Here is a 115,343-nt window from a genome sequence, read left to right as displayed (position 1 = left end):
AGTTCGGGCCGGATATTTCCGATAGCGGTTATCAGGCGCTCGTAAATTCCTGTGATAAGAGCTATAGTCCCCCCGGAGACGCCGGGTATTATATCGCAGGCACCCATAAAAAGGCCCTTTAAAAAGACAAAAATATATTCTTTTAGTGGTATTTCAGCCATCCTGTATTAAATATTGATCTGGTGTCTATTTATGGTTTTTAAGAAACACGAAAATCACAAAAAAGCATGACCTACACCAAGACCAAAAAATTCTTTTGCATTTATGAAAATATGAAAAAACGGCCTGTAAACAATTAAGAATCCTGTTCTTTTAAAAATTTCAAAAATATTATTTTTTTATTACTTTGTCCCGAAAAGCCTGTCTCCAGCATCACCGAGACCGGGGACGATGTAACCCTTGTCGTTTAAGTGAGAGTCGACAACAGCAGGCATTATGTCTACGTCAGGGTGATCTGCTGCCATCTTTTCCAGGCCTTCGGGTGCTGCAAGGATGCACAAAACCCGTATATTTTTGCAGCCCTCTTTCTTCAAAAGCCTGCACACGGCCGAAGTAGTCCCGCCTGTCGCAAGCATCGGGTCAAGCACATATATTTTTCTTCTGCTGATGTCTGCCGCAAGCTTTGCATAATACAGCTTCGGCTGAAGGGTCTCGGCGTCACGGTAATAGCCGATGTAACTTATCTTTGCAGTAGGTATCACCTGCATGAACCCTTCCTGCATCCCGATTCCTGCACGGAATATCGGAACTATGGACGGGTCGATTCCGGCCATTCTCTGTACATACACCGGTTTTCCCTCCCAGCCAGGAACTGTTGCATCCTCAAGCTCCCAGTCCTTTGTCGCTTCGTAAGTAAGAAAAGTGGTGAGCTCGGTTATAAGCTCCCTGAAATCCTTTGAATTCGTCTCTATGTTTCTTAGCATCCCCAGCTTGTGCTTCACAAGCGGGTGCGATACGGAAATTACGGACATATTTAAAAGTCAACTCCCAGTTTGTCTTCGTTTGTCTCCTCCTTTGTTTCAGGAAGCACAAGGTTTAAAATTACACCAAGAATCGCCGCAAGACCGACTCCGGCGATTTTTGCGTCGCCTATAGGCACAAAAAGACCTCCTACTCCAGTCACAAGGACAATTGAAAGAATAATAAGATTTTTGCTGCATTTAAGATCAACCCTGTTCCTGACGAGCTGGTCGACACCGAGACTTGCAATCAGGCCGAACAGAAGAATCATGACTCCGCCCATAACGGGAAGTGGTATAGTCCTAAGGAAAGTGCCTATTTTTCCAATAAATGCGAATACGATTGCAAATACCGCAGCAGACGTCATTATATACGGGTTGAACGATTTCGTGAGTGCGACAGCCCCCGTAACCTCCGAGTACGTGGTGTTAGGAGGACCTCCTATAAAGGACGCGATAAATGTTGCGATACCGTCTCCGAGCATTGTCCTGTGAATACCGGGGTCTTTCAGGTAGTCCTTTCCTGTAACCGAACCGATTGTCAGGATGTCACCGAAATGCTCTATTGCAGGGGCGATTGCAAACGGGACGATGAATATTATCGCTGCAAGGTTCCATTCCGGGAGGACAAATTCAGGCATTGCAAGCCAGGCGCTTTCGGAAAGGCCGGAATAATCGACCACCCCGAGAATTACCGAGACGATGTAGCCTGTAGCGATTCCGCAGAGAATCGGCACCAACTTAAGCCAGCCTTTAGCGTACGCAAAGACCACGATTGTTGTAATAAGCGATATGAAAGCAATCAGAAGAGAGATCTCTACAGGAATCACCTGTACTCCGTCAGACTGGCCGAGCGCCTCCGCAACGGCCGTAGGGGCAAGTGAAAGACCTATCACTGCAATTACAGGGCCCACGACGACCGGCGGGAATATCCTCTGGATGACTTTGACGCCGAAAAACTTTACTGCCGCACTTAAAACAACATAAAAAAGACCCGCTGCTGCAAGACCGCACATGGTGCCGGGTATTCCCCATGTCGCAACACCATATGTTATTGCCGGGATGAACGCAAATGACGATGCCAGAAATATAGGAACCTTCCACCTTGTTATCACCTGAAAAATAAGTGTTCCTATACCTGCGGTGAAAAGCGCCACGCTGGGATCAAGCCCGGTTATCAGAGGCACAAGGACCAGTGCTCCAAACGCTACAAAGAGTATCTGAAGACCGGAAACCGCTTTTTTAGAAAAATCTACCAGATTAAAAGACTCCATTTCTTAAAACTCCAAAAGGAAGGACCCACATAACAATTAAACCTCCCGTAAACGCCTGAAGGCGGTAAATGGCATCATTTCAGAAGGCATCTCCTGAAACAGGGCAGAAAGCCTTTTCCATAAATTTTTTTCCTGCACCGGAATATACCTATTCTTTTGACGCCGGACAAAGGCACCGGAAAGAAAGTGATGAGAAAAACAGATTAAAAGCAGATCATACAAAATTTTTGTGCAGCTTTTTTGCACGCACAATCTCAGCCTTAAGCTCTTTTGAAGCACAGGTGATATCTTTTTTTGACACTACGGCAGAGATTACCGCACATCCGTCCGCTCCTGCAAGAATGACCTTTTCAATGTTGGACATGCAGATTCCTCCTATGCCTATTACCGGAACGGAGACGTTTTCACAAATTTTTCTGAGTTCTGAAATGCCGTTTCCTCTTCCCGCATCAGGCTTTGACAACGTGTCAAACGTAGGACTAAGAGCGATATAGTCCGCGCCGCCACGCTCAGCAAAAAGCGCCTCTTTCAGGTTTCCGACCGAGACGCCGATAAGAAAACCTTTCGGGGAGACCTCTCTTGCCTCGGAAAGGGGCATATCCCCCTGCCCTATATGTACACCATCGGCACCGCTGTCTATTGCCGCGTCGATGTTGTCGTCGACGAAAAAGAGGCCGCCGTATTTTTTCCTGACTGCACAGATCTCATCTGCGACCGGCATCAGCTCATCGTATGAAAAATTTTTGTCACGGAGCTGGACGCAGTCGGCACCTCCCGCATATGAGAGCTCGGCTATCCTTGCATGGGAAACCCCGCCTGATATCTTTTCGTCCGTTACGACGTAAAGATCATACGCCATTTATTTCCCGGATCTTTGCATCCACGCCGAGTTCGACAGGCCTTAACCTGTAGAGTTCGTCGCACAGGCCCGTCCTGAAGGAATACGGCCCCTTTGCGTAAACGGAAGCCTTCTCACCGCAAAGGCCGAACGTGGCAAGAGCGGACGCCGCTGCTACAAGGTAGTCATCGGAGCAGACAGCAGAAAAAGCCCCGGTGAGAGAGGACGCCATACACCCCGTTCCCGATAGGTTTACCATCATGGGATGGCCGTTTTCAACCGATAAAACGCTGCTCCCGTCAGTCACTATGTCCTTCGGACCGCTCAGTGCGACGACCGCACCTGTAAGCTCCGAACATTTGAGGGCGGTCTGAACGGGGTCGTCCTCAAGGGAGCCTGAATCGACACCCCTGACCGTTGCCTTTGCACCGGCAAGGACCCCGATTTCACCTGCGTTTCCCTTTATTACGGAGATTATCAGTTCATCCGTAAGCTTTAGTGCGGCTTTTGTCCGAAGTTTCGTCGCACCGGCACCGACCGGGTCTAAAATCACCGGTATCCCGAGGTCGTTTGCAGTATTCCCGGCGATAAGCATGGATTCTATAATGTCATGATTGAGGGTCCCTATATTAAGTACAAGTGCGCCTGCAATGGATACCATTTCAGAGACCTCATCCTTTGAATCGGCCATAACCGGGGATGCGCCTGCGCATATAGTTATGTTTGCACAGTCATTCACCGTCACATAATTGGTTATATGATGAACAACCGGTTTCTCAGACCTTATTTTTGTCAGCATTTCAGCAGCAGTCTTTCCGTCCATTGTAACAGTATTGGACGGGGTAGAACATATTTCTGATGAAAATTCCGATTATTAATACCCATCCCCCCATAAAATCAAAATTGTTGAAGCGCCAAAAGAGAATACTGATTATGTTTTCAATCGTTACCGGTGGCACAGGGTTCATAGGCTCGAATCTTGTTGACGCCCTTGTAAAAAAAGGCGACAGGGTCCTTGTTATAGACAATCTTTCCGCGGGAAACAAAGACAATATAAATAAGCATATCAGGTCCGGAAAAGTTGAATTTTTAAATGCAGACCTCCTGGAATCAGGCTGGGAAGAGAGCTTTTCAGGTGCAGACAGGGTATACCACATTGCAGCCGACCCCGATGTAAGGGCAAGTGCGGGAGCACCAAAGCCTGTATACGAAAGTAACGTCTCCGCAACGGTAAACGTCCTTGAGGCTATGAGAAAACACAACGTCGGTGAGATTGTCTTTACGTCAACGTCGACTGTCTACGGGGAAGCGAAGGTAATTCCGACGCCTGAAAACTACTCGCCGATGACACCCATATCCATATACGGGGGGTCAAAGCTTGCGGCCGAGGCCATGATCTCATCGTATGTCCATACATACGGAATGAAGGCATGGGTGTTCAGGTTCGCAAACATCATCGGGAAGAGAAGCAACCACGGCGTAATCTGGGACTTCGTGCACAAACTCCGAAAAAACCCGGACGAACTCGAGATACTCGGTGACGGAAAGCAGTCGAAATCATATTTCTCGGTCGAGGCATGTGTTGAGGCAGTGCTATTTACTATCGAAAACTCGCATGACACCTTCAACTTCTTCAACATCGGCTCTGAAGACTGGATATCCGTGACAGAACTTGCAGAAATAGTCGTTTCGGAGATGAAACTTGAAAAAGTGAAGTTTAAGTACACCGGAGGTGACCGCGGCTGGGTGGGCGACGTCCCGAAGATGCAGCTTTCGGTTGACAAATTAAAAAAGCTCGGATGGAAGCCTTCGACTAACTCCGAAGACTCGGTAAGAAAGGCTGTATCGACTCTTATCAGAGAGCTCGAAGAAGAAAAAAGAGAATGAATACAGAAAAAAACTGCTAATCAATCAAAGACGGCTTAAAATGAAATATATCCTTATTCTCGGAGACGGAATGGCTGACTGGCCCTGCGATGAACTGGGCGGGAAGACGCCACTGGAATACGCAAAAACACCGAATTTCGATAAAATCGCACGCGAAGGGAAATGCGGAATGGTCGGAACTGTTCCCGAAGGCTTTGAGCCCGGAAGCGACGTCGCAAACCTTGGTGTCCTTGGATACGACGTATCAAAATGCTATACCGGACGCGGACCGCTTGAAGCGGTGAGCATGGGAATCGACATGGACAAAGATGACATTGCCTACCGCTGCAACCTTGTAACGGTAAAAGACGACATCATGACCGATTTTGCGGCAGGTCACATAACATCCGAAGAAGGTGCACAGCTCTTTTCATCCCTCAACGAAAAACTTCCTAAGTCCGTTAAGGGATATCCCGGAATAAGCTACAGAAACCTCCTTGTCGTAAAAAAAGGCATGGGTGCAGAATCAAAGCCTCCCCACGACATTGCGGGAACAAACATTATTGAATACCTCCCTAAGGGTCCGGATGCAAAAATTCTTATGAAGTGCATCGAAATAAGCCGCGAGGTCTTCAAAGACCACCCGGTAAACAAAAAGAGGATTTCGGAGGGCAAAAACCCAGCAACACAAATATGGCCTTGGAGCGGTGGAAAAAAACCTGTGCTTGAAGACTTCAGGGACAAATACGGTCTTTCCGCCGGGATGATCTCGGCCGTCGACCTGTTAAACGGCATTGCAAAATGCGCCAAAATGAAGACGATTGCAGTTCCGGGTGCAACGGGGTACCTTGACACCGACTACAAGGCAAAGGCAAGGTACGCCGTTGAGGCTTTAAACGACCTCGACTTCATTTACATGCACGTTGAAGCACCTGACGAGGCAGGCCACCTCGGAAGCATAAAGGAAAAGGTCCTTGCAATAGAAAGGCTTGACGAGGCTTCGGGAATAATCCTTGAAAAGGCTGAAAAGTCCAAAGAAGATATATGCATTGCAGTCCTTCCCGACCACCCGACACCTGTGGCTTTAAAGACACACACTCGTGAGCCTGTCCCCTTTGCGATACTCGGGAGAGGTCATGACGAATGCACTTCATACTCCGAAAAGGAAGTAAACGAAAAAGGGGGTTTTGGGACTGTCGGCGCAAAGGACCTTCTCAACATCTTCTTCGGGAAAAACTGAAGAACTAAGACTCGTTTACTTAAGAACAAAAGAAGAGGTAATTTAAACCCCCAAATATTTAGAATGCTATAAAAATATTTAACAATTGAAAAAATAGATAATAATTACTCTTAGTTTCGGGCAGATGATGAGAGTTACCCCCACTGAAAAGAAATTTTATGATGAAGCAGGGTACTGATGCCCTTGATTAAAAATAGGAATATTTTCAGTTTTTACTATTAAAATACACTACTAAGTTAAAATTAAACCAAATGAAAAGGTTATTTTGTTTTTTTCTCATCATTCTGACTTGGGAAATATCTATCTAAATCTGTGATTTTCCACTTAAATAGATCCGTTTCAGATAATTTTGTATCTTTGACACCTACATCCTTTCTTGCAGCCAAGAAAACATCAGCCATTAATTTAAATACTATTCTAGAATCTGTATTTTCTTTGCTATTGTATAGGTATTGCATAAACTGATTATTTGCCTTAACTGCCTCATCTGAACCAAATATGACATATTCAAAACAATTTTTTGTGTAATCTTCTGTGTTAATAATCTCTTGAACTTTTAAACCTATTCCATCTAATTTTTGTTTCTTTTTAATTGGATCTTTTTCCTGAGAATTCATTGCGGAAAAAATCAGGATGTATGGCCGAAATAATTCCATATAGATCTTTCTTCTTTCAGTTCTCAAATTTTCTTCAAGTGCCTGAATTTTCTTATATTTATTCTCAAGATATATTCCAAATATAGACCCCAAAACAGCCAGGATACCTGCAAAATATCCTAAATTAGATAAATTAAGTGTAAAAAGTTCAAATATGTACCCCAATACAAGACCAAGACCAATAAATAATAACGCAAAAATTATTACTACTAATGTCCCCCTTATTTGGTTTTGAGACATAATTTTCCCCCCCTTATTTCAAGAAATATCTATCTTAGAATTTCCCATAATTTTTATCTTCTGACATTTTATTAAAAACTAATTCTTTCCAAAAAGGAACTAAGTCAAATATAATTCTTATATTTCTATTTTTAAATGATTATATAAAAATTATATCCGGTCTCTTTTTAATGGAATTAGATTTCCAAGATAGATCCCACCAAATTGAAAAATAGGACAGAAAACAATTCAAATTTTGCCTGTACCAAAAAAATCTTCCTTCAACAAGGGTCTCATATTACGTAACCTTCTCTCCCACAGAACCAAAAGGGACATAAATTAATATAATTCAGAGCAATAAAACTCATAGATGAAAAAAGATCTGCTTATGTGGGATGAAACGCTGTTTCGCGATATCGAGGTCTTCGAGACAGACTACATCCCCGAGCAGTTCAATTTCAGGGACTCACAGGTAAGAGAGCTTGCAATAAACGCCCGTCCCGGCATTATGGGTGCAAGACCCCTCAATTCCATATGCAGGGGCCTTCCCGGGACGGGAAAGACAACGACGATAAAAAAACTCTTCGCCCAGATAGAAGAGCAGACAAAAAAACTCATACCTGTATACATAAACTGCCAGATAGACAATACAAAATTCGCGATATTTTCACAAATTTACAAAAGGCTGACTAAAAGACCGCCGCCCGCGTCAGGTACTTCCTTTAAAAACCTCTTTGATATGGTCTGCAAAATCATAAAAGACGAAAATCTGGTCCTTTTAGTATGCCTTGACGATGCAAACTATCTCCTCTACGAAAAAGAGATTAACAAAGTCCTCTACACCCTCCTGCGGTCGCACGAGGCGAACGAAGGCGTAAGAATCGGAATTATAACGGTAATATCCGACATGACTGTAGACCTTATGCAGGAGGTCGACCAGAGGGTGTCGTCTGTCTTCAGGCCTTCCGAAATATACTTTCCCCCCTACGGTACGGATGAAATAAAGGAAATTCTAAGCGAGCGTGTCATGCAGGGGATGTACCCCGGCGTCATAAGCAGCGCAATGTTAGACCTCGTGGTCGAACAGACCATGAAGAGCGGAGACTTAAGGGTCGGAATAGACCTTTTGAAGCGTTCGGCCCTCAACGCCGAGATGGATGCAAGAAAGGAGGTAAAAAAAGACGACATCTGCCGCGCATATCTCATCTCGAAATACATACACCTCTCCCAGACTGTAAAAACGCTTTCAGCCGATGAAAAATCGCTTTTAAAGATCCTCTGTGGTCTGACAAAGGACAAATCCGATATGACCGCAGGTTCTGTCTTCGAAGAGACAAAAAAGTCAATGAAAATCGGGTACACCCGCTATTACGAGATGATAAAAAAGTTCGACTCCATGAGGCTTTTAAACCTCAACTACAGGGAGGGTAAGGGAAGGACAAGAGTAATCACTCTGCGCTACGACCCGGACAGAATAACCGATATCCTGCAATAGATTTCCCTGTGCTACATTTGGCAATACTTATCTATTTTGTTCGTTCATTTATGATTCAGGAGGAAAACTCTTACATGATTAGTGTTAATGAACTTGCTCTGGATATCTTCGAAGAGCTCGCGGAATATCCGGAAGACTACAACGTGGAATTCCACCAGCTCGACAACGGTGCACGCTTTGTAGACTGCGGCGTGAGCACGAAAGGCGGGTACCTTGCAGGAAAACGCTTCACGGAAATCTGCATGGGAGGCCTTGCCGAAGTCTCGTTCAGGAACGGACAGGTAAAAGACGTCACAATGCCTTTCATCGACATAAACACAGACTTCCCGGCGATATCATGTCTGGGATCGCAGAAGGCTGGCTGGACCGTAAAGGAAGGCGGGTTCTTTGCAATGGGAAGCGGACCTGCACGTGCACTGTCACTTATGCCCAAGCACACGTTCGAGGTCATAGACTACGAGGACGAGTGCGACTATGCAGTAATATGCCTTGAGTCCGACAAACTCCCCAACGGCGAAGTAATGGAAATGATTGCAGACAAGTGCAAAGTCGACGTCGCAAACGTCTGTGCACTCGTCGCACCGACAGCATCGATTGTAGGCTCCGTTCAGGTCGCAGGACGCTGCGTTGAAACGGCAGTATACAAGTTAAACGAGCTCGGGTTCGACACCAAAAAAATAGAGTCCGCAATGGGTACAGCCCCGATTCCACCTGTAAAGAAGGATTCCACAAGAGCAATGGGATGCACAAACGACGCGACGATCTACAACGGCCAGATATACCTCACGATGAGGGCGCCTGAGATTGTCGACTACCTTGACAAGATCCCGTCCTGCAAGTCAAGCTCATACGGAGAGCCTTTCTACGACACATTCAAGAAAGCAGGCTTTGACTTCTACAAGATTGACACATCGCTCTTCTCCCCGGCCGAAGTCATCATAAACGAACTCTCGGAAGGAAAGGTTTACCGCACAGGTTCGATAAACCCCGATGTTACACTCAAGTCATTCGGAATGCTTTAAGTAGAAATAGAAATTTCCTGCAAAAACATTAAGGTATACCCGTAAAATCAAAAAAGAAGGCATTTCCAGAAATTTTTGCAGGAGGAATATCCATTCATATTTTTCGTTTTCTCTGTCTTTTAAGGCAGTAAATATTTTCATTTTCGGTTTGCAGCGGACCTTTTTGATATGCAATACATTGCGCCCTTCATTTCCTGTCGACAACATAATTATAACTAATAATACTTACCATTCCGGGAAGAGGACAACCCGGCAAATATATATCAAAAACAGGCAATAAATTCGCTGATGAAAACCGGGTACTGCGCAGTAGCACTTTTTCTTGTATTTGCAATAGTTTTTTCGGGGTGCGTCGGCTCAAACGAAAATCCCGGCAGCGATTCGCAAAAGTCCCCGGAAAACCCGGGATTTTTTGTAACGGCAGAGGAGAACATAATAAAACTGCATATCTTCGACGGCACAATCATAGAAAACATACTGTCTCCAAAAATATTTACTGACATAAACGAATACCCGGTCATACACTACGAAATGTCGTACGTAACAGTCCCCAGGGGAAAAGAGAACCCGCTTCACACACTGAAAAACACCTCGGAGACAATATACGTGATATCAGGCGGGGCAGAAGCCAGTGTAAACGGCAGAAATTACACTCTCTCACCGGGAGACACCCTGTATATCCCGGAAAACGCCGTCCAGAAAGTCCGGAACATCAACAGCACTGATCTTTCATACCTCTCACTTACATATCCCCCGTACAACAACAAAAATGAAATAATTCTGGAAGAGGGTTCAGACTATACAAAACTTTATTCCGGTGATGCTGCCCTTATAAAAAACAACAGCACAGCCCCGAGGATATTTTTTGAAAACTGTGAAATCCATAAAATTTTAGACCCTGAAATCCTTAAACAAAACATTGAAGGCTGTAAATATAATATAGGAATTGCAAAAACAATCCTCCCTGAATCAGGTCTTACACCGCCCCACATACTTGAAGGGACAACCGAAGTCATGTATGTAATATCAGGAGAAGGCATACTTCACGTAAACCAGCATACAAAAGAGATAAAGACCGGCGATACGGCATATATACCTCCCGGCGGATACCAGAGCCTGGAAAATTCCGGGGAAGAAGACCTAATATATATCACGATAACCGATCCACCTTACAAAGAATCTGTTGATTCAGCCGTTTCAGCCTGAAAACTTATTTTTTTCACCAGGCAGATTTTTTCGGATGAAACCGGCATGAAAAAATATATTTTTCAGAACAGTCCTCCAAGTAATCCCTCATCACCTGTAAGACTGTCCATACCGGTCATATTTTCTATGTCTGAGACATTCCCGGCTCCGAGATCACTCAAAGGGCTGTTTTCAACGATATCCGAATAGCTGCTGATGGAACTCTGGAAACTCCCCGCCATTTTTGCAGCAACACGAGGGAATAACAGGGGTTTTATCTCAACAGCCTTTTTGTATGCCGCAACTGCCTTCAGCTGCGAAGCTGCGGCACCTGTACTTATCTCCTGCGACCTTGGCTTTTTCAGGCCGTTGACGCTGTATATATTCTCAATTTTACCGCTTTTTAAAAGCGAGTTGTAAAGGTAGGCATCCCCGAGACCAATCCAGGCTTCCGCATTTTCCGGGTCATCTTCAAGAACCGAATTGTAGACCCCGGCCGCCTCGGAATAACGCTGAAGATTTATAAGAACAGAGCCTGCCTCCGCGAGTGTGTCCGCATCAGACGGATTTTCTTTCAGAACATCAGCGTATTGCGAGAGAATTTTTTCGTATGCTGATATTGCACCGGGATAATCTCCGTTTTTTATGTAAAGCCACGCTGCATCCTCCCATTCATCCGGAGTCAGAGAGCCGGAACCGACAAAACTAAGAAGAGTCTTCTGGACCGAATACGCTTCACCATATCTCTCAAGCGCCTTTAAAAGATTTATTTTAAGTTTAAGTGCATCAGTATTGTAGGGAGAGTCCTCCAGGACCCAGTTGCAGGCAGAAAGCCCCCATTCGTACCTGTTGTTGTTCAGGCCGTAGTCCGCAACCGATAATCCGGCACTGGTCTTAAGTTCAGTATTGGACGATATAATTATAAAGGCCCCGCATCCGACGACAGCAATAATGGCAAAAAGGTAAAACAGCGACTTTATCCTCATCAGACCCGGCCCATAAAAATTTTGTACCCTAATACATATCAAGATTCCCAAATTAAATTGTCATTATAGAATACCAGAAATAAATGGCATACCGGGCATTTTTGAATCCCAAAAATAAAAAAGCCAGAATTATATTCTAGACAGTTCATTAGTGTTTATTATGCGTACCCAATCAGGGGATGAGGCAATGACAGGACTTGAGGCGGTAATTGCCATCGGAATCCTGTGCATCTTCATATATCTATTCGGAAGTGCCGTTTACGGTGCAGTCATGCCTGACCACAACAGGAGCTACGAGCCCCATACAGGCATAATCAGTTTCGCCACAGGTGAATCCAGTGAAATTCTTGTCGTAGACGGGGCATGCTACGGTGCAGAGGACACAGGCGGGGTATTCCAGGGAGTTGAGCTTAAAACAGAAGGTAAAAACCCCAAAGCCATGGGGAGCTGCACGATACCTCTGAAACTCCTGATAGGAAGCCCTGTTTCAGTCAAGATGAACAAGGCTGTTATTCAGTTCAGCTACGGTGGAAAAACGGAAAATCTCTCCTACTCTAATGAAAGTCCGCTTTCAAAACCATCCTGGACGATTGCACAGAAATCCAGTGTTATTCCATTCGGTGACGCCGATGAAGACAATATCCTTGAACAGAACGAAATATTCACAATACTCGTATACCCGTCGTCCGACGTGCCTGCATCCGGACAGTTCTCTGTTCTGGTGACGCCGAAATCCGAAAATCCCCTTGTTGTAAGTCCAATAGTTCCGGCTGACATTACAGTCAAAAGGATAGTGACGCTTTATTTGCTATAATCAAAAAAAGGAGTCTTTCAGCTTAATGATTTCAGGGAAAGAGGAAAAGTTTGCATTAATGCTTCTTCTGGCAGTTCTTGCAACTGTAGCGGCATCCCATATCCTCATATCATCGGCAGGCATGAAATCATTCTCCACGGAGTATTCCGAAAATTCGACAGAGGGAAACCCCGTGTTCTTTTCAGGAAATGTTACCGGAGTATATGCAACAAAAACCGGGAACAACCTCATAATAAATACCGACGGGCCTGACATTTTCTTTAAGGGCGGTGAAGAATACCTTGACAGTTTCAAAAAGGCAGAGTTTGTAAATGTCACAGGCACAGTCTCAGTTTATAAAGGAAAAAAGGAGATTTCGGTTGAAAAAACAGAGAATATACAGATCCTCATAACAAAAGAAGATCAGGAATAAAAGAATTCCTGTAACCTTTTTTTAGTCTAGCTGAACAGATCATCGTCGTCTTCGTCGGACAGTTCTTTTTGAGGCTTCTTTTTCTTCACAGGACCCCCTGTTTTCAGACCGGAATGTGCTGTTTTTTTTGCCTCAGACTCTCTTTCACTCCTCTGATCAGTATACCCGAACCCCGTGTAGAAAGGGTCACCATTTTCAGGCGGTCTGGGTGGTCTTCTGCTTTCACTGACTTTACGCTCTTCCCTTTCCTCGGACGTCTCAAGAGGATGTGAAGCAATATCTGTCGCGAAGATATCCCCCTCCTCTGTCTTTGAACGAATTTCATGAGTTTTTTCCCCTTCATACGGCTCGGAGGGTTTTGCCGTGGATTTTCTCCTGCGACCTGACATCCACCCGGCATCCTTCGAACCGAACCCGTTCGAAAAGATATCCGAATCGCTTCCTATATGAGAATTCTCCCTGTACTTTTTCACCGACTTAAAGGAGCCGAATCCTGTATCAAATATATCACCTTCTTCAGAAGAACGCTCCTCTCTCTTTGTTTTCCCTTCACTCTTCCCGGAAGTCTCTTTGCCAAAGACGGATTCCCCGGAACTTCTTTCACCAGACTGAAAGTTCATATTACTATCCAAGTCTTCAACATTGTCACGGGAAGATGTTTTTTTTACTTTTTTTCTATGTCCCTCAATACCGTCGCCTTCAAGGCCTCCCGATATTATATTTTCCTTGGGCATGATGTAGAAGTATAGCTTTAGGATCATATTAATCTTGAGTATGAAACGGGTATAAGGCTGAAAATCTGCTGTTTTAAAGGTTTAACCGGCATTTAAAAAACAAATTATGGATTGATCTATTTTGATTATATTAACTTTAACAGATACTTCACACGGAAACCGCCGGCTCAAAAGCCCAGTCCGGCATTGCAGTTGAAAATCCCAGAATCCAGGATATTATGGTAAACATGAACAGTGTGAGAATGAAAATTCCGACAATATTCAGAATCCAGCCTGTCCGTATCATATCCTTCATCTCAACATAACCCGAGCTGTAGGCAACGGCATTCGGGGGTGTTGCAACAGGGAGCATGAAAGCCATAGAGCATGCAAACGCTGCCGTTAACATAAGCAGATAAGGATGAATCCCCATGCTGACGGCCGTTACAGCCATAACAGGCATCATAACCGAAGCTATTGCCGTATTGGAAGTGACCTCTGTCAAAAGTGAGACCAAAAGAGCCACGACAAGGACAGCTACAACCACAGGCAGGACATGCATAAAGGTCATGTGCTGCATTATAACGCCTGCAAGGCCGCTTTTTATAAACGCAGTCGAAAGACAGATACCTCCGCCGAAAAGAATGAGAATCCCCCAGGGAATTTTTTTTGCCCATTCCCAGTTCATCGTAAACACTCCTTCTTTGGTGTCTACAGGAAGCAGGAATAAAAGGACTGCCCCTGCAATTGCAATCGTAGAGTCTCCGACAAAAGGAAGATATGTGGTTATTCCGGGAATTACAACATTCCCTATATGTTTCTCGGACCTCATTATCCAGGCTGCAGCCGTCATTGCAAAGACCAGAAGCGTCCATTTTTCTCCCCTGCCCATCTCACCGAGGGACCTGAGCCTTTCCGCTATTATTTCCTTTCCTGAAGAAATTTTTCCCGGCATGTGCCTGTACGGGCCGTATGTCAGCCAGAGCCATGCAAGCGGGAGCATTACGCATGCAAGCGGCAGGGCAAACTCCATCCATGTAAAAAAGTCAATTGCAGGTGCAGACGGAAAGATAGTCTCCATCTGGGCTACGAATATCCCGTTGGGCGGTGTCCCGATGATTGTTGCTATACCCCCGATTGTCGCCGCATATGCAATCGATATCACTATACACTCCGAAAAGTCCCTCTGCTGCTCCGTCATCTCGCCAAGACCGGTGTCGGACTTGGGGAGAATTGTCGCAATGATTGCTATTGCTATAGGAACCATCATCATCGCCGTTGCTGTGTTTGAGATCCACATGGACAAAAAGGCGGTTGCCACCATGAATCCCAGGATAAGCATTCTCGGCGAGGTTCCGACCCTGTTTATAATATTCAGGGCTATCCTTTCATGAAGACCCCACCTCTGCATTGACATAGCTATGATAAATCCGCCCATAAACAGAAATATCGTCTTGTCGGCATAGGGTGCACAGGCCTCGGCAGGAGTCAGTACCCCAAGAGCAGGAAAGAGAATAACGGGCAGAAGTGCAGTCGCCTGTATCGGTATCGCCTCGGTAACCCACCAGATTACCATGAGAAGAGTCACACTGGCGACGTATTTAGCGTCTGTCGGAAACACTGAAGGGTCTGTCGGGATGAGAAGAACAAGAATAAATGCTATCACCCCGATATAACGACCGAGTGTTTTCTTCATATTTTATAAACTTGTTATATTCATATAACTATGTTTCTTTTTTGGATTTAGTCAATTTAAACCAGTATTTTTTTGAACCGTAAGGAAACTGGAGTCCGTTTCCACTCTGAATAGGAGGAGGGATATGTGCAAAAAGTATGCAATTAAAAACCGTTAAAACCACTTTCGGACAGAACCTTGGGCCTGCAATAAATTGATGCCGTTTAAGCGACAATAAATAATGCAGAATCTGATTTAGGATTCGTTTCATCCGGTTTTGGATTTTACGGCGGTATAATATAATGGAATTTCGTGATATTGTCTCTGTATCGCAGGGCCCACTGAGCATAATGAACCCTTTAAGCCCCGAAAAAGCGGTTTACATAGGTGAAATAGCCGGCATGTCGGAAGGTATGTCGGTAATCGATTTCGGGTGCGGAAACGGGACTCTTCTCGGGATGTGGGGAGAGACCTTCGGCATCTCCGGCACAGGCATTGACATAAGGGAGGACGCCTGCCGCAACGCATGCAATGCAATCGAAGAGCTTGGACTTTCCGACAAAATCTCCATATTCTTTGCTGACGCCTCAGATTACGAAAAAGAAGAGGGCGAACTTTATGATTTTGCCGTCGCCCTCGGGGCCTCCCAGATCTGGGGAGGCATTGAGGAGACTTTAACGGTACTTTCAGGTTTCATAAAAGATACGGGGTCAATAATCATCGGAGACCGCTACTGGAAAAAAGATACAGTTGCACCGGAGTTCTGCCGCCAGTGGCAGGAAATTATGACGGAATACGAAATACTCCAGATAATAAGGGGAAAAGGCTTCGACCTTAAATCGGTTGTCAGGGCAGACGACAACGACTGGGACGTCTACGAATCCGGAATATGGAGAAACTGCATCGATTGGCTCATGGGCTGTAAAGATAAATCCTCTCCTGACTATGAAGAGATACTCAGCTACTTCAGAAGGGTTCAGGAGGAGTACCTTGCATACGGGAGGGAGTACATCGGGTGGGCGATGTACCTGATTAAACCCCTAAATAAATAAGCCGGACAGGTGATTTTTTTTGAACAGATATTCATTTGTAGCATACATTCCAAACAGACCGGGCGCACTGAACCTTGCTTCAGGAATAATAACCGAGCTCAACGGAAATATAAACAGAATTCACTATGACAGACAGATAGACTCGCAGACTGCATTCTTCGAGGTCACATGCAGCGAAGAGGCATACGAAAAGATTAAGGAGAGACTTTCATCCATAGGGTTCCTCAGAAACTCTTTAAAAAGCCTCCCTTTCCTGAAATTCAGCGTCAACCTTCCCAACAGGGCAGGAGCCCTTGCCGAATTCCTTGACATCGCATCTGATGCAGGTGCATATATAGGGTCGATAGACTTCGATGATACGGGAAGCTTTCCGGAGACCGTTTTTGTCAGCATGAACCTTGAGGAGAAGCACAGGGCAGACGAGCTCCTGGACTCACTGAAAAACCACTATAAAATAGATATAATCGAATACGACACGACGGGGACATCACTTGACAAGACCGTCTTTTACGTAATGTTTGCAAAAAAGCTCCGCAGGTACATCGGAAACGACGACGATGACTTCCTGATAAACTTTTTAAAGGACATCAACCACACGGTCCAGGAGCTGACGAAACGCGGCGACAACCCTGACGAGGTCTTTGAAAATTACATACTCTGCGGGGATTTTCTGAACAAAACAACCGGAGCGGGTTTTTACGCAGACGTCCAGGAGATTGAGATAACTCCCGATATGACACTGTTCTGCTTTCAGCTCCCCGGAGGCGGAAGCATATTCGTATTTGACTACCCCGGTGAAACTGTGATGATTGATACCGGATACGGAATATACTCAGATGACGCCAGAAAAATGTTCTCATACTACGGGCTTGACATAGACAAAAAACTGAAGTTCATGATAGTGACTCACGGTGACGCGGACCACTGCGGTGCCGGGGGAGCATACAATGTGCCGGCATACATGCACCCAACAACACTAGAGATTATAAAATGCGGAAACCGGGCATGGGGGTCAAGAAACGAAAATTCAATACTTGAAAAGGTATACACCAAAATGATTGCACTTTTCTCCCGCTGGAATCCTCCATCCGAAGAGAACACAAGACTTCTTCCCGAAAACTCGCAGGAGAATGAAACCGGATTTCCTGTACTTGCAAAAATACCTATAGGCGGTCTTGAATTCGAGGTTTTGTTAAGCAGGGGAGGCCACCAGGCAGGCCAGCTTATTATATTCTGCCCGAAAGCAGGCCTTTTGTTTACGGCAGACACCCTGATGAACTTTTCAAGCTTTTCAGATGACCGCAGGAGATACAACTCTATAGCAGACTTTCTGGTGACATCAGTCAATGTGGACAGCGAACTTGCCCGGGAAGAGAGAAAAAAGGTCCTTGTGATGGCTTTGGGATACGAAGAGAGGACAGGAAAGAAATGCCTCATATGCGGAGGCCACGGGACGGTATCGGTGCTTGACGAAGACAAAAAGCTCAAAACATACGGAAATGTCGAACACTATGTACACAAGTAAAAATCCTTTTTTTATTTTTACTGTACTGAAAAATCTCATAATTATTTAAAAAAAAGTCCTCGCAGATCAAATAAAAAGATGACCTGACATATCATTATAAACGGATTTTTTTTCAAGCGGGCTAAAACACATTTTTATATTTAAAATTCATATTAATGGCTTATGAATATTACGGGGGACATCTACAAAAACATATTTGAGCATGCCATCACAGGACTCGCCCTGGCTGACAAAAAGGGAAGGATTATTGCCGCAAACGTTGCCTTTTGCCGCTTTACGAAATATAAATGCAGGGATATTGTAAACAGCAGAATTACATTTGAGTCTATAATTTATGAGGAGGACAGAGATCTAATAAAAAGCGTATTCAGGAATTTCCTGGAGAGCAAAACATTCAACGACAAAATCTACGAATTCAGACTGGTCAGAAGGGACTCTGAAATAGTCACCATTGTAGCAACGTTCTTCTTTGACAAAGAAAGCGGCTATTTTATTATACATATCCATGACATTTCTGAAAGAAAAAAAATAGTCAATGACATTCTGCTCAGGGACAAAATACTTGAAGCGATAAACTTCGCATCAAGACAGTTTTTAAAGTCAAATTCCTGGGAAAAGGTGATGCCCGGGGTCCTGGAGGCACTTGGAAAGGCCACAGGTGTTGCAAGGACATACTGTTTCGAAAACACTACCGACGAAAATACTAACACCCTTCTCATGAACGAGAGATTTGAATGGGCTTACGACAAATCCGCTTCCCAGATTACAAATCCAAGGATGCAGGGACTTTCATACGAAAAAGCAGGCATCCTCCGCTGGAAAGACGAGATGGAAAAGGGGAATATCATAATTGCCGACATAGGCTCGGTGGAACCCGACGAAAAAAGGAATATGGAACATTTAGGGACGAAAACATCTGTGATAACACCCATATTTATTAATGACAAATGGTGGGGCTTCATCGGCTTTGACGAAACAAGGGAAGACAGAAAATGGACAGAAGCTGAAATAGATGCCCTGGGCGCTGCAGCAGGAATAATCGGAAGCGCAATGTTCAGGCAGGAGGTAAGAGAGGCCCTTATAGCCTATATAACAGAATCCACGCTTAGAATAAAAGAGCCTGTGAATCTTGTCCGGGACAACATAGTGCAGATTAAAAAGGACATACTGGAAAATAAAATATCAGAGGAGAGCATAGGTGCAAAAATAGACATCCAGATAAAAAACATTGACCAGATAAACAAAAACCTTAAGGATATCAGCAGGGCTATCGTCGAAAACAGAAGTGAAATTCCGGACGCATACAGAAGGTTCATATCACACTAAAAGAGAGGGGGGAGGATTTTAAGAATGGGTAACTCTGAAACTGAAGAATATCTTAATAAAGATAAAAAACCGCATATCTGGCTCGTCCTTTCTCCACCTGAGATGCTGAAGGAAAACAACATAGGACTTATAAAAGAGATCACAAAATCCGGACAGGAGGTAATAATCATCTCGGCAAGTCAGCCGGCACAGTATCTCTACGAGGTGTACACCGTAAGAAACCTTGACCTTGAAAAGATCACGTTCATCGATACAATATCAAAATTTGCAATGGGAAAAGTGAACGAAAAAGTACCCAAGTGCACTTATCTTACAAACCCCGGCGACCTTACAGCCATTTCAATTGCAGTGTCCGAAGAACTGAAGAAAAAAAAGGACCAGAACCCGGCACTTCTCCTTGATTCGATAAATGCAATGCTGATTTACATTCCTTCGTCCAATATAACCAAATTTATACATTTTATAACAAGCAAGCTGAGGATTATGGACCTGTCCGGCATATACCTTGCAGCTGAAAGCACACTTGACCCGGCGATTCTCTCCCAGCTCACTGCATTTGCTGACAAATTTATCAACATGGACGGAAAAACAGAGGATTAGCCGAAAAAGCAGATTTGAAATTATGCCATAACGGGCATCAATTGCCATTGTATATACTGTTCACAGGTCAGGGCTTTTATAGTATTCAATTCTTTGCAGAACATATCCCAAAACCTGTTCCTCCAGTGCAAGCCTGTCCTCAGGAGAGGATATGTATGCACAGGAATACGCAAGAATAAGAGCGTTGTCATACTCATATTCACCAGGAGGGACCCTGATATCTTCCTTATTTAAAATGACTGCGTAGTACTTTTCGTCACCTTCGGAGAACCTGCACGCCTGCTCCTCGGGGACACTGTAGCCGTAAGTCTTCGTCGGGTCGCCTCCTTCCCAGTTGAATTCCGAACGTATTGACTTTTGCGACGGCAAAAGCTCTATAGACCGGTTTCTTATTATTTTAACCGCACACTTCAGAACTGACTTTTTTTCATCGTTTCCAAGTTTTTTTATTATCCTGTCCGCCCTTCCTATGGCCCTGTCGTAAAGACCTGTCCTGTACCCTATGAGCATCGACGCAATAAGGTGACCAATACTCCCGGAAACCGGCGGAATTTTTTCGGGCAGTGCCGAAATATATGCATCAAGATCTTTTTTCGCCTCATCTATTCCCACTTAAAGCCACTTCCCTTTACCCTTGAAGTTAACTTCTAAAAATAAGCTCTTTATGATTAAAATCTATTTCCAAAAAATAAGGAATGAGACTTTCCGGACAGAGAACAAAAAAGGATAATTTTTTATTTCAGACATATTTTTCAGCAGTCCGTTTTGATGAAAATACCAGACCCCCGTTTTTTTCCCTGAATATTACAAGCGTAAGTCTCTCGCTGTCATATTCAACATCCTTTGCGAAAACCCTGCCCTGAACAATGCCTCCGTCACCGGAGTACAATACTGCGTCATATTCAGGAGAATTTTTTTCCTTCGATTCGTGCAGGTTATCCAGGAAGTTCTGCCCGAACAGATCACAGGGGTCAGTATGGATAATTTCGGAAATTTCCACTGAAACAATGTCAAGAAAACTTTTGTTTGCAAATACAATCTCATGACGGGGGGAATTATTTGAAGAAGAGATTAGGCATATCGGAAAAGGAATCGAATCCATTACCATATGAAACTTTTTCTCCCCGGATTTCATAGCCCTTTCAGCCTTTACCGTCCTGTGTTTCTGGAGAACGGTCTCAATTGTCGTGTAGACCTCTCTTGGGCGTGCCGGTTTTATGAGATAGCCGTAAGGGTTTGCCCGGATTGCCCGTGAAAGCACATCTTCATCCGCGTATGAAGTCAGATATACAACAGGAATGTCCCATCTCTCCCCAATCGTTTTGGCGACATCGACTCCGTCCATTTTTTTGTCCTTTAAATCTATGTCAATCAGTGCAATATCCGGGATAAGCTCCCCTGTCATCCTTACTGCATCGTTTCCCCTAACGGCAAGACCAACGACATTATAACCGAAAGAGGAAAGAGACCTTTCAATCCCCATAGCAACGATAATCTCATCTTCAACAATCAAAACTTTTGCATCGGCCATTAGCTACTCACCCCCCTTTTTTACATTTCACCGCCTTTTCTGATACTTCAAATAATTTAAGGAGAGGATTTCAAATATGATTTCTCATGCATATCCCGCAAGAAGACAATGCCATGGATTTAATTACCTCTACTCTGTCTTTTTTTCAGATGACGTGAAACTAAATAAGCTTCTGCTATGTTCTGTTCTTTAACTGCTGATTCTATTTAAAGTTTATTATATTAAACGATCATACCAGATCTCCTTAAAAATAATATGATTTCATGCAAAACAAGACTCATACACACCCATAAATATAACCGGAGTAAACAACTTACTGTTCAAAAGAGTACATGAAAGCAAATGCAGCTCCGGAAATTGAGGTCACGGACTTTTTTTTTAACGGAATAAACCCGCAGAATATGGACCTTACCGTAAGAATCAGTGTAAAAAGTCCTCTTTTAACCGGTGCATCCATAAAAAAGGTATGTTTTGACATCTACAGAGTCGAAGAGGACGGACATGAAGAGTATATAGGACACGGGGAAAAATCCGGCATAAAATTAGAAGCAGGCACTGAAAATAGAATAGATATTCCCGTTACCCTTAAAAACAGGTCCCTTTTATACGCAGCCGCGGATTTTCTGGCGGCGGATATCACGATATCCGTTAAGGGTAGCCTTTTTCTGGACCTCAAAATATTTGCACCCGAGTTTAAGTTTGAAAAGAAAAAGACGGTTAAAGGCCTTTTCAAAAGGCTTTCAGAATAAAAAAAATAAAAAATATTTCTTAAAAAATGGAATGAAAATGCATTATTTAAGTTCTTCTTCATTTTTTTCTTGCTGAAGGTTCAAAGAATAATACACGCACAATAGTCACGATAGCTATTACAAACGCCGCACAGTATACAGCCACGGTGAAGTACATAAGCCAGTTGCTGTACTCAAAGTCGGCAGAGTACATAACGATTGAGGCACCTATCACAAGTGCTGATGCAACCATCCCCATCAAAATCTTGTCGGTCGCCTTTTCTATGGTATTCGACAGTTTTTCCACATCTTTTGCCACGATATCTATCTGAAACTTCCCGGCGGCCCATTTGTTCATCGTCCTGCTGAAGATCTTCGGAAGCTTCATTATGCTGTCGACGCTTTCCATCAGAGTGTGCGAAGTCTTCTTAAAGCTTTGCGGCGAGAAATACTGCATTTTTACAATCTCGGTAAGATAAGGCCTTGCCTTGTCGTAGAAACTGAACTGCGGGTTTAAAGTCTGGCCGACACCGATGACCATAATCAGCACCTTTAAAAGGGACATAAGGGTTCCCGGTATCTGTATATGGTAGCGGTTCAGGATCTTCGGAATTGTGTTCAGAGAGCTTATCGTATCTACCGAGGATATCTCAAAGCCTTCGGAGTCAAAAAGGGCATAATAAAGCTGGTCTTTTATCTCGTCAAGATCATCGTCGTCTATACGTACCCCGAGCTTTTTGAAGCAGTCAATTATCATGTCGACGTCGGTGTCGACTATTGATAAGAGTAGTTTTATGAATGTGTGCCTTCTTTCAGGTCTTATTATGGCAATAGCGCCAAGATCAATAAAAGCCAGTTTGCCGTCTATCGTCACGAAAATATTGCCCGGATGAGGGTCTATATGAAAAAAGCCGTCCTCAAATATCATCTTGAGATACGTCTCAAATCCCCAGTCGGCGTATACCTTAGGGTCATAGCCGTATATTTTTATGCCCTCCACGTCATCGACCCTGATGCCCTCGATGTACTCCATCATCAGAAGCCTCGAACCGGAATACTCCCAGTATATTTTTGGGAATTTTATTTCAGGCCTTTTTTTAAAGTTGCGGGAGAATATGTCGGCGTTTTTTCCTTCGGCGACATAATCAAGCTCCCTTTTCATCATTTTTGTAAAATCGTCGACCATTCCGCTGAGGTTGTACGCCTTTAATGCAGGATTTACCTTCTCGAAGCGGCGTGCCATGCCCTCTATAATTACTGTATCGGTCTCTATTTTTTCGGCTATATTCGGACGCTGAATTTTTATCGCTACTATTGTCCCGTCCTTTAATACCGCCCTGTGGACCTGTCCTATCGAGGCCGCTGCTATGGGAGTTTTTTCAAAATATTCAAACGTCTCGTTTATCGGACCGCAGAACTCCTCTATTGTCGGAACAAGGGCCTCAAAAGGGACGGGTGTTACGTGGTCATGCAGTTTTTTCAGCTCCTCCACAAGCTCGGGGGGTATGGACTCACTTCTCGATGCCGCCATCTGTCCGAACTTCACTGCTGTCGGGCCGAGCTCCTCAAGCACAAGCCTCACCCTTTCGTAGACGGATCTGCTGTCCGGTACAGACCTCTTGAAAAATTTTCTGCGTTTGGACGCATCGGGATCTATTTCATCAAGAAATATGCCGAAACCGTATTTTACCATTACGTCGGCGATCTGACCGTAGCGCTTCAGCCTTGCAACCATGTGTGAAAATTAGTCCTTCATAGTAATAAAACAGTCTTAAAACAATTTCAAAAATGAATTTTAAAGGCACAAAATAAACGATGACTTTAAAAGTCATCAGAGACGTCTTTTTGCCAGAGCAACCGCAGACACAAAGAATGCAGACATGCTCAAAATCCAGCCGGCCCCCGGAGAGGGCTGTGCAGCGGTTTCGGAAGCATTTTTGTTTTCAGTATAACCTGAGGATGCGGATGTTGAAACTGCCGTACTTATTGCAACGGCCTCTCCTTGAGAAGACTCAGAGGAAGAGACTTCGTTTGAAACCGTTAAGGAAGGGTTTTTTTCAAGGGTAAACTCTTCGGAATATGCTGCGGAACCGTCGTCCTTTGATACTCTGAATATGTAAGTGTCGGGTTTCATCCCGTCAGTGTCAATCAAAACCTCCCAGACGTTTTCATCGCCTGCAGGTTCAACAGTTACAGTTCCTGATTTTCCGGAGAAACCTGAGAGATTGCTCTTGGACTCGGGGTTGAATGACGATGAATACAGCTCGTATATCAGCTTTTCACCTGCGGCTACATTCGTGCTTCCGGAGATCAGTATATTGTCACCTGTATAATACGTCTCCTCAGGAGTGAACCTAATCCACGGGTCGGTTATGTAAAACTCTGTGACTACATACATATCGTCGATATCGGGAGAGTCAATCATATTCATGAGTGCATATGCGGCGGAGCTTCCCTGCAGTTTTCCCGAACCGCTTATTGCAAAAGACTGGCCTGAAGACGAGACGACATCATCACCGGATACGTATACGTCAAATACGCCGTTCATCATCGGGTGCTGCACTATACAGAAGTACTGCCCGGAAGCCATGTTTTCAGTAATACTTCCGGGGATTTCATAAGTATAAGTGTCCCCCGAAACACTCTGGATTTCACGTGTCCAGTAGTTCGGGCCGAAAACCCATACCGCAAGTCCCTGGGACGGGCTTCCGGTAACGCTTCCCGAAATGTCGACCGTATCCCCTTTCGCATAAGTATCCCCTCCTGCAGACACTTCTCCGGAGAGGACAAGAACTGCAGCCAGAAGGGCTAAAACAATTAATAATGGTTTTTTCATTTAATTTCCGGCACCTGGCGGATATATTCCGGATATCTGGAAAAAATCCTTTAAAGAAGGATTTTTACACCGGATATTATCCAGCTGTTTTATTCGTCTTTTAAGGAATTGATAGCTTAAAAAAGTATGCCAAAAGAAGAACAGTGTTAAAACACCTATCAGGCCAAAAATTACGCAGCAGGCAGAAAAAATGCACAGGAGATAACAGGTAACCGGAGGACAAAGTGGACAAAATACTGAAAAACAGCACAGGGTCTAGTTTTCGGATGCAGATGAGACCATCGCGATTATTTTGCCCTTTGAGTTTTTAAGGAAAGTATTATACCAGTCTACTGCAATTTCTGTCCCGTCCTTTCTTAGAAGCCTTCCGTGTTCACCGGGTTTAGGGATGCATCCTCCGTTTATCGCCAGGTCAAAACCTCTCCTGAGTCCGTCACGGAGGTCTTGGGGGACGACGGTCATAAACCAGTCTGAGCCAACAATCTCACTCTCCTCGTAGCCTAAAAGAGAACATCCTTTTTTGTTCAGGCTCTCTATCATGCCATTTCTGTTTACGACAGCTATCATGACTCCCGCCACATCCAGGTAGCTCTGGGCCTGGTCACGCTGGGCGATTATCTCTTCTTCGGCACGTTTCTGCTCGGTTATGTCCTCCGCAATGGTCATAATGTACTCAAGATTTTCATCAGGACCGAGTATGGGGACTTTCCTGACCTTAAGAACCCTCAGAGTGCCAGAATTAGATTTTGCCTGAAACTCATGGAGAAACACTGGTTTTTTGGTGGAGACGACCTCTCTGTCACCGGATACAAAACACTCGGTTATTTTATCGGCAAAAAGCTCACATCCCATCCTTCCTACCGAGCTTTCACCGTTGAGACCGAAGAAATCCTCGGCAGACCTGTTGAAGAAGATATAGGTGCCCTTTCTGACCTCCTTTACAAGGACCATCAGGGGAATGTTCTGGACAATCGAGCTTAGAAAAGACTTCCACTTGAAAAGGCCTTTTACAGCATCAAACCTGGCGGATATGTCACGGCTTACAACCCTGAACTCGGTAAGATAACCGGTTCCATCAAATTTGGGGGATATACTTGCCTCAATTCTGACATTTTTTCCAGAAACGCGCTTTATTGTGCACTCCAGGAGCTCAGCCTTTTTTCTTTTCTTTGCATTCTGCATAGATTCCCTGAAAAAAGCAGAGGAATCAGTGTCCATGTAGTCAAAAAGTGATTTGCCGATAATTTCATCCGCACTGACACCTGTAACCGCCTCAGTACGGGGACTTGCGTAGAGAAACACCCCGTCCTCGTCAATATTCCAGATGGCGTCGTTTATCTCTTCCACAAGGGACCTGAAATTATGCTCGCTCTTTTCAAGCGCATCCCTTGCCCGGCGCTGTCCGGTCGTATCCTCAAGCATTACAGTGATTCCTGGAGAAGAATCGTTCAGGACTGTAGGAATTATTCTTATCCTGTAATATCTCTCTTCATCAATCCGGACGATTTTTATTTCGTCTTCAGTCTCGCTGCCCTCAAGGGCAGCCTTCATCCTCTCGTTTATAAGCGGGTGATCAAAGCCGACAAGTGGAGAATCACGTAATTTTTTGCCAATAATTTCACTTTGGTCAATATTTAAAAGGCTGCAAAGGGCGTCGTTGACCTGGACAATCTGCATGTCACTGTCTATTACCGCGACCATGTCTGAAGAAAAATTGAGCATTGCGGATACTGGTGCACGCTGTGAGATGAAGAAAACTTTCGCCTTCCCGTAGATTTTCATGTCAACCTGACCGGATATTCTGAGCATGTCAAGGTACCTTGAAACGGTATTCCTGTTGACACCTATCCTAAGTGCAATATCACTGACAGAAAGCCCACGCGGGTTTTCCTTTAAAGTACTGAGAATTTCAGACAGCTCATCTGCATAATTGTCCATACTTCACAGGTTAGGTTACTAACCAGGATTACTTATTGCTTTCGTTGTTGCAGAACATGATGATTCTTACAACGCATGGTTTAATGCTTTGCGTTGAGAGAAATATTTATATATCATACAGAATACATTATTATTTGCAATACCAGACTGAAAGTGATCAGACCTGGGAAAAAACCTCTACAATCTGTTCGCGTCTGCAATGTTCAGACTGATGGACAGCCTGGAGAAGACAGGAGTCTTCAGGACGGGTCAGATTTGCATCCTGGCACCGTAAATCAGGTCAATGCAGAAGTTGATTGCACAACTTTAAAGGAAAGCGTCATGATTTAAGGCACATTTTCCGCAACTCAAGAATGAATCTAAAAAAACATCCATAATTTCCTCCAAAAACCCTTAAAAAGCAGCAATTAACGGGTTTTATAAACGGGCAATAAAGCTATACCTCTCTATTGTCCTCAATGGATGCTTTCCCTTAAAGGCAATATAACCCCGACAAAAATCACCCCAATTGCAAAAACCAGAAAACACACGTACAAACAAAGAATCTCATTTCACCTAAAAAGTGGCAGGTCTCAACCACAAAACCTGTCCTTTTTCCGGATAAAGCCAGTTTATCCGGTTTTTCAGCACTCACTCTCCCCCGGATGATACGTGCTGAAAACCATTTTTTTAAGAATTTTAAGAAATATTCAAAGAAAGAAACAGACTGTTAAAACTCCTTATACAGATTTATTGCATAAAATCACAGAGAATATTCCCGGAGATTTCCGGATTTTTTTAGAGAGCATGAAATATTCAGGCTCCGGGGACTTTTGATTATCTTCATATTCCTTATTTCTAAGTTGCACATTATAAACGCATAAAGCCTAAAAAGCCGTAACTTTTTTGGCACAACATATTTAACGTAAAACTGCAGTAATACTCAATTAAACCACATAAAAAAGAGCAATCACATGTCATACCATGAGATAGAGCTTATCAAAAAAAATGAAGAGGAAGCCCTTGAAGATATCAGATACGCCGAAAAAGAAGCTGAGGAGATTTTAAAGAAGGCAAAGGCCAGGGGCCTTGAAATTATCGAAGAAAAAAGAAAAAGTGCAGAGGAGGAGGCAGAAAACCTTGCCTTGTATACACTTGAAAAAGCCGGCAGAAAAAGATCAGAAATAATGCTGAAAGCAGAAAAGACAGCAAAAGAACTCAGGGAATCAGGGACACAAAAATACGAAAGTGCAGTTGAATATATCATAAATCTCGCAACAGGTGCAGAAAATGCTGACCCCCGCGAAAATGTGCAGGCTGACTTTAATAGTCCATAAAAAATACGAAAAAAAGCTTACGGAAAGGCTTCACGAGTCCGGCCTGATTGAAATTACCGGAATCAGCAAGGCTCCCCCAAAACTCAGTAAATACATCATCGCACCAAAATCATCTCCTGCCAGGGAAATCTCAGAACTGAACTCATTTCTTGAACGCGGAACAGAGACCCTAAAAGGTAAGAAAAAAAGCGGATTTTCGGAAATAATATCCTATTTTGCCCCTGAAAAATACGAAAAGATTACAATTAAAACATCAGATTTGAAAGACCTGCAGGCAAAATCGGAACTGATGCGTCCCAAAATAGTCCGCGCCGGGGAACTTGAAGCCTCCCTTGAGGAGACAGACGAAAACATCAGGCTTCTTGAGGAAGAAAAAAGACTCGCCGGTTTTTTCGTCCCGCTCAACCTTAATTTTGAATACCTGGGAAAAACAGAATTCCTGTCGGTAAAAGCCGGATTTTTTGACGACGGACACCTGGAGCTTTTTGAAAATTTTCTTGAAAACAGGGGAGTAAAAGGATTTGTCATTGAAAAAACGGAGATTAAATGTGGTCATGCCGCTGTCGTAGCCTGCCATTTAAGCTGCCTGGACGAAGTGGAAAACGCCCTGAAAAAATATTCATTCAGGGAGTTTGTGCCGGACAGACCTCTCGGCAGAGCAAAGGAAGCGGTCTCAGCAATTGAGAAGGAGACCGAATCCCTCAGGACGCAAAAAAAAGAAATGCAGAAAGAGAAGGAGGAGATAAAAAAGGAGATTTACCTGCCCCTCTGTGCAATTCACGAAGAGACCGCCGTTCTAAAAAGCCGCGAAGAGGGCCTTATGATGGCAGGCTCTGATGAAAACCTGACATATATCAGGGGATGGGTGCCTGAAAAGGACAGAAAAAAACTTGAAGAACTCTGCGAAAAATCTTCATCCGGCAGGTCTCTGTGCTTATTTGAAGAGCCTGATGAAGACTGTGAGGAGGAAATTCCGGTACTCTGCCCCCACGGTCCTCTCCTGCACCCGTTCCTAATGCTGACAAACCTCTTTGCAGCACCAAAATACAAAGAGATTGACCCGACATTTTTCCTTGCACCTGTCCTTGTCGTAACATTCGGGATAATGCTGGGAGATATCGGCTACGGCCTTATCCTGACAGTCCTGAGCATTCTTCTTTTAAACGGTGCAGGAAGAGAAGACGGAAGTGTGCACGACCTGTCCGTCGTATTTCTGGCGTGCGGGATTTCAAGCATTTTCTTCGGCTACGTGGAGGGAGGATTTTTCGGGGACTTTTTGTCGCGTTTTACGGCTGAAAACCCCTTCCCGGGGATATTAAACCCTCTCGAAGACCCGATAGGACTCCTCGTATTCTCTCTTGTATTCGGAATAATCCATATAAACGCAGGGCTGATACTTGGTGCCAGAAAAAACATCATCGAAAAAAACATCCCAAAAATGCTTAAAGAGCAGGGGATATGGTTTCTGCTTGAGCCGTGTGCGGCAATACTCCTCTTCTCGTTCTTCGGGTGGGCAGACTTCTCCGGGGAAATTATAATGACGGCATCTCTCGGGGCACTTTTTGCAGTATCGGTCATCATGGTGTCAAAAGGGCCCCTGGGCTTCTTCAGCCTCACCGGATTTCTCGGGGACTGGCTGTCCTATTCGCGTATACTGGCTCTTGCCCTTGCTACTGTCGGTATTGCCATGACAATCAACATAATTTCAGGAATGGTAGCGGACGCAGGCCCGGTATTCGTCATAATTGCGGCTGTAATCTGTATCGGCGGGCATGCGGCAAACTTTCTGCTCCAGGTGCTGGGCGGGTTCATCCATTCCTTAAGACTCCAGTATGTTGAATTTTTCGGCAAATTTTATGAAGGAGGCGGAGAGACCTTCAGACCGTTCACGTACAGGCGCAGGTACACAGTAAAGGAGAGTGATTCGAAATGACAATAACCCCCGGGCTTGCACTTGCAGTCATAGGGGCCGGAACGGCCGTGGGAATGGCCGCCGTAGGATCAGGAATTGGTGTGGGAATTGCTGGTGCGACTGCTGCAGGCGTAACCTCGGTCCGCCCGGAAAAATTCGGGAAAGCGCTGGTATTCCAGGCGGTTCCGCAGACTCAGGGAATTTACGGGCTTCTTGCCGCAATCCTGATTCTTCTTTCCACCGGAATAATAGGCGGCAGTGGAGAAGACATCTCCATTGCATCCGGACTTATGGCTCTCGGTGCAGGAATCGCAGCAGGAGTGTCCGGTTTATCCGCAATCGGACAGGGGATTGCGGCGTCATCAGGGATTGCGGCAACGGCCGAAAAGGACGAAAACATGGGGAGATCACTCGTGTTCTCGGTAATCCCCGAGACACAGGCGATTTACGGGCTTTTGGTCGCAATCCTTATCCTTGCATTCTCAGGACTTCTTTCAGGAAACCCTTCCGCAACAACCGCGACCGGACTTGCGGCCATAGGCTGCGGACTTGCGGTGGGAATTGCAGGTCTTTCGGCAATCGGACAGGGGATAGCCGCATCAGGTGGCATTGCGGCATCTTCCGAAAAGAAGGATATCTTTGGAAAAGCGCTTGTTTTCTCGGTAATTCCCGAGACGCAGGCGATTTACGGACTTTTAGTCGCAATCCTTATCATGACATTCACCGGTATCGTAACCGAAAATCCTGTATCCGACATTTCCTACGGAATTGCAGCAGTCGGCTGCGGTCTTGCGGCAGGCCTTGCCGCGGTCTCGGCAATCGGTCAGGGGATTGCTTCATCAGCCGGAATCGCGGCAACGACCGAAAAGGAGAAGATGTTTGGAAAGTCACTCGTTTTCTCGGTTATTCCGGAAACACAGGCGATTTACGGACTTTTAATCGCAATTCTTCTTATGGCGTTTACAGGGATGATTACAAGAGATTTCGTTGCAACGGCTGCAGCAGGGATGGCGTCTGTTGCGTCAGGAATTGCTGTAGGACTTGCAGGGTTTTCAGGAATCGGACAGGGGATTACCGCGGCGTCAGGAATTGCCACGACATCGGAAAAGGAGAAGATGTTTGGAAAATCTCTTGTATTTACCGTGATACCTGAAACTCAGGCGATTTACGGGCTTTTGGTTGCAATTCTTCTTATGGCGTTTACGGGAATCATCACGAAAAACGTGACGATAACAGCGGCAGTCGGGTTTGCTTCCATCGGTTCAGGCATTGCAACAGGACTTGCCGGACTTTCGGCAATAGGACAGGGAATGACAGCAGCATCAGGAATAGCCGCAACGGCCTCAGGAAAGGACGCTATGGGAAGAAGCCTTATTTTCACCGTGATGGCTGAAACCTTTGCAATATTCGGCCTTCTTATAGCAATTCTCATAATGTTCGGCCTTGGCCTTTTCAACGGGGGATAAAACATTGAGCTCTGAAGTGATTATAAGACAGATTAGAGAGGACGCAGAAAAAAAGATCAGGTCTGTCAGGGAAGACGCGGAAAAAAGACGTGATGAGATTCTTAATATGGCCCTGGAGGAGGCTGAATTGGGATCTGCAGCTCTCATCAGTGAAAAAAAGAGGGAATTCTCTGAGGAGGAGAGAAGACTTCTGTCCCTCACACGCCTCGAAGCGAACAGGCTTGTACGCGAGGCAAAGGAGGAAGGCATAGAGAAATGCATCCTGGAAGCTGAAAAAAGGCTTGACAACATCTATTCAGACGAAAAATACCCGGAAATTCTCCGGAAGCTGATAGAGGAAGGTGCAAACGAAACCGGGGACGGTGAGGTATACGTTATCGCAAGAAGAGAGGACCAAAGAATAGTCTCTGAAATCATCAGCGTCTATGAAAATATCAGGCTGTCAGATGAGACAATTACCAGCACCGGAGTCATAATATATTCAAAAAACCCGGAGATACGAATTGACCAGACATTTCGGGAAAGGCTGAAACGGCAGAAAAAACAGCTTATCCACGATACCGCAATGATGTTATATGGCAGAATTTGACCCCTCGCAGGCTGTATCAGACCTTATTTCAGGGTCTTTTACAGGTCAGAATGGTGATTATGCAGTAATACTCTTCGTATTCGGAGTACTCATTGCGATAATCATCGGCGCTGCGGTCTTTTCCGGGTATATAAGGCTGATATTAAACATCGCGGACTTCGCTCACCCGGTCGCAAGGGTCAGAGCGATAGGAAACCCTCTCGTTGAAAAAGACACACTTGAAACCCTTGCAGGGTCCCTGTCCGCAGAAGAGATAACGGAAAACTTAAGAAAATTCGGGTACGGGCTATCTTCCCACAGGGTCATGAATGAAGAGGAGAGCGGGATGTACTTCAGGAGGGAATACTATTTATCGCTTGAAAAACTGCTTGACACTGTCCCTAAATCCGTCAGGCCCTTTTTTGAGGCCTACATGAAATTTGCCGAAGCAGGTGAAATAAAGTATATGCTCAGGGCCCTCAGAGGAGGAATAAGCCCGAAAACCGTCCCCGTCGGTATGTTTACAGACAGGATAAACAGGAGGATATCATCTACGAAGACAGAAAGTGACATCAGAAGCATCCTTTATTCCCTGGACCTTATCCCTGAAGAATACGATATGGAGGACGAAACGCTTCAGTCGGCGGAGCTTGTAATTGACCGTCACCTGTGCGACTCGCTCGCCTTCGCATCGGCCCAGGTGGACGTAAGCCTTGCAGAGCCCCTGGCTCTCTTCACAGGACATCTTATAGATGTCCAAAACCTGAAAAATCTCTGTCGTGCGGTCTCTTTGGGGCTTGACAGCGGACATAAGGCCATGCTTATGACAGAAGGGGGATTTGAATTTCACGGCGACAGTCTCAAAAGTCTTTCCATGAGCAGGACAAAGGAGGAGCTAAAAGAAGCCTGCCGCAGTACGGTTTACCGGGATGCAATGGAAAATGCCTTCAGGGAAGGCGCAAGTCCTGAAAAAGAACTGGAAAAAATGCTTCTTGAAGTCTCAGACAACCTTTCATCAAGATATCACCTCGGAAGCGGCCCTCTCATCAGGTACGCATATGCAAGAAGAATAGAGTACGAAAACCTGACAGCCACATATACAGGTGTCACGGAAAGAATGGCACCCGAAGATATCATGGGTATGATGGTCTTTTCAGAGGAGACATGAAAATTTCATATATCGGTCCAAAGGAGACTGCGGCAGGATTTGCACTCGCCGGAACAGTCTGTTCAAAAGCGTGCAAAGACAAAAAAGAGGCGACAGCAGCACTCAGGGAATATGCAATGCAGGAGGATGTCGGAGTAATCGTAATAGATGAAGAATATGCAGAAGAGATGAAAGCCGACATAAAAGGCCTGAGCCAGACAAGGTACCCCTACCCTGTCATAATATCACTTCCCGGTTACAGGAGGCAGAAGAATTGAAGGACAATCCCGCAGGAACAATCGTAAAAATAGCAGGCCCGGTAATAACCGCCGAAAACATGAGGGGAACGCAGATGTATGAACTCGTCAGGGCAGGTGACGAGAAGCTTGTAGGGGAAGTGATATCGCTTGAAAGGGACACCGCAACAGTCCAGGTCTATGAGGATACAAGAGGGCTCTTTCCGGGACAACCTGTAGAGGGGACAAAAATGCCCCTTTCGGCAGAACTCGGGCCCGGCCTTCTCGGCATGATATACGACGGCATCCAGAGACCACTTGAAAAAATGAGCGAATCTGTCGGCGATTTTATAATAAGGGGGACCGACATCCCGTCACTTGACAGAGAACGCCTATGGGAATACTCCCCCCGGATAACAGTAAACAGCCCGGTATCAGAAGGGGATATACTCGGGACAGTCCCGGAGGAAAGCATTACACACAAAATTCTCGTCCCCCCGGGTATTTCAGGTGAGCTTGTATGGACGGCGCCAAAAGGGGAATATACCATAGAAGACATCATTGCAAAAATCAGGACTGAAAAAGGCAGAGAATTCCCCGTAAAAATCCTCAGGCACTGGCCTGTAAGAAAAGAGAGGCCTGTCAGGAAAAAACTTGACCCCAAAGAGCCGCTTATAACCGGCCAGAGGGTTATAGATACACTTTTTCCAATAGCAAAGGGCGGCACTTCGGCAGTCCCGGGGCCTTTCGGTGCGGGAAAGACCGTCGTTCAGCACCAGCTTGCAAAGTGGTCAGATGCCGACATTATTGTATACGTAGGATGCGGCGAGAGGGGAAACGAGATGGCCGATGTCCTGCGTGAATTTCCGGTTCTCGAAGACCCGAAAACACACAAACCGCTTATGAGGAGAACGGTCCTTATCGCGAACACAAGCAATATGCCGGTTGCGGCAAGAGAGGCGAGCGTATACACAGGAATAACAATAGCTGAGTACTACCGCGACATGGGTTACGACGTAGCCCTAATGGCGGACTCTACTTCCCGCTGGGCCGAGGCTATGCGTGAAATATCCGGAAGGCTAGAAGAGATGCCGGGAGAGCAGGGATACCCTGCATATCTTGCATCAAGGCTTGCCGGGTTCTACGAGAGAGCAGGACGTGCAAAAGTCCTCGGGAGCGAAGAGAGGAACGGGTCGATATCCGTCATCGGAGCTGTCTCGCCTCCCGGAGGAGACTTCTCTGAACCCGTAACCCAGAATACCCTCCGGATAACGGGTGCATTCTGGGCCCTTGATGCAGACCTTGCACATGAAAGGCATTTTCCAGCTATAAACTGGCTTTTGTCATACTCACTTTATACCGAGCTTACTGCGTCATGGTGGGAGGAGAAAACAAAGGAGAACTGGAAGGAGATGCGGCAGACAATGATGAGCATCCTCCAGAAGGAAAGCGAGCTTGAGGAGATTGTGCAGCTTGTAGGCCCTGACGTACTCCCCGAGGAGGACAAACTTGTGCTCCTTTCTGCTGACATCATAAAAGAGTCTTTTCTTGTCCAGTATGCGACCGACCCGCAGGACCGCTACTGCTCTCCCTTCAAGCAGGAGATGATGATGAAACTTATTACTGACTTCTTCAGGACTGCAGGCGAGGCGGTCAAAAAGGGAGCCTTAACGTCTGAAATCTCGGCACTTCCGGCAATGCAGGGTTTCACCCATCTCGGTGCAAGACCGGAGGACGAAATTGCCGAATTCTGTACAGGTGTTATTAAATCACTGAAATCAGGCATAGACTCGGTTCTCGCAGGAGGCGGCGATGACTGAAAAAGGCAGGGAATTTGTATCTGTCGTAAGGGTTTCCGGGCCTCTTCTGGCAGTCGAAGGCATAGAGGACGCTTCCTACGGGGAGCTTGTCTTCGTAAAATTCCCCGACAATACGATACAGAAAGGAGAGGTGCTCGAGACTGCAAAGGGTTTTGCCATTGTACAGGTGTATGGAGGGACAAGCGACCTCGACACTGACGTGACGTCGGTAAGGTTTACGGGGTCACCTATGAAGACCGGAGTTTCGCGTGATATGCTCGGGAGAGTGTTCAGCGGTGACGGAGAGCCCTCTGACGGCGGAGGGGACGTAATTCCTGAAAAAGTCTTAGATATCAACGGCTACTCGATAAACCCGTACTCACGCGAATACCCGGAGGATTTTATAGAAACAGGGATATCCGCGATAGACGGCATGAACACGCTTGTACGTGGCCAGAAGCTCCCGATATTTTCCGGTTCCGGTATGCCCCACTCAAGGCTTGCAGCGCAGATAGCAAGGCAGGCCCGGGTCCTGGGGGAAAAAGAGGACTTCGCAATAGTCTTCGGCGCAATGGGAATAACTTACGACGAAGACCACTATTTCAGGGAGGAGTTTTCACGCACCGGAGCACTTGAACATGCGGTTTTGTTTATAAACCATGCCGATGACCCTGCGATAGAAAGAATCATTACGCCAAGGATTGCCCTGACGGCCGCAGAATACCTCGCCTTTCACGATGGTATGCACGTCCTTGTAATTTTACAGGACATCACAAGCTACTGCGAGGCCTTAAGGGAGGTCTCGGCAGCCAGGGAGGAGGTCCCTGCAAGAAGGGGGTACCCCGGGTACATGTACACCGACCTTGCCTCAATTTACGAGCGTGCAGGAAGGATTAAAGGGAAAAAAGGCTCGATTACGCAGTTGCCCATTCTTACTATGCCTGACGACGACATAACGCACCCGGTCCCCGACCTTACGGGCTACATCACCGAAGGACAGATTGTCCTGTCCCGTGACCTCCACAGAAAAGGCATATATCCGCCGATAGATGTACTCCCATGTCTTTCACGCCTGATGAAGGGCGGAATCGGAGAAGGCAAAACCCGCGGTGACCATGCAGACGTCACAAACCAGCTTTACGCCGCATATGCCAGGGGAAGAAAGCTCCAGAGTCTTGTCGCGGTCATAGGGGACGAAAGCCTTAGCCCTTCCGACAGGCTGTACCTGTCTTTTGCCGACACTTTTGAAAAGGAATTTGTAAGCCAGAACAAGAACGAGGGAAGAAGCATCGAAGAGACGCTCAGCCTTTCGTGGAGACTGCTCTCTAAATTTCCGAAAGAGGGACTCAAAAGAATTGATGAAAAATACATCGAAAAATACTACGTAAACGGGGAAAAGTTTGAATGAAGGCAAAAATTATCCCCGGAACAAAACCGACAAGGATTGGACTTCAGAAGGTGCGCAAAAGAATCCTTCTTTCACAGAGGGGACTTGAGCTTTTGCAGGACAAACTCGACGCGATGACAAACCAGATTTCACGCATGAAAACAGAGCGTGACGTTCTCAGGGAAAAGTGCTCGAAGCAGGCGCAAACGGCTCACAAAAGCCTTGCCCGGGCCGTTATGAGCACAGGGTGGAGAAATCTTGAGGCGGTTTCAAAGACCGCGGACGAAATGCATGACATCGACATGCTTACAAGAAGCATTATGGGAAGAGTCGTGCCTGAGATTACAATTCCGGAAAAACTGCGAAGTCAGGGAGTCTTCGGCTACAGCATAACCGAGACGACGACATACACCGACCGGGCCTCCCGTGAATTTGAAAAGCTTGTCATCGCCCTTTTAAGACTGGCCGAAGCCGAGGGGGTAGTATTATCACTTGAAAACGAGATCAAAAAAACCCGCCGTAGGGTCAACGCACTTGAAAACATGCTTATCCCGTCCCTTAATGCAACTTCCGAATACATAGAAAACTACCTTGAAGAGCTGGAAAGAGAAGACCTCTTCAGGCGCAAACGTTCCAAGGCAATCCTCAAAGGAGGGGGGCGATGGCACTGAGCCCGCAGAATATCCTTGTTTTAATGCGGATTGCAGGCTTTTTTACGCTTGCAGCAGGAGTAATAGCATTTATTGTTCTCATCCTCGGATGAACGAAACCGGATGACTAAAAAATAACTCTGCATTCCGGATAAAAATATATCAAAATCCAAAAAAAATGAAATTTTGCAGGATTATTTTTTAAGTCTTATTGCCGCAGCACAGACTGCACCAAGAACGGCAATAACGTACCCGAACCCTGGAGATTTGCTGCTATTGGTTTCTTTTTCCAAATCGCCGGGCATGATTTTTATGATGACACCATTTCCGGACCCAGTGTCTGATCCTGCCATAAGAATCTCTCCGTTTAAAGTCTGCTGCAGTGAATTTATTCTCGTTTCACCGAAGGATTTACTCACCTCCAGAGAACCTGCATTGTCCGTTTTCAAAAGCTTATACTCATACTCATCAGAACCTGCCAGGGTATTCTCTTCTGTTCCAAGCATATAGAACCCTTTGTCAGGTGCCTCCGTAACGTAATATACGACTTCTACACCCGGAACATTAAACATTGTCTTCTGGTATCCACCGGAGTCGGTTATAAGGATATAAGGCACGATTTCCGTGTTGTTATCAGATGCACCCTCTGTTATCTTGTTAAGGCCTGCTGCAAGTCCGCCGTCTTCAAGTGGCGCAACCGTCGTTATCATCGCAGAATCTTTGTATTTGTACTGTTTTGCCCAGCTGACGTTGCCTTCTTCGTTTATCTTCATCATAAAGCCGCGGTAGTTTTCTGTGTACATTATGGGGTTTATGTAGCCTGCAACCACAAATTCCCCGTCAGACATCTGCTGGACTGAAGACAACCTGTACTGCCCTCCGCCGTCAGGAGTGTCCAGGGTCTTGTTCCAGGTCTCGTTTCCTTCAGGGCTTATCATGATAAGAAAAGACTGGAGATAATCCCCTGCCATGAGGACATTACCGTTGTCTGCCACTTCGATAGAACTTATGACACCGTAAGGCTGGCGATAAGTCCATTCAACGTTGCCGGAATCATCGGTTTTTACGAGTTCCTCGTCACTGGTAAAAAGGTATAGTCCTCCGAGGGGCGATTCCTGCACAAAAACCGCGGAGCTGTTTTCACCGCCGCCGATATCTTTTTTCCACGAAATGTTTCCGTCTGGACCAAGACCAAAGATTTCACTTCCGTTTTCACCGCTTCCGGCAGCAACGATGTCGCCATCAGACATCTGCCATACGGCTGCAACGGAACCGTCTTCCAGCGAAAATTCCTTCATCCACTCTCCTGATGAATTGCCCGAATCCGCAGAAGCCGAAACCGCCGCAGGAAGCACCGCACATAAGACAAATAAAACCAGAACCACAAAAGCTCTCTTTCCTAAATTTTTTAGACTGATGAACATCGAAAAATCAACACCGTTACCTAATTATTATTCATGCTATTCATGCCGGATAAAACGACAGGATAATAGTTAAGATTAGTATTTTTTTGTTAATATAGATTTACAGAACTAACAAATTTACGGCTGCAACATCTTATAGCAGTAAAATACGTAAATTCAAAGCACATATTGTGAGAAAATGATTATAAGACAAAAACTGAGAATTGGAAACATTCCTTCCGTTTTATGGGGGGAAACATCGGAAAGGTTAATCATTGCCGTCCACGGGATGATGTCATTAAAAGAGGATGAAATAATCAGAATCCTTGCAGAGGAGGCGGTAATACGCGGATATCAGGTCCTGAGTTTTGACCTCCCGGAACATGGAGACAGAAAGGATGAGAACTATCCGTTTTCAGCCGAAAACAGTGTCCGCGACCTCTCAACCATTGCAGAATATGCCAGAGGCATCTGCGGCAGGACAAGCGTTTTTGCATGCAGCATAGGAGCGTATTTCAGTTTAATCGTCTTTCACGACAGGGAGACCGAACAATGCCTGTTTCTCTCTCCTGTACTTGATATGGAGAATTTAATAAACGGCATGATGGCAAAATCCGGCATAACCGAAGAGAGACTAAAAGCTGAAAAGACAATACAGACAAAAACAGGTGAAACGCTTGAGTGGGACTATTACTGCTACGTAAAATCGCACCCTGTCGGCAGATGGGATAAGAATACTTCAATACTTTACGGCTCAAAAGACGGCCTTACCGGCTACGACAAAATTCTTGAATTCTCCAGGCAAAACAACGCCGGACTTGATGTGATGAAAGAAGGGGAGCACTATTTTCATACCGAAATACAGTTGTCTTATTTCAGGCGGTGGATCAGAAAAAACCTTTTACACTCCTGAACACTCCCGTTTGGAACAATTTGTAAATATAAAATAAACAGCAGGTTCTGACGGCCCCAAAACAAAAAAACAAATTGCTGTAACAGGAAAAATGTTCTGTTTTTTCTTTTAGTAAGGAAAAAAATAAGTGAGATTCATTTCTTAATTCCGGCATTCATTCTTTTAAATTTATACCGGCATGCGTTCATTTTGGCACGGGTTTTCGGTCACGAACCGAGATAATGAAAACCACGCAGACTGCAAGAGTTATCAAAAAGCTCGCAAAAAATCCCAGAACAAAGCCGCCTGCAGCTATAACTAGACCTGTTACAACCGGACCGGCCGAATGCCCGATATCCATAACTGAGGAGAGTGCACCCATCGAGGCTCCCATCTGGCCCTTTTCCGCAACATCCGCGATATAAGCACTGGTCGCGACTGTTGAAAGCGATATCCCCAGACCGATTGAGGAGGTCACCAGAAGAAATACGATAAAGGATGATGCAAACGGAATTGCAGCGGTTGAGCCGCCGAGGATGAGAAGGCCAAGGGCAATCTGGATTCTTTTGTCTATCCTGTCGGCAATCCTGCCAAAAAGCGGTTTTGTCGCGGCTATTACCAGGGTCTGGACTGCAAAGAGAACACCTATGAGATATGCACCTATTCCCTGAGAGAGAAGAACGAAAGGAAAAAACGTCTCAAACGAGCCGAAGGCAAAATACGTCGCCATGTCCGCAAATGCCGTCGCACGAAGTTTTCTCTCCGAGAAAAAAAGGGTGAAGCTGCGGCGAAATGACGAGAACGGGACGAAAGAAAGGGAAGTATGGCTGTCATCCCTGTACATGAGAATCAGTACAAAAACAGGCAGGGCCGCAAGTGCGGCGACTACGTAAACCATCCTGTATTGTATAAGGCCCGGGTACATGACGAAAAAGGAGATGACAAAACCCCCTACGACCGGGGCCAGAGTCCTCCCTATGAGGGTCGCAGAAGAGTACTGCCCGAGCATCTCCCCCTTGTTCGCAGGAAACCGCTCAGCTATCACCGCAGATACGACAGGGCCGAGAATTGCCGTTGCCGTACCGTGAAAAAACCTGATTGGAATCAGCCATAAAGGATTGAAAATGATAAGGTAGAGAAGAGGTGCACAGAGAAACACGATGCCCGATGCAATAAGAAGCCTCCTTCTTCCGAGATGGTCAGAGAGGACTCCGACCGGAAACGAAAACAGTATTCCTGCAAACGGCGATACAGCCGCAATAAGTCCGATAACGGCTTCACCTGCACCCATAGCCTGCGAAAAGAGAGGCAGGACCGGGTTTTTGGATATTGTCGTCGAGAATATCGCGAAAAAACCGAGTAAAGAGATGTAATACATTACACGGCGTTCAGGCAGGGAAAAAAACGGGGTCATAATTTTTTACCTTATATATGAATTATGGTTTAGAAAGAACAAAGGAAAAAGCTATTCCCGGTCAGGTTTTATCGGACATAAACTCCATTTAACATTCCTGCTGCAGAACGGGTTTATAACTTAAACCTGAGACCGGACATTTTTTCCTCCTACATACAATTAATGATATTTCAGCCCTATACAGTAAGGCAATGATTAAGGTTGCAGTAAACGGTTACGGCACCATCGGAAAGAGGGTTGCGGATGCTGTATCTGTACAGAAGGATATGGAAATAACCGGTGTTTCAAAAACAAGGCCCAGCAGTGAGGCCCTTGTTGCAAACAAACGCGGATACCCGCTTTATATCGCAGATCTCTCAAAAAAGCCTGACTTCGAAACCGCAGGAATAAAAGTGGCAGGTTCTGTTGAGGAGATGATACAGAAATGCGATGTCGTAGTTGATGCAACGCCGGGCGGCATAGGCAAAAAAAACCGTGAACTTTACGAAAAATACGGAAAAAAAGCAATCTGGCAGGGCGGAGAGGACCATGAAGTCGCCGGATTTTCGTTCAATTCCTCTTGCAACTACAAAGAGGCCGTCGGAAGACAGTTTACTAGAGTCGTTTCATGCAACACGACCGGCCTTTGCAGGATAATAAATGCAGTAGACCAGAAATACGGCGTCAAAAAAGTAAGGGCGACGATGATAAGAAGAGGTGCCGACCCCGGTGACCCCAAACGCGGCCCTATAGATGCAATCGTCTTAAATCCTGTCACAATACCCTCACACCACGGCCCTGATGTGCAGACCGTTCTTCCCGGAATTAACATTGTCACAACTGCAATCATAGTCCCTACGACTTTCATGCACGTGCATGTAGTCCAGATGGACCTTGAAAAACCTGCCACAAAGGAAAAAATCATTGAAATAATAGAGGCACACCCGAGAATAGGACTCATAAGAAAAGGCCTCGGAATAACAAGCACAGCCGAAATTAAGGAGTTTGCATCAGATCTCCTAAGACCACGCTCAGATGTGTGGGAGTCATGCATATTCGAGGACTCTGTATCCGTTTCAGATGAAAACGAACTCTACCTCTTCCAGGCAATCCACCAGGAGGCTGACGTCGTTGTTGAAAACGTGGACGCAATACGTGCCATGGCGGGAGAAGTCAAAGACCCTGAAGTTTCAATAAGGATGACAAACGAAGCCCTCGGATTTAAGGCAATCTGAATATCGCATCAAAAAAAATTCCCGGCATCCCGCACAGCCTTTGGATACCGGGAAAAGATTCACATAAGGAATTTGTAATGCCTAATGACGGAAAATTAACCTGCATCTTCTTTTTAAAACAGATATAGAGTATCATGAACTTATGATACCCCCCCTTAGAAAACCTCATCAGATGCAACTTAATTTTACCCCCCACGATGGCTGGGCAACTTTTTTTGCTGAGAATCCCTCTCAGCATGGCACGGCGGCATTTTTACAGGCGGGAAATAGAGGATCCTAACTACCCGCTTCTGCCTGAATGCCTTTTTAGCACAACCACCATAGTAGTATTAGACAGTAGAATAATAAAACTTTGCATATCTCATATGCAATGCATAAGGATCTGTTATATTAACTCACAAAGATCGTGACACGGGACAGACATGGAGTTTATAGTAAAAAGGCATAAATGAACCGTAAAATACAGGACAACAAATATTTTCTTTATAAAATTCAGGGTATAATACCCTCCCAAAAGACAGCTACTGATAGTTAATTCTATACCTAATGCAGAAAACATTAACAATGTATATATACATAAAAATTCTGGCATGCAAATATCCAGTATATAAGTAAAACCAAATGACATTTTTTTGCCTGAAGAATCATCTTTATAGCACGAAATCATATTTTTATCCTGATGAATTTCAGGCAGTCCCTTAATGGAAAAATTCCAAAAAACCTGCTGAAAACCTTTAACGGGCACTTTGAAGTAATTGGAGACATCGCAGTTCTCCGGATACCGGATTTTCTGAAACCTTACAAAAAGGAGATAGGATACACCCTGCTTGAATTCAGAAAAGACGTATCGACTGTCCTGCAGAAGACTGCACCTCTAAACGGAGAGAAAAGAGTAGGGTCATTTGAGTACCTTGCAGGAAAGAATAAAACCGTCACACTGCATAAAGAAGGCGGCTACCTCTACGAAACCGACCTTTCATCCGTATTCTTCAGCCCCGCCCTTTATTACGAGAGAATGAGGATTTCATCAATGGTGAACCCTGGAGAAAAGGTTATAGTCCCTTTCTCAGGCGGGGGACCATTTGCGGTGCCGGCGGCAGAGAAAGGCGCGGAAGTGACAGGAATCGACATAAACCCTGCGGCCTGCCGGTATTTCATGAAGAATACCAGACTTAACGGGGTAAGGGAAAAAGCGGACGTTATCTGCGGGGACGCAATGGACATTTCATGCCTCTTCCCAGAAAAGGATTACTTCAGCCGTGCAATAATACCGACCGCATACGGGATGGACGCAGCTCTTTTTAAAACCGCAGAACTTGTCAAAACAGGTGGCTTCATTCATTTTTACACATTCAAAAACAAGGGTGAGGCAAAAAACCTTAAAACCGGACTCGAAAAAAAAGGCCTTGAAACAATATTTGTAAGGCCCTGCGGAAATGTCGCCCCTGCCGTATCCAGGTGGGTATTCGACCTGAAAAAGGTGAGATAGAAAGAAAGATAAAAAATCAGGCGTAGTGAAGCTCTGCAAATATTCCCTCTCCGGCCGGTTTTATCCAGCTCCCCTTATTTCCGTAACTGAAATAAACGGCAAAAAGGGTAACAGGAACAGTCTGCCCGTTTCCCTGCCTTAAAACAAGATTAAGTCCGTCAGTTTTTTCACCACCCATTACTTTTTCAAGGGCATCCGAAATTTTTTCAGTCTCAGTAAAAAGACTGCAAAAATGTGATCCGACAAGTTTTTCACGACTGCAGAGGGTTATTTTCTCCATTGACGTATTGACATCACAGATGATTTTTCCGCAGTCTATAGTCACAAGGGGGTCCACATGCAACTCGATAAGGCACTTATTGTATTCATTTGCTTCATAAAGCCTTTTTTCAGCTCTTTTTTTCTCAACAGACACATATACCCTCCAGGAGAGTTCTGCAAACTGCGCCTTTGGGTCGCCTCCTTTCTGTACATACGAGTCCGCACCGCAGTTTAAAGCCTCAATCACCACATCTTCGCGTCCTTTACCTGTAAAAATTATAAAAGGGATATTGTTGCCACTGTTCCTGACGCTTTTCAGCAGGTCAAGACCGTTTAAAAGAGGCATTTCGTAGTCAGATACTACAGCGTCAAAAACTCCGGTCTGTATCATATCAAGTGCGAACTTTGGGCAGGTTTCGCACGTTACTTTATAATTTCCTGTTTTTTCAAGGAATATCCTTGTTATTTCAAGAATTTCCGGTTCATCGTCAACAACCAGCAGACTAATCATTATCGCTTAATGCTTTCATTTTTTGGACCTGAAATACCATAGCCGAAACTTTTTAGGATTTGTTTACCTGCCAAAAGCCAAAAAAGCGAAACTTTTGCAGAAAAAAGACATGCTGACGAAAAGTTCCGCCGGATTTTCCTAAAAAAAATAGGATCAAACGCATAAACTTTAATCATTTTAGGGGTGCCTTTATCAAAACCTAACCTGCAACTCTGTTATTGTAACAAAAGGAGGTCGAAATTAACGGAAACAGAAGAAATAAACATGAATATAAAATCTTCTGAAAGAGACGACACAAACGGTTCCTGTGATACACCAGGACTTTTTGTTGTAACTCTTGAAAAATTTCTGAAGAGGAGGTACTGAAAATGTGTTTCAGGGCTTCCGTAAAAGGCGTCAGAAATGATGACAAAATTCAGGAAGAATTCCTGAAAACACTGGGAATCTCCCAGGAAACGCTTAAGGAGGTGAATTTCAGGGAAAAAAGAGCTTAAATAAAAGTATTCCCCGCTGTTGAAGACATGCAGGACAAATAAGCAAGAATCAGGCCTGCATACAAAGACAGCTTTTAAAAAAAGCAAGACTCTGCAAAAAGAGTTGCCACACGGCTTATATCTATCATCACAAATCTAAAACAATAAAAAAAGGAAAAAGCGACACCAGATTTAAGAGAAAATAAAAAATCCTGAACGCAGAAAGAAGGGAATTAACTCTGTCAAAAATGCTACCGACAAATTTTTTCGGATAATTCCTCTGACACACTAACCTGTCTGTTGTATTCAGTCTTTAAGAAAACACCGGCAGAAAGACAGAACAACTCCCTTCCTGACAGTTAAGGCAGCACACGTACCCTTGCATATAAATTAAAATCAATTATTTTCCCGCCTTTTTGGCATACAACCTGAATTAAGAGGCAGCTTTTTTATAAATTTTTTTTAATCAGACTATTTCATTCAATTTTTTAATTATACCCTAACATTATTAGGGTGACTGATAAAACATCCTAATCACCTAAATTTTTTAGGTAAAATAATATTTCACAAAAAAGAAGTATATGACATGGAGACAAAGAGCTTTAATTTAAGCAGAAAAGCCGAAGACTACCTTGAGGCAATACTTAACGTCAGCCTTGAAAAAGGATACGCCAAAACACGCGATATCGCAAAAGAACTCGGAGTGAGCCCGCCTTCAGTCGTTGAGATGTTCATCAAGCTTGACAGGCTTAAAATGATAGAGTACCGCAAATACGAAGGCGTTATTTTAAAACCCAGCGGAAGAGAGATTGCTGAAGTCATCAAATACAGGCATGACACGCTGATGGAGTTTTTGAAACTGATCTCGGTCCCGGATAAAATCGCAAACGACGATGCCTGCATGATGGAGCATGAGCTTCACCCGAAAACAATTGAACAGATTCACCTCTTCGTAAACTTCCTTAAAGAACGCGGCTCAAAGAACCACACCCTTCAGGACTTCGATGAATACTGTACTGTAAAAAGGTCGGCTGAAAATTCCGGATAAACCAAAAAAACTGAAAATCAAAAAAAATAAAAAAAGTACTGTTTTAAAAAGACTTTTTGAAACGGTTAGGGCTTTGTATCATAAGGCCAATTTTGCATTATAAAAGCCAATTGGGTTTTTCAACTGTTTTATTCACGCATCCTTCAGGTTTTTTTCCATGTAAACCCACCTGTCAATCCCAAACATAAGCGCCGTAACAAGACTTTCCTCGCTTTTAACTTCCTTAAAACCATACTTTTCATACAGTTTTCTGGCATCGTTCGAAAAAGCCACGTAAAGAGTAAGTTTTTCAAAACCATTTTTTCCTGCAAAGTCTTCCGCTGCAGCAAGAAGTTTTGTTCCGATTCCGCGACCGCGAAAAACCGGGGCAACTGCAATGTGGTCGATATAGCACTCCCCCTTACCGGGTTCGTGACTCAAAAGTGCGAACACCAGGACGAACCTGAGAACCCTTAAAAGACCTGCCTTTTTAACCGCAGAAACAAATTTTCCCAATGAACTCCCTGTTTTTTTGCCTTTCCACTTAAGAAGAAGTATCCCGGATACACTGTCACCGGTCACAGATACGAAATATCCGTCAAATTTATCTTCGTCATCGAATTCCACCTCCCTCAAAAAAGATTTTATGCTATCCTTATCTCCGGATACAGCAGTTGAAAACTTACTGAAGAAAGACTCAGCAAGAATAGAGACTGCGGCATCAAAATCACTTCTTCCCAGATTCCTGACAACAGTACCCGAATTTTCCTGTGAATTCATAATAAACAACTCATCCTTGGATTTTCAGGGATTTCCTACCAGATCTTCAACTGATTCTATTTTTCCGTCCTTCAGATTTATTACGCGGTCGAAATACTCTTTGTGCCATCCCTCGTGTGAGACCATGACTATTGTCTGCCCGGTTTCGCGATTTATTTTTCTGCACAGATCCAGAACTACCCTTGAGTTATTACTGTCAAGATTTGCACAGGGTTCGTCTGCAAAGAGAATATCAGGTTTGTTAACGAGTCCTCTTGCAATCGATACCCTTTGCTGCTGTCCTCCGGAAAGTTCTTTTTTAAGATTGTCCGAACGCCCTGATAAACCAATAAGTTCAAGAATTTCGTTACTCTTTTTAACATATATCTCCGGGTCTTCACCACGAACCATAGAAGGCAGAAACACGTTTTCAAGAACAGTCAGTTCAGGCACAAGTGCATAATCCTGAAAGACAAACCCTAGTCTGTTCAGTCTGAAAAGAGTCCTGTCTCCATCCGACAAAACACTGGTATCTATACCCCCAATTATGATTTTACCTGAACCAGGCCTGTCCAGAAGTCCAAGCATATGAAGAAGTGTGGATTTCCCCGAACCGGAAGGTCCCATAAGACCAATGAATTCACCCTTTCTTATCTCAACACTAACTCCATTCAAAGCTTTTATACTGACACCACCCATCTGATATGTTTTGAAAAGATTGTCGGCCCGTATCATTATTTATCCCCTCATTGCCACCAGAACGTCCTCGTTCGCAATATTTCTTGCAGGAACATATCCCGCGAAAGAAGACGCTGTAATCAGGAAGACAATATAATCTAATAATGTGCCAAATCTTACATATGGGACAATATTTCCGTCTGGAAATTCTATCGGATAAACCGAGAAATAACCAATTAAGCCGGATATTATTCCAACACCCACAAGCGATCCCAAAACCGAGAGGATTATTACCTGGAATACATAATTGGATATAATAATTCCCTTTTTAATACCAATTGCCTTCATAATTCCAATCTGCCTCCTGTTGTTGATTGTTTTAATCATGACGACAATAAATACAACAACAACCGCTATCAGAAGACTTACCGCCACTGTCATGTTATTTATTATATCATAGCTTTCGACAACTTTGCTGTACGCACGCCCAAGAAATTCTCTCCATGTTTTGACTTTTTCTTTAACGCCATATGATAAGAGTGAAATTTTGATGTCTTCATTCGAAAATCCCTTTTCAGACTTAACAAAGATTCCCGAGGCCTTATCAATTTTTTTGGAATATACGTCCTCAAGTTCATTCCACGAAATGTATGCCAAGGAATCAACATCATTTAAGCCTGTAGAGAAAATACCCTTTACTCTGCACTCCCGAACAACACCGTTCGAAAATTCGACAACAATAGAGTCCCCTGTTTTAATCCCCCCGAGAGACGAAATAAAGTCGTCGGACTCATCCCTGTGTCCCGCAAGGTATTTACCTACAATAATCTCGTTGAGATCATCATCCCTTAGATATTCTCCGGAAACCATCTTTTCGCGAACTTCAGTGACGAATTTCTCGTTTTCAGGGTCTATTGCCGTTATTGAGGTTAAAAGCCGCTTTCCCTTGTTTTTCATTACAACAGCCTGTGTATATCTCGACGTTGCTCTCAGGACACCAGGCACCCGGTCCACCTTTTCAACAACTTCAGATGCATTGTTTATGAACATATTTTCCTCAGTGTCACCTAAAGGTTCAACGACTACATCTGAAGTATAATACCTGACAACCTGATTTTCATAATTTTTGACCTCTCCGGTAATTATTGAGGGCAAAAGAATCATATTCGTAAATACCATCGCGATTATGAAAACTGTCAGGACAGTGCTTTTTCTATTGCTTCTCTGAAGTGAGCGTACAGCAAGAAAAAAAGAGACTTTCAGATCATTAAACATTTCAGGTCTGCCTCTTTTTTATTCTGTAATAATAGACTGCATAAAGTCCCGCTCCGGCAACAAAAAGAATCAAAAAGACTATCCAGCCGTCATCGGACTCTTTAACATTCACTTCTATATTATCTGTAACATTTTTTTCTCCCCATTCGTCTATCCATGAAATTTTAAGACTTCCTTTGTATAAACCAGGGTTCATGCCGTTAAAATTAAAAACCGCAGGCGCATCATTTCCAGCCTTGATCTTACCTACATATGCAATTTTTGTTTCGCCGTTTAAGCCTGCAATTTTGGCATTTAACGAGCGGGCAGTGGAAGTTCCGGAATTTTCAATTCTTACTATAAGATCAAATGGTTCCCCTTCGGGTACAACAGAATTATCTACTGAATCTATCGATATTTCAGGTTCTCCTCTTAGAAGAAGGTTTATAGAATCATCAATACTTATCCTGTCCCCATCTATTTTAAGATAAGAAATTTCAACAGGCAGTGATACTATTTTGGACAGATCCCTTCTCTCAGTAATAAGTTTTACCGGTAATTCCAAGGATTCTCCCGGACTCAGCGAATCAATATAATATGATGAAATGCTTGCAGGTGCAATAATTCCATCAACAGATCCAAAGTCCACTATAATATCATCAGCCTCGCTCTGGCCTTCGTTGGTGATTATTACTAATGTATTCACAGATTCTCCGGGTTTTACTGCAACAGCATTAGTTCTTAATTTCAGATGAGCACCTTTGTTAAACTCAAGCTGCATTCCCACATTTACAGGAATCGAATACCTGAGGTTTTCTCCTCCTTTCACACCGGCCCACACTTCAGGAAAATAGATCCCTTTTTTTGAAGGCGCCTGGATGTAAAAAGAAACGTTTACCTCCTGACCAGGACCTATGTCACCAATAAACTGGTTGTTCCCGCCAATAACAGTCACCCCGTCAGGATGAAGAAGAAGACTTTCTATGGTGGGGTTAAAATTAGTAGTAAATGTTTCCGAGTCCCCGGAATCTTTTCCCGACACTGTTGTTACCGTTGAAGAAAGGGCAGTGTTTTTAAGTGTCAATTCAATAACACCTTCTTCTCCAGGCATTAATACAGAAGGTTTTACCTTGTAATCTGACACGATAATTGTTGGTTTCCCTGCCGCCATAACGGGTACCGTTAAAGCAGAAATTAGAAAAACAACAAGTATTCCGTAAATCATTAATCTTTTCATAGCTATCACAACTACATAGTTCAATATTTAGACCAGATAATTTCCAGGAGTTATACTGAACAGTTAGTTAGTGTACATTGAATTCTGAACAGTTATATACCTAACTGACCAGTTAGTTATAGAAGTGAATATATTTATTATAAAAACAAAAAGGATATACATGCCAAGAGTTATGCCCGGATACAGGGAAAAGGCACGTCTTAAAATACTGGAGAAAGCATATTTAGTGTTTTCAAAAAAGGGATTTTATAATACGACAATGGATGATATCGCCATTGAAGTCGGTGTCACCAAAGGGACACTATACCTTTACTTTAAAAGCAAGGAAGAACTTTTCAGGGCAATGGCAGACCAGTATAGTTCGGGGTTTACAGAAAATATCCTCAAAAAATTTGAAAACAAAAACTTCACTGAGAATTCCGGGCTTTTTTTTGATATTTATTTCAGAATGAACAGCGGCAGCGAGCCTCTTATATATGAGCTTGCGTCTATATCCACAAGGAATGAAGAAATAAAAAAGATGCTTTTCGAAGAGACAGCAAAAGACAAAGGCCAATTTCTGAAATTTTTTGAGATGCAGGTAAAAAAGGGCTACCTTCCAAAAGACACTGATATAAAAATGATTTCGGCTGTATCGGGAATTCTTGCAGGAGGGCTCATGGAAAGGATTTACCTTGGAATGTCTAAAAAAGAGGCCAGAATGTTGTGGACGAAAACAATAGAGAAACTGGTAAAATAAAAATTAAATAATATTTGAACGCTCTTTTTTTGGCATAACAAACTGTCCCTAAAATATTTCGGCTTAATTTCATCATGTCCTAAGCTAAAAAATCACAATTAGATAAAATACTACATACTAACACAAAAAAGGTAAAAATATCTCAAAAATTACGGGTGAACAGTTTTATGTTAAAGCAGTTTTTTTCAAACACAAGAAAACCAAAAAGTTCTGCAGGTGGAAATTTCATCCTCTGGCTAATGAACACAGGCCACGACAGACTTGCAAAATGGGGCCTATCATACCTTGATTTCAGCGAAAAAATGGCTATTCTGGACGTGGGGTGCGGAGGAGGAAAAAACATCTCGAACCTTCTTGAACTCGCACCAAAAGCTGAAGTCTTTGGTGCCGACTATTCAGAGGCAAGTGTAAAAAAATCAAAAGATTTCAACAGGGAAGCCATAAAAAAAGGACGCTGCAAAGTGTTTCATGCATCAGTCGGGAACCTTCCGTTTGAAGACGAAAGTTTTGACGCGGTGACCGCATTTGAAACGGTTTATTTCTGGCCCGACCTTAATATAAATTTCACGGAAATTAACCGCATACTACAAAACGGGGGAGTCTTTATGGTATGCAATGAAGCCGCCTCACAAAAGGATGCGGAAAAATGGCTGAAATATATCGACATGTCAGTCTTTACAGGTGACGAGCTTTCTTCGGCAATGAAAAACGCCGGATTTACCGAAATAATAATTTATGAACGTACAAAGGGAAGCGGAATCTGCGTCACCGGAATAAAACCGTAAATTAATAAAAATATCCGGCAAAAATCTGACAAAAGCAGAAAAAGTCCCCAAAATTATTCCGACTTCATTCTGGATTTACCCAAAGATTTACTTTTTAGAATTTTTTGCGTACCCCGAACAATTTTCGGCTCATATTCATCCGCACCTAAAATTCAAAAATAAATTGAAAGAAAGTGAGATAAATGGAGAGCACACTTATAAACCTTAGAAAAAACGAAAAAGGACTTGTAAGGGGAGTTGAAGGCGGCCAGGGAATAAAACAGCAGCTCTCTCTGCGTGGCCTTTCTGAAGGCGTCCTTGTAAGAATGATAGACTGCTCCTGCGGACCCGTTGTTCTTGACATTAACGGCTCGACTCTTGCAATAGGAAGAGGCATAGCCGGAAGAATAATCATTGACAGATGCTAAAAAAAAAGATACGAAACCCTCCGGAATAATATAATTGCAGTTTAGGAAAGATTGACTTTTTCGTCATTTAAACGTCAATAATCTTTTTTAGTCTTTAATTATTTTCAGATTTCTTTATTTTGGATTTCCCTGGAACTAACCAAAATACGCGTATTATCCCAGATATTTTCCTGAAATAATATTCATTGTAAAAACGGCAGTCGGGCCGTTCTGTCTTCACTTCCCCAAAATAATTTTCCGTGCAGAAAAAATACTTTACTCCGGTAAATTCTAAAAACACAATTTCTTTGATTATTTCACAAAAATACAGGCCGGATTACATTTTTTACCCTAAATTTATCAGGTCGGCCTTTAGGTTTTGTTTATTCTGCCGAATTTTTTTTGGCTTCTTAAAAGAATTATAACAAATTTTGGGTCTTGTTAATCCATTCCTAACCTTCAAACATTTTAAGTGAAAGGCGCCGGTGATTTTATCCCTGTTTTTCTCAGGAAGATAAATGTCAAAAAACTGCTTAAAAAAGCCGTTTTTAAAAATCCGGCAGCCGTTTATTGTTCAAGGTGAATTTATGGAAAAAAAGCTTCCTGAAATGGAGTACGGCGAGACCGGCCTTATTAAGGAAATCAAAAGCTCATCCCACAACTTAAGCCCGATAGGAATCCGTGTCGGGAAAAAGGTGAAGATGATAACAAAACAGCCGATAAAAGGTCCGGTTGTCGTCGTAACAGGAGAAGTCGAGGTTGCGATAGGAATAAACGAGGCTTACAGCATCATCGTTGATGTCACAAACCCGAAAACCCCGGAATGAACCGTAATTTTATTGTTTAAAAAATACTTGCGGAGAAATAAAAATGGAAAAAGAAAATGATACAATTCTTCTTATAGGCAACCCCAATGTGGGGAAAAGCGTTCTTTTCAACCGCCTTACGGGAGGAAACGCCGTCGTTTCAAATTACCCGGGTACAACTGTCGATTTTACGAAAGGCAGCGTGGTAATTGACAAAAAGACGTATGAAGTGATTGACGTCCCCGGTGCCTACTCGCTTGAACCAAGGGACAAGGCCGAAGAAGTCTGCGTAAAGATGATTGAGAAGCACAGGAACGCTATCGCGGTCATTGTCCTTGACGCGACAAGAATAGAACGGGGGCTCTACATTGCCCTTGAGACTATCGAAAAGGGCTTGAAATCCATTGTCGTTCTGAATATGATGGACTCCGCCCGTGAAAAGGAGATCTCAATAGACAATGTGAAACTCCAGAAAATTCTCGGGGTTCCGGTTGTTGAGACCAGCGCAATAGCAGGTGAGGGTTTAAAACAGCTCGGGGACATGATCAGAAAAGCCCAGTACGCAGAAATAAAAGACATCAAACTTCGTTCTGAAGGAAAAGAGACAAAACCCGCGACCTCACCCGGTTGTGCAGGGTGTGGAGGCTGCGGCGGGTGCGGAGGTGCCTGAAATGGCCTTAAGCGAAGAGTCGAGATGGTCTCTCGTCGACGAGATATCGTCACAGGTGATTAAGAACGGACACTACACCCAGAAAGTCCGCGACATCATAGGAGAGCTTACGGTAAAACCCCTTACAGGAATACCCGTCGCAATCGGTGTAATGTATGCATTCTGGAGCATATTCAGTTCTTTTGCCGGTACACTATGCACTGACGGATTTTTCGTTAAGTTTTTCGACAAATACTTCCTCCCCTGGATACAGTCGGCGTGGCCTGACCCGGGAAGCATTCTGTATTTCCTGTTCGTGGGTGACCCGACGGCAGACAACTGTTTCGAAGCTTTCGGCGTCCTGACATCAGGTCTTTTCGTAGCGATAGGTGTGGTACTTCCGGCTGTGTTCATATTTTATCTCATGATGGCCCTTCTCGAGGATTCGGGATATCTGCCGCGACTTGCAGTCCTTGTGGACACTTTCCTGCACAAAATCGGGCTTCACGGATATGCAATCGTCCCTACGATACTCGGACTTGGGTGCAACGTGCCTGCTGTCACGTCGACAAGAATTCTTGAAACCAGAAAACAGCGTTTCATGATGATGACACTCATCGCACTGTTCATCCCGTGCGGAGCACAGCTCGGTGTGATGCTTGAGGTGATACCTGAAAGTGTCGGATACGTGATGCTTCTCCTGGTGATAGGATACTTTGTATTCGGCTATATCCTCAGCAGAATCATCCCGGGAGAAAACCCTGAAATCCTTATAGACGTTCCTCCCTACCACATGCCGCAGAGGTCGAACATACTCAAAAAGCTCGGGATGAGGACAAAGGGATTTCTGGTCAGTGCAGTCCCGTTCGTTCTGTTCGGTGTCCTGATAGTAAACGTTCTTTACCTTGCCGGTGTAATCCAGTGGCTTTCAAACGCACTTGAACCCCTGTTCGTTACATGGTTCGGGCTTCCGAAAGAGACAGCAGGGCCACTTGTTGCGGCATTCCTGAGAAAGGACCTTGCAGTAGCACAGCTTTCGGCAATCGCGATGACAAAATTCCAGATGATAACAGCCGTCGTCTTAATCTCGATATACTTCCCGTGTGTGGCGACATTTGTGGTCATGCTAAAGGAAGGATGGAAAGAGCTTCTGGCGGCAGTTCTGGTGCTGTTTGTCGTTGCACTCACATACGGCGGAATAATACACGCAGTAGGAATACTCCTGGGGGTTGCATAAAATGAGTCAGAACAATAACAGTATTGCATCGGTTTACTTTGCAATAATAGGAATTGCAGCGGTTGCACTTGGAATCGCCGACATACTTGTATGGTCGGGGATTTCAGGAGGTATAGATTTAGGGATAATGAGCATATCAGGCGATGACTTCTTCAGGTGGGCCTGGGGCGGTCTTGTCGTTCTCTTCGGGGGTATACTCATACTTTCGGGATGCAGCGATATAAGATACATCCAGCAGTTCTCAAAAGTGCTTCTCGGATCAATAATGATCTGGGTCATTGCAGGCTGCGACATCTTTGCGATGATATGCGGGGGCATTCCGGCACCTAAGGACGCTCCGGAGTTTCTGAACTCGTTTTCAGGATTTCTGGGGTACTTCATGCCGCCTTACGCACCTGCCGTAATACTTCTGCCCTTCACCCTTGCAGCCCTTTATTTATACTACAGGTGGGGATTTGCGGAAAAGGCGGAAAAAGACTGATTACAAAAAACACTTTTTAAAACATATTTTTTTAAAAAGGGATTTTTTTAAGAGGGCTCATGAAAACAAAAGTCTTTCTTATAGTTCTAAAATCCAAAGTTTGCACCGGTTTTTTTAAAACCCGTAACATAAAGTTTTTTAGAAAACAGGTGCAGAAATGGATTCTTTTTGGAGGACAGAGACCAGGGTTTTCCGGGAAGTCCTAAAAATTTTAGAAAAATCATCAATTCAATGCATTTTTTAGGCACTTCTATATTTCGGCCAAAAAAAAGACCCGGATATTACAAAAAGAGTGATTTTTTAAATGAATGACAATAACAAAAAGATTCTCCGCTTATTCAAATTTGCGGGAAAGTCCAGGATATATTTAATACTGGCCTGCATCCTGTCGGCGATAAGCGCCGTTTTTGTGCTGGTACCTTTTATCTGCATATATTACGTGATGCAGGAGGTTCTGGTCCAGGCAGAAGCCAATATGCATCCCGAAATGGCAGTACTCCTGAAATACGGGTGGATTGCCGTAGGTTCTGCAACAGCAGGATTCGCACTCTACTTCGCCGCACTTATGCTTTCCCACACGGCAGCGTTTCGGACGGAGAGAAACATGAGGTCTGCCATAATGCACCATATCGTAAAACTTCCGATGGGCTTTCACACGTCAAAATCAAGCGGGAAAATGCGGAAAATAATCGACGAAAACACAATGTCAACCGAGAATTTCATCGCCCACCAGATGCCTGATCTGGCAGGAGGTCTAATAACGCCTGTTGCGGTCGTAATAATGCTTCTTTACTTCGACTGGCGTCTTGGCACATTAAGCCTCCTGACTCTTGCAGCAGGCTTTCTCATCCAGAAAAGGATGATAGGCGAGGAAGGAGTGGAGTGGCTCAAAAAATACCAGAACGCACTTGAGGATATGAATACCGAGGCTGTCGAATACATCAGGGGAATATCTGTTGTAAAAGTGTTCGGGCAGACTGTTCATTCATTCAAGAATTTCAGGAATTCTATACTTGCGTACCGTGATTTCGCTTCAGCGTATGCGGTCTCGTGCAAAAGGCCGATGACTGCCTTTCTGACAGTCATCAACGGTGCATTCTTCCTTCTCGTCCCCGCAGGGATTCTCCTTGCTGGTGTTGCAGGAGATTATATGAGCTTCGTACTGAGCTTTATTTTCTATGTGGTTTTTACGCCCGCCTGCGCAGCGATGCTTCTGAAAATTATGTACTCATCGTCCTACAGGATGATTGCACTTGAATCTCTTGAAAGGATTGAGGACATACTAAATGAAAAACCACTTGAGCAGCCTGTGAACCCTGAAAAGCCTCATGGCTGGGATATTTCTTTTGAAAACGTATCGTTCAGGTATCCGAAATCAAACCTTTCGGCGGTCGATGACGTGACATTCAATGTCCCTGAGGGCACGACAACCGCTCTTGTAGGTCCTTCAGGGAGCGGGAAAACAACAATTGCAAATCTTGTTCTCCGTTTCTGGGACGTCGATTCAGGAAAAGTCTGCCTGGGCGGTGCAGACGTAAAAAAAATCGATACGAAAACTCTTATGGAGAATATTTCCTTCGTATTCCAGGACTCACACCTCCTAAAAGACAGCATCCTCGGCAACATAAAAGCGTCCAGACCTGATGCATCAGAAGAGGATATAGCAAAAGCCATAGAAGCGGCGCAGTGCACGGACATCATTGAAAAAATGCCTGACGGCATCAACACCGTAACCGGCACAAAGGGAATCTTTCTCTCAGGAGGCGAGCAGCAGAGGATAATTCTTGCAAGAGCCATTCTAAAGGATACTCCTGTTGTAATCCTCGACGAGGCGACAGCTTTTGCAGACCCTGAAAACGAGTACAAAATACGGCTTGCTTTCAGGGAACTTACCAGAAACAAAACTGTTCTTATGATTGCACACCGCCTCTCAACAGTGCAGGACGCAGACCAGATCCTTGTCATCGACAACGGAAGAATTGCCGAAAAAGGAACACATGAACAGCTTATGGACAAAGGCGGACTATACACGAATATGTGGAAAGATTACAGGAAGTCGGTCTCATGGAAGATTCAGGGTACCAAAGTCAAAGGAGGTGTACCGGATGCTGCGTGAACAGTTCTCACTGAGTGAAAAAGGAGCCGATGACCTCAAAAAAGGAATAATATTCTCTACCGCGGCCGACCTGAGCCTTATGCTTCCGGTAGCACTGTTCATAGTCGTTATAGACGTACTGTTAAGCCCTTTACTCGGAAAACCCGCACCTTCCCTCAACATATGGCTTTACACTGGAACTGGTGCGGTTATACTTGCAATAATCTATGCCGTTCACCTTCTCCAGTACCAGTTTACGTACGTCGCCTCCTACAACGAGAGTGCCAACAGGCGCATTGCACTTGCAGAGAAGATAAGAAAACTTCCCCTTTCGTTCTTCGGTAAACGCGACTTAAGCGACCTTACAAATACAATGATGGGAGACTGCACTGCTCTCGAGCATGCGTTCTCCCACGCTTTCCCGCAGGGATTCGGTGCAGTGCTGTCAATAATTCTTGCCTCAGCCGGACTTTTCGTGATAGACTGGCGCATGTCGATTGCACTCTTTGCAGCTCTTCCTGTATCCCTTGCTCTTGTTATAGGAAGCAGAAGACTACAGGACAAATACAGCCTGAAAAAAATACTGACCAGGCGTGCTGCATCCGATGGTGTCCAGGAGTGCCTTGAGGCTGTAAAGGATATAAAGGCCTGCGGGCGCGAGGACGAGTATCTTGCAGGTCTCGACAAAAAATTCGATGATGTGATATCGGCATCCATGAAATCGGAGGTTATAACCGGGTGTTTCATCTCGTCCGGGACAGCTGTGCTTCGAATCGGCTTTGCTGCCGTAATTCTTGCGGGAGCCGTCCTTTTAGGACAGGGAGAGATATCAGTCATCATATACCTTGTATTTCTTCTCGTTGCGGCACGTATCTACGACCCGCTTTCAACGGTGTTCATGCAGACGGCCGAAATGTTCGACGCAATGGTCCAGATAGACCGCATGAAGGAGATTGAAAACTACCCGGTCCAGGAAGGTGCAGACAGATGCGAAAACAAAGGATATGACATAGTATTCGAAAACGTCTCGTTCTCGTACAACGATGAAAAAGCCCTAAAAAACGTCTTCTTTACGGCAGAGCAGGGCAAAGTCACGGCTCTTGCAGGACCCTCAGGAAGTGGAAAAAGTACGGCCGCAAAACTTGCGGCACGCTTCTGGGATGCCGACAGCGGAAGAATACTTCTGGGCGGACAGGACGTATCAAAAGTTGAGCCTGAAACCCTTCTTAAAAATTTCTCGATAGTCTTCCAGGACGTCGTTTTATTCAGAGATACAATTATGGAGAATATCAGGATAGGCAGAAAAAACGCTCCCGACGAGGAAGTTTTCGCCGCTGCAAGGGCTGCACAGTGCGATGATTTCATTTCAGAAATGCCTGACGGCTACCAGACTGTAATAGGCGAGAACGGGGCTACGCTTTCAGGAGGGGAACGGCAGAGGATATCAATTGCAAGAGCACTTTTAAAGGACGCACCTGTAATTCTTCTTGACGAAGCGACGGCGTCGCTCGATGTCGAAAACGAGACACTTATACAGTCGGCATTATCAAAGCTCATAAAGGACAGGACAGTCATTGTAATCGCCCACCGTATGAGAACAATCGCAGGAGCCGACAAGATTGTTGTTCTTGACAAAGGAAGAATTGCAGAAGAAGGCGACAGCAAAACTCTGCTTGAAAAAAACGGACTCTATGCACGTCTATACAGCCTTCAGCAGAAAGTGGTATGAGGAAAAAAGAAAAAAACAAAACTAAAAAAATATTTTAATTTATTCCGAAAACCCAATCAGTCCGCCATTTTCTTTCGTATTTTCTCCATATCAGGGTGTGTCATCTTATCGCAGACGTCCCTGCACTTGAGAAGAAACAAAGGCGCAGCGGTAGCTATTTTTTCGGCCTGGGAAGACGAAAACTCACGTGTAACCGAGTACTGGGACTGGACCCGCATAAGTCTCGCTTTGTCCATTCTTTCCGCCTCTTCTTCGGAAAAAAAGTCACGGAGACACTCTTTCATAAACGCTATAGTGCAGATATGGATCTCGCTTTTCACGCCTACCTTCATCAAAACGGCATACAGTGAATAATACATGGAATAGTATCCTGTCGAAATTATCCAGTCAGGCGAGTCAAGTGAGTTCATTACAGCCAGAGAATCCTCGGCCTTTTCAAAATAGGCTTCCGATAGGTTTTCGCTTGGTTCGGTCAGTTTCAGACCTTTTCTTTTGTCCTTGCACCAGTTCATCTCATTCATATTTCAAGTCCCCATTCAACGAAAAATTCTGGGCATTTAAGGTATACGTGATTTTTATAGACCTCTTTTAGAAGGTGGTCATGAAGGCCCTCCTTAAATACTTCTTGATTGTATTTTTTTACATTTATCTCTGTTCTAAACATCTTCGATATTTTTTCAACCAGGGGCAGGTCAAAATCCCCCACGCAGAGAAGGTCGATATCGGAATGCTCTTCCGCAAGGCCTGATGAATAGCTGCCGAAAAGGGCAAGCGGGCAGCTGAAAGCCGGAAGAACCCTGTAGATTATACGGTTCGCAAAAGGATATTTTTCCGAAAATTTAAGCCGTTTGTAGCTTTCTGCAAGCAGTATGTGATTTTTGGCCGCAGGAGTATTCCTGAGCTTAAAGACCCTTAACCTGCCTCTGATCTCAGAGTACAAAACCCCCTTCTCCTCAAGACTGTTCAGGATATTCTGCGCCGCACCGTGGGACACAGGAACATGCCGGCAGATTTCCCTTATATAATAATCACTGTCATAGCCATTCGTGTACAGTGAAAGTATTTTCAGGTGGTTCTCAGTTATGTCTAATATTTTGGACATATGAAAGTTATATTGGACACAAATCCTATATCATCCTTGTGCAGAAAATTTTCCTTTCAGACTCATTCTGAACGGTTAAGTCCTGACTTTTCGATAGTTCAAGCCCATAGTGAGAGAGAATAAATAAAAACGGGTACCACTATGTTAACGGGGGAGAATGGCAGACCTAATACGCCGGGTCTGCCATTAAAAGTCAGTTTTGGTAAATCCAGTGATATCCTAAGAAATGTTTTAGGGAAGACACATGATGCACAAAAGGCGATTGTCCATGCACATGCAAACGTCTGGTGCATCTTATTTTTTCCTGTTTTTCAGTTAAAATCCAAAAACCAGGATTTTCGGACCAAATCTGTTATGACTGACTTTATTTTCAAAAGAAATTACCTTTAATACCACTAATAAACAGGTATTCAGAAAAATCTTCAAAATATATTTATTCCTGGTTTTTCAGCCTGTCCTCATCAATGATTTCAGACATAATCATAACGCTTTCCCTGACAAATTTCCGGCAGAAAGTTTTCGGACTTTTATCCCCTGGAAGTGATTTCACCTTTTCCTTGTCCATGATATCATAGCCGAGGAGTTGCCTGCAGTCAGAACTCCCGAACCTTTCTTCAAATTTTTTAAAGTATTCTCTCACAATACCGTATGTACGGCTCTTTCTCTCGTCATTGTCCTCGATTCCCGACGTATAAAGGCCTGCCGCCATAACAGCGCCCGTGCATGCACCGCATGTTTTTCCCGTCCCGATACCGCTGCCGAAGCCTGCCGCGTATTTTACGGCATCATCCTTCCAGGCATTCATTTCAGCCGCAAATGCACTTAATACGGACTGCGAGCAATTGTAGCCGGATGAAAATTCAAGAACGGCATAGTCAGCCTTTTTTTCGTTTCTCTCAGTCTCCTGGTTATTACCCGTTTCTTCCATGACTGACAGGTATCTCTCTTCAGTAATATAACACTGCAATATGCAGAATAAATCTACAACAAAACATTCTTTTCAAATATTCAAAATATTCAAGACAAGGATGCAAAAATTTCTTGAAGAGCAAAACCCACAAATACCTTAATCCTCCATCCATGCAAAAATTATAATGGATGGATTCATACGAACTTGCAATAAGAAATACTGTTGAAGTCGTAACAGAGGACGAATTAAAGGAGCTTTTGAAAAAACCTGAAAAATCAGTATATACAGGATACGAACCTTCAGGGGAGATTCACCTCGGACACCTCGTCACAATAAACAAACTGATGGACCTTCGTGAGGCAGGATTTAAGGTAAAGGTTCTTCTGGCAGACCTTCACGCATTTTTAAACCAGAAAGGCGACATGGAAAAGGTAAGGGAGCTTGCAGAATACAACCGCCGCTGCTTTGAAGCTGTCGGACTTAAAGGAAAAAACGTCGAGTTTGTACTCGGAACGGATGTCGAGTTAAATCCTGAATACCAGCTCAATGTCCTAAAGCTTGCGCAGCAGATAACACTCAACCGTGCGACGAGAAGCATGGATGAGGTCGGAAGAAACATGGACGCACCTCATGTATCCCAGATGGTCTACCCGATAATGCAGATGGTTGATATCCATACTCTTGGTGTAGACCTTGCTCTCGGCGGAATCGACCAGAGAAAAATTCACATGCTTGCACGCGAGTATCTCCCGTCAATAGGGGCGAAAACACCGGTCTGTATGCACACACCGATTTTAAACGGCCTTAACGGCAAAAAAATGTCCTCTTCAGAGGGCAACTATATCTCAGTCGCAGACACCGAGGATAATATAAGAAAAAAAATGAAAAAGGCATTCTGCCCGCCTGAAATCGAGGAAAACCCGGTTTTGCAGGTACTCAAATACCATGTCTTCCCAAGACTTGATTCCATAACGCTCAGGCGCCCTGAAAAATTCGGGGGGGACCGTGAGATTATATCATACGGGGAATGCGAGACTTCATATGCAAAAGGCGAAATTCATCCCGCAGACTTAAAATCGGCATGCACAGAGGGCCTTATAGAAGTCCTTGCACCTGCAAGGGACTACCTGGGACTCTAAAAAAAATACTTCTTTTGCCGCAAAACTTATCTTTATTGATATGCATTTAGTTGTATGGCTGAAATTTTTAACTGTCTGGCTATAGCATTAATTCCGGTCGTTCTTTTAGTATTTTGTTTTTTTGCAGGCTGTACTGGATACCAGGCGTCTGCCAACGTACTGAAAGAAATACAAAATTCAACAGAAATCAATGAAACCATGGTATACAACGCAACTCCCACGATAACTCCTGGAAAAACGCAGAATATTACGCAAAAAATCAGTGAAATTGCTGTATACAATATAATTCCTGCGAGGAGTCCTGAAAAAACGCAGAATATTACGCAAAAAATCAGTGAAACTACGCTAAACAATAAAACTAACACGACAGTCCCTGAAAAAACGCAGAATACAACTCAAAAAATTAATGAAACTGCGACAAGCAATAAAACTAACACGACAGTCCCTGAAAAAACACAGAATACAACTCAAAAAATTAATGAAACAATCCCGGCACCTGTTGCTGGTGCAGAAGCCGAGACAATAAGTTCACCAAGGTACACCGCAGGCATGGTCATTGAAAATGACGACGGACACCTCCAGATAATAACAAAATGCAATGAAATAACCGGCGAATACCTTTCAAGGTCTTTACTTATGGGCAATGACGGAGAAGCGTACATGATGAAAGACAACTCATTCTGCCAGCTTGGTTCATCGCATAACCCGTATAAATCAATAGAAAAGGTATTCCCTGTTCTATATGATGATCTAAACACCCGCAACTCTTCTGATTATTTGAAATACTATAATTATAGTGCAAAAAAAGGAGCCAGAATATATGTCTACGCGGGAACTGACGTAAAAGGATTTACTATAGGATATTTAATGCCAAAAAATGCTGAAATTATGGAATATATAAGTGAAAACAGCTAACAAAGGTGATTTATTTTTCAATAAAATTTTATGGAATCATAAAAATAAAATAAATCCCGGATTTTTGGATAAACCTGTAATAGCCGCTTGTATCAATATATCCCCAGCCGCTCTGCTGGAGTTTGTAGTACTGCGGATTTGAGTCCTTCAGGCTGTGAAGATTAATTCCCACGTCAGAAGGATTTTTGTGGAAAAGTATGACAAGACTGTCGGCATCCATTCCCGTCGTAAAACCGGTTTCACCGACAGGCTGAACTATTATAGACTGAAAATACTCATCATTCTGAAGGTCTCTTATTGTCATATCAGGATGCTCTTTCAGGTATATCTCAACCTGCCCTGCCACATCTTCTGCCTTTGTTTTGACAAGCCTTACCCCGAGGCCTGTAAGAGCCGTGGTGCTCTCTTCTATTGACATCTCACCAATTGACTTCGCTTCTGACGCTATATAGCTGCTTAGTGCATTTGAGTCCTGCAAAGAGGCAAAACCAAGAACTGCAAGCATTACAATAAGAATTTTTGCTCTAATACAAATTCTCATAATATCCTCTTTTGAAGATTTGAGAGGATATACAACATATACTTTTGTCACATTGGATATATCTATAATATAAAATAACTATTTCTAGTTAAAAATATACATTTACTAATTAAATAACATATTTGTGCTGCCCTTCATTTTCAGGCCTCATAAATTAATTGATTTCGTGATTCAGCCCCCATATAGTTTTTTTCAGCCGGCACTCAGGTCTCACGAAACTTTCCCCCACCCTTTATCCCGAATGGTTAGAATTATCTAAGTAAAGAACAATTTTTCAGGATAATAAAAATAATCTAAACTGGTGCGTTATTGAAGGACATTGATCTTATTAAGAAGTTTGACCGCGAAGTCGAGGAAAAAGGCGTCAGGATAAAGGATGCCGACCAGATGAAGGTGATGGAGAACGTCTTTGACGACCAGACCCTTATCGCCCTTTATAAACTGGTCCACAAGGGAAAAATATCTGCAATCGGGGGGTCAATTTCCACAGGAAAGGAGGCAAACGTCTTCTACGGTGAGGATTCCGACAAAAATTCCATTGCAATAAAGATTTACAGAATACAATCTGCAAACTTCAACAAAATGGGGGAATACATGGCAGGCGACCCGAGATTTTCATCCGTCAGGAAATCCAAAAAGGAAGTGATATTTGCCTGGACAAAAAAGGAGTACTCAAACCTTAAGCGTGCCAAAGACGCCGGCATAAACTGCCCCGGCCCTATTTTTTTTGACAAAAACATTCTTCTGATGAAATTTTGCGGAGAAAACGAGAAGGCTTACCCGCAGTTAAGGCAGGCTGCCCTTACAAAAGAAGAAGGTGAAAGGGTTTATATGGCCGTTCTTGCAGACATGAAGACTCTTTTCAACGATGCAGGTCTTGTACATGCCGACCTTTCGGAGTTCAACATCCTCTATGACGGGGAGAAGCACATCATAATCGACATGGGACAGGCGGTAACCCCGGAACACCCCGGAGCCGTCAAATTTCTTGTAAGAGACATCAAAAATGTAAACAGATTTTTCAGCCGTTTTTGCGATACCCGCAGCGAAGAGGAGATATTTAAGGACATTGTCGGTGAGCACCGCATGCAGCCGTGAAAAATAAGGCAATAAATATTTTATAGAATCCCTAAAATTGGATAAAGGATAAACAGAGAGATTCTTCTCTCAAAGAACAAAAACATTAAAATCTGGAGCACACAAAGATATACGCGCAGAGACATGAGTTATATTAAATGATTTATATATATGCTCAATCTAAGAAATCTTTTGTTAAATATCTCAAATCATCATTTAATTTACAAATCCATAATTATTACATAACTAAAAACTACAAATTATTATTATAGCTCAATGTTAGTTCAAGAACATAGTGAGATAGTATATAATAATTAATATCGTATTCTCCATGGGCGAGATTAAAATGGGGCGTTCACTCAATTTTTATCAAACCTGAATATCAGGTTGGCAAAATTCAGGAAAAGAAAGGAAAATTTGGCGTTGAATGGATTGGAAGTTATGGATACTCACAAGAAATTTCCGGAATTATGCATGTAGATGCACCTTCAGGCCAATCTATTAGTGGAACTTGGAAAAATTATCTCTATTCATACATCTAAATTAAGAAAAAGATGATTTTGATATCTAATCAATAAATCTTTTTCTTATTTTTAATTAATATAAAGGAAGTTAAAAATGAAGATAAGCAATCATCTGGGATTAAAACCCGGAAAAATTCAGAACCTTGTTGCAGCGCTTTTATGCGCAGCTGTCGGAATGCTGTTCATATCAATCGGGCTTGGAGGGCATTACGGAATCTCCTATGAAATTATCCCCCAAATGCTTGATATCCTTGTCTTTACCCCGGTATACCTTTCCGGAACAGGTCTTGGAATCGTATTTCTTGTTTCATCAGTCTTTTTTGTAAGAGAGGCGTTTTCAGGCGGTATTTTTAGTCCCGGAACAGAGGGCTGGCCCGAAGGTTCGAAATTCTGTATTTTTCTGGTGATACTCTGGATTTTAGTGTACGTTCTGATGAATTCATCTGAATTTTTTTAATATTTCAAAAAAATCAAAACTACCCGCCCCGCCCTTTCAGACAAAAAATAATCCTCCCTAAAATTTTCTGCATGGATTAATTTAGAAAACGCTCTTTTTTTGTTTTGACGTAACATCTAACCCTTTTTTCGTGAAAGAATTAAAACGGCATTCTTTCAAAAAAATTTATCATGTGTAAAAATAAATAAACACATACTCATGCAAAGACCTGCGACAGTCACAGAACTTGCAAAGGTACTGAAATTTCTTGGAAACGAACAGAGGCTTCACATTCTCAGATCGATTGCGCATGAAGAGAAATTTGCACGGGAGATATCAGAAGAGGTCGGAATCTCCCGTCCACTGGTAAACATTTACCTCAAACAGTTTGAAAAGGCGGGTCTTGTAAAAGGGACAAACCGCGTCGGAGAGGAGCCGCCCTATCTTAAGAGATATTACGGGGCGCTGCCCTTTGAACTGCCGGTCAGCCTCGGCCTCATTGAAAAACTTGGAGATGAATAAAGATGAATTTTGAAACTGTCAAAAACTTTCACTGGATTACAAAGGCTGTAATTTTACTCATGGCCCTTGTGTTCGTACTTCTTTTTGCCGCATGCCTGGCATCCGTTTTCGGGATGACAGGCACAGCAGGTGGTCTTGCCATGATGGTCTTTTCCATGGCCTCTATACTTTACTACGTTTTGCCTGTGATCTTTGTAATTATCGTTCTCTGCATAGCCGGAGCAAAGATTAAGGAATGGCTTGAGACTTACATGGACGCAATGGTTGCAAAAAACGGTGTTTCCGAAACACGTGACGAGATTAAAACCCTTAAGGCGTCAGTGGACTCGCTGGAGAAAAAAGTCGACAAAATCTCTGATATCCTTGAAAAGGTCTCGGAGTAAAAATAAATTCTCTCCAAAAAGACTTTCGAAACCAAAAAAAAGAGGATAATTGGAATGAACACAAAACTGACCGGAATATTCACCGAAGGCGACACAAAAGCGCTGAAAGACTGGGCTGAAAATATGGCTGAAAAATCATCGGCAGAAAAAGCCGAAATATCCGATATAAAATTTGAAATCATATCTCTCAGGCAGAGTCTTGAGAGGATGGAAAAAAAGATAGACAATATAGAAAAAATCCTTGAAAAAGTATCGGAATAATTTTTTCAGACAACTTTTTTTCCGATTCAGGGAAGAACAAAAATTCAGGGTTTTAAATAAATTGATTACTGAATCTTTATTCTTTTCCTCCAGGCCGGTTTACAAATCTTTTTTTCTCCACTATTTTCTGTGTACTGACAAAAACAAAGCCGGAATAAGCCCGATTATGGTTAAGACTATCAACCACCAGAAAGTGGCATTGTATGCACCTGCAATATCCCGAACGCTATATACGAAGTCGCCCTGTAGCTGGTACCCGACAACTGTAGCCAGAACCGCCGGCCCGAATGCACCTCCTATATTCTGCAGGCTTCTTGTCGCTATGCTGGCATCAGAAATATGTTCTTTTTCAATTCCGACATAGGCTGAGACCATAACCGGACTGAAGAGCCCGCCAATCCCAGCTCCACGCAGAACAAGAGCAGCCGCAAGCAACAACGGACTGGTAGCCTCATCTGCAAAGGCAAACGGAAGCGTACCCAATACGGTCATAACTAGGCTTACCATTACTATCTGACGTGAACCAAAGCTGTCGGTAAGCCTCCCGAACCATCCCCTTGTAAGCAGGGTCCCTATTCCCTGAGGTATCAGCAGTAAGCCTGTATACAAAACACTTTCACCACGAACCTGCTGGAAATACAGAGGAAGAAGAAGCATAGCCCCGTTCAAAACAACTCCCAGAAGAAAAAGCAGAATACAGGAGGCCGAGAAATTTTTCGACCGGAAGAGACGCAAATCCAGTACAGGCTTTTTTTTCAGGTTCAAAGAACGGACAACGAATACCCCCAGAAGCAAAATACCTATACCAAGCGGCACAAGGACTGCACTGCCTGCAAATCCTCCCCCGGAACTGACCATGGAAATTCCGTATATTATGGTTGCAATAGCCGGAGAAAGCAGAAATATGCCAGGCCAGTCCATTGAAAACTCATTATCAGATTTTTTATCCCCGGGCACTACATACCAGGTCAGCAGAACCGCGATTATGGTTACAGGGATGTTCACGTAAAAAATCCAGCGCCAGTTAAGGCTGCTTACAATAAAACCTCCAAGTACAGGCCCAAGGACAGGACCCATTACAGCGGGAATACTTACATATGACATCAAAAGACCCAGATGCTCGCCGCCTGAGATTTGAACAAGCAGGGTTTGCATAGTCGTAAACATCAGCCCTGCACCAAAACCCTGAATGAGCCGGAATACAATCAGTGTTTCGGCGTTCCATGACAGAGAAGAAAGTACTGAACCTGCCAGAAACAGAATTAACGAAAAAATATAAACCCGTTTTCCTCCAAAACGACTGCCGGCCCAGCCCGAGACAGGTATAGCAAGGGCCATGGCCAGCATGTACCCTGTAATAACCCACTGAATGACAGACACAGTAGTACTCAGGTCAACAGCAACAGAATTAACGGCCACATTGACCATAGTCGAATCAAGCAGAGGTACAATACTTCCCGCTGCCAGGACAACGGCTGCTTTCATCACAAAAGGGTCTATTTTTTCTTTTTGAGACTTTGAAAAAACTGTATTGTTTTCCGCCATACGAAATATTTCCTTCAGAGTTAATTAAGATACGGAACGTACCGTATCTAATAATATGGACAGAGGGGTATATTATACTTAAGGAAAATGCAACATAATAGAATTTGAAAAGAGGAGAAAGCAGTTGAACAAAGGAAAAGAAGAGAATTTTTCGCAGTCCGAACAGGCGGCAGGACAAAACAAACACTCTTCAGCAAAACGCAGACGCGGTGAGGTTCTTGAAGATGCCATCCTTCAGGCAGCCAAAAACGAGCTCTTTGAATCAGGCTACAGGCATTTTACAATGGAAGCGGTAGCAAAGCGTGCAAAGACTAACAAAGCTGCGGTATACCGGCGCTGGCCGGGCAAAACAAAGCTTGTCATTGCTGTACTGCGCAAATATGCCCCAAAAATCCCGGATGAAGTTCCGGATACTGGTGACCTGCGTTCTGACCTGCTTATTCTGCTCAAAAACGCAGTAAAACCCCTGCAGGCTATAGGGGCTGAAACGATACACGGGCTTCTGGCCGAAAATTTTGGACACGAAGTTATCTTGTCTTTTCCGCGGGTAAAAAACCTGAGGAATACAGGAAAATTCAACTCCGCCATGGTTGCGATTTTGAAAAATGCCGAACTCAGGGGTGAGATAAACCTGGAAAAAATCAGTCCGCGGGTAATATCGCTGCCCTTTGATTTATTGAGGTATGAAATCCTTCTGACTCAGGAACCAATATCGGATGAAACTGTTGCTGAAATTATTGATGATATTTTCTTACCCCTTTTGCATTCAGACCATTCTTAAAAAATATCAGGACAAATAAAGCAAATCTCCGGAAAACTTTTAAAGAAATACAATTTTTTTGATTATACCTTAAAATACGCTTATTTCAGGGTATTAGTTTACATGGAAAAAAATGCGCCTTAACCATTGGTTATCAGCATATCATCCGCTCCGTTTTTACCCCGCACTCATTCACAGGTATGCACTCAAAAAAAACTATAAATACAAATTCACTATAATAGTACTTTATAGAACAGTGCTATTGCGAACTATAATGAGATAAAACAGGAAAGACATGAGATGAAAGAAAAAGATTTTGAATTCCACGGATTTCACAGGCATTTCACTCCTGACGAAGCCCGGAGGCATGGAAGGCACGGGGGATTTATAGGGATATATATTCTCCACACCCTTGAAAAAGAGCCAAAAAGCGGCTATGACATCATAAAAGAGCTGTCCGAAAAGACAGGAGGAGTATGGAGCCCGAGCAAGGGGACTTTGTACCCGACACTGAAGAACATGGAAGAGGACGGATTTATCAGGATAGCCGGGACGGGAGCCCGCTCCAAAAACATCTACGAAATAACGAATGAAGGAAAAGAAAAGCTTGAAAAAATAATTCAACACAGAAAAGGCACCGAAGAAAGGGTATATCTCTTCAGAAAGATATTCTCCGAGATTGTGGACAAAAAATGTCCTGTCCCAGCAGAGACACTTTTTGAGATCAGACACACCCTTGACAAAATTACACCCGAACATGAAGAAAAAGCCAGAGATCTGACTGAAAAATACCTGAAAGAACTAAAAGAGCTGATACCTGATGAAAGCAGTAACAGTTGAAAACCTGACAAAAAAATTCGGTGACTTTACGGCTGTCGACGGCATCTCATTTGACATAGAAGAAAACGAGATCTTCGGGCTTTTAGGCCCCAACGGGGCCGGGAAAACAACGACAATATCGATGCTTTCCACCATGAAAGAGCCGTCGTCAGGAAAAGCCGAGGTAAACGGCCACGACGTCGCAAAAGACGAGGACGGCGTCAGAAAATCCATAGGAATCGTATTCCAGGACCAGAGCCTTGACGAAGAACTGACAGCATGGGAGAATATGGACTTTCACGGAAGGCTCTATGGAATCCCTAAAGACACCAGAATCAAAAGAGCTGAAGAACTTTTAAAACTCGTTGGTCTTTACGAAAGGAAAGATGACCTTGTAAAGACCTTCTCAGGAGGAATGAGAAGACGCCTTGAGATAGCCCGCGGTCTTCTTCACAGACCGAAGGTCCTCTTTCTCGACGAACCTACACTCGGTCTTGACCCGCAGACAAGAAACTACCTCTGGGAGTACATCGAAAAGCTCAACAAAGACATAGGAATTTCGGTTATAATCACGACGCACTACATGGAGGAGGCGGACAGGCTGTGCAACAGAATAGGGATTATAGACCAGGGAAAAATAGTCGCACTAGATACCCCGGAAAACCTGAAGAACACGATAGGCGGCGACATAATAACGATACACTCACCTGACTACAGGCAGAAGATCGACGAAAAAGACATCCTCGGGGAAGGCAAAACCGAATTTTTCGACGATTACTTTGTGATAAAGCTCTCATGCGCCGAAGAGCACTTAACCGACATAATATCCTTCCTTTTGGAAAAAAAGGTAAAAATTTCGGCAGTGTCCATGCACAAACCCACTCTCGAGGACGTATTCCTGCATTACACCGGAAGGAGCATCCGCGACGAGGAGGCCGACTCAAAGGACAGGATGAGAATGAGACACGGCGCAAGGAGGCACTGAAAAATGGAAGCAATCTATACTCTCTGGCTAAGGAGTGTCAGGAGGTACTTAAGGTCAAAGAGCAGAATTGTAGGGAGTCTCGGAATGCCCCTTTTTTTCCTCATAATCCTCGGGTTCGGGTTAAACTCTATTGTTGCAATACCAGGAACCAGCGGAAACTATACGGGATTCATATTCCCCGGAATTGTCGCCATGAGTGTTTTGTTTACGTCAATATTTTCCGGGATTCAGGTAATATGGGACAGGCAGTTCGGGTTTTTGAAGGAAACTCTTGTCGCTCCTGTTTCAAGGGTCGAGATAATGCTCGGCCAGACATTCGGCGGTGCAACAACGGCAATCCTGCAGGGAGGAATAATTCTAGTCCTTTCGCTCTTTATCGGCCTTGCATTCCCCGGCATAGCAGGACTTGCGATTGCGTCAGGCTTTATGGTTCTCATAGGAATTTCGTTTACAGCCCTCGGGATTGCAATCGCATCAACAATGGAGGACATGAACGGTTTTCAGCTCATCATGAGCTTCCTGATATTTCCCATATTTGGGCTTTCGGGCGCGATGTTTCCGATTGACAGCCTGCCGGAGGTTTTCAAATCGCTGACACTCGCAGACCCCCTGACATACGGTGTTGAGGGAATAAGGTACGGGCTGACCGGGGCCTCACAGGTTAACCCCCTGATATGTCTTGCTGTCATAGGAGCATTCTCGGTCGCTATGATCCTTGCAGGAGCATGCCTGTTTAAAAGGACAAAGATCTAAAAAGTCCACAAAATAAATTCCGTCAAATAATAAAGAATATTAAAAATTTCTTTTTTAAACTCATTTAAATGATTTTAATGCAGAAATTTCTGCAAATAAATCCATTCTTTCCGGTAACAAAAATCTGGTATATTATCCACTGTTTTTTTTCATTTCACCTGCGTCAGGTATAAATAGTCATATGATTACGGACTTTTTATGATAGAACTTCCCCTGGAAGAGGTTTACAAACTGATAGAGCCAGGCCCGGTTGTTCTTGTTACAACGGAAAACAACGGAGTGAATAACGTAATGACGATGAGCTGGCACATGGCGGTCGAATTCGTACCTCCCCTCATAGCCTGCATAATCGTTCCGGGCGACTACAGCTTCAATGCCCTTACAAAAAACGGCGAATGCGTTATAGCTGTCCCGACAGTCGAACTTGCCGAAAAGACCGTTGACATAGGAAACTGCTCAGGAGAGGACACTGACAAGTTCAAAAAATTCGGACTTACCCCTGTTGCGGCAGAAAAGGTGAAAGCCCCCCTGATTTCCGAATGTTTTGCAAACTTCGAATGCAGGGTCGAAGACACCACTCTTGTGGAAAAATTCGGCCTGTTTATCCTTGAGGTAGTAAAGGCATGGACTGACCCTGACCACACCGAAAAAAGGACCTTCCACGCAAGAGGCGACGGAACTTTTGAAGTCGACGGAAAAATCCTGAATTTAAAGGAGAGAATGGTCAAGTGGCCCGAATGCATGTAAAAACAGGCCCGCAACAAACCACAAAAACCGAATCTTCCTCCATTTTTCCGGTAAAAGGCATCAAAAAGCCCTGCGAATCCACCTGTATAAAGACTCATTTTTTCAAAAAAAGTCCGCTTTCGTATATAAAGTTAAAAATACTATGTTAACAGAAAGTTTTTATGGTCAAAAGATTTGGTATTTTGTCTGTAGTTTTTATTGCAATCCTGTTTGCAGCTGTTCTTGCATCAGGGTGCACAGGAACAACTGACAACGCTACTCCTTCGCCGACACAGACGGAGGTCACACCGGCAGAAAATGAGACGGCTACGCCTGTTGCGTCTGAAACAGCGGAACAGACTGCACAACCAACAGAAACAGATAACATTACAATGTCATACACTACTCTGCTCGTCGGAGAAGGTCCCCAGAATGACACTGTAAGACTTCCGGAGGGCGTTTCGATGTTCACGCTCACGCAGGACACTCCTGACGAAAGTTCAGTAAGCATAGACACCGAAAAAGACGGAATCTATATCTCCAATTCGTACAACGAGAGTGTCAGAAACTCGTCCATGAAAGGCGGAAAATATTACTGGACATATGCATTTTCGCTTGAAAACGCATCAAGTGCAAACATCAGCGTAAAAACGGACTCCAACTGGACTCTTGAATTCGAATTCCCGCAGGTTATAAACGGAATCGTTCCTCAGACATTCTCCGGAACAGCGACGAAGGTAACGCCTTTCTTCCAGATTAACGAGGGAGAATACAACTTCACGATAAATGCAGAGAACAACAGGCTTATTTCCGTCTCGCTCATGGACTACTACGGAAACGTAATTCTTGACGACAACAGGGAAATGCCTCTTGCGTTCATGGAAGGCCCTTACAACGGGACCGTTACCATGAAGATAAACGAAAGCAACAATTACCTTATGAATGTACTGTGCGATGGCAACTGGACAGTTTCCGTTGAACAGGCCTGAAAAAAACTCAACTTTTTTTACCCGATTAATTCAAAATTCCATTATTTTACTCTGAAAAAATCCTGCCCAAATCTTTGGATTTTACGTTATATCAGTGTAATTTAATCGTTTTTTTACGGTACTCACCACATAACCGCCGGTCATATGAAATATGCAGGTCGTCGTTAATAAATCAGAAACTGAAACTTTTTAGTAATTAACTTAATTCCCGTGTTTTTTTGAAGAGTCGTCTTCCAGAACACTTTTGTATTTTTTAATAGCACTCTTTTTTATCCCTTCAAATTCCTCTTCTGTAATGTCACCTTTTTCCTTAAGCTTTGAAAGCCTCTCCAAAATTTCCACAATATTTTCAGGTGACCGGGAGGATTCCAGATTCATGTCTTTCTGTTTCTCCTCGATAAAGCCGGTTGCAAGAATTGCAGACGGAAGAGCAAGAATAAGGACTCCCGCAAGAGTTATAAAACATGCAAGAAACTTTCCAAGGGCGGTCACGGGAACGACATCCCCGTATCCTACGGTTGTAACCGCATTTATCCCCCACCACATGGAAGCCGGGATGCTTGAAAACTTATCCGGCTGCGCCGGGTTTTCGACGAGATACATAATAGTCGATGAAAAAAGTATTACAAATACCAGAAAAAAAACCATTATGGAGAATATTTCACGCTTTTCTATGAAGACACGCTTCAAAAGCCTGAGTGAATCCGCGTGCCTCGTATAACGCCCCAGCTTGAATATCGAAAGAAGGCGGAATATCCGCAAAAGAGTGAAGTCCTTCGCAAATATGAAAGGGAAAAACAGCGGAATTATCGACACCAGATCTATTATCATATAAAATCCGGTTGCATAGTGCAGGCGTTCCAGGGTCCTCCTCTTAAACGTCGGTGCATCTGTGCACGACCACATCCTGAGGATATATTCCGCTGCAAAAACAAGAAGACATAAATAAATTACGACGTTTATCAAAATCCAGTACTTTTCAGCTATAGACGGAACAGTGTATATAACTACAAAGACTGTATTCAGGACAATTACAAAAGCAAGAGCTATATGAACATTCAAAGAGAATTTGTCGTTTTCAGGGGGGCTTTCAAGTACATCGTGCACCCTCGCCTTAATCCCTGATTTTTTGCCAGAAGAAGCCATCCGCAGTTAAACCATAACTCTTTACAGCACACCCGCTTTTTCAAAAAAGCCCCTGCACTTTAATAACAGTGTTATTGTACCGATTTATATTAACTTTTGACCTTCATGGGATTTCGGCTTCCTCACCGCAAAACGGGACCTGGGCTTAAAAAAAGGCATAAAATTTTTTTGAGTTTTTACTTTTCAAATCTTCAGTAAACCGCCACAGGATCGCCTTCCGTCGAATAATCGTTTTTAACGTCCTTTACCGCAAGCATGAGAATTATCCCGAGGACTTCTATGCACGTCAGGAAAAAAAACGCGACATCAAAAGCTCCCGCAAGTTCGACCGCATCCAGACTATGAACCGAAGCCTCGGCAAGCTTCGGCCCGACAGCCGCCGTTGCAACAAGCATCACAAGGGCAACTCCAAGAGAAGAGCCGAGGTTCGTCATCATTTTTATAAGGCCTGACGCCTGACCGCGTGATTTTTCAGGAGAAATACCCATCACGGCGCTGTTTAAAGGTGCATAGGCAAAACCCGTTCCTGCACCCAGAAGGAAAAGGTATATTTCCGCGTGGCCTGTGCTTGATTCGGCGCTCAGAGTTGATAACATGAAAAGTGCAAGTACGCACATCGCAAACCCGAGTAATATAGGCTTTTTGGTGCCGATTACATCCGAAATTCTACCTGCAATTGGGGAAGTCAGGATCATCCCGACAGGAAGCGCAAGAAGAATCATCCCTGCATTGTCCGTTGGAACATGCTTTACAAGTTCGAGATAAAACGGCATAAGAAGCATTACGCCTGCCATACATAGCTGGACTAACATCACGTTAATGTTCTGAAGAGTAAACGGCCTTGAGGATAAGAGATTTAAGTCTATCAAAGGCTCACCTGCGCGGCGTTCACGGACCCAGAAGACACCCCAGAATATGAATGATATCAACAGTGCTGCAACAGCCTTGACCGTCGAAGAGCTCTGGAGCGTTGTAAGACCGTATATGAGAGTGCCCAGAGCGATGAAGGCGAAAAGAACACCCGGAGCATCGAGTTTTGAGTCCGGCGATGCCGGAGAAATACGCGGCAGGACATAAAGTCCCAGGATTATTGCAATTATTCCCACAGGAAGGTTTACGTAAAAGATAAAACGCCATGAAAAGACGCTTGTCAGAAATCCACCGATAACAGGGCCGAGGGCAGCACCGAGCATCGTAAACATCGCAACAAACCCCAGGGCCTGCCCCCGAAGAGACGACGCAAGATAGGATGTCACCATAACAGAACCAAGAGCCGCAATAACGGCTCCGCCTACTGCCTGGGCCATCCTTGATGCTATAAGGATTCCAAGAGTCGGAGCTATCCCGCACGCGGCCGAACCGCAAGTAAATATGACAAAGCCCATAAGAAACACCCTGCGGTACCCCCTCATGTCCCCGAGACGCGATGCAGCCAGAAGAAGACTTACAAGAATAATCAGGTACGCATTTAAGACCCACGATACTGTAACCGTCGAGACGTCAAACGCTTTTCCTATAGTAGGAAGAGCAATGTTTACGATAGTTGCGTCAAGACCGGACATAAAAGAGCCGAGAGATATCACAAGAACTATCAGAAGCTCTTTTGGCGACATCCTCTGCCTGACGGCGGACTGCTCTGACATAATTATCTTCTAAAAGATATTCTCATATTTATTCATATTTAATCAGTTTTTTTCAGCATACGAAAAGAACAGCTATGAGACCCAAGCTTTTTATCTTGTCTTCAACAAATTCTGCTTCAGTCCATTACGGCTTTGAAAGGCGTTATCCTTCCATGACGCTTTCAACCGCAAGAATATTTGGCTTTAAAATTCAGATCTTTGTATATTATGGGAAATCCCAACTTTTTCAGTGGGTTAAACAGCAATAAAAATCTGAGGGCCGTTGGATGGGACGACGAACTGGAAATGGCGTTTTCACCCTACTCAGAAAAATATATTCCGGGGAGGGTCTCATGCAGGCAGCGTACACATTATGAAATATACACTGAGGAAGGCATAATTCAGGCCAAAACCTCCGGTGCCCTGAAAAAGAGGGGAATAAATCCTGCCGTCGGTGACTTCGTGGTTGTCCTCCACCAGCCCGAAGCGGGAACCTTTACAATCGTTAACGTCCTTCCAAGAAAAACCGAATTTAGACGCGGTGCTGTGGGAAAAGACGGATTAGACCAGGTCATTGCAGCCAATATAGACACGGTCTTCATTGTCACTTCGGCAGGTGCCGATTTGAACGTCCGCCGCCTCGAACGCTATCTCGCACTTGTTTATGCATCCGGTGCAAGACCTGTAATTGTTATCAATAAAATCGATCTTACAGAGAATCCTGATGAAATCCTCCCGGAGATTTCACCTGCCGCTGCAAAAGTCCCTGTCGTCATGATAAGCGCCCTCAACAAAACCGGCATACCACTTCTGGACAATTACCTTCAGCCCGGCAAAACCGTTGCACTCATCGGGTCTTCGGGAGTCGGAAAGTCGACTCTTACCAATGTGCTGCTACAGGACTCTGTCCAGGACACCTGCCAGGTCAGGCAGTCGGACGAAAAGGGGCGGCACAAAACGACTGTCCGCCAGCTCTTCGTTTTAAACAGCGGTGCGGTTGTCATCGATAACCCGGGACTAAGGGAGGTCGGAATAGGCACTGCCGGGGAAGGACTCAGCGAGACCTTTGCCGACATCGATGAACTTGCCCGGGAGTGCCGTTTTTCCGACTGCAGACATGAAAAAGAGCCGGGATGCGCTGTAAAAAAAGCCGTAAACGACGGAATCCTTTCCGAAGCCCGCCTTGAAAACTACCTGAAACTCAGAAAAGAGCTTACCTTTGAACAGGAGAAATCCGAAATCGGACTTGACCGTTTCGAAAAGAAAAAATGGAAAGCGATAAAGATTCAGGCAAGGGAAATAAAAAACAAGAAAGACCGGTTCACCTAGGCACTGATTGCAGTAACTTTTGGGTACAATAAGACAAATTATCAAAAAAAATATCAATGATATTCTGGAATTTTGTCAAACCAGTCATCAAACATACTTATTATCTCATCATTTTGGTAATTGTAATAAAAGACTGCCTGGTGATTCGAAAACACCACATAGGCCTCTTCACCTGATTCATATTTGCATTTAATATAGCAGAGGAAATAGTACTCTTCATATTCAGGGATACATCCGGTAGCACCGAATATCTGTTTTAATTCCTGGTTTTCGGCCATAAAAGCCGTAACTTTATAGCATTCCTGCGGTGAGAGGCATTCATATTTTGCATCTCCTGCACTCTCATTATTTTCGTTTTTAAAATCAAAATAAGCGTTGTATTCTTCCCGGCAGATGTATATTTCATCCGCTTTTAGCGGGTTTTCGTCAAAAAAAGAAATGACTGGGTTAAGAAAATCATTTAAGCTGATTATTCCGTTTTCATAATTCCGGAGTTCATATGTGGTATTGTCCAGATCTATATATTCCTGAAATTCAGAACTCCAGTTGTCTCTTGGCAGACCGCTCCACTCCGTGATTGCGGAATCAGACAAATCAAGGATATTTTTTACAGACTGACCGTTGTCCGAAAGTTCGCCTCCGGTTGTAACTGTGCTTTCACCAGAACTGCATAAAACTGCGGCTGCTGCCAAAAAGCACAATGCAAGTAAGACCAGAACTGCCGCCGCGAGATATGTATTTTTCATATCTCTATTCTGTCACAAGACTATAAAAGAAGCCTTTTTTTGGATACTTTTGGTCATTACCATAAAAAACGGACCTTAAAGACGGACGCCAAAAACTCTTCATTCAGTCAAATGAAAAATTTTATTGTTCTTGTGTTAATATTTTGATTATATTTATGAATTTTTCAGATATAAATATAAAAACACGTGTTTTATCAGTGATAATTCTGGGGGCGATAATGATAGCACTTGATGGTTCAACGGTTTCACCAATCCTTTATCCTCTCAAAACATCGTTTGGTGTAAGCGAACGGCTCATAGTCTGGGCGATAAACATTGAGGTGATGTTCCTTCTCATCTTCTCACCGATTGTAGCAAAACTCTCCGACTTTTTCGGTAGAAAAAAGGTCTACCTTTTCTGCACAGCATCCTTTCTCGCAGGTCTTGCAATAGTCTTTTTCTCGGAGTCCTACCCGGTTTTTCTCATCGGGAGAGCACTCCAGGGCATAGGCGCCGGAATATCCGTCCTTGCGATAATTCTTATAGGAGACAATTTCACCGAAAGCAGGGGAACTGTTCTAGGAATATTCGGTGTCGCAATCGGAATGGTCTACGCGACAGGACCTCTTGTCGCGGGTCTTCTGGAAGGGTACGACTGGCACTGGGTTTTCGCGGCGAACATTCCTGTTGCAACAGCACTTCTTCTTTTCTGCTTTTTCCTCCTCCCGGAAGACGGTCCTATAAAAGAGAAGAAAACCGCTGACTGGAGAGGAGTTATATCCCTGAGCGTTGCGATAGCAGCCTTTTCCGTGTTCATAACCGGGTTTGGTGGTTTTCCCCTGTCATGGGAGATGATATCCGCCGTTATCGTTTGCGTGGCAGGAATAATCCTCTTTCTGCACTCTGAAAAAAAGTCACCTGAAAAGATACTTCCTCTTGACATGCTCAAAAGAAAGAACCCCTGCATAGGCTATGCATTAACGCTTTTCGGCTATCTCGCAGGTGCGGGAACATACTTCTTCTCGACCTATGCAATACTTGCTTTTGGTCTCTCCGACCCGGCAGGGTCATACATACTCATACCTTTCACCGTCTCATCCCTTATTGCAACCGTAATCATCGGAAAACTCCTGGACATCACAGGGCCGAAACCCGTTCTTATGGCAGGAGGAATCATATCCGCCGCCGGAATGCTCATTCTCGGGACTTCACAGAACATCACGGTGTTTATACTATCAATCATCCTTATAGGCGCAGGAAACGCCTCAGTCGCCGGAAACGCGATATATTACCTTATGCTGGAAGAATCGGGCCGTAAAAACAGGGCCTCGGCACAGGGTTTTTTAAACATTCTCCTGAACGCAGGCTCCCTTATAGGAGGGGCGGTTTTAGGCGTTATGCTGGACTCACAGACAAACGGCCTCTCTGATTTTAAGGATACATACATCGCACTGGCATTTGTATACCTTGCCCTCTCGGCTCTTGCCGCACTGATAGATAAAAAGAAGAAAGACCGTAAAGAGAATTCTTCAGGGGTCTAGGACCAGGCAAAGGTTCCCCAGGGAAAAATATATTGGATTTCCCCTCATCTAGTCTTTTATGAGTCCGCAAAATAACGAAATAGAAGTGCTGATTGGCGGAAAAGCCGGAGAAGGCATAAACCGGGCAGGTCAGACCATTGCCGAAATTCTCTCGGGGCTGGGTTATTATATATATATGATATTCGATCACCCGTCTCTTATAAAAGGCGGCCACAATTTTTCAGTTATAAGGGCTTCGCCTGAAAATTCCGGCGGAATAAGCACAAAAACCGATATAATTCTTGCAATGGACAAAAATACAATAGAAAGCCGCAAAGACCGCATTTCAGGTGACACCGTGGTCATATTCAACTCCGACAAGATAAAAAACGCGGAAGGCATAGGAGTTCCTGCCGATACTGCGGCAAAAGAGGCAGGAGGGATCCCGATAATGGCAAACTCGTGCATAATAGGTGCGTTCTGCAGGTCAATAGGACTTGACTGGGACTATGTCAGGCAGGTTCTCGAAAAGGAGTTTCCCGTCAAAACCTCAGTAAACATCGAAATAGCAAAAAAAGGGTATGACCTTTCAGAAGAGAAAAAAACCGTTTTAAAACTCAAAAATGACACAGTCAGAAAAGTGGTTTCAGGGAGCGAAGCGGTCGGTCTCGGGTTGTGCTTCGGGGGACTCGACGGCTACATCGCATACCCTATGTCGCCCGCATCAGGAATTCTTCATTTCCTCTCTTCAAAGAAGGACGATTTCGGCATAAAGGTCTTTCAGCCCGAAGGTGAAATCGCAGCCGTCCTGATGGCTGAAGGAATGGCATGCTGCGGGTCAAGGGCCGCCACGGGGACGTCCGGGGGGGGCTTCTGTCTCATGAACGAAGGACTCTCCTATTCAGGAATCGCGGAAGTCCCAATTGTAATCATAAACTCCCAGAGGCAGTCCCCTGCAACCGGTTCGCCGACATATACCGCACAAAGCGACCTTTTCTACGTCATCCATGCCGGACACGGAGAATTCCCAAGAATAGTCCTCTCTCCCGGAAACGCCGAACAGGCATTCATATGGTCGGCAAAAGCGGTCGGTCTTGCCTGGGAATACCAGATTCCGGTCATAATACTGACAGACGTCACCTTAAACGACTCGCTCTACACACTGTGCCCTGAAAACGTCGAAGGCGAAAACTACGAATACGGGATAAAGAGGGCGGACGGAAAAGAGCCTTATAAAAGGTACCTTTTGACAGACGACGGAATATCCCCGTATGCCGTCTTCACGGAAGCAGACGCACCGGTAAAGTTCAACGGAAAGGCGCATGACGAATACGGAATATCAACGGACAGACCGGAACCACTTGAAAAACTCGCAGAAAAAAGACTGAAAAAAGCGTCAACAGTTCAAAAAGGGCTTTTGAAAGAGAAATGCGTCGCTGAGGCAGGAAATGCCGGGTCTGATACCGTTGTTATCTCATGGGGGTCAAATGCTCCTCTCTGCAGCCGGGTATGCGGTGATCTCGGCCTGAAATCGGTCCAGCCGGTTGTCCTTTACCCGTTCCCGAAGGAGCAGTTCAAAAAGGCCCTTTCAGGGGCAAAAAAAGTCATCGTGGTCGAAGACAACCCGACAGGCCAGCTCGCGGACCTGATGGCACAAAACGGGTTTTATGCGGACAAAAGAATACTCAGTTACACAGGAAGGCAGATGACGACTGACACCCTTAAAGAAAAACTTGCGGAGGTGCTTTAAATGCCGGCAGACTTTCTCACGGATGCAGAGAACACCTGGTGCCCGGGCTGCGGCAACTTTTCAATCCTCTACTCGCTGAAAAGGATAATAGAGAATTACAAAAAAGAGGGAGGAGACACAAAAAAAATCGTCCTTGTGACGGGAATAGGCTGCCATGCAAAGATTGCCGATTACCTGGACATAAACAGCGTCTATTCACTCCACGGAAGGGCGGTTCCCTTCGCATCAGGGATAAAAATTGCAGACCCCGGCCTTAAGGTCATATGCTGCGTCGGCGACGGTGACTCATACGCAGAGGGCCTTGAACACATCCTCTTCGCTGCAAAAAGGAACACCGATATAACAGTCATTGTACACGACAACCGCGTATACGGTCTTACAATCGGGCAGTACACTCCTACTTCCCCGTCCGACTACCACGGAAAGACAAACCCCCCCGACGGTTGTGACCTCCCGTTCAACCCGTTAAAACTCATGCTGTGCTCGGGGGCGTCTTTTATTGCAAGAGGGTATACCGGAAAAATGAAGCAGCTTGAAAGCCTTATCAAGGCAGGAATGGACCACAAGGGCTTTTCCATGGTTGAAGTCCTGCAGATATGCGCAAGCTTCTACAACAAAAGGGACCTCTACGACAAATATACCTATGAATACAAAGGCGATGCAAAAACTGCCGCAAAAGCCCTTGAAGCGGCAGGAGAATGGGACTACAACAGCGAATCACCCATACCGCTCGGAATAATATACGACAGTGAGAGGAAAACATTTGAAGAGAGATTTAAAGATATAAAGAAAGACAATGACAAACAAAAGACTGCTGTCTTAAAGTACCTCGGCAGATAAACTGAAAAAAATGCCCGTTGCTGCGGAAGGTTTCGGAAGGGCCGTTTCTATGGGATGAAAAAACCATAAAAGCGTCATGCTACTACAAACCGCGGCACAGGCTTTTTTATTACCTGATATCGGCATTCACAATATTCTTCCTTGAAAAACCGGGGCACCCCGTGGGGACACCTTTTCCCGGGGGCTTTAAAGTGGAAAAAAATGCGGCAGATTTTACTGCATTATCCGTGACCGTGAAAAAGACATCCCCTTCTCAATCTGCAACTTCTGCCCGCACTACAGCAGGACTGAAATCCATAGTGACCAAAGTTAATAATGAAAACTTCAAAGAGGTAATTTTTTTTATTGCATAGAAAAGAAAAAGTATGTAGACAACAGTCATTCAAACTACAGATACTTACTGCATCAAAGACAATAAACAAAAAAATCACCTGCACTTAAAAGAGAACGACTTGCACCAATAAAAAATTAAAAATGCAATCCCGGAATACACCAAATTAAGCAGGCAAAGACAAAAAATCTGCTTTTTACAGGTCATGAGAAAACCGGGAAATACACCGGGGTGAAAGGTTTTTCAGAAATATACTGAAAATAAACCCTTGTTTTTTTGTCCGGACAAGTCAATTGCAAACAAAGGAGAATTTAATGACAAGCTCTATTATCGAAAGCATTCTAAAAGCCCGGTACTACAGGGAAGGCGAGTCCTCGTTCGGGGACATATGCAGAAGGGTCGCAGACGCCATGGGAAAGGACAAAAAAGAGTCTGAAGATTTCTACGGTGAAATGACGTCCCTCCGTTTCCTTCCCAACTCACCTACCCTGATGAACGCAGGGACAAAACTGGGCCAGCTCTCAGCGTGCTTCACTCTTTATGTCGGAGACTCCATAGAGGAGATATTCAACGCAATAAAGTGGGGTGCATTAATCCACAAGACAGGAGGCGGAACAGGCTACAACTTCTCAAATTTAAGACCTGAAGGCTCCTGCGTCAACTCTACCGACGGTGTTGCATCAGGCCCCGTTTCCTTTATGAAAGTGTTTAACGCCGCAACCGACGTGATAAAGCAGGGAGGAAGGAGAAGAGGGGCAAACATGGGCATCCTCAATGTCTGGCACCCCGATATCATGAAATTCATAGAGTCCAAAAAGACGGAGGGCGACATCTCAAACTTCAACATCTCTGTAATGATTAACGACGAATTTATGGAGCTTGTCGAAGCAAAGGAGTTCGAACATGTCTGGATAAAGCACCCGTGCAGCGGCGAAAAGATAACGGTAGGCGAAATATGGAGGGGAATCGTTGACGGCATATGGAGAAACGGAGAGCCCGGAATCCTGTTTTACGACGAAATCAACCGCAAAAACATGACGCCGGAGCTCGGGCCTATTGACACTACAAACCCCTGTGGAGAACAACCGCTTCTTCATTTCGAGTCCTGCGTTCTGGGGTCTATTAACCTGTCAAAGTTCTTAAAGAACGAAAGCCTTGACAAACAGGCGCTTGAGAGAAGCACAAGGCTTGCAGTAAGGTTCCTTGACGAAGTAATCGACAAAAACGTATTCCCCATACCCCAGATAGAGGAAGCAACCAAAAAGACAAGAAAAATCGGCCTCGGTCTTATGGGAGTCCATGACACCCTTCTGATGCTGAAAATCCCCTACGATTCCGATGAGGGCAGAAAGTTCTGCGAAGACATGATGGACTTCGTAAACAAAATCTCGGTGGACGAATCCCACAAAATTGCCGTTGAAAGAGGCGTTTTCCCGGCGTTTAAAGGAAGTGTATGGGAAGGACACGAGATGAGAAACGCTGCAACCACGACAATTGCGCCTACAGGGACCATATCGATTCTCGCGGAGTGCTCAAGCGGAATAGAGCCCGTATTCTCCTATGCATACACAAGAAAGGACACTGTCCAGAAGACATTTGAAATTCTGCACCCTATATTTGAAAAAGAGCTTGAAAAAGTCGCCAAATCGGTTGGAAGGAACGAAGATGAGGCGAAGGCCCTCAAACGCGAGGCCATAGACACAGTCCACAGGACAGGGTCGGTCCAGAGCGTAAAATGGCTTCCCGGAGATTTCAAAAGAGTCTTTAAGACCGCACTTGACATCGACTGGCGCTCGCACGTCCTGATGCAGGCGGCTTTCCAGAGGCACGTCCACGCCTCGATATCAAAGACAATAAATATGCCAAATTCAGCGACAAAGGAGGACATAGAAAACGTTCTCCTGCTCGCATGGCATGAAAAGCTTAAAGGGCTTACGATATACAGGACGGGAAGCCGCCAGAGCGTCGTCCTCGAACTTTCAAAGGATGAAGATAAGGAGAAGACCGAGACCGAAATCAGTGTTACTGCCGAAAAAATGGTTTCAAGACCAAAGGAGCTTTCAGGAAAGACTTATCTCTGCCAGTCGGGGTGCTGCCGTCTTTACGTCACTGTAAACCTTCTGAACGATGTTCCGTGGGAGGTTTTCATAAGAACAGTCGGAATAGGAGGATGCGAGGCCAACTCAAACGCACTCGGGCGCTCAATTTCAACCGGTCTTCAGAACGGTGTCCCCTACCAGAAGTTTGTCCGCCAGTTTGCTAAAGTGAACTGCCTTTCCGCGATAAGGAACAAAAACTCCGAAGGACTTTCCTGTGCCGACGTTGTCGGAAAGTGCATTGACCTTGCTGCATCAAAGAGCCAGATAACAACACTTGACGACTGGAAGATTCTTGAAATGTCAAACTCCGGAAAGGAAAAGAAAAACGTCTGCCCGGAGTGCGGTGAAGATCTTGAATTCGGAGAAGGCTGCAACAGGGGAATCTGCAAAAACTGCGGCTGGAGCGGCTGCCTGTAAAACCTTCTGCACTCTTTTGCAGGTCCCGGGGAAAAAAATTTATTTTCAGAGACCAAAATCCAAAAATTCCCCTGAAATTACGCCGTAAGACAACTGATAAAATCCGGAAAAACGTATCAGGTTATAAAATTATACGTACAGGCAATATTGTACAGATTTATAACGCTTAAATATAAACCAATGACTGCAAGAATAAAATACTGTAAAAAAGGAAGTGAAAATAATATGGTAAAAGTTGATGAAAAGATAAAAGACGCCTTTTCAAAGGCGAAGGTCATACCGCTTGCAACCGCGTCAAAGGACGGCGTCCCGAATGTTGCACCAATGGGTGCTTTTTACCTCAAAGACGAAGAGACCCTCTGGATTCTCAACAATTTCATGAACAAGACCGCCAAAAACATAGGTGAGACAAAGAAAGCGGCTGTCTACCTCTACGGTGCGGGAATCAAGGGATGCTGCCAGATTAAAGGCGATGCGCATATGGAAGACTCCGGTGAGGCATACGAAGAGGCTAAAAAAATGTTTCTTGCAAAAAACCCTAACCTTCCTGCAAAATCACTGCTTGTAATAAAAATAACCGACGTATTCAACTGCATGCCCGGACCTGAAGCCGGCAACAAAATAATTTAATCTTTTTTATTTTTTTAATTCAGACCCGCCACTTTGACAGTTAAAAATAGCAGTGGAATACTATAAATATAACATTCAATAATCTGCACTTTATGTATAGTCCGAAATATATCACGGACATTGCAGAAGTCCCCGGGCTTTCGGAAAGCGAAAAAAAAAGTCTTGCCGCAGTTCAGGAAAAATTTGCTTTCCGCTCTAATGAATATTATCTATCCCTCATAGACTGGGACGACCCAAAAGACCCCATAAGAAAACTAGTAATTCCTGACCCGGCCGAACTTGATGAATGGGGAAGGCTTGATGCATCAGAAGAGGCAAGATATGTCGTCGCACCCGGAATGGAGCATAAATACGAGCAGACTGCACTTGTTCTTGTAAGCGATATGTGCGCAGGGTTTTGCAGGTACTGTTTCAGAAAACGGCTTTTCATGAACAAAACGGAAAGGGGGGTCGCACGGGACATAGATGCAGATCTCAGGTACATCTCTTTACACCCTGAAATTACAAACGTCCTTTTGAGCGGAGGTGACCCTCTTTTCCTGTCCACGGACAGGCTTGAAAAGATCATCAGCAGAATCAGGGAAATAAAAAACGTCGAAATTATCAGAATAGGAACCAAAGTTCCGGCATACAACCCGTACAGGATATTAAACGACAGGAAACTTCCCGGAATAATCGGAAGATATTCAACGTGTGAAAAAAAAATTTACATAGTGACGCAGTTCAACCACCCAAAGGAACTCACCTGGCAGGCCGTAAAAGCCGTAAATACCCTCCAGGAGGCAGGGGCGGTATTCGCCAACCAGACCCCGGTCCTGCACGGCGTAAATGACGACCCTGAAACGATGGCAGAACTATCCAGGAAATTGTCATTCACAGGAATCACACCGTACTATGTCTTTCAGTGCCGTCCCACACTCGGCAACAGGCATTTCGTCGTCCCGGTTGAGGAGGCTTATTTTATTCTGGAACAGGCAAAGATGAGATGCTCGGGACTTGCAAAAAGGTTTACGTTCGTAATGTCACATGTCTGCGGAAAAATTGCAGTCGTGGGTGTTGACGAAGAAAGAACATATCTTAAGTACCACCAGTCGGCCAGGTGGGAAGATATAGGAAAATTCATGAGTTTCAAAAGAAACCAGAATGCATTGTGGTTCGACGACTATAAAATCCCAGTCTCTGAAAAAAGAGTCTTATAAGTGAAATTCCCCCTGTAAATGACGCAATACATCAGTATATTCCAAAATTCTTCAAAAAATAGATGAATTTTTGAATAAACTCTTTTTTTGTATTAAATCAAGGGTATTTAAGGTAAATACCTCATTTAACCATTGTCTTTAAGCTGAAAAAGAAATTTCAGCATTCAGTCGTCAAAGATGAACAGCTCCTCGATTGTTGTGCCAAGAGCCTTTGCAGCGTCGTGGGCAAGTTTCAAGGACGGGTTGTATTTTCCCTTCTCAAGAAAGACAATCGTCTCGCGCCTGACACCGACGATTTCAGCTAGTTCAGCCTGCGTCATGCTCATTTTCGCCCGGAACTCCCGTATCTTCGTATCCATTCATTCCCTCTGAATATCGTTAATATACGTCACCTTTCTTCGAGAAATACCACTGGAAAAAAACCGCACTCAGAGGCATGAGAAGCATAAGAATCCCTAAAACCGCCTCTGCAGTGAGTTCTGCCAGGTCAAAGTATGATATCCAGAACATAAGAATAACCGACATAAAAGCAAGGTACCAGGAGTACGATATTGCCCATGTCCCTATCTTGAGAGACCTTTCGTCCCTCAAATCAGAACCGGCCGGTTTTCTAAGACTCATTGCGCATATTGCAATCATTATTATGCCACATACTATCATCACGGAAAATGCATTTGACTGGCCATCAAATTCCGGAACAAAAGAGAGAGCCGTTCCAGCTATCGCCATAAAAACTCCCAGGACAGCACCCGCATAGAGAACAGTTCTCTTCTTTGCGGTCTTTATAACCGCGACAACTGCAAGAAGAAGAATTATCGCAAGGGCTATTCCGATAATTCCTGCATCGGGTTCGTTTCCACTCAAAAACATAGCGAGCAGAAGAATCAAAAACGCTGCAATACCGGTCACGGCGGTTATTGCAACACGCTTATCAGTGGTTATTTTTTTCATTTATTTTAACATCCTTTGCTTTTGCTTCAGTTAGAAATAAATAACATTTTGTTAGATATATATCACATACTTGGAGTATATAACATTTTCCGGGTCTGTCTGAAAAACTGAATATTTTAGCAGAACTCAGAATTTATGAAAACCGCCAAAGCGGTGAATTCTAAAAACACATTAACCTGCAAAGTCATAAAATCAAAAAAACTTTATTAAAGAAATTTCAGGAAAAACAGGGAGTCACAAGTCAGGACACATCACCCAGTTCCTTTAACTGTTCCTCTATATCCTTTTGTATATCCTCAATATCCTTTAGCAAAATACGTATTCTTTCAGGGTCCCTGCACCTCAAATCCCTGCATTTTTCCCTGGAAAGTCTTTCGCCAACGACATCGTCGTCAAGGTACCGAAATCCCCAGAAACCAAGAACTTTCATGACCAGGACAAGTTTTTCCCCTGCCAGAGTCAGCGAATATTCAACTTTAGGGGGAACTACTGCATACACCTTCCTTTCTACAATCCCGTCCTGTTCAAGCTCCCGCAGTTGTTTTACAAGCATTTTATCGCTTATTTCCGGTATTTTGTGCAAAATCTCGCTGTAGCGCAGTTTACCGTCCCTCAATGTTATGACAATCAAAAGCTTCCATTTGCCACCTATAATGTTGACCGCAGCCTCGACCCAGCACCAGTAATCCTTACTCCTTGCCATAATAGTAACTTTATATTTTGATAGTATACCCCAAAATTGTTTGTATGGAATATTAATTCAAATACATCGAATAATATAGTGCATCCGGCCAGATTCTGCCCCGGGGCAATCCGCCATTATTAAAGGGAGCACAATATGAGCATTTACCCAAAACGTCAACCAGATATTAATTCTGTTGCCGGAGATAAAAACGGCAGGGGCATTCACTACAAGTGGATTGCACTTTCAAATACTACAATAGCAATATTCATGGCGGCAGTGAACGGAAGCATCCTGCTGATATCCCTTCCGGCGATATTCAACGGAATCAGCATAAACCCGCTGACATCATTCCAGTACCTCCTGTGGGTCCTCATGGGATACGGAATAGTCACAGCGACCCTTCTTTTGAGTTTCGGGCGCCTTTCCGATATGTACGGTCGTGTCAGGCTCTACAATTTGGGTTTTGCCATCTTTACGGCAGGTTCGGTTCTTCTTTTTCTGACGCCCGACACGGGCGATGCAGGAGCAATAGAGATAATAGTTTTCCGCCTCGTCCAGGCCGTCGGTTCGGCATTCATATTCTCAAACAGCGCCGCAATACTGACAGACGCATTCCCGCCTGACGAGCGTGGAAAAGCCCTCGGGCTAAACCAGGTGGCAGCGATATCCGGCCAGTTCGTAGGCCTTATAATTGGAGGTCTTCTTGCGGTCTTCAACTGGAGGTACGTATTTCTGATAAGCGTCCCGTTCGGAATCTTCGGGACAGTCTGGGCATACCTGAAGCTTAAAGAACCGTCCTACAGGAAGAAGAACACCCAGAAAGTGGACATCTGGGGCAACCTCCTTTTTATATGCGGCTTAACGGTATTTCTCATAGGAATAACCTACGGTCTTGTACCTTACGGGGACTCCCCGATGGGATGGGAAGACCCATTTGTAATCACTGCTCTTATAGCAGGACTTCTGATGCTTCTGGCCTTCCCGGTCGTCGAAACGCGCGTAAAAGACCCGATGTTCAGGGTAGACCTGTTTAAAATACGCAACTTTGCATTCGGGAACGCGGCAGGTTTTCTCTCGGCTCTTGCCCGCGGCGGCGTCATGATAATTCTTATCATCCTCCTTCAGGGTGTCTGGCTGCCTTTGCACGGCTACAGTTTTGAATCGACTCCTTTCTGGGCGGGAGTATACATGCTTCCTCTTACAATCGGTTTTGTACTGATGGGGCCGGTTTCAGGCATTCTCTCTGACAGGTACGGAGCCCGCTGGCTCAGCACCGGTGGAATGTTACTTGTAGGAATTTCATTTCTGGTCCTTGCGGCTCTTCCGTACGACTTTGATTACCTGCTCTTTGCAGCGGCACTTCTTATAATGGGCCTTGGAAACGGGATGTTCGCCTCACCGAATTCTGCTGCCATAATGAATTCTGTGCCGGCAGGCGACCGCGGGGTTTCCTCAGGCATGATGTCGACCCTTATGAACTCGGGCTTTGTCCTCTCAATGGGAATGTTTTTTACGATAGTCGTAGTTGAGCTTACGAAAACATTTCCTTCGGTTCTCTCTTCGGCTTTGACGGCTGTAAACGCATCAGTTCTCATCCCTGAGATGAGTGCGATACCGGCAACAGGAGCACTTTTTGCCGCATTTTTGGGGTACAACCCGGTTCAGATGATACTTTCCGGCATCTCACCTGACCTCGTTGCAGGCATTTCCTCTGCAACCATTGCAACACTTACAGGCGTCAACTGGTTCCCCGAGACTCTTGCAGTTGCATTCATGCCGTCGCTTGACCTTTCATTCTACATCGGAGCTGCCCTGTCATTTATAGCCGCACTCCTCTGCTCGATGCGCGGAAACAAATACATAGAGGAGATAGACGGAACAGGATACAGAACCGGTTCAAAAAATATATCCAACAGTGATATAAAGTAGAGGATTATTCCCTTACTGAGGAAGGAAGTTGTTAAATTGGCTGGTTCATTGTTTGAAAAAGTTCTAATAGCAGTTGACGGTTCCGAGAAGAACAGGGCTGTCATAGAAGAAGGTGTAAGAATAATGCGTGTATGCAATGCCCGGGGCTATGCCGTATATGTAAGCGATACAGGCACCCTGTCATCAGGAGCCGAAGAAGTCCCGCTTGTCGAAACTTACGAAATTCTCAAGGAAGAGGCAGAAAAGGCATTTGAGTGGGTAAAATCATTTTCAGGAGACACAGAGCCCGAAACTGTACTTCTTGAAGGGCGTCCTGCATCAGAAATAGTAAAGTTCGCCGTGGAAAAGGAAATAGACCTCATAGTTATTGGAACTCAGGGAAAAAAAGGACTCGAAAGGCTTCTTTTGGGAAGCGTTGCCGAAGAGGTTATCCGTTCTGCCTCATGCAAAGTTCTCGTGGTAAAATGAAGTAAAAAAGGAACAAAAAGGTTTAAAATACTAAAATACTTTCTTTCAGGCCGGATTCAGACATGCCTTATATCGGTGAAGTCAGAGATTTCAGAATTTGTCGTGCAAAGGTCCTTTAGAGACATCTTATGCACGTTATTGTTTCCTGTAAGCCTTGCAAAGGATTTCAGCTCTTCTGTTGAAACATTAAGGAAGTTTTCAAGTTTTTTTGCCGAAATATCAATTTTTAACCTCTTTCTAAGTCCCGGGTCCTGGGTCGTGACACCGACAGGGCACTTCCCGGTGTCGCAAAGCCTGTACTGCTGGCACGCCGCAGCCATAAGTGCCGCTGTTCCGATAGCAACCGCGTCAGCTCCCATTGCAAGAGCTTTTGCAAAGTCAGAAGAAATTCTGAGACCCCCTGTGATTATAAGCGATATGTCCTGCCTTTTGACGCTGTCAAGGTATTTTCTCGCCCTGTGGAGTGCATAAATCGTAGGAACCGATGTTGAGTCCTTGATTATTTTGCCCGCACCGGCTGTCGAACCCGGCCTTCCGTCTACAGTTATAAAATCGGGATTTGCGTAGACAACAGCTTCAAGGTCGTCTTCAATGTTCCCCGCGGCTATTTTCACTCCTACAGGTCTTCCGCACGATTTTTTCCTGAGCCACTCAACCTTTTCCAGGAGGTCCTCCGCTGATCTTATGTCGTCGTAGTTTGCCGGAGTTATAATGTCAGTGCCCGGGGGAAATCCCCTCATCTCTGAAATCTCCGCGGTCGCCTTTTCGGCAGGGATATATCCTCCGGCACCGGGTTTTGCAGACTGCCCTATCTTTATCTCTATTGCATCAGCCCTTTTCAGGTTCTCATCTGTAACACTGTAGCGGTTCGGGACGTACTCGAATATGAACCTGTAGGAGCTTTCTATCGAGTCTTCAAGTATTCCGCCTTCACCTGAGCCGACGGCGGTTTTTGCCGCAGCGCTTCCCTTTGAAAGAGCTGTACACACCTCCTTTGAAAGCGCCCCGTATGACATGTGGGTTACAAAAACAGGGGTCTCTATTACAAGGGGGTATTTTGCGTTAGGTCCTATAACGGTCTCTGCAGAGACATAATCGTCGTCGTTCAGCGGAATTTTTGCTATCTGGGCGCCGCATATCAGTATGTCATCCCAGGACACAACTTTCTTTTTAGTCCTCATCGGCTCTATGAAAGACTCTCCTGAAGCGGCTATCCTGTGAATCATTCCCATATCCGGTTCGGTCTCATCGGAATCGCGGTTCCACACAGAAGGTTCGTCCTTCTGCACCGGAGTTGTTTCTGCGGACTCCATATGGATATTTTTCGACGTAATGACGTTTTTTGCTCCGCACACAGGGCAGGTTATAAAATACTCCTCAGTCTGTTTTTTTTCTGCATCACCTACCCTTTCCACCCTTTCAAGGTGGCTTTTGCCTGACATGCATATCGGGCACTTCCAGTCGTCCGGAAAATCAGCAGGGACAGTCCCTGGCTTTATTCCGGTTACTGAATCTCCTCTCTTTGAATCATACTCAAAAACCCTGCATACATTGCACTGATAATATGTCATGAAAACCTGTCCTCCTGCTCCCTTTTACAATCCAATATACGGGAATACAAAGATAAATTTGTCTGATCACAAAAAAACGCCGGTGAAGAAAAAATACAACATAAAAAATTAAAAATTCTTCATTTCTTTTAACCATGAAATATATCCCTGAATAAAAAAAGTGGTGAAAAATAGTTTAAACCCTGTTAAATCCCAGATTTTCCGGCGGAACTGAAAACGCAATAGAGACAGCTCCGCGAATTTTTCAGCCGGTTTTTTCCTTAATTCCCAGAACCGCCAAATTATTTTACGCTCGCAAATTCAATAGTATGAACAATTAAAAAAGAGGCAGGCAATGACAAGTCAGGAGATCAAAATAACACGTGACAGGGTTGCGGTTATAATAGGAAAAGGCGGAAAAACAAAACGTCTTATTGAAAAGAAAACCGGGACTTCCCTTGAAATCGACAGCGACGAGGGAATTGTCTCGATAAAGGCTGAAGACCCTGTGGCTGTACTTAAGGCTACAGACATTATACACGCGGTCAGCAGGGGATTCTCACCTGAAAGAGCCTTTGCGCTTCTTGAGGACGAGGACATGGTCTTCGAGATAATAGACCTGAACTCAAGCTGCAATTCACCTAAGCAGATGGAGAGAATCCGTGGAAGAATTATCGGAAAGGCGGGCAAGTCACGTGAACAGATTGAGAATATGACAGGCGCCGAAATTTCGGTATACGGAAAGACCGTTGCTTTAATAGGCGGAATAGAGCAGACGAAGACAGCACGTACAGCAATAGAGATGCTTATCGAAGGGATCCCGCACGAAAGCGTGTTCTCATACCTTGACAGAAAGAAAAAAGAGGCAAAAACAAATATCCTCGACTATTACTATTGATTTGCCTTCATCTGAAAAAATTAAAAATGCAATAAAATACGCCCTGTAAATAGAGAAAAATATGCAGCAAAAAGTATGTTTTCAATGAAAACCGCACTGAATACCAGGTGTTTCTTAAACTCCGCGGCTTTACTTCGTTGTGGTCCCAAAGACACCAGAGGTATATTTCCAGTGCAACTAAAACCTGTTAAAGAAGTTTATTTTCCTTTAAAGAAGGCCCTGGATTTAAATAGAGTGGAAATAAAGGGGTTGGTTTGAGATTATGAAACTTTCCGAGCTCAGCCTCCCGCAGCCTCTTGTAAAAGCCTGCGAAAAATCCGGAATAAATAAGCTTTACCCTCCACAGGCCGAGTGCATCGAAAAGGGGCTTCTTGAGGGAAAAAACCTCTTAATTTCAATTCCGACTGCAAGCGGAAAAACCCTTGTTGCCGAAATGGCGATGCACAGCCACATCGCAAAAAACGGGAAGTGTCTTTATGTTGTACCCCTTAAAGCCCTTGCGTCCGAAAAATACGACGAATTTTCAGGAAAAGGTGTCAGGGTCGGAATAGCGACAGGCGACCTCGACAAAAAGGACGAGTATCTCGGGAAAAACGACATCATCATTACAACAAGTGAAAAAGCGGACTCACTGTTGAGAAACAGGGCAAAATGGATGGATATGATTTCCTGCCTTGTCGTGGACGAAGCGCACCTCATCGACTCCGAAGACCGCGGTGCAACGCTTGAGATGGTGATAACAAAACTTCGGTACAGAAACGAAAATATGCAGATTATCGCCCTTACTGCAACAATAGGCAATCCGAGGGTTTTTTCAGGATGGCTTGAGGCGGACCACGTAACGTCTGACTGGCGCCCGGTGGAATTAAAGGAGGGTGTGTACTACAGCGGAACGATATTCTTTGAGGACGGGGAAAGACCAGTTAAAACCCCTTCAAAAGAGGATGACACAAACCTCTGCCTGGACTGTATCACAGAAGGCGGTCAGTGCCTTGTTTTCGTAAATTCAAGGAGAAATGCTGAAGGTTTTGCGAAGAGAATGGCAAAAGCCCTCGAAAAATATGAGCCGGCTTCGGGTGTTACAGATGCAGATGCACTTGAGAGCATAAGCAAAAAACTCGGGGAAGTCGCAGAGACAGACATGGGCAAAACTCTTGCACTCTGCACGAAAAAAGGCGCTTCCTTTCACCATGCCGGAATGAAAAAGGAACAGAGACAGATTGTTGAAAAAGGTTTCCGTGACGGAAAAATAAAAGTCATATCATCAACGCCGACGCTTGCAGCAGGCCTCAACCTCCCGGCAAGGCGTGTAATAATTCGCGACTTTCTAAGGTTTAAGGGAGGTGAAGGTATGGTCCCTATTCCCGTCCGCGAATACAGGCAGATGGCGGGAAGGGCAGGCAGACCGCACCTTGACCCCTATGGTGAGTCAGTTCTTATTGCAAAGGGCAGGGATATGGCAAACGGGCTTTACGAGGAGTTTATTGACGCCCCCGCAGAGGATGTCAGGTCCCGCCTTGATGATGAATATGCCCTGTGTGCACAGGTCTTGTCTCTTATTTCAACAGAATTCGTAAAGGACTCCAAAGACCTCGTAGACTTTCTTGAAAGGACGTTTTACGTCTACATAAACAAAAAAAGCAGGTACCTTTCCGAGATCGTCGAAAACTCGGTTTCATACCTGGAGTCTGCCGGAATGATAACGAATATAGACGGCAGGCTCTCCGCGACCGAGTACGGAAACCTGGTGTCAAGGCTTTACATAAACCCTGCGAGTGCGGAGATGATTGCAGGTGTGCTCCGCGAAAAACAGGGACTATTAAATGCCGGGATGAATGCTAAAAAACTTAAGACAAAGGTCTCGGAAGAGGACACGGCATCTGTTTTTTCAGATATCGGGCTTCTTCAGCTACTATGCAAAACTCCGGACATGTTCAACCTCTACGTAAAAAAAGACGATATGCCTGTTCTTGAAAAGTTCTATTACGAGCACGAGGATGAACTCTGGCTTGAGATATCCTATGAAACCATGGAAGATGACTACAGGGCGCTTAAGACCGCGATGGTCCTCGACAACTGGATATCCGAAGTCGGCGAGAATATGATATGCACAAGATTCGGTATCGGACCGGGTGACGTTTACAACGCCGTAGAGGGCATGAACTGGCTTTTGTACTCCGCATCAAGAATATCGCGGATGATGTCGCCTGACCTTAAGGGAAGCATCGCAGAAGTCGAGCTGAGGATGAAACACGGTATCAAACGCGAACTTATCCCGCTTGTGAAACTCAGAAATATCGGGCGTGTACGTGCAAGAAGGCTGTTCAACAACGGAATAACCGGGCCATCGAAGATAAAAACTACCGGTTTTGAAAAACTTTCTGCAATTCTCGGGAAAAAAATTGCCGCACAGGTGATGGACCAGGCTGAAAGGGAAGAAAGGGACTACTCTGATTTTGACAGAGAATTAAGAGGCGGCAGCGGTGAAAAAAGCAGCCATTTCATAAAAAGTCCAAAAACTGAAACTAAACAAAAAAAAGCGAAAAAAAATGAATCCTCCGGGTCCGTAGAAAACGAGGGAAATCCTTTACCAGGGGCACAGAAATCTATTTTTGAATTCTGAGAGTCTGGTAAAAATATATCCCGTAAAAGCCGGAAAGTTGTTTCACAGGTTTAAACGCCGGGCTTAATGGTCCTGAAGAATTCTGAAAAAGCGGAAATATAACCCTGTAAAAAAATAGCCTTGTAAAAACCATGTAAAGCTTAAAACTGCGGTTTATACCTTCAATCTGACCCGCGAAAAAATTTGCACTTACGCTTGTACAAAATGAAATCAAAAAGAATAAAAAATGCAGACTGCCTGAGGAAAAAAATGACAGAAAAAAATAAAAAAAGAACTGAAAAAGAGAAAGAGGAAATAAAGGAAAAAAGTCAGGGGAATAACACGGAATGCTGTGAGTTTTTTTCAGTGGAAATACCAAAAGATTCAAATTTTGAGGAACCTGAAAAAACAGACAGTAAAGACAAAGCCTGCTACCGTGCCTCCATTCTTTTCTGTGGAATAAAAGCAGCTTCTGCTGAGATTGCAGATGTAAAAAACTACCTTAAAGAGCTCAAAAAAACAGAAGACAAAAACAATGTACATATAATCTGCCTTGACGAGAGGTACATTGCAGGAATCAGGCACATCAAAAGTGCTGTCTTTCATGCCAAAAGAGCGTGGAGCAGAGGAGAACAGATCTCAAAATCATTTGAAATGGAAGTACTTCTGTACGCTGCGGGGACAAGACAATGCAGCGAAGCCGGTTCTCTGGGATTTAAAAGAGGCAGAAACAGACTTTACATCTGTGTAGCTGTAGACAGCTCCGAAAGAATAAATGACAGCAAAACAGCCGGTACAATAATATCAAAAGTTTTTAATGAACTTTCAGGCCTTTTTTCGTTTGACAACTCCTGTAAAGACCCAAAAAATCCGTACAGTCTTTATGCATATGATTTTTTCCTTGAAAAACTTCAAAATCTCCATTCATTCCCGGATGAAGACTTAAACAAAACCAAAAAAGACGCATCTAAAGGGTTGGGATCAGAGAAATCTGATGAAAAATTTGATGAAATTTTTAAGAAAAAGACTGCTGCCCTGATGAAAATGTTTGAGATCTCGGATGATGAAATTAAAATAGCCGGATACAGCAGACTTCCCGAACTTGTGGCGGAAAGGGTAGCTCTTCTTGATGTTACGAAATAAAAGAAGACAATATGAAGAAATAAAAAAAGAAAATTAGAAAATGTATGAATTTTTTGAACAGGTAAACCCCCACCCCTTTGTTTCTACTGGAAAATCTTCAGGTATGCTCTCCGTCTTTTCTCTTTTATTATGCGCAAAAAAATACACAGAAAAAGGAAATAACAGTAATTTTCTGTTTAATTTAGAAAATAAAAGAAAATAAGAGATATTTAGGACTGCAAGTCCGAAATTTGATGAATGAAAAAGTAAAAAAAGAAATGACTTTAGTCTCAATTCCTGCGCAATTTAATCTGTCACTATTCTCCGTACATTCTTTTTGACTGTCTGTAATATATTTATAGTATATTTTTACAAAATATGTTTACAGTCATATTTTATATTATTATATAATTTTTTATTTTTTACTTTTTTACTTTTTTACTTTTTTACTTTTTTTACTAATCAATTAGTTAATATTATATAGTATTATTTACAGACAAACAAATGACTATTTTCCGTAACTTATTTTCTACAACAAAATTTTCTCCGGCAAAGAGATTCATCCTCAATTTTTTTTCCAGTAGAAACTAAGGGGTGGGGGTCTGAGAACACCCGAAAGGGATAAAAAAACTAAAACTAAGCCCCAGAAAGCTTAAAAACCTAAAAAATTCAAGATTTAGCATTACTCTTTTACAAGAATTAAAAAAGCAAATACTTTAGCAGGTATGTTTTCCTGATTTTATTCCTGATCTATAGTTTCACAATATTTTACTATACAACTATTTATTATCGAAAATATTTCTACGGAAAGATAAAACAAAGCAGAAAATGAAGTCTTCTCAGAAAATATAATTCACCGGTACATGTATGGGAAAAGTTGATCCTTTCCTTTTCCACTGGAAACGTAGGGGTTTTTAAGGAATTACATCGTTAGACTATAGTTACGGAAAAATGTGGAGTTGAATAAGGGGATAAGGGACATGGAAAATTCCGGGGGGTTAAGAGTTTCCATCAAAGAAATTTGTTTTAGTTTACGGGTAATCCAACATGTTTTTGACCGGAAAAACGCAAATTTACATTTATCTGTATATTTATCTGGCTGTCACCGGTATGGACTGAAGCTCATGCATTGTTTATCCACTTCAAAAAAACGCAAAAAAATTGATCTAAATTTGATTTATTTATTATGGAGGTTTTAATTTGTCTGAAAAGAGTTATAATGGTGATATCACTTTGGGTGAAAAAGATGTTTCCGGTTCAGTCGGACTTTTTACAAAGTATCTTAACAACAGGGGTATTTTCAAAAACAGGGAAGTACTGAGGCATTCGTACCGCCCTCATATCCTGCCGCACAGACGTCCCCAGATTGACTCGATAGCCTCTATCCTTGCCCCGGCAATACGAAATGAAACTCCTTCGAATATTCTTATATATGGCAAAACAGGGACAGGAAAAACTGCGTCTGTCAAATACGTAGGTGCAGAGCTTGAAAGGGCGTGCCGGGAGATGGGAAAGGCATGCAATGTAATACACCTCAATTGTGAGCTTATAGACACGCAGTACAGGGTGCTTGCACAGATTGCAAACGAACTGGAAGACATCGAGAACAAGTCAAGTGATAAGACGACAAGATCAAGCATTCCTATGACAGGGTGGCCGACAGACCAGGTATACTCTGAACTTAAGAGTATGGTCGAAACGATAGGCGGCGTGAACGTTATAGTACTTGACGAAATAGACAAGCTTGTCAAAAAAAGCGGTGACGAAACTCTTTACAACCTTACAAGATTCAATGCAGAGCTTAAAAATGCAAAAATAAGCATGATAGGTATATCAAACGACCTCCGTTTTACTAACTTTCTGGACCCGCGTGTTCTCTCGTCCCTTTCCGAGGAAGAGCTGGTATTCCCGCCGTATAATGCGCCTCAGCTGTGCGACATACTCAAACAGAGGGCAGATGTTGCGTTTGCGGATGATATCCTTGAAGAGGGTGTTATACCTCTTTGCGCTGCGCTTGCTGCACAAGAGCACGGGGACGCAAGACGTGCGCTGGACCTCCTGAGGATATCCGGTGAGCTCGCGGAAAGGGAAAACGCGGAAAAAGTTGCCGAAAAACACGTGAAAAAGGCCCAGCAGAAGATTGAGACTGACAGTCTTATCGTATGCGTATCCTCGCTTCCTACACAGAGCAAAGCTGTCCTTTATTCTATGCTTATCCTTTCGGAGATGAACAAACAGGTCTTTACGACAGGCGAGGTTGCCCAGATTTACCGCGATGTTGCGCAGACACTTGACCTGGACGTTCTGACGCACAGAAGAATTACGGATCTTATATCAGAGCTCACAATGTTAGGAGTCATAAATTCACGCGTCGTTTCACGCGGAAGATACGGGAGGACCAAGGAGATGTGGTTCGGGACGGGTACATCGGGCATCAAAAAGACCCTCACACAGGACGAGAGGTTTGACGAAGAGCGCTTAAGCCGGATAGACACTGCAAGGTTTAAGTCCCTTTTCAGGTAGATATTACAAAAAAATCAAAAATAAATCCTCCAAAAAAACGGCTGAATAATTTTTGGAGTTCATTGCACCATGTTAGTTGAATAAACTGAAATTACAGTGATTTTGAAATGTACTTTTTTTGAAGATTTTTTCCTGGCCAAATTAAATATTCTGCGAGGTCCAACTTTCTTTGAAAGATTAATCCGCTAAAGGGTACTAAAGTGATAGTATGGATGATAAGGACAGAATGATTCTGACCCTTCTTGAGGAGGACTGCCGTGTTACGCCCGAAAATCTTGCAGATATGGTAGACCTCACAGCCGAGGACGTAACAAAGCGTATAGAGGTTCTTGAAAGCGCCGGCGTAATTAGGAAATATATGGCCTGCATAGACTGGGAAAAAGCGGGTGAAGGAGTTGTGGCGGCGATAATAGAACTTAAAGTCTCACCTGAGAGAGACTTCGGGTACGATAAAATAGCCGAGAGAATTTCAAAGTTCAGGCAGGTAAGGTCGCTCAGGCTTATAAGTGGTGCATATGACCTTGAACTTCTTGTGGTGGGCAAAAATATCCATGAAATAACAAGGTTCGTAGCCGAACAGGTAGCGCCCATGGAGCAGGTCAGGGAAACCGGGACTATACTTATAATGAAGACTTACAAGGAAAATGGCCTGGAATTTTCGGAAAAAAGGGCGGGAGACAGGCTCCTGTATACTTTCTGATTAACAGAGCTTCTTCCTGAAAACCTCCAAAAATAAAATGCTGAAAAAACCCGGAAAAAAATTAGAAAAAATTATATAAATATCAGAACCTGTGCAAATATCCGGGTTTGTGGAAAATCTGCAAAAAAGAGCATGAATAAAATTTTTGCAGGAGTTTTCAAAAAATCTGCGGCTTGTTGGAAATGCAGAAAAAAATATTGTAAAAAAGTAGTTTCAGATTAGTTTAAAGGCAGAGGAAAAAATGAGAGACTTTAGATCAAAACGCGTTTGCAGGATACCTCCTTCAGGCATACGCAGGTTCTTTGATATTGCCCAGGAGATGGAGGACGTAATATCTCTTGGAGTAGGTGAGCCGGATTATGATACCCCGTGGAATGTAAGGGAGGCGGCAATAAGGTCAATTGAGCAGGGCCAGACTGCCTATACGTCAAACAGCGGTCTCATGCAGCTGAGGCAGGGGATAAGCGGGTACCTGTCTGAAAGCTACGGAGAGACTTATGATCCGAAAAGCGAGATAATTGTCACCACGGGAGCGTCCGAGGCACTTGATATCGCAATCAGATCAGTAGTCGACCCGGGTGACGAAGTGCTGGTTGCAGACCCGTCCTACATCGCCTACTGCTCAAATGTCATGCTTTCATGCGGAACCCCGGTTCCGGTTCCGTGCCTTGAGAAGGACGGGTTCAAACTGACTCCTGACTCCCTGATGGAAAGTATAACCCCTAAGTCCAAGGTTCTTCTCTGCAATTTTCCGAACAACCCTTCCGGGGGTGTTATGACAAAGGACGACTACAAGGCAATATCCGATATAGTAGTCGACAACGACCTCCTTTTAATAAGCGATGAAATATACAACGAGCTGACCTATGAAGGTGAAAAGGCAAGTGCGGCCTCGGTTGACGAGCTCAGGGGTAGAACGATAACGATAAACGGGTTCTCCAAAGCCTATTCGATGACCGGGTGGCGTGTCGGATACCTCTGCGCCCCCGAAGAGCTTTGCAGGGCAATACTTAAGGTCCACCAGTACGTAATGCTTTCTGCGCCCACGACATCGCAGTACGCTGCAATAGAAGCCCTGAAAAACGCTGCCGATTCCTGCCATGAAATGGTCAGGGAATACAGAATAAGAAGAAACCTGTTTGTAAAAGGCCTTAACAGGGCCGGGCTTAGGACACATATGCCAAATGGCGCTTTTTATGCTTTTCCCAATATCAGCGAATTTGGTATTTCCGATGAGGAGTTTGCCGAGAGGCTTTTAAAGGAGCACCACGTTGCAGTGGTTCCTGGAAGTGTATTCGGGACTTCCGGAAAGAATCATCTCAGGTGCAGTTATGCCGTATCCCGTGAGGACCTGATGACTGCGGTGGGAAGAATAGAGGAGTTCATATCAGAGATCTGATTCCCGGAAAATGCAGTCCTTTAATACTACAAATACTTTTTGACTTTAGAGTGTAAAAGGAGAAAAAATGTTTTTTGAGAGGTAAGTGCGGTTTTGGGTAGTCTGTGTAAAAAAGGGAGAAAATATTGATTTCAGGGCTGTCAAACACCCCTTTATTTCCACTGGAAAAAATAATTATACACTTAATAAAAAGATTTTAAAAAGTATGCAGGTCTTTTTTTGGTAGCAGGAATTTTGGTTATCCCTTAAAGCCGTAACCCGGGGAAAACTGAAGTTGTGTTGTTTCGAAAAGGCGGAAATGTTTGAAAATGAACGTTTGCTTCTGACAGGGATTTAAATGGGAATAACTGAATAAAAACCCCTTTATTTCCACTGGAATTATGATAAATTTAATCTTAAATTAATATTGAGAAGATATTTTTCTATTAAATTTTTCTAAATGATTCATGGAGTGAGGTATATCTTTAATAAAATAAGTATATCTTTTTTAAGATAGTTACCTATTTTGGAAATTATCAATATTCTTTTCTTGTGCGCTATAATTATTGAATGCTGTCCGGCTGAAATCATGGTTATTTAAGTGTCTGTTCCAGGTTGATTTCATCATCCCACAGCCTGTTTTTGCGACTGAAAATGTGTACTCATGATACTTTTATCTTGAATGCAGTCATCATCTTTACTGAAACATAAATGAGTTGTACAATAATCGTTGGTGGCTTTTTTGGCGACGAAGGCAAAGGAAAGATCGTCGCTCACGTAGCACATAAAGATAAACCTTCAATAATATCACGCGGGGGGGTCGGGCCAAACGCCGGCCATACCGTAAAGGTAAAGGACAACGAATACGGTGTAAGGATGATACCTTCGGGCTTTGTGTACCCCGGCGCAAAGCTTCTTATCGGCAGCGGTGTTCTTGTAGATCCAAACGTTTTAAAGAATGAAGTCGAAAGACTGGGTGTAGAAGACCGTATATTTATTGACGCCAGGTGTGGTATAATAGAAGCCGAGCATATAGCCCAGGACAAGGGCAACGAGTATCTCTCCAAGAAAATAGGCTCCACAGGAACCGGATGCGGCCCTGCAAATGTCGCACGTGTGAACAGAACGGCAAAGCAGGCAAAGGATATTCCGGAGCTTAAAAAATACCTGACTGATGCAGCCGTCGAGATAAACTCCGCACTTGACCGCGGGGAAAACGTTATACTTGAGGGAACACAGGGTTTTGGCATATCGCTTTATTTCGGAACATACCCGTTTGTTACAAGCAAGGACACATCAGCCTCCCAGATCGCAGCAGACAACGGTGTCGGGCCGACGAGGATTGATGACGTAATAGTTGTGTTCAAGGCCTACCCGACACGTGTAGGCGAGGGTCCGTTCGGGACCGAGATGACACGTGAAGAGTCACACCGTCTTGGAATAGCGGAGTTCGGAACTGTTACGCACCGCGAGAGAAGGATAGGCGGGTGGGACGGAAAAATGGCAAAGTACTCGGCAATGATAAACGGGTGCACAATAGGCGCAATAACCGGAATTGATCATGTCGATCCCGAGTGCTTCGGCGCAACGGAGTACAGCCAGCTCACACCAAAGGCTCTGGAGTTTTTAAAGAAAGCTGAAGAGGATATAGGTGTACCTATAAAACTCATCTCTACAGGTCCTGAGATGAGCCAGATAATAGATATAAGATAAAAAGAAAAGAGGTGTCATTTAGGATGAGGATGTCAACTTACGATATACTGTGCTGTCCTGTGTGCAAAGGCGATCTGAAACTGACAGTAAAGAAGAAGGAAACGCTTGAAAGCGGCGAAGAGGACATAATAGAAGGGACTTTAAGCTGTGGCAGATGCATGGTCGATTATCCTATATCCGAAGGTATTCCTGACCTTTTGCCGCGCGAAAAAAAGGAATAAGACCGGTAAAACCGGTTTTTAATTGATGGAGGAATGTGATGACAGGCTATATTGTAAATGTAAACAAAAGGCAGATTAACTCAATTGAGGTTCCGGAAAAGGCTGAAGCTGAAGTCGGAGAGGATTTGGTGATGAAACTGATAAACCACGGCTCCCCACTTCATGTAACGGTTTCTGTCATAAACGCCAGAAGATTCACGCATTTCCTCCATGAAAATATTTACCTGAAGGATGAGATGGAGTTCAGGATTCCCATACTTTCGGCAGCCCCGACGGGAAGCTTTCAGGTTGAGGTTATAACCGGCTACGGGACTGTCAGGGAAACATTTAATGTGAGCGTAAGGGACAGGGAACTCGAGATACCCGACGTCACCGATGAGATTCCGTCTCCTGTCCCTGAAAAAAAGCATTATCTTTACCCTTTCACGATAATAGTCCTTGTTTTGCTTGGATGGGTTGCTTATATCGCAGGATATATGTATTACGGTAAAGTCCCCGGTTTTGCATCAATAATAATTCTTACACTGGCAGTAGTAGTAGCATGGCGTTGCCGGCCTTAATTCTTGTTTTATCGGTCATCGTCGACAGGATAACCGGTGACCCCCACAGCAGGTTTCATCCTGTTGCACTTCTCGGAAGTTTTATAAGTATATGGGGAAAGCCATGTCTGTACCCTGAGTACCTGCAGAGGTTTTCGGGTGTAATATTAGCTCTGTTTACGGCTCTTCTGTTTTCAACACCGTTTTATCTCTTTGAAAGGTATGCTCCGCTGGTTGTTTTTGTTGTCGGGGCGCCGTTTTTCCTTAAAGCATGCTTTGCCTGGAGGTCGCTTGAGGAGCACGTCAAAAGTGTGGAAAACGCTTTTATGACAGGCGGTGGAAGAAACGAGGTCCAGATGCTTGTTTCAAGGGATGCCTGTGTACTTAATGACGAGGAAATTCTTTCGGCCGCGTACGAGTCGATGGCGGAAAACCTCGTGGACTCTGTGGTGTCGCCTCTGTTTTATTTCACGTTTTTCGGTCTTTTAGGCGCCGCATTCTTCAGGGCTTTTAATACGATGGACGCAATGCTCGGGTATATGGACGAAAGGATAAGGCTTGGTTGGTTTTCCGCACGGACAGACGACGTTTTGAACTATGTTCCCGCAAGGTTCACAGGTCTTATACTTGTCCTCTATTTTGCGGTAAGAGGAAATTTGTCTTTCGCGTGGAGGACGTTTTTGCGTGACAGGAAAAAAAGGGGAGGTTTCAACGGAGGCATTCCGATGTCGCTTATAGCAGGCGGCTGCAGGACGGCTTTTGTAAAACCCGGAGTATATGTTATAGGAGAAGGAGAGAGAAGCCTTTTTGATGCACGCGGCGACATTTTGTCTGCGTTCAGGTGGACTGCCGGCATATCGGCGGTTATATTTGCATGTATTCTTATGGTTTCAGGAGAAGTGCTTTTCAGCATTATCTATACATTCTGAATATTTTTTTGGATTTCCTTAAATAAGAGTGATAAGAAAGTTTTTTGGATTTTATTTTTCTGCTCTGCTTTTTGGTTTTACAGATGTCCAAAGTCCTCTATTTCGATTATGAATGTCGTTCCGTTCTCCCGGATTACGTTCATCACACCTGAAAGCTGCCTGACGAGATTTATGATAAGGTTGAGCCCTATAGTGTTTTTTCCCTTAAGTTCGTCTTCAGATGGCATTCCGCAGCCGTTGTCGCTGAAGGTGAATATAATCTTTCCATCCGCTCTTTTGAGAGATATGAAAATTTGGTTGTCTTTTATCCCTGTTCCTTCTCCTTCAAAAGCGTGGCTTATGGAGTTTGAAACAAGTTCATTTACAAGAATACCGAAAGGCACGGAGTTGTCAAGGTCAAAGAAGACCTCATCCATATCATACTTTACACTGATATTTTCTTTTTGCCCGAAAGATGACAGTGACTCTGAAACGATTCCTTTTACATATTCGGGGATGTTTACTTTTGTAAAATTGTCAGACCTGTACATTATTTCATGAACAATGGCCATTGCGCTGATTCTGGACTTTGCCCCTTTTATATACATCAGGAGGTTTTTGTCGTCAGTACAGTATGACTTGAGGTCAAACAGGCTTATTATTATCTGGAGGTTGTTTTTAACCCTGTGGTGAACCTCTCTTAAAAGGATATTTTTCTGGTTTAGTGACAGTTCTAGCTCCCTTTTAATTGCAAGTTCGTCTGTTACGTCGGCACCTGTAGTAAGCCAGCCTTTTAAACTGTCGGAACTGTTTTTCAGAAGCACTGTGCTTAAATTAACGTCTTTTAATTTTCCATTTCTTGTCTTAGCCCTGCACCTGAAATTCAGAGGCGTCTGTTTACCTGACATAATGTAGTCCGAGAGAATGTCTTTTATTGTCTCCCTGTTTTCGTCGGTAAACATAAGATCAAAAAAATCCTTTCCAACAGCCTCTTCCTCTGCGTAACCGAACACTTCAAGCGATTTTTTGTTTATTTCCCGGATAATTCCATCAATATCACATGCTATAAAGATGACGTCAGCTATTGAAAAGTACATCTGTGCCCTGTCTCTTTCTGTTTTGAGGACATCCTGCGCTTTTGTGCATTTTTTGATATTCTCCCTGATGTTTTCGACCATAAGGTTGATGCTTTCTTCAAGTTTTTTAAATTCCAGAGCCCTTGTATCCCTTATTTTACGGTCAAGGTCCCCGCCTGAGATTACTGAAATGTCACTTACTATTCCTTCTATTTCATTAGAGAAGTGGCGTGAAATCAAAGCGGCGCATCCAAGGCATAGAAGTATGGAAAACAGGACTATCAGGACATACTGGGCGACAATGCTGTTTGTTAATGAAGCAATGGGACTGTCGTCAAGAGCCATTTCAACTATAAGGCTGTTGTCTGAGCCGTAAATTTTGCTTTTAAGTGGGACATAAAGATACCTGACAGTTTCTCCTGTGACAGGGTCTTTCACGTCCCTTCCGGTTCCGGATTCAAAGATCTCATTAAGAAGGGCAGAAAATTCAGCGTCAGGACTAAATGAATCGTTTTCAATCTCTCTTTTCAGGGTATCAAATATTCTTATATCTTTAATGTAAGGGCTGTTATTTGCGATTTTTTCTATGCTGTCAGTGTATTTAAGCTCCTTTCTGATGTTGTTGAAATTTTCGTCATAAAGGCTCATTTCAAGGATATATTTGTTGTCAGGCGTGGGCATGTAGCCGAATTTTTTATGTAGCCTGGTTTCTGACTCCGGCAAGACCCTTTCCGGGAAGAATCCTGAGGAGTTGATGATGTCGCTTAAGTATTTGATGTAGTAAGGGGTATATGTCCTGAAGTCCAGGCCTATACTGCCGGGGTTTGTGGAATGAGTTATCACATAGCTTTCGTTGATAATATATAGCGTAATGTCGTCGCCTGTCTTTTCCGCGACAGAGCTTAAGTTCATTTTATCGGGATTTCTGCCGCTTTTTTCGTATTCATCCATAAAATATTTGAAATCGGTTTCAAGCCTGTTGTTAAGCGACATGTCGTACATCTCAAGACCGCGGTTTATGAGGTCAGTATCATAGTATATACGTTCACAGACCTCATTTTGGGAGTGTACAGCATGTTCACGGATAAGCTGTACAGAATACATGAACCCGACGGAAATGGATGAGATTATTACTGCAAGTACAATGAGGATGATTGCGGTGAAAAGATAAAATTTGTATGAATGCAGTTTTTTTATATTTTCCGGCCTGTTTTTTATCTTCTTCAATTAAAAGGCATCCCCCAAATTCATCCGCGTCAGAACAAAAGAAGCAAACGTTCCATTACTTTAAAAATTATTTTAATTTGACTTAAATATTGTTGAAAAAGTATCTGCAATATTTTTGATTCCTTTATAATAAAAATGAAGGATTTCGGAATAGAACTCCCATATGGACGGTACGAACAGTGCCATGCCTCCGCCGGCGACAACTATCCCAAGGATTGTAAAGCTTATTCTTCCTATGACATTATGTGCCCAGTAAAAACTTTCGTATCCGGGGTATCCTTCTGATGCAATGTCCAGAAAATACGGAAACCACTGGTCGGAGTATGCGACTACAACGAATATGAGCCTTATAATGTTAAGCGCTGCAAGAGAGATTATTGCAAACAGACAGGCCAGAAATTTGCCGCGGCTGCTCCCTTTTGCACCGGCGGCAAGACCGACCATTACGGCGGTTCCGAGAACAGGGGTGCATGAAAATGTTATAATTACCGTATATCCTTTGCTAAGTATGGTGTCCCATGCCGATGCTGATGCGGGGTGCCCTATTGCGGCAAGTGCTGTTACTGTGTTGTCGACCTGCGCTGCTATGAGAAAATCAGAGACCGGGCTTAAAAAAGCGACTGCTGCATAAATTATAAAAGCGACTGCCGCAACGAAGTTGATTCTGAAGGCTGTTTTGTCACCTTTAAGTGAGTAGAGTATTGATACATAGAAGACCGGCAGCGAAAGTAAAGCCCCGAAAAGGTACACAAATTCGTTTTCAGAGAGATAGGAGGCTGTAATGCTGAAGAAGGACAATGCCAGAAATGTCCACCCGAATGCCCCGAAGTACTTTCTTAGTCCTGTCGGAACTGTGAAGAGCACAAATGATATGAGCGAAAGGGTAAGGAACAAATCAGCCATTTAATGTTAAACCAACCACTTATTAGCCAATAAAATATGCGGATCGGTTTTTAGGCACGACTTGCGCATTTTACGTGAACTGAATATATTTTATTTCACCTCTCATCCGCTGAACGCTTTTTTTGATTTGATACCGAACTCTTTTTTGTATGTCCTTATAATGTCCATTATAAACTCCTTCAGGTCAGGGTTCAGTTTAAGCAGCGCCAAAAGGAGTATTATGATAGTCAGAAGAGATAAGCCGAACTCAGATATGACGTTGTGCGCCCAGAAAAAACTTTCATAACCGTACTGTCCGTTTGACGCGATTTCAGGTAAATACGGAAACCACTGCTCAGTGTACGCGAATATCACGAACAGGTTTCTGATAAAGTTCATTATGACAACGGTGAAAACGACGACAAATGCCGATATCAGCTTCTGCACATAAGTTGACGAAACAGCTGCTATAACTCCCGCCATTATTGCAATGGCCTGAATTCCGGTACACCCAAGGATAATTTCCACCCTGAATATGTCATGCATGAATATGTTCCATTGCGGCATGGAGTAGGAAAATCCAAGCAAATCGAGAATTGTCTGAAGGACAAAGACGTTTGCATATATCAGGAGGTTTCCGAGCTGATCGATGTACGCGAAGGGTGCGTATATAATAAACGCAAAAGCCGCACCTTGCGTTACCCTGTTAACGGTAGCGTTTTCTTTCATCAGAAGTTTAATGGTTGCGTAAAGGGCCGGGAGAGAGACTAGAGCTATTAGAGGATATGCAAAATTATTTTCATGGATGTATCCGGGGAAATCCGAGAATATCATTGCAACAAGGCAGATCCATCCCAAGGCCCCAAAATATTTGCTGAAGCGCCATTTCACAAGAAAAAGTATATATCCGCAGAGTGAAGCCGCAGCCAGAAATTCCTCTATCAAGTTATCACCATAATGTCTTTTTTTGTTGGGCAAAAATATTTACTGATGAACGGATTTTTAATGCGTTAAGCTGGTCTCTTTTTTTAATGTTTTAAGTCAGACAGGTTTTTAGATTATTTTTCCGGTGAATGTATGGCTTTTTTATATTTTATTTTATTGAAAACTCCATGTATGTCCGTCAGATTAGGAATTAAAGCAGGATTCTCTATCGTATCGATATTGCATATCACTAAAGGAACCATTAAGTGCTATTAAAATTAAAAATATCCGTTACAGGATGAAAGTTATGTCAAGACAGATTGAGGAGAGCAAAAGGGAACTGGCCCGGGTTATGGAGCTTTTAAAAGAAGAGCCCAGAGGGCTCAGTATAACCGATATATCCAGGCTTCTGAATATGAACCGCAATTCGGTCTCAAAATATCTTAATATGCTCCTTATATCAGGACACGTGGACATGCGAAGCATTGGAGTAGCGAAAGTATATTTCCTCTCGCACCGTGTTCCGATATCGGCGATGCTTGATTTTTCATCTGATGCGATTCTTGTTTTGAACGCTGATCAAAGGATAGTCCAGGTAAATGACAACTTCCTTCTCTTCACCGGATATGATCGCGATGACATAATGGGCGTACGCCTTCCGGATTCTTCACTGCCGGTCGTCTCCAATGCGGTTGTCTTAAGGTCAATAACCGAACTTTTGCGAGGTTCTGCTGATGCAAAGGAGATTGAATGGGAAGATGACCAGGGAAAATATTTTTTTATGGTCAAGCTTATTCCGACAGTTTTTGATGACGGAAGTCCCGGAATTACCATAATACTTGAGGACATAACCGAGGTAAGGAAGGCTTTAAAGGACAAGGAGCGCCTGATTGACGAGATACATCTCCGTGTGAGAAACAATCTCCAGACAATATCCAGTCTTTTGAGAATTCAGGCGGCGGGTATAGAGGACCCGTCAATAAAAGACGTTATGAATGAGGCTGACAGGCGCATACTTGCACTTTCGCTTGTACATAAAAATCTCCACCAGTCTTCGGACCAGCAGCATGTAATTGCTTCAGGCTACATTGAAAACCTTGTAGAAGACCTCAGGAAGTCTATGGACGTGCCTGCCGGTATCAGGGTTATCGTTGACGCCGGTGATGTTCTTATCCCGTTTGAGGTGGCGGTACCTTTCGGACTTTTGATAAATGAACTTCTTACAAATGTTTTCAAGCATGCATTTTCCGGTAAAAACGAGGGAGTAGTCAGAATCTCTCTTGTTAAAATTGGTGAAGACTCTTTCACGCTAAATTTTTCGGATAACGGGAAAGGTCTTCCGGAGGGATTTGACCCCTATACCACGAATTCGCTTGGAATGAGCCTTATCAGAAATCTTATTGAAAGGCAGATGTCAGGTAATATGAACGTAAAATCCGGCAAAGGGACTCATTTTGATATAAAGTTCCGGGCCGACGGAATATAAAAAAGAGGCTAACTGGTTATTATGAAAAATGGTGTAAAGGTTCTCATCGTTGAGGATGACGCGATAATATCGATGGATATAGAGCAGAGGGTAAAAAAGTTCGGCTGTGAGGTTTTAGGCGTTGTAGACAGGGCGGAGAAGGTTTATTCGAGAATTAAGGAAAAACTTCCGGATATAGTGCTCATGGATATAAACATCAAGGGTGAGTCTGATGGCGTATCGGTTGCAGAGAAGCTTTTGGAAGACTACAGCATTCATGTCATATATATAACTGCATACTCGGATATGAGCATGAAGGAGAGGGCTATGAAGACCGAACCTTTAGGCTACCTTGTGAAACCTATACGCGAATCAGAGCTTGTGGAAATGCTCGAATACGCTATAACTAAAATTGATACGTGAATTTTTTTATTTTTTCAAATCAAAAAAATTCTTTTTCCGGACTGTTTCTTTTAATTTTTAAGTATCTCCTTTATAATTTCCATTGGCATTGTGGTCATTTTTGCTATCTCTTCAGAACTTTTACCTCCTTTTTCAAGCCTTTTTACGCAGACGTCCATTCTTTCGCCGACTTCTATCATGTGTCCGTCGGGGTCCAGAAACCTTACTGTGAGCTGGCACCACGGCTGTTCTATGGCGTCATGGACAAATTTCGTACCGGATAATTTCAGGACGGCAACGGTTTCTTTCATGTCTTCGGTTTCGTAGTAAAGCTCAAGGGACTTTTTTGTACTGAAATCCTCGTCAAAATTTTTTTTGAATATTACATTTCTTCCGTAATTTCCGTCCCATAATGCAAGTCCGCTCTCAAATCCGATGTTTATTCCAAGGTCAAGAGATATTTTTTCGCCCATTACTTCAGTGTAGAATTTCTTCGATTTTTCTACGTCTTTTACGAACAGGACGGTTGAATGAAATGAGAATGGCCTTTTTGAGGTGTTCGTGTCTTCTTTCATATTTAGTTTTAGAAGACACTTCTGTACTATTTAATATTAATACCGGGCAAAACGAAAGTAAAAAAAGTTGAGATTGTCTTATTTCAGAGAGAATCGTCGCCGATAATCTCTTTAACTTTTTCAGGATTATCCGATATCCACTTTGCGGCGGCATCTTTATCAGACATCCCGTTTTCTATGTCAAACATCACAGAGTTCATGTCAGAAGGCTCCCAGTAGAAGCGTTTCAGGATGGAATAGACCTTTGGATTGTCTTCAAAAAGACCTTTTCTTGCAAGAGATCCGATATACTCTTCTCCGCCAAAGACACCTTTCGGGTCGTCAAGATACTTCAGATCGAATCTTGCAAACATCCAGTGGGGAGTCCACCCGGTGACTACGATGGATTCGTTCTCCTTTATGGCCTTTGTAAGCTGTGCTGTCATTCCTGCACTGCTGCTTGAAAGAAGAGTGTAATCCAGACCATATTCGTCGATTGCCTTTTCAGTGGTTGACATTATCCCTGCACCGGGCTCTATTCCGGTTATGGTCTTGTCAAATTCGTCTGAAACCGAGTTCAGTTCATCGATAGAACTGATATTAACGTATGAGGGGACGACAAGTCCTATCTTTGCGCCGTCGAGGTTGTGACCGACGAAGTCTATGTCGTCACCGAACTTCTCCCAGTAGTTTGCCTGTGTTGTGGGAAGCCAGGCGGATATTGAGAGGTCAACGTCACCGCCTGCAAGCGCCTGGTAGAGAGGCCCTGCATCAACTGCGACAAGTTTAACATTGTAGCCTGCTTTTTCGTAGATCTGTTTGAGAACTTTAGTGCTTGCAATTTCTGAATCCCAGAGTACATACCCGATTTTTATACTGTCTTCAGGCTGTACTGCTGTTGCAGTGGCATTGCCGGAAGTCTGCCCGGACGGTGTGTTTCCCGTACACCCTGCAACCAGAATGATAGAAAAGAGAACAACAATACCGGCAACCAAAAATTTAATCTTTTTTTCCAACAAGTTATCACTTCCTTGTGGCATTTTAACGAAATGACGAAGCTAAATTCATGCTCCGACAAAAAAATACCTGATAAGAGAACCGCAGGCTTTACGGCCCTCCCCGCTTCACACTTTATCGTGAACTATATTTAGTGGTTTCGGGTTTTTCTGCTTTTTAGTTTTTAATGATATTTTGCGTGATTCTGTCAAGAATTATGGCGATTATGACTATTGCAAGGCCTGCCTCAAAACCTCCTCCGATGTCTACTCTCTGTATCCCTTCAAGGACGTTGAGCCCGAGTCCTGCCGCACCTATCATTGATGCGATGACGGTCATAGAGAGAGCCAGAAGTATACACTGGTTGATTCCCGCCATTATAGAAGGCATTGCAACCGGAATCTGGACTTTGACAAGTTTCTGCATGGGCGTTGCACCAAAAGAGTCCGCGACCTCGTTGAGTTCTTTAGGAACCTGCCGTATGCCCAGGTTCGTCAGGCGTATTGCAGGGGGAATGGCAAAGATTATCGTTGCTATAACTCCCGGGACATTTCCGAGGCCGAAAAAGATTACTGCCGGGATAAGATACACAAACGAGGGCATAGTCTGCATGAAATCAAGCAGTGGGCGTATCATTCTATTTGAGTAATCGTTTCGCGAAGTGTGTATTCCTACAGGAATTCCTATTACAAGCGCTATCAGAGACGAAGTTATTACAAGGGCAAGTGTCTGCATTGCCTCTTCCCATAGTTCAAGGTTCAATATCAGAAGAAGACCTGCTGCTGTAAGTATTCCGGCTTTATATGACCTTTTTGACACGTACCAGGCGGCTATTGCGATTATGGCGATAAGAATTACCGGGGGAATAAAAATCAGGATGTCCTGAAGGCCGTTTATGAAATAATTGATGCCATAGCTTATTGCGTCGAAAAACCAGCCCAAATAGTCTTCGATGACATCTACGAGGTATGCTACGGCGTCTCCTATCGGAATCTTCGGGAAAAAATTTTCTGCTGCCATATCACAGGACCTCCATACGTGCCATCGCGGCTAAAAGTGAGCCTTTAACTATAATTCCTTTTATCCTGCCGTCTTCGTCAAGAACTGCGACAGGAAGAGAGGAGTCTGCAAGGACAGGAATGATGTCTGAGACCTGGGTTGTTACATGGACCGTGGGAATATCCCTTTTTACAATATCTTCAAGTTTTTTTCCTGTCTTTTTCGCCTCTGTTGCGTCTTCCGCCATAATAAGGCCTTCGTATTTCCTTCCCCTGGATACTGCAAATACGCTTGATATCCCAAATTCCACCATGTAATGAAGAGCATTGTTTGGCCCCGAATCTATGCTTACAAGTGGCTCGGGATTTTTCATGATGTCCGATGCGGTAAGTATCTTTACCATGTTTACGTCTTCGACAAATTTCTTAACGAATTCATTTGCAGGATTTGTCAAAATATCCTCTGAATTACCAATCTGGAGGATTTCACCGTCTTTAATGAGCCCTATTCTGTTCCCAAGCTTTAAAGCCTCGTCAAGGTCGTGAGTGACAAAGATTATCGTCTTCTGAAGCTTCTCCTGCAGGGTCAGGAGTTCGTCCTGCATATCACGCCTTATGAGGGGGTCAAGTGCACTGAAGGCTTCATCCATGAGAAGTATCTGCGGGTCTGATGCAAGAGCTCTTGCAAGGCCGACTCTCTGCTGCATTCCACCAGAGAGTTCTGAAGGCATACTGTTTTCATAGCCAGAGAGGCCCACAAGCTCAATTGCCCTTTCGGCCTTTATCTTTTTTTTGTCTTCAGGTTCACCCTGGATATCCAGACCGAATGCAGCGTTTTCAAGGATGTTTTTGTGAGGGAGAAGTGCAAAAGACTGAAAGATCATTGCGATTTTGTGACGTCTGAGTTCTATCAGCTGTTTATCATCAAATTGCTGGATATTTTCTCCGTCTATTATGATGTCCCCGGATTGTGGAGTTATAAGGCGGTTTATGCATCGCAGAAGGGTTGATTTTCCACATCCTGAAAGACCCATAAGAACAAAAATTTCACCGGATTTTACGTCAAACGAGATATTTCTCAGGGCAACGTTCTGGCCGGTTCTCTCAAAAATTTCTTTTTTTGAAAGGCCCTCACTGATATATTTTTTCGCTTTTTCAGGTTTGGGCCCGAATATTTTGGTAAGATTTTTTACTTGTACTACTGTACCTGCGGGATATTCGTTTCTTTTTTCTTCATCCACGAATATCTCTCCTTAAAAATCTGATTAAAGTCATCCATTTATACCCTTTAAAGGTCTTTTTTCAATGTGTGGTAAGTCTTTTGATTGCCGGATTTCAGATATCAGAGCTTTAAATTTTCTAAAAACAGATATTTGTAAACGATTTCACATTCAATGAGATAAAATAACATTATCCGTATTTTAAAGAGATATTTATAGAAATTATCTCATTTAAGAGATTTATTGCTATTTTCGGAAAAATCCGGAAAATTTTTTCATCAGTGTAAGGTTATTTTTTTATGCGGGGGGTTGGCAGAAAAATGCGATACAGCAGAGAAAAAAATTCGGGTCGTTTGCGCGATGTGGGAAATTTAAGTAAAAAACCTTCAGATAACGGTTATTGAGGGTGGTGTGTGCGTGCAATATTGTTGAAAATGTGCAACAAATAGGGAAGGTTTATAAGTTGCAAAAGACCACATTGTAAGGCCGAAGTATTCAGGTGAAAAAGGCACGAAAGGGCCTTAAAT

General features: G+C 43.9%; 109 protein-coding genes and 1 pseudogene (1 of these 110 running past the window's edge). 70 read left to right on the top strand and 40 right to left on the bottom strand.

The window, feature by feature from the left end:
- The 5 genes from J2128_RS06440 to thiM form a co-directional block, all read right to left on the bottom strand.
- Nucleotides 1–161, bottom strand: partial view of a DUF368 domain-containing protein gene (locus J2128_RS06440; protein WP_209690330.1) — the start only. 724 nt of this gene lie to the left of the window's left edge; the window shows 161 of its 885 coding nt (coding positions 1–161); the start codon lies at nt 159–161; the stop codon falls past the left edge of the window.
- Between the two features lie 180 nt (nt 162–341).
- Nucleotides 342–971, bottom strand: a complete 630-nt coding sequence (gene upp / locus J2128_RS06435; protein ID WP_209690329.1) for a uracil phosphoribosyltransferase — start codon at nt 969–971, stop codon at nt 342–344.
- A gap of 2 nt (nt 972–973) precedes the next feature.
- On the bottom strand, nt 974–2,233 hold the full coding sequence (locus tag J2128_RS06430) for a uracil-xanthine permease family protein (RefSeq protein ID WP_209690328.1): 1,260 nt from the start codon (nt 2,231–2,233) through the stop codon (nt 974–976).
- Nucleotides 2,234–2,447: 214 nt separating this feature from the next.
- Complete coding sequence (gene thiE, locus J2128_RS06425; protein WP_209690327.1) at nt 2,448–3,092, bottom strand: thiamine phosphate synthase; 645 nt, start codon at nt 3,090–3,092, stop codon at nt 2,448–2,450.
- Entirely contained in the window at nt 3,082–3,894 is an 813-nt protein-coding gene (gene thiM / locus J2128_RS06420; RefSeq protein WP_209690326.1) for a hydroxyethylthiazole kinase, read from the bottom strand. The genes thiE and thiM overlap by 11 nt, the downstream gene beginning before the upstream one ends.
- Nucleotides 3,895–4,004: 110 nt before the next feature.
- On the opposite strand from thiM, the gene J2128_RS06415 reads away from it, so the two are divergent.
- Both J2128_RS06415 and J2128_RS06410 read left to right on the top strand, forming a co-directional pair.
- Nucleotides 4,005–4,958, top strand: coding sequence for an NAD-dependent epimerase/dehydratase family protein (locus J2128_RS06415; RefSeq protein WP_209690325.1), 954 nt, complete (start codon nt 4,005–4,007; stop codon nt 4,956–4,958).
- Between the two features lie 40 nt (nt 4,959–4,998).
- A complete protein-coding gene (locus J2128_RS06410; protein WP_209690324.1) occupies nt 4,999–6,177 on the top strand; it encodes a cofactor-independent phosphoglycerate mutase in 1,179 nt (392 codons plus the stop codon).
- 260 nt (nt 6,178–6,437) lie between these two features.
- On the opposite strand, the gene J2128_RS06405 is transcribed toward J2128_RS06410, so the two are convergent.
- Nucleotides 6,438–7,073, bottom strand: a complete 636-nt coding sequence (locus J2128_RS06405) for a hypothetical protein (protein WP_209690323.1) — start codon at nt 7,071–7,073, stop codon at nt 6,438–6,440.
- Between the two features lie 349 nt (nt 7,074–7,422).
- Here J2128_RS06405 and J2128_RS06400 point away from each other — a divergent pair, with 349 nt between their 5' ends.
- From J2128_RS06400 to J2128_RS06390, 3 genes are all read left to right on the top strand, one after another.
- Complete coding sequence (locus J2128_RS06400; RefSeq protein ID WP_209690322.1) at nt 7,423–8,547, top strand: ORC1-type DNA replication protein; 1,125 nt, start codon at nt 7,423–7,425, stop codon at nt 8,545–8,547.
- A gap of 74 nt (nt 8,548–8,621) precedes the next feature.
- On the top strand, nt 8,622–9,569 hold the full coding sequence (gene mch, locus J2128_RS06395) for a methenyltetrahydromethanopterin cyclohydrolase (protein WP_209690321.1): 948 nt from the start codon (nt 8,622–8,624) through the stop codon (nt 9,567–9,569).
- Between the two features lie 288 nt (nt 9,570–9,857).
- Nucleotides 9,858–10,775 carry a cupin domain-containing protein gene (locus tag J2128_RS06390; RefSeq protein ID WP_209690320.1) on the top strand — a complete coding sequence of 306 codons (918 nt, stop codon included), beginning with the start codon at nt 9,858–9,860 and terminating at the stop codon, nt 10,773–10,775.
- A gap of 62 nt (nt 10,776–10,837) precedes the next feature.
- Here the strand turns inward: J2128_RS06390 and J2128_RS06385 are convergent, their stop codons facing one another.
- Nucleotides 10,838–11,740: a tetratricopeptide repeat protein gene (locus J2128_RS06385; protein ID WP_209690319.1), complete on the bottom strand. Its 903-nt coding sequence runs from the start codon at nt 11,738–11,740 to the stop codon at nt 10,838–10,840.
- A gap of 160 nt (nt 11,741–11,900) precedes the next feature.
- On the opposite strand from J2128_RS06385, the gene J2128_RS06380 reads away from it, so the two are divergent.
- Both J2128_RS06380 and J2128_RS06375 read left to right on the top strand, forming a co-directional pair.
- A complete protein-coding gene (locus J2128_RS06380; RefSeq protein ID WP_209690318.1) occupies nt 11,901–12,554 on the top strand; it encodes a hypothetical protein in 654 nt (217 codons plus the stop codon).
- A gap of 25 nt (nt 12,555–12,579) precedes the next feature.
- The gene (locus tag J2128_RS06375) at nt 12,580–12,966 is read left to right on the top strand and encodes a hypothetical protein (RefSeq protein WP_209690317.1); all 387 of its coding nucleotides are present in this window, start codon (nt 12,580–12,582) and stop codon (nt 12,964–12,966) included.
- 26 nt (nt 12,967–12,992) lie between these two features.
- On the opposite strand, the gene J2128_RS06370 is transcribed toward J2128_RS06375, so the two are convergent.
- Both J2128_RS06370 and J2128_RS06365 read right to left on the bottom strand, forming a co-directional pair.
- Nucleotides 12,993–13,727, bottom strand: coding sequence for a hypothetical protein (locus J2128_RS06370; RefSeq protein WP_209690316.1), 735 nt, complete (start codon nt 13,725–13,727; stop codon nt 12,993–12,995).
- Nucleotides 13,728–13,848: 121 nt separating this feature from the next.
- Nucleotides 13,849–15,375 (bottom strand): SLC13 family permease, encoded by a 1,527-nt coding sequence (locus tag J2128_RS06365; protein WP_209690315.1) that lies wholly within the window; start codon nt 15,373–15,375, stop codon nt 13,849–13,851.
- A 281-nt stretch (nt 15,376–15,656) separates the two neighbouring features.
- Between J2128_RS06365 and J2128_RS06360 the strand changes: the two genes are divergently transcribed.
- From J2128_RS06360 to J2128_RS06345, 4 genes are all read left to right on the top strand, one after another.
- Nucleotides 15,657–16,406 carry a cyclopropane-fatty-acyl-phospholipid synthase family protein gene (locus J2128_RS06360; protein ID WP_209690314.1) on the top strand — a complete coding sequence of 250 codons (750 nt, stop codon included), beginning with the start codon at nt 15,657–15,659 and terminating at the stop codon, nt 16,404–16,406.
- Between the two features lie 19 nt (nt 16,407–16,425).
- Nucleotides 16,426–17,931, top strand: a complete 1,506-nt coding sequence (locus tag J2128_RS06355; protein ID WP_209690313.1) for an MBL fold metallo-hydrolase — start codon at nt 16,426–16,428, stop codon at nt 17,929–17,931.
- Between the two features lie 162 nt (nt 17,932–18,093).
- Nucleotides 18,094–19,257, top strand: coding sequence for a PAS domain S-box protein (locus tag J2128_RS06350; protein ID WP_209690312.1), 1,164 nt, complete (start codon nt 18,094–18,096; stop codon nt 19,255–19,257).
- 24 nt (nt 19,258–19,281) lie between these two features.
- Complete coding sequence (locus tag J2128_RS06345; RefSeq protein WP_209690311.1) at nt 19,282–19,857, top strand: hypothetical protein; 576 nt, start codon at nt 19,282–19,284, stop codon at nt 19,855–19,857.
- Between the two features lie 60 nt (nt 19,858–19,917).
- Here J2128_RS06345 and J2128_RS06340 read toward each other — a convergent pair whose 3' ends face one another.
- Nucleotides 19,918–20,469, bottom strand: a complete 552-nt coding sequence (locus J2128_RS06340; protein ID WP_209690310.1) for a hypothetical protein — start codon at nt 20,467–20,469, stop codon at nt 19,918–19,920.
- A 127-nt stretch (nt 20,470–20,596) separates the two neighbouring features.
- Nucleotides 20,597–21,388, bottom strand: coding sequence for a response regulator (locus tag J2128_RS06335; RefSeq protein WP_209690309.1), 792 nt, complete (start codon nt 21,386–21,388; stop codon nt 20,597–20,599).
- Between the two features lie 332 nt (nt 21,389–21,720).
- Here J2128_RS06335 and J2128_RS06330 point away from each other — a divergent pair, with 332 nt between their 5' ends.
- Nucleotides 21,721–22,137 (top strand): hypothetical protein, encoded by a 417-nt coding sequence (locus J2128_RS06330; protein WP_209690308.1) that lies wholly within the window; start codon nt 21,721–21,723, stop codon nt 22,135–22,137.
- 58 nt (nt 22,138–22,195) lie between these two features.
- Here the strand turns inward: J2128_RS06330 and J2128_RS06325 are convergent, their stop codons facing one another.
- The 3 genes from J2128_RS06325 to J2128_RS06315 all read right to left on the bottom strand — a co-directional run bounded on the left by J2128_RS06325 (nt 22,196) and on the right by J2128_RS06315 (nt 26,890).
- A complete protein-coding gene (locus tag J2128_RS06325; protein WP_209690307.1) occupies nt 22,196–23,851 on the bottom strand; it encodes an AarF/ABC1/UbiB kinase family protein in 1,656 nt (551 codons plus the stop codon).
- 96 nt (nt 23,852–23,947) lie between these two features.
- Nucleotides 23,948–24,952: a hypothetical protein gene (locus tag J2128_RS06320; RefSeq protein ID WP_209690306.1), complete on the bottom strand. Its 1,005-nt coding sequence runs from the start codon at nt 24,950–24,952 to the stop codon at nt 23,948–23,950.
- Between the two features lie 255 nt (nt 24,953–25,207).
- Nucleotides 25,208–26,890: a PAS domain S-box protein gene (locus J2128_RS06315; RefSeq protein ID WP_209690305.1), complete on the bottom strand. Its 1,683-nt coding sequence runs from the start codon at nt 26,888–26,890 to the stop codon at nt 25,208–25,210.
- A gap of 953 nt (nt 26,891–27,843) precedes the next feature.
- Here J2128_RS06315 and J2128_RS06310 point away from each other — a divergent pair.
- The 9 genes from J2128_RS06310 to J2128_RS06270 are packed head-to-tail and all read left to right on the top strand — an operon-like array spanning nt 27,844 to nt 37,392.
- A complete protein-coding gene (locus J2128_RS06310) occupies nt 27,844–28,206 on the top strand; it encodes a hypothetical protein (protein WP_209690304.1) in 363 nt (120 codons plus the stop codon).
- A complete protein-coding gene (locus J2128_RS06305) occupies nt 28,160–30,139 on the top strand; it encodes a V-type ATP synthase subunit I (RefSeq protein ID WP_209690303.1) in 1,980 nt (659 codons plus the stop codon). Before J2128_RS06310 ends, J2128_RS06305 begins: the two co-directional genes overlap by 47 nt.
- Nucleotides 30,136–31,584 (top strand): V-type ATP synthase subunit K, encoded by a 1,449-nt coding sequence (locus J2128_RS06300; protein WP_209690302.1) that lies wholly within the window; start codon nt 30,136–30,138, stop codon nt 31,582–31,584. The genes J2128_RS06305 and J2128_RS06300 overlap by 4 nt, the downstream gene beginning before the upstream one ends.
- 4 nt (nt 31,585–31,588) lie before the next feature.
- Entirely contained in the window at nt 31,589–32,173 is a 585-nt protein-coding gene (locus J2128_RS06295; RefSeq protein ID WP_209690301.1) for a V-type ATP synthase subunit E, read from the top strand.
- Nucleotides 32,160–33,320 carry a V-type ATPase subunit gene (locus J2128_RS06290; protein WP_209690300.1) on the top strand — a complete coding sequence of 387 codons (1,161 nt, stop codon included), beginning with the start codon at nt 32,160–32,162 and terminating at the stop codon, nt 33,318–33,320. The genes J2128_RS06295 and J2128_RS06290 overlap by 14 nt, the downstream gene beginning before the upstream one ends.
- Nucleotides 33,317–33,577, top strand: a complete 261-nt coding sequence (locus J2128_RS06285; RefSeq protein WP_209690299.1) for a V-type ATP synthase subunit F — start codon at nt 33,317–33,319, stop codon at nt 33,575–33,577. The genes J2128_RS06290 and J2128_RS06285 overlap by 4 nt, the downstream gene beginning before the upstream one ends.
- Nucleotides 33,574–35,355: a V-type ATP synthase subunit A gene (locus J2128_RS06280; RefSeq protein WP_209690298.1), complete on the top strand. Its 1,782-nt coding sequence runs from the start codon at nt 33,574–33,576 to the stop codon at nt 35,353–35,355. Before J2128_RS06285 ends, J2128_RS06280 begins: the two co-directional genes overlap by 4 nt.
- Complete coding sequence (locus J2128_RS06275; protein ID WP_209690297.1) at nt 35,348–36,742, top strand: V-type ATP synthase subunit B; 1,395 nt, start codon at nt 35,348–35,350, stop codon at nt 36,740–36,742. Before J2128_RS06280 ends, J2128_RS06275 begins: the two co-directional genes overlap by 8 nt.
- A complete protein-coding gene (locus J2128_RS06270) occupies nt 36,739–37,392 on the top strand; it encodes a V-type ATP synthase subunit D (protein WP_209690296.1) in 654 nt (217 codons plus the stop codon). The genes J2128_RS06275 and J2128_RS06270 overlap by 4 nt, the downstream gene beginning before the upstream one ends.
- A gap of 173 nt (nt 37,393–37,565) precedes the next feature.
- Here J2128_RS06270 and J2128_RS06265 read toward each other — a convergent pair whose 3' ends face one another.
- On the bottom strand, nt 37,566–38,795 hold the full coding sequence (locus J2128_RS06265) for a PQQ-binding-like beta-propeller repeat protein (RefSeq protein ID WP_209690295.1): 1,230 nt from the start codon (nt 38,793–38,795) through the stop codon (nt 37,566–37,568).
- A 178-nt stretch (nt 38,796–38,973) separates the two neighbouring features.
- Here J2128_RS06265 and J2128_RS06260 point away from each other — a divergent pair, with 178 nt between their 5' ends.
- A complete protein-coding gene (locus tag J2128_RS06260) occupies nt 38,974–39,687 on the top strand; it encodes a carboxylesterase (protein WP_209690294.1) in 714 nt (237 codons plus the stop codon).
- A 184-nt stretch (nt 39,688–39,871) separates the two neighbouring features.
- Here the strand turns inward: J2128_RS06260 and J2128_RS06255 are convergent, their stop codons facing one another.
- Nucleotides 39,872–41,080, bottom strand: coding sequence for an MFS transporter (locus tag J2128_RS06255; protein ID WP_209690293.1), 1,209 nt, complete (start codon nt 41,078–41,080; stop codon nt 39,872–39,874).
- A gap of 191 nt (nt 41,081–41,271) precedes the next feature.
- On the opposite strand from J2128_RS06255, the gene J2128_RS06250 reads away from it, so the two are divergent.
- Nucleotides 41,272–42,294, top strand: coding sequence for a type II glyceraldehyde-3-phosphate dehydrogenase (locus J2128_RS06250; protein WP_209690292.1), 1,023 nt, complete (start codon nt 41,272–41,274; stop codon nt 42,292–42,294).
- A gap of 679 nt (nt 42,295–42,973) precedes the next feature.
- Nucleotides 42,974–43,783, top strand: coding sequence for a class I SAM-dependent methyltransferase family protein (locus tag J2128_RS06245; RefSeq protein ID WP_209690291.1), 810 nt, complete (start codon nt 42,974–42,976; stop codon nt 43,781–43,783).
- Between the two features lie 16 nt (nt 43,784–43,799).
- Here J2128_RS06245 and J2128_RS06240 read toward each other — a convergent pair whose 3' ends face one another.
- Nucleotides 43,800–44,555 (bottom strand): hybrid sensor histidine kinase/response regulator, encoded by a 756-nt coding sequence (locus J2128_RS06240; RefSeq protein ID WP_209690290.1) that lies wholly within the window; start codon nt 44,553–44,555, stop codon nt 43,800–43,802.
- Between the two features lie 368 nt (nt 44,556–44,923).
- On the opposite strand from J2128_RS06240, the gene J2128_RS12870 reads away from it, so the two are divergent.
- Together J2128_RS12870 and J2128_RS06235 are read left to right on the top strand one after the other, a co-directional pair.
- Nucleotides 44,924–45,049 (top strand): hypothetical protein, encoded by a 126-nt coding sequence (locus tag J2128_RS12870; protein WP_281069288.1) that lies wholly within the window; start codon nt 44,924–44,926, stop codon nt 45,047–45,049.
- Between the two features lie 565 nt (nt 45,050–45,614).
- Nucleotides 45,615–46,076, top strand: coding sequence for a metal-dependent transcriptional regulator (locus J2128_RS06235; RefSeq protein WP_209690289.1), 462 nt, complete (start codon nt 45,615–45,617; stop codon nt 46,074–46,076).
- Between the two features lie 132 nt (nt 46,077–46,208).
- On the opposite strand, the gene J2128_RS06230 is transcribed toward J2128_RS06235, so the two are convergent.
- The 4 genes from J2128_RS06230 to J2128_RS06215 are packed head-to-tail and all read right to left on the bottom strand — an operon-like array spanning nt 46,209 to nt 49,917.
- Nucleotides 46,209–46,835, bottom strand: a complete 627-nt coding sequence (locus J2128_RS06230; RefSeq protein WP_209690288.1) for a GNAT family N-acetyltransferase — start codon at nt 46,833–46,835, stop codon at nt 46,209–46,211.
- Between the two features lie 24 nt (nt 46,836–46,859).
- Nucleotides 46,860–47,549 carry an ABC transporter ATP-binding protein gene (locus J2128_RS06225; protein WP_209690287.1) on the bottom strand — a complete coding sequence of 230 codons (690 nt, stop codon included), beginning with the start codon at nt 47,547–47,549 and terminating at the stop codon, nt 46,860–46,862.
- Between the two features lie 3 nt (nt 47,550–47,552).
- Nucleotides 47,553–48,767 carry an ABC transporter permease gene (locus J2128_RS06220; protein ID WP_209690286.1) on the bottom strand — a complete coding sequence of 405 codons (1,215 nt, stop codon included), beginning with the start codon at nt 48,765–48,767 and terminating at the stop codon, nt 47,553–47,555.
- A gap of 1 nt (nt 48,768) precedes the next feature.
- Nucleotides 48,769–49,917, bottom strand: a complete 1,149-nt coding sequence (locus tag J2128_RS06215; protein ID WP_209690285.1) for a COG1361 S-layer family protein — start codon at nt 49,915–49,917, stop codon at nt 48,769–48,771.
- A gap of 226 nt (nt 49,918–50,143) precedes the next feature.
- On the opposite strand from J2128_RS06215, the gene J2128_RS06210 reads away from it, so the two are divergent.
- From J2128_RS06210 to J2128_RS06170, 9 genes are all read left to right on the top strand, one after another.
- Nucleotides 50,144–50,722, top strand: coding sequence for a TetR/AcrR family transcriptional regulator (locus J2128_RS06210; protein ID WP_209690284.1), 579 nt, complete (start codon nt 50,144–50,146; stop codon nt 50,720–50,722).
- A gap of 167 nt (nt 50,723–50,889) precedes the next feature.
- Nucleotides 50,890–51,507: a class I SAM-dependent methyltransferase gene (locus J2128_RS06205; protein ID WP_209690283.1), complete on the top strand. Its 618-nt coding sequence runs from the start codon at nt 50,890–50,892 to the stop codon at nt 51,505–51,507.
- 182 nt (nt 51,508–51,689) lie between these two features.
- Nucleotides 51,690–51,914, top strand: a complete 225-nt coding sequence (locus tag J2128_RS06200) for a FeoA family protein (protein WP_209690282.1) — start codon at nt 51,690–51,692, stop codon at nt 51,912–51,914.
- 566 nt (nt 51,915–52,480) lie between these two features.
- Nucleotides 52,481–52,720: a FeoA domain-containing protein gene (locus J2128_RS06195; RefSeq protein ID WP_209690281.1), complete on the top strand. Its 240-nt coding sequence runs from the start codon at nt 52,481–52,483 to the stop codon at nt 52,718–52,720.
- Between the two features lie 43 nt (nt 52,721–52,763).
- A complete protein-coding gene (locus J2128_RS06190; protein ID WP_209690280.1) occupies nt 52,764–53,369 on the top strand; it encodes a FeoB small GTPase domain-containing protein in 606 nt (201 codons plus the stop codon).
- Nucleotides 53,338–54,585 carry a ferrous iron transporter B gene (locus tag J2128_RS12710; RefSeq protein WP_209690279.1) on the top strand — a complete coding sequence of 416 codons (1,248 nt, stop codon included), beginning with the start codon at nt 53,338–53,340 and terminating at the stop codon, nt 54,583–54,585. Before J2128_RS06190 ends, J2128_RS12710 begins: the two co-directional genes overlap by 32 nt.
- 1 nt (nt 54,586) lies before the next feature.
- Nucleotides 54,587–55,066: a hypothetical protein gene (locus J2128_RS06180; RefSeq protein WP_209690278.1), complete on the top strand. Its 480-nt coding sequence runs from the start codon at nt 54,587–54,589 to the stop codon at nt 55,064–55,066.
- Between the two features lie 304 nt (nt 55,067–55,370).
- Nucleotides 55,371–57,182 (top strand): ABC transporter ATP-binding protein, encoded by a 1,812-nt coding sequence (locus J2128_RS06175; protein WP_209690277.1) that lies wholly within the window; start codon nt 55,371–55,373, stop codon nt 57,180–57,182.
- Nucleotides 57,163–58,890, top strand: coding sequence for an ABC transporter ATP-binding protein (locus tag J2128_RS06170; RefSeq protein ID WP_394357556.1), 1,728 nt, complete (start codon nt 57,163–57,165; stop codon nt 58,888–58,890). Before J2128_RS06175 ends, J2128_RS06170 begins: the two co-directional genes overlap by 20 nt.
- 56 nt (nt 58,891–58,946) lie before the next feature.
- On the opposite strand, the gene J2128_RS06165 is transcribed toward J2128_RS06170, so the two are convergent.
- The 3 genes from J2128_RS06165 to J2128_RS06155 form a co-directional block, all read right to left on the bottom strand.
- Nucleotides 58,947–59,411: a HEPN domain-containing protein gene (locus J2128_RS06165; protein ID WP_209690275.1), complete on the bottom strand. Its 465-nt coding sequence runs from the start codon at nt 59,409–59,411 to the stop codon at nt 58,947–58,949.
- The gene (locus J2128_RS06160) at nt 59,408–59,992 is read right to left on the bottom strand and encodes a nucleotidyltransferase domain-containing protein (RefSeq protein ID WP_209690274.1); all 585 of its coding nucleotides are present in this window, start codon (nt 59,990–59,992) and stop codon (nt 59,408–59,410) included. The genes J2128_RS06165 and J2128_RS06160 overlap by 4 nt, the downstream gene beginning before the upstream one ends.
- Before the next feature lie 433 nt (nt 59,993–60,425).
- Nucleotides 60,426–60,920 carry a C-GCAxxG-C-C family protein gene (locus J2128_RS06155; protein ID WP_209690273.1) on the bottom strand — a complete coding sequence of 165 codons (495 nt, stop codon included), beginning with the start codon at nt 60,918–60,920 and terminating at the stop codon, nt 60,426–60,428.
- A 170-nt stretch (nt 60,921–61,090) separates the two neighbouring features.
- Between J2128_RS06155 and J2128_RS06150 the strand changes: the two genes are divergently transcribed.
- Both J2128_RS06150 and J2128_RS06145 read left to right on the top strand, forming a co-directional pair.
- On the top strand, nt 61,091–62,041 hold the full coding sequence (locus J2128_RS06150; protein WP_209690272.1) for a tyrosine--tRNA ligase: 951 nt from the start codon (nt 61,091–61,093) through the stop codon (nt 62,039–62,041).
- 54 nt (nt 62,042–62,095) lie between these two features.
- Nucleotides 62,096–62,956, top strand: a complete 861-nt coding sequence (locus J2128_RS06145; RefSeq protein WP_209690271.1) for a hypothetical protein — start codon at nt 62,096–62,098, stop codon at nt 62,954–62,956.
- Between the two features lie 28 nt (nt 62,957–62,984).
- On the opposite strand, the gene J2128_RS06140 is transcribed toward J2128_RS06145, so the two are convergent.
- A complete protein-coding gene (locus tag J2128_RS06140) occupies nt 62,985–63,497 on the bottom strand; it encodes a hypothetical protein (protein ID WP_209690270.1) in 513 nt (170 codons plus the stop codon).
- 309 nt (nt 63,498–63,806) lie between these two features.
- Between J2128_RS06140 and J2128_RS06135 the strand changes: the two genes are divergently transcribed.
- The 5 genes from J2128_RS06135 (at nt 63,807) to J2128_RS06115 (ending at nt 66,700) form a co-directional block, all read left to right on the top strand.
- Nucleotides 63,807–64,595: a serine protein kinase RIO gene (locus J2128_RS06135; protein ID WP_245323447.1), complete on the top strand. Its 789-nt coding sequence runs from the start codon at nt 63,807–63,809 to the stop codon at nt 64,593–64,595.
- A gap of 597 nt (nt 64,596–65,192) precedes the next feature.
- Nucleotides 65,193–65,555 carry a hypothetical protein gene (locus J2128_RS06130; protein WP_209690269.1) on the top strand — a complete coding sequence of 121 codons (363 nt, stop codon included), beginning with the start codon at nt 65,193–65,195 and terminating at the stop codon, nt 65,553–65,555.
- Nucleotides 65,556–65,753: 198 nt separating this feature from the next.
- Nucleotides 65,754–66,056, top strand: a complete 303-nt coding sequence (locus J2128_RS06125; protein WP_209690268.1) for a winged helix-turn-helix domain-containing protein — start codon at nt 65,754–65,756, stop codon at nt 66,054–66,056.
- A gap of 2 nt (nt 66,057–66,058) precedes the next feature.
- Nucleotides 66,059–66,439: a hypothetical protein gene (locus J2128_RS06120; RefSeq protein WP_209690267.1), complete on the top strand. Its 381-nt coding sequence runs from the start codon at nt 66,059–66,061 to the stop codon at nt 66,437–66,439.
- A 54-nt stretch (nt 66,440–66,493) separates the two neighbouring features.
- Nucleotides 66,494–66,700 carry a hypothetical protein gene (locus J2128_RS06115; protein ID WP_209690266.1) on the top strand — a complete coding sequence of 69 codons (207 nt, stop codon included), beginning with the start codon at nt 66,494–66,496 and terminating at the stop codon, nt 66,698–66,700.
- Nucleotides 66,701–66,820: 120 nt separating this feature from the next.
- Here J2128_RS06115 and J2128_RS06110 read toward each other — a convergent pair whose 3' ends face one another.
- The gene (locus J2128_RS06110; RefSeq protein ID WP_209690265.1) at nt 66,821–68,245 is read right to left on the bottom strand and encodes an MDR family MFS transporter; all 1,425 of its coding nucleotides are present in this window, start codon (nt 68,243–68,245) and stop codon (nt 66,821–66,823) included.
- A gap of 124 nt (nt 68,246–68,369) precedes the next feature.
- Between J2128_RS06110 and J2128_RS06105 the strand changes: the two genes are divergently transcribed.
- The 6 genes from J2128_RS06105 (at nt 68,370) to J2128_RS06080 (ending at nt 73,277) form a co-directional block, all read left to right on the top strand.
- Nucleotides 68,370–69,026 (top strand): TetR/AcrR family transcriptional regulator, encoded by a 657-nt coding sequence (locus J2128_RS06105; RefSeq protein WP_209690264.1) that lies wholly within the window; start codon nt 68,370–68,372, stop codon nt 69,024–69,026.
- 279 nt (nt 69,027–69,305) lie between these two features.
- The gene (locus J2128_RS06100) at nt 69,306–69,845 is read left to right on the top strand and encodes a PadR family transcriptional regulator (protein WP_209690263.1); all 540 of its coding nucleotides are present in this window, start codon (nt 69,306–69,308) and stop codon (nt 69,843–69,845) included.
- Nucleotides 69,826–70,809 (top strand): ATP-binding cassette domain-containing protein, encoded by a 984-nt coding sequence (locus J2128_RS06095; RefSeq protein WP_209690262.1) that lies wholly within the window; start codon nt 69,826–69,828, stop codon nt 70,807–70,809. The genes J2128_RS06100 and J2128_RS06095 overlap by 20 nt, the downstream gene beginning before the upstream one ends.
- A gap of 3 nt (nt 70,810–70,812) precedes the next feature.
- The gene (locus J2128_RS06090) at nt 70,813–71,562 is read left to right on the top strand and encodes an ABC transporter permease (protein WP_209690261.1); all 750 of its coding nucleotides are present in this window, start codon (nt 70,813–70,815) and stop codon (nt 71,560–71,562) included.
- Between the two features lie 198 nt (nt 71,563–71,760).
- Nucleotides 71,761–72,309 carry a flavin reductase family protein gene (locus tag J2128_RS06085; protein ID WP_209690260.1) on the top strand — a complete coding sequence of 183 codons (549 nt, stop codon included), beginning with the start codon at nt 71,761–71,763 and terminating at the stop codon, nt 72,307–72,309.
- Nucleotides 72,310–72,470: 161 nt separating this feature from the next.
- Nucleotides 72,471–73,277: a hypothetical protein gene (locus tag J2128_RS06080; protein WP_209690259.1), complete on the top strand. Its 807-nt coding sequence runs from the start codon at nt 72,471–72,473 to the stop codon at nt 73,275–73,277.
- Between the two features lie 201 nt (nt 73,278–73,478).
- Here J2128_RS06080 and J2128_RS06075 read toward each other — a convergent pair whose 3' ends face one another.
- Both J2128_RS06075 and J2128_RS06070 read right to left on the bottom strand, forming a co-directional pair.
- Entirely contained in the window at nt 73,479–74,423 is a 945-nt protein-coding gene (locus J2128_RS06075; protein ID WP_209690258.1) for an ion transporter, read from the bottom strand.
- Between the two features lie 191 nt (nt 74,424–74,614).
- Nucleotides 74,615–76,066 (bottom strand): MFS transporter, encoded by a 1,452-nt coding sequence (locus J2128_RS06070; RefSeq protein WP_209690257.1) that lies wholly within the window; start codon nt 76,064–76,066, stop codon nt 74,615–74,617.
- Nucleotides 76,067–76,273: 207 nt separating this feature from the next.
- Here J2128_RS06070 and rsgA point away from each other — a divergent pair, with 207 nt between their 5' ends.
- Complete coding sequence (gene rsgA / locus J2128_RS06065; RefSeq protein ID WP_209690256.1) at nt 76,274–77,374, top strand: ribosome small subunit-dependent GTPase A; 1,101 nt, start codon at nt 76,274–76,276, stop codon at nt 77,372–77,374.
- Between the two features lie 53 nt (nt 77,375–77,427).
- On the opposite strand, the gene J2128_RS06060 is transcribed toward rsgA, so the two are convergent.
- A complete protein-coding gene (locus tag J2128_RS06060) occupies nt 77,428–78,120 on the bottom strand; it encodes a hypothetical protein (RefSeq protein WP_209690255.1) in 693 nt (230 codons plus the stop codon).
- Between the two features lie 155 nt (nt 78,121–78,275).
- On the opposite strand from J2128_RS06060, the gene J2128_RS06055 reads away from it, so the two are divergent.
- From J2128_RS06055 to J2128_RS06025, 7 genes and pseudogenes are all read left to right on the top strand, one after another.
- Nucleotides 78,276–79,640 (top strand): MFS transporter, encoded by a 1,365-nt coding sequence (locus tag J2128_RS06055; protein ID WP_209690254.1) that lies wholly within the window; start codon nt 78,276–78,278, stop codon nt 79,638–79,640.
- A gap of 58 nt (nt 79,641–79,698) precedes the next feature.
- A complete protein-coding gene (locus J2128_RS06050; protein WP_209690253.1) occupies nt 79,699–81,369 on the top strand; it encodes a 2-oxoacid:acceptor oxidoreductase subunit alpha in 1,671 nt (556 codons plus the stop codon).
- The gene (locus J2128_RS06045) at nt 81,370–82,209 is read left to right on the top strand and encodes a thiamine pyrophosphate-dependent enzyme (protein ID WP_209690252.1); all 840 of its coding nucleotides are present in this window, start codon (nt 81,370–81,372) and stop codon (nt 82,207–82,209) included.
- Nucleotides 82,210–82,226: 17 nt separating this feature from the next.
- Nucleotides 82,227–82,522, top strand: a pseudogene (locus J2128_RS06040) (DUF2115 family protein).
- 332 nt (nt 82,523–82,854) lie between these two features.
- The gene (locus tag J2128_RS06035; RefSeq protein ID WP_209690251.1) at nt 82,855–85,056 is read left to right on the top strand and encodes an adenosylcobalamin-dependent ribonucleoside-diphosphate reductase; all 2,202 of its coding nucleotides are present in this window, start codon (nt 82,855–82,857) and stop codon (nt 85,054–85,056) included.
- Between the two features lie 225 nt (nt 85,057–85,281).
- Nucleotides 85,282–85,686, top strand: a complete 405-nt coding sequence (locus J2128_RS06030) for a pyridoxamine 5'-phosphate oxidase family protein (protein ID WP_209690250.1) — start codon at nt 85,282–85,284, stop codon at nt 85,684–85,686.
- A 92-nt stretch (nt 85,687–85,778) separates the two neighbouring features.
- A complete protein-coding gene (locus tag J2128_RS06025; protein WP_209690249.1) occupies nt 85,779–86,885 on the top strand; it encodes a KamA family radical SAM protein in 1,107 nt (368 codons plus the stop codon).
- A 164-nt stretch (nt 86,886–87,049) separates the two neighbouring features.
- On the opposite strand, the gene J2128_RS06020 is transcribed toward J2128_RS06025, so the two are convergent.
- From J2128_RS06020 to J2128_RS06010, 3 genes are all read right to left on the bottom strand, one after another.
- Nucleotides 87,050–87,244 (bottom strand): helix-turn-helix transcriptional regulator, encoded by a 195-nt coding sequence (locus tag J2128_RS06020; protein ID WP_209690248.1) that lies wholly within the window; start codon nt 87,242–87,244, stop codon nt 87,050–87,052.
- Between the two features lie 19 nt (nt 87,245–87,263).
- The gene (locus J2128_RS06015; RefSeq protein ID WP_209690247.1) at nt 87,264–87,836 is read right to left on the bottom strand and encodes a hypothetical protein; all 573 of its coding nucleotides are present in this window, start codon (nt 87,834–87,836) and stop codon (nt 87,264–87,266) included.
- Between the two features lie 241 nt (nt 87,837–88,077).
- Nucleotides 88,078–88,539 carry a helix-turn-helix domain-containing protein gene (locus J2128_RS06010; RefSeq protein ID WP_209690246.1) on the bottom strand — a complete coding sequence of 154 codons (462 nt, stop codon included), beginning with the start codon at nt 88,537–88,539 and terminating at the stop codon, nt 88,078–88,080.
- 135 nt (nt 88,540–88,674) lie between these two features.
- Between J2128_RS06010 and J2128_RS06005 the strand changes: the two genes are divergently transcribed.
- Together J2128_RS06005 and J2128_RS06000 are read left to right on the top strand one after the other, a co-directional pair.
- A complete protein-coding gene (locus J2128_RS06005; RefSeq protein ID WP_209690245.1) occupies nt 88,675–90,450 on the top strand; it encodes an MFS transporter in 1,776 nt (591 codons plus the stop codon).
- Nucleotides 90,451–90,486: 36 nt separating this feature from the next.
- A complete protein-coding gene (locus J2128_RS06000) occupies nt 90,487–90,918 on the top strand; it encodes a universal stress protein (RefSeq protein WP_209690244.1) in 432 nt (143 codons plus the stop codon).
- Between the two features lie 56 nt (nt 90,919–90,974).
- On the opposite strand, the gene J2128_RS05995 is transcribed toward J2128_RS06000, so the two are convergent.
- Nucleotides 90,975–92,489: a glutamate synthase-related protein gene (locus tag J2128_RS05995; protein ID WP_209690243.1), complete on the bottom strand. Its 1,515-nt coding sequence runs from the start codon at nt 92,487–92,489 to the stop codon at nt 90,975–90,977.
- Between the two features lie 334 nt (nt 92,490–92,823).
- Here J2128_RS05995 and J2128_RS05990 point away from each other — a divergent pair, with 334 nt between their 5' ends.
- The 10 genes from J2128_RS05990 to cbiB all read left to right on the top strand — a co-directional run bounded on the left by J2128_RS05990 (nt 92,824) and on the right by cbiB (nt 105,093).
- Nucleotides 92,824–93,366 carry a pre-rRNA-processing protein PNO1 gene (locus J2128_RS05990; protein ID WP_209690242.1) on the top strand — a complete coding sequence of 181 codons (543 nt, stop codon included), beginning with the start codon at nt 92,824–92,826 and terminating at the stop codon, nt 93,364–93,366.
- A gap of 262 nt (nt 93,367–93,628) precedes the next feature.
- Nucleotides 93,629–95,989, top strand: coding sequence for an ATP-dependent DNA helicase (locus J2128_RS05985; protein ID WP_209690241.1), 2,361 nt, complete (start codon nt 93,629–93,631; stop codon nt 95,987–95,989).
- Nucleotides 95,990–96,238: 249 nt separating this feature from the next.
- On the top strand, nt 96,239–97,111 hold the full coding sequence (gene cgi121 / locus J2128_RS05980) for a KEOPS complex subunit Cgi121 (RefSeq protein ID WP_209690240.1): 873 nt from the start codon (nt 96,239–96,241) through the stop codon (nt 97,109–97,111).
- A 1,179-nt stretch (nt 97,112–98,290) separates the two neighbouring features.
- Nucleotides 98,291–99,613 carry an ORC1-type DNA replication protein gene (locus J2128_RS05975; protein ID WP_281069287.1) on the top strand — a complete coding sequence of 441 codons (1,323 nt, stop codon included), beginning with the start codon at nt 98,291–98,293 and terminating at the stop codon, nt 99,611–99,613.
- Between the two features lie 208 nt (nt 99,614–99,821).
- Nucleotides 99,822–100,313 carry an Lrp/AsnC family transcriptional regulator gene (locus J2128_RS05970; protein WP_209690239.1) on the top strand — a complete coding sequence of 164 codons (492 nt, stop codon included), beginning with the start codon at nt 99,822–99,824 and terminating at the stop codon, nt 100,311–100,313.
- 241 nt (nt 100,314–100,554) lie between these two features.
- On the top strand, nt 100,555–101,712 hold the full coding sequence (locus tag J2128_RS05965) for a pyridoxal phosphate-dependent aminotransferase (RefSeq protein WP_209690238.1): 1,158 nt from the start codon (nt 100,555–100,557) through the stop codon (nt 101,710–101,712).
- A gap of 690 nt (nt 101,713–102,402) precedes the next feature.
- Nucleotides 102,403–103,404, top strand: a complete 1,002-nt coding sequence (locus J2128_RS05960; RefSeq protein WP_209690237.1) for an adenylosuccinate synthetase — start codon at nt 102,403–102,405, stop codon at nt 103,402–103,404.
- A 23-nt stretch (nt 103,405–103,427) separates the two neighbouring features.
- Nucleotides 103,428–103,625, top strand: a complete 198-nt coding sequence (locus J2128_RS05955) for a methytransferase partner Trm112 (protein WP_209690236.1) — start codon at nt 103,428–103,430, stop codon at nt 103,623–103,625.
- A gap of 38 nt (nt 103,626–103,663) precedes the next feature.
- Nucleotides 103,664–104,185, top strand: coding sequence for a hypothetical protein (locus J2128_RS05950; protein ID WP_209690235.1), 522 nt, complete (start codon nt 103,664–103,666; stop codon nt 104,183–104,185).
- Nucleotides 104,167–105,093 carry an adenosylcobinamide-phosphate synthase CbiB gene (cbiB, locus tag J2128_RS05945; RefSeq protein ID WP_209690234.1) on the top strand — a complete coding sequence of 309 codons (927 nt, stop codon included), beginning with the start codon at nt 104,167–104,169 and terminating at the stop codon, nt 105,091–105,093. The genes J2128_RS05950 and cbiB overlap by 19 nt, the downstream gene beginning before the upstream one ends.
- A gap of 77 nt (nt 105,094–105,170) precedes the next feature.
- Here cbiB and J2128_RS05940 read toward each other — a convergent pair whose 3' ends face one another.
- The 3 genes from J2128_RS05940 to artA (J2128_RS05930) all read right to left on the bottom strand — a co-directional run bounded on the left by J2128_RS05940 (nt 105,171) and on the right by artA (J2128_RS05930) (nt 109,202).
- Nucleotides 105,171–107,375 (bottom strand): sensor histidine kinase, encoded by a 2,205-nt coding sequence (locus J2128_RS05940; protein WP_209690233.1) that lies wholly within the window; start codon nt 107,373–107,375, stop codon nt 105,171–105,173.
- Nucleotides 107,376–107,447: 72 nt separating this feature from the next.
- Nucleotides 107,448–108,278: an archaeosortase A gene (artA, locus tag J2128_RS05935; RefSeq protein ID WP_209690232.1), complete on the bottom strand. Its 831-nt coding sequence runs from the start codon at nt 108,276–108,278 to the stop codon at nt 107,448–107,450.
- Between the two features lie 102 nt (nt 108,279–108,380).
- A complete protein-coding gene (artA, locus tag J2128_RS05930; RefSeq protein ID WP_209690231.1) occupies nt 108,381–109,202 on the bottom strand; it encodes an archaeosortase A in 822 nt (273 codons plus the stop codon).
- A gap of 286 nt (nt 109,203–109,488) precedes the next feature.
- Here artA (J2128_RS05930) and J2128_RS05925 point away from each other — a divergent pair, with 286 nt between their 5' ends.
- Together J2128_RS05925 and J2128_RS05920 are read left to right on the top strand one after the other, a co-directional pair.
- Nucleotides 109,489–110,667, top strand: coding sequence for a sensor histidine kinase (locus J2128_RS05925; RefSeq protein ID WP_209690230.1), 1,179 nt, complete (start codon nt 109,489–109,491; stop codon nt 110,665–110,667).
- A gap of 21 nt (nt 110,668–110,688) precedes the next feature.
- Complete coding sequence (locus J2128_RS05920; RefSeq protein ID WP_209690229.1) at nt 110,689–111,069, top strand: response regulator; 381 nt, start codon at nt 110,689–110,691, stop codon at nt 111,067–111,069.
- Between the two features lie 50 nt (nt 111,070–111,119).
- Here the strand turns inward: J2128_RS05920 and J2128_RS05915 are convergent, their stop codons facing one another.
- From J2128_RS05915 to J2128_RS05900, 4 genes are all read right to left on the bottom strand, one after another.
- Nucleotides 111,120–111,623 (bottom strand): VOC family protein, encoded by a 504-nt coding sequence (locus tag J2128_RS05915; RefSeq protein WP_209690228.1) that lies wholly within the window; start codon nt 111,621–111,623, stop codon nt 111,120–111,122.
- Nucleotides 111,624–111,706: 83 nt separating this feature from the next.
- Nucleotides 111,707–112,618 (bottom strand): glycine betaine ABC transporter substrate-binding protein, encoded by a 912-nt coding sequence (locus tag J2128_RS05910; RefSeq protein ID WP_245323443.1) that lies wholly within the window; start codon nt 112,616–112,618, stop codon nt 111,707–111,709.
- Between the two features lie 157 nt (nt 112,619–112,775).
- Complete coding sequence (locus tag J2128_RS05905; RefSeq protein WP_209690226.1) at nt 112,776–113,618, bottom strand: proline/glycine betaine ABC transporter permease; 843 nt, start codon at nt 113,616–113,618, stop codon at nt 112,776–112,778.
- 1 nt (nt 113,619) lies between these two features.
- Entirely contained in the window at nt 113,620–114,837 is a 1,218-nt protein-coding gene (locus J2128_RS05900; RefSeq protein ID WP_209690225.1) for a glycine betaine/L-proline ABC transporter ATP-binding protein, read from the bottom strand.
- Between the last annotated feature and the right edge of the window lie 506 nt (nt 114,838–115,343).

This window comes from Methanomicrobium sp. W14 (assembly GCF_017875315.1).
In the GTDB taxonomy this organism is placed as follows: domain Archaea; phylum Halobacteriota; class Methanomicrobia; order Methanomicrobiales; family Methanomicrobiaceae; genus Methanomicrobium.
Note: the sequence above shows the minus strand (reverse complement) of the source record. Positions and strands in the feature narration are given on the sequence as shown.

Coding starts and splice junctions, on each gene's coding strand:
- J2128_RS06045 (WP_209690252.1), top strand. CDS start 81,370: ATGCCGGCAGACTTTCTCACGGATGCAGAGAACACCTGGTGCCCGGGC.
- J2128_RS06145 (WP_209690271.1), top strand. CDS start 62,096: ATGGCTGAAATTTTTAACTGTCTGGCTATAGCATTAATTCCGGTCGTT.
- J2128_RS06120 (WP_209690267.1), top strand. CDS start 66,059: ATGAATTTTGAAACTGTCAAAAACTTTCACTGGATTACAAAGGCTGTA.
- J2128_RS05970 (WP_209690239.1), top strand. CDS start 99,822: ATGGATGATAAGGACAGAATGATTCTGACCCTTCTTGAGGAGGACTGC.
- J2128_RS12870 (WP_281069288.1), top strand. CDS start 44,924: ATGTGTTTCAGGGCTTCCGTAAAAGGCGTCAGAAATGATGACAAAATT.
- J2128_RS06070 (WP_209690257.1), bottom strand. CDS start 76,066: ATGTCAGAGCAGTCCGCCGTCAGGCAGAGGATGTCGCCAAAAGAGCTT.
- J2128_RS06410 (WP_209690324.1), top strand. CDS start 4,999: ATGAAATATATCCTTATTCTCGGAGACGGAATGGCTGACTGGCCCTGC.
- J2128_RS06220 (WP_209690286.1), bottom strand. CDS start 48,767: ATGTTTAATGATCTGAAAGTCTCTTTTTTTCTTGCTGTACGCTCACTT.
- J2128_RS06210 (WP_209690284.1), top strand. CDS start 50,144: ATGCCAAGAGTTATGCCCGGATACAGGGAAAAGGCACGTCTTAAAATA.
- J2128_RS06085 (WP_209690260.1), top strand. CDS start 71,761: ATGATAGAACTTCCCCTGGAAGAGGTTTACAAACTGATAGAGCCAGGC.
- J2128_RS06230 (WP_209690288.1), bottom strand. CDS start 46,835: ATGAATTCACAGGAAAATTCGGGTACTGTTGTCAGGAATCTGGGAAGA.
- J2128_RS06290 (WP_209690300.1), top strand. CDS start 32,160: ATGGCAGAATTTGACCCCTCGCAGGCTGTATCAGACCTTATTTCAGGG.
- J2128_RS06265 (WP_209690295.1), bottom strand. CDS start 38,795: ATGTTCATCAGTCTAAAAAATTTAGGAAAGAGAGCTTTTGTGGTTCTG.
- J2128_RS06125 (WP_209690268.1), top strand. CDS start 65,754: ATGCAAAGACCTGCGACAGTCACAGAACTTGCAAAGGTACTGAAATTT.
- J2128_RS06175 (WP_209690277.1), top strand. CDS start 55,371: ATGAATGACAATAACAAAAAGATTCTCCGCTTATTCAAATTTGCGGGA.
- J2128_RS06370 (WP_209690316.1), bottom strand. CDS start 13,727: ATGATCCTAAAGCTATACTTCTACATCATGCCCAAGGAAAATATAATA.
- J2128_RS06055 (WP_209690254.1), top strand. CDS start 78,276: ATGAATTTTTCAGATATAAATATAAAAACACGTGTTTTATCAGTGATA.
- J2128_RS06110 (WP_209690265.1), bottom strand. CDS start 68,245: ATGGCGGAAAACAATACAGTTTTTTCAAAGTCTCAAAAAGAAAAAATA.
- J2128_RS06060 (WP_209690255.1), bottom strand. CDS start 78,120: ATGAAAAATACATATCTCGCGGCGGCAGTTCTGGTCTTACTTGCATTG.
- J2128_RS06255 (WP_209690293.1), bottom strand. CDS start 41,080: ATGACCCCGTTTTTTTCCCTGCCTGAACGCCGTGTAATGTATTACATC.
- J2128_RS06315 (WP_209690305.1), bottom strand. CDS start 26,890: ATGGACAATTATGCAGATGAGCTGTCTGAAATTCTCAGTACTTTAAAG.
- J2128_RS05990 (WP_209690242.1), top strand. CDS start 92,824: ATGACAAGTCAGGAGATCAAAATAACACGTGACAGGGTTGCGGTTATA.
- J2128_RS06005 (WP_209690245.1), top strand. CDS start 88,675: ATGAGCATTTACCCAAAACGTCAACCAGATATTAATTCTGTTGCCGGA.
- J2128_RS06285 (WP_209690299.1), top strand. CDS start 33,317: ATGAAAATTTCATATATCGGTCCAAAGGAGACTGCGGCAGGATTTGCA.
- J2128_RS06400 (WP_209690322.1), top strand. CDS start 7,423: ATGAAAAAAGATCTGCTTATGTGGGATGAAACGCTGTTTCGCGATATC.
- J2128_RS06375 (WP_209690317.1), top strand. CDS start 12,580: ATGATTTCAGGGAAAGAGGAAAAGTTTGCATTAATGCTTCTTCTGGCA.
- J2128_RS06270 (WP_209690296.1), top strand. CDS start 36,739: ATGAAGGCAAAAATTATCCCCGGAACAAAACCGACAAGGATTGGACTT.
- J2128_RS06205 (WP_209690283.1), top strand. CDS start 50,890: ATGTTAAAGCAGTTTTTTTCAAACACAAGAAAACCAAAAAGTTCTGCA.
- J2128_RS06180 (WP_209690278.1), top strand. CDS start 54,587: ATGAGTCAGAACAATAACAGTATTGCATCGGTTTACTTTGCAATAATA.
- J2128_RS06300 (WP_209690302.1), top strand. CDS start 30,136: ATGACAATAACCCCCGGGCTTGCACTTGCAGTCATAGGGGCCGGAACG.
- J2128_RS06330 (WP_209690308.1), top strand. CDS start 21,721: ATGAAAGCAAATGCAGCTCCGGAAATTGAGGTCACGGACTTTTTTTTT.
- J2128_RS06405 (WP_209690323.1), bottom strand. CDS start 7,073: ATGTCTCAAAACCAAATAAGGGGGACATTAGTAGTAATAATTTTTGCG.
- cbiB (WP_209690234.1), top strand. CDS start 104,167: ATGGCGTTGCCGGCCTTAATTCTTGTTTTATCGGTCATCGTCGACAGG.
- J2128_RS06195 (WP_209690281.1), top strand. CDS start 52,481: ATGGAAAAAAAGCTTCCTGAAATGGAGTACGGCGAGACCGGCCTTATT.
- J2128_RS06310 (WP_209690304.1), top strand. CDS start 27,844: ATGTCATACCATGAGATAGAGCTTATCAAAAAAAATGAAGAGGAAGCC.
- J2128_RS06130 (WP_209690269.1), top strand. CDS start 65,193: ATGAAGATAAGCAATCATCTGGGATTAAAACCCGGAAAAATTCAGAAC.
- J2128_RS05905 (WP_209690226.1), bottom strand. CDS start 113,618: ATGGCAGCAGAAAATTTTTTCCCGAAGATTCCGATAGGAGACGCCGTA.
- J2128_RS06080 (WP_209690259.1), top strand. CDS start 72,471: ATGGTCAAAAGATTTGGTATTTTGTCTGTAGTTTTTATTGCAATCCTG.
- J2128_RS06325 (WP_209690307.1), bottom strand. CDS start 23,851: ATGGTTGCAAGGCTGAAGCGCTACGGTCAGATCGCCGACGTAATGGTA.
- mch (WP_209690321.1), top strand. CDS start 8,622: ATGATTAGTGTTAATGAACTTGCTCTGGATATCTTCGAAGAGCTCGCG.
- J2128_RS06030 (WP_209690250.1), top strand. CDS start 85,282: ATGGTAAAAGTTGATGAAAAGATAAAAGACGCCTTTTCAAAGGCGAAG.
- J2128_RS06150 (WP_209690272.1), top strand. CDS start 61,091: ATGGATTCATACGAACTTGCAATAAGAAATACTGTTGAAGTCGTAACA.
- J2128_RS06245 (WP_209690291.1), top strand. CDS start 42,974: ATGAATTTCAGGCAGTCCCTTAATGGAAAAATTCCAAAAAACCTGCTG.
- J2128_RS06165 (WP_209690275.1), bottom strand. CDS start 59,411: ATGAATGAGATGAACTGGTGCAAGGACAAAAGAAAAGGTCTGAAACTG.
- cgi121 (WP_209690240.1), top strand. CDS start 96,239: ATGACAGAAAAAAATAAAAAAAGAACTGAAAAAGAGAAAGAGGAAATA.
- J2128_RS05955 (WP_209690236.1), top strand. CDS start 103,428: ATGAGGATGTCAACTTACGATATACTGTGCTGTCCTGTGTGCAAAGGC.
- J2128_RS05995 (WP_209690243.1), bottom strand. CDS start 92,489: ATGACATATTATCAGTGCAATGTATGCAGGGTTTTTGAGTATGATTCA.
- rsgA (WP_209690256.1), top strand. CDS start 76,274: ATGGGAAATCCCAACTTTTTCAGTGGGTTAAACAGCAATAAAAATCTG.
- J2128_RS06155 (WP_209690273.1), bottom strand. CDS start 60,920: ATGGAAGAAACGGGTAATAACCAGGAGACTGAGAGAAACGAAAAAAAG.
- J2128_RS06350 (WP_209690312.1), top strand. CDS start 18,094: ATGAATATTACGGGGGACATCTACAAAAACATATTTGAGCATGCCATC.
- J2128_RS06160 (WP_209690274.1), bottom strand. CDS start 59,992: ATGTCCAAAATATTAGACATAACTGAGAACCACCTGAAAATACTTTCA.
- J2128_RS06360 (WP_209690314.1), top strand. CDS start 15,657: ATGGAATTTCGTGATATTGTCTCTGTATCGCAGGGCCCACTGAGCATA.
- J2128_RS06010 (WP_209690246.1), bottom strand. CDS start 88,539: ATGGCAAGGAGTAAGGATTACTGGTGCTGGGTCGAGGCTGCGGTCAAC.
- J2128_RS05960 (WP_209690237.1), top strand. CDS start 102,403: ATGAGTTGTACAATAATCGTTGGTGGCTTTTTTGGCGACGAAGGCAAA.
- thiM (WP_209690326.1), bottom strand. CDS start 3,894: ATGGACGGAAAGACTGCTGCTGAAATGCTGACAAAAATAAGGTCTGAG.
- J2128_RS06015 (WP_209690247.1), bottom strand. CDS start 87,836: ATGAAAAAAATAACCACTGATAAGCGTGTTGCAATAACCGCCGTGACC.
- J2128_RS05915 (WP_209690228.1), bottom strand. CDS start 111,623: ATGAAAGAAGACACGAACACCTCAAAAAGGCCATTCTCATTTCATTCA.
- J2128_RS06250 (WP_209690292.1), top strand. CDS start 41,272: ATGATTAAGGTTGCAGTAAACGGTTACGGCACCATCGGAAAGAGGGTT.
- J2128_RS05925 (WP_209690230.1), top strand. CDS start 109,489: ATGTCAAGACAGATTGAGGAGAGCAAAAGGGAACTGGCCCGGGTTATG.
- J2128_RS06190 (WP_209690280.1), top strand. CDS start 52,764: ATGGAAAAAGAAAATGATACAATTCTTCTTATAGGCAACCCCAATGTG.
- J2128_RS06100 (WP_209690263.1), top strand. CDS start 69,306: ATGAAAGAAAAAGATTTTGAATTCCACGGATTTCACAGGCATTTCACT.
- J2128_RS06380 (WP_209690318.1), top strand. CDS start 11,901: ATGCGTACCCAATCAGGGGATGAGGCAATGACAGGACTTGAGGCGGTA.
- J2128_RS06225 (WP_209690287.1), bottom strand. CDS start 47,549: ATGATACGGGCCGACAATCTTTTCAAAACATATCAGATGGGTGGTGTC.
- thiE (WP_209690327.1), bottom strand. CDS start 3,092: ATGGCGTATGATCTTTACGTCGTAACGGACGAAAAGATATCAGGCGGG.
- J2128_RS06335 (WP_209690309.1), bottom strand. CDS start 21,388: ATGGCCGATGCAAAAGTTTTGATTGTTGAAGATGAGATTATCGTTGCT.
- J2128_RS06345 (WP_209690311.1), top strand. CDS start 19,282: ATGGGTAACTCTGAAACTGAAGAATATCTTAATAAAGATAAAAAACCG.
- J2128_RS05965 (WP_209690238.1), top strand. CDS start 100,555: ATGAGAGACTTTAGATCAAAACGCGTTTGCAGGATACCTCCTTCAGGC.
- J2128_RS06090 (WP_209690261.1), top strand. CDS start 70,813: ATGGAAGCAATCTATACTCTCTGGCTAAGGAGTGTCAGGAGGTACTTA.
- J2128_RS06390 (WP_209690320.1), top strand. CDS start 9,858: ATGAAAACCGGGTACTGCGCAGTAGCACTTTTTCTTGTATTTGCAATA.
- upp (WP_209690329.1), bottom strand. CDS start 971: ATGTCCGTAATTTCCGTATCGCACCCGCTTGTGAAGCACAAGCTGGGG.
- J2128_RS05950 (WP_209690235.1), top strand. CDS start 103,664: ATGACAGGCTATATTGTAAATGTAAACAAAAGGCAGATTAACTCAATT.
- J2128_RS06095 (WP_209690262.1), top strand. CDS start 69,826: ATGAAAGCAGTAACAGTTGAAAACCTGACAAAAAAATTCGGTGACTTT.
- J2128_RS06075 (WP_209690258.1), bottom strand. CDS start 74,423: ATGGCTTCTTCTGGCAAAAAATCAGGGATTAAGGCGAGGGTGCACGAT.
- J2128_RS06215 (WP_209690285.1), bottom strand. CDS start 49,917: ATGGCGGCAGGGAAACCAACAATTATCGTGTCAGATTACAAGGTAAAA.
- J2128_RS06235 (WP_209690289.1), top strand. CDS start 45,615: ATGGAGACAAAGAGCTTTAATTTAAGCAGAAAAGCCGAAGACTACCTT.
- J2128_RS06035 (WP_209690251.1), top strand. CDS start 82,855: ATGACAAGCTCTATTATCGAAAGCATTCTAAAAGCCCGGTACTACAGG.
- J2128_RS06430 (WP_209690328.1), bottom strand. CDS start 2,233: ATGGAGTCTTTTAATCTGGTAGATTTTTCTAAAAAAGCGGTTTCCGGT.
- J2128_RS06365 (WP_209690315.1), bottom strand. CDS start 15,375: ATGAAGAAAACACTCGGTCGTTATATCGGGGTGATAGCATTTATTCTT.
- J2128_RS06140 (WP_209690270.1), bottom strand. CDS start 63,497: ATGAGAATTTGTATTAGAGCAAAAATTCTTATTGTAATGCTTGCAGTT.
- J2128_RS06200 (WP_209690282.1), top strand. CDS start 51,690: ATGGAGAGCACACTTATAAACCTTAGAAAAAACGAAAAAGGACTTGTA.
- artA (WP_209690232.1), bottom strand. CDS start 108,278: ATGGCTGATTTGTTCCTTACCCTTTCGCTCATATCATTTGTGCTCTTC.
- J2128_RS05985 (WP_209690241.1), top strand. CDS start 93,629: ATGAAACTTTCCGAGCTCAGCCTCCCGCAGCCTCTTGTAAAAGCCTGC.
- J2128_RS06050 (WP_209690253.1), top strand. CDS start 79,699: ATGAGTCCGCAAAATAACGAAATAGAAGTGCTGATTGGCGGAAAAGCC.
- J2128_RS06305 (WP_209690303.1), top strand. CDS start 28,160: ATGCTGACCCCCGCGAAAATGTGCAGGCTGACTTTAATAGTCCATAAA.
- J2128_RS06415 (WP_209690325.1), top strand. CDS start 4,005: ATGTTTTCAATCGTTACCGGTGGCACAGGGTTCATAGGCTCGAATCTT.
- J2128_RS06385 (WP_209690319.1), bottom strand. CDS start 11,740: ATGAGGATAAAGTCGCTGTTTTACCTTTTTGCCATTATTGCTGTCGTC.
- J2128_RS06240 (WP_209690290.1), bottom strand. CDS start 44,555: ATGATTAGTCTGCTGGTTGTTGACGATGAACCGGAAATTCTTGAAATA.
- J2128_RS05920 (WP_209690229.1), top strand. CDS start 110,689: ATGAAAAATGGTGTAAAGGTTCTCATCGTTGAGGATGACGCGATAATA.
- J2128_RS06320 (WP_209690306.1), bottom strand. CDS start 24,952: ATGAAAAAACCATTATTAATTGTTTTAGCCCTTCTGGCTGCAGTTCTT.
- J2128_RS06020 (WP_209690248.1), bottom strand. CDS start 87,244: ATGGATACGAAGATACGGGAGTTCCGGGCGAAAATGAGCATGACGCAG.
- J2128_RS06275 (WP_209690297.1), top strand. CDS start 35,348: ATGACTGAAAAAGGCAGGGAATTTGTATCTGTCGTAAGGGTTTCCGGG.
- J2128_RS06260 (WP_209690294.1), top strand. CDS start 38,974: ATGATTATAAGACAAAAACTGAGAATTGGAAACATTCCTTCCGTTTTA.
- J2128_RS06115 (WP_209690266.1), top strand. CDS start 66,494: ATGAACACAAAACTGACCGGAATATTCACCGAAGGCGACACAAAAGCG.
- J2128_RS06025 (WP_209690249.1), top strand. CDS start 85,779: ATGTATAGTCCGAAATATATCACGGACATTGCAGAAGTCCCCGGGCTT.